Annotated in this window: 108 protein-coding genes (1 of these 108 only partly in view); 58 read left to right on the top strand and 50 right to left on the bottom strand. The window is 30.9% G+C overall.

The window, feature by feature from the left end; all coding sequences use genetic code 11:
• Together IM532_RS00805 and IM532_RS00800 are read left to right on the top strand one after the other, a co-directional pair.
• Entirely contained in the window at positions 1-3,150 is a 3,150-nt protein-coding gene (locus IM532_RS00805; protein WP_194181545.1) for an efflux RND transporter permease subunit, read from the top strand.
• Positions 3,150-4,556, top strand: coding sequence for an efflux transporter outer membrane subunit (locus tag IM532_RS00800; RefSeq protein WP_194181544.1), 1,407 nt, complete (start codon positions 3,150-3,152; stop codon positions 4,554-4,556). The genes IM532_RS00805 and IM532_RS00800 overlap by 1 nt, the downstream gene beginning before the upstream one ends.
• Positions 4,557-4,652: 96 nt before the next feature.
• Here IM532_RS00800 and IM532_RS00795 read toward each other — a convergent pair whose 3' ends face one another.
• From IM532_RS00795 to IM532_RS00780, 4 genes are all read right to left on the bottom strand, one after another.
• A complete protein-coding gene (locus tag IM532_RS00795) occupies positions 4,653-5,045 on the bottom strand; it encodes a hypothetical protein (protein WP_194181543.1) in 393 nt (130 codons plus the stop codon).
• Positions 5,029-5,586, bottom strand: a complete 558-nt coding sequence (locus IM532_RS00790) for a hypothetical protein (protein ID WP_194181542.1) — start codon at positions 5,584-5,586, stop codon at positions 5,029-5,031. Before IM532_RS00790 ends, IM532_RS00795 begins: the two co-directional genes overlap by 17 nt.
• A gap of 47 nt (positions 5,587-5,633) precedes the next feature.
• Positions 5,634-6,755 (bottom strand): hypothetical protein, encoded by a 1,122-nt coding sequence (locus IM532_RS00785; protein ID WP_194181541.1) that lies wholly within the window; start codon positions 6,753-6,755, stop codon positions 5,634-5,636.
• Positions 6,756-6,989: 234 nt separating this feature from the next.
• A complete protein-coding gene (locus IM532_RS00780; RefSeq protein ID WP_194181540.1) occupies positions 6,990-8,177 on the bottom strand; it encodes an MFS transporter in 1,188 nt (395 codons plus the stop codon).
• A gap of 159 nt (positions 8,178-8,336) precedes the next feature.
• On the opposite strand from IM532_RS00780, the gene IM532_RS00775 reads away from it, so the two are divergent.
• The gene (locus IM532_RS00775; RefSeq protein WP_194181539.1) at positions 8,337-9,002 is read left to right on the top strand and encodes an MgtC/SapB family protein; all 666 of its coding nucleotides are present in this window, start codon (positions 8,337-8,339) and stop codon (positions 9,000-9,002) included.
• 49 nt (positions 9,003-9,051) lie between these two features.
• On the opposite strand, the gene IM532_RS00770 is transcribed toward IM532_RS00775, so the two are convergent.
• Positions 9,052-10,206, bottom strand: a complete 1,155-nt coding sequence (locus IM532_RS00770) for an FAD-dependent monooxygenase (RefSeq protein WP_194181538.1) — start codon at positions 10,204-10,206, stop codon at positions 9,052-9,054.
• Positions 10,207-10,271: 65 nt separating this feature from the next.
• On the bottom strand, positions 10,272-11,654 hold the full coding sequence (locus IM532_RS00765; RefSeq protein WP_194181537.1) for a dipeptidase: 1,383 nt from the start codon (positions 11,652-11,654) through the stop codon (positions 10,272-10,274).
• Positions 11,655-11,765: 111 nt separating this feature from the next.
• Between IM532_RS00765 and IM532_RS00760 the strand changes: the two genes are divergently transcribed.
• A complete protein-coding gene (locus tag IM532_RS00760) occupies positions 11,766-12,080 on the top strand; it encodes a DUF4286 family protein (protein ID WP_194181536.1) in 315 nt (104 codons plus the stop codon).
• Positions 12,081-12,125: 45 nt separating this feature from the next.
• Here IM532_RS00760 and IM532_RS00755 read toward each other — a convergent pair whose 3' ends face one another.
• The 6 genes from IM532_RS00755 to trmD all read right to left on the bottom strand — a co-directional run bounded on the left by IM532_RS00755 (position 12,126) and on the right by trmD (position 20,003).
• On the bottom strand, positions 12,126-12,704 hold the full coding sequence (locus IM532_RS00755) for an outer membrane beta-barrel protein (protein WP_194181535.1): 579 nt from the start codon (positions 12,702-12,704) through the stop codon (positions 12,126-12,128).
• A gap of 155 nt (positions 12,705-12,859) precedes the next feature.
• The gene (hemL, locus tag IM532_RS00750; RefSeq protein WP_194181534.1) at positions 12,860-14,143 is read right to left on the bottom strand and encodes a glutamate-1-semialdehyde 2,1-aminomutase; all 1,284 of its coding nucleotides are present in this window, start codon (positions 14,141-14,143) and stop codon (positions 12,860-12,862) included.
• A 156-nt stretch (positions 14,144-14,299) separates the two neighbouring features.
• A complete protein-coding gene (locus IM532_RS00745) occupies positions 14,300-17,764 on the bottom strand; it encodes an ATP-dependent helicase (RefSeq protein ID WP_194181533.1) in 3,465 nt (1,154 codons plus the stop codon).
• A 42-nt stretch (positions 17,765-17,806) separates the two neighbouring features.
• Complete coding sequence (locus IM532_RS00740) at positions 17,807-18,625, bottom strand: DUF4846 domain-containing protein (protein WP_194181532.1); 819 nt, start codon at positions 18,623-18,625, stop codon at positions 17,807-17,809.
• Positions 18,618-19,265 carry an NAD(P)H-binding protein gene (locus IM532_RS00735; protein WP_194181531.1) on the bottom strand — a complete coding sequence of 216 codons (648 nt, stop codon included), beginning with the start codon at positions 19,263-19,265 and terminating at the stop codon, positions 18,618-18,620. Before IM532_RS00735 ends, IM532_RS00740 begins: the two co-directional genes overlap by 8 nt.
• Positions 19,266-19,325: 60 nt before the next feature.
• Positions 19,326-20,003, bottom strand: a complete 678-nt coding sequence (gene trmD / locus IM532_RS00730; RefSeq protein ID WP_194181530.1) for a tRNA (guanosine(37)-N1)-methyltransferase TrmD — start codon at positions 20,001-20,003, stop codon at positions 19,326-19,328.
• A gap of 105 nt (positions 20,004-20,108) precedes the next feature.
• On the opposite strand from trmD, the gene ybaK reads away from it, so the two are divergent.
• Both ybaK and hemB read left to right on the top strand, forming a co-directional pair.
• Positions 20,109-20,594 (top strand): Cys-tRNA(Pro) deacylase, encoded by a 486-nt coding sequence (ybaK, locus tag IM532_RS00725; protein WP_194181529.1) that lies wholly within the window; start codon positions 20,109-20,111, stop codon positions 20,592-20,594.
• A 123-nt stretch (positions 20,595-20,717) separates the two neighbouring features.
• Positions 20,718-21,713, top strand: a complete 996-nt coding sequence (gene hemB / locus IM532_RS00720) for a porphobilinogen synthase (RefSeq protein WP_194181528.1) — start codon at positions 20,718-20,720, stop codon at positions 21,711-21,713.
• A 63-nt stretch (positions 21,714-21,776) separates the two neighbouring features.
• Here the strand turns inward: hemB and porW are convergent, their stop codons facing one another.
• Positions 21,777-24,179, bottom strand: a complete 2,403-nt coding sequence (porW, locus tag IM532_RS00715) for a type IX secretion system periplasmic lipoprotein PorW/SprE (RefSeq protein WP_194181527.1) — start codon at positions 24,177-24,179, stop codon at positions 21,777-21,779.
• 232 nt (positions 24,180-24,411) lie between these two features.
• Between porW and IM532_RS00710 the strand changes: the two genes are divergently transcribed.
• On the top strand, positions 24,412-25,917 hold the full coding sequence (locus tag IM532_RS00710; RefSeq protein ID WP_194181526.1) for a GH3 auxin-responsive promoter family protein: 1,506 nt from the start codon (positions 24,412-24,414) through the stop codon (positions 25,915-25,917).
• Between the two features lie 7 nt (positions 25,918-25,924).
• On the top strand, positions 25,925-26,476 hold the full coding sequence (locus tag IM532_RS00705) for an acyl-CoA thioesterase (RefSeq protein ID WP_194181525.1): 552 nt from the start codon (positions 25,925-25,927) through the stop codon (positions 26,474-26,476).
• Between the two features lie 57 nt (positions 26,477-26,533).
• Here the strand turns inward: IM532_RS00705 and rocD are convergent, their stop codons facing one another.
• From rocD to hemW, 3 genes are read right to left on the bottom strand one after another with little or no spacing between them, the layout of a single operon-like run.
• Positions 26,534-27,775 (bottom strand): ornithine--oxo-acid transaminase, encoded by a 1,242-nt coding sequence (rocD, locus tag IM532_RS00700; protein WP_194181524.1) that lies wholly within the window; start codon positions 27,773-27,775, stop codon positions 26,534-26,536.
• A gap of 47 nt (positions 27,776-27,822) precedes the next feature.
• Positions 27,823-28,641, bottom strand: coding sequence for a glutamate racemase (murI, locus tag IM532_RS00695; RefSeq protein WP_194181523.1), 819 nt, complete (start codon positions 28,639-28,641; stop codon positions 27,823-27,825).
• An 18-nt stretch (positions 28,642-28,659) separates the two neighbouring features.
• A complete protein-coding gene (hemW, locus tag IM532_RS00690) occupies positions 28,660-29,787 on the bottom strand; it encodes a radical SAM family heme chaperone HemW (RefSeq protein ID WP_194181522.1) in 1,128 nt (375 codons plus the stop codon).
• Positions 29,788-29,926: 139 nt separating this feature from the next.
• Here hemW and IM532_RS00685 point away from each other — a divergent pair, with 139 nt between their 5' ends.
• Positions 29,927-30,118, top strand: a complete 192-nt coding sequence (locus tag IM532_RS00685) for a cold-shock protein (protein ID WP_194181521.1) — start codon at positions 29,927-29,929, stop codon at positions 30,116-30,118.
• Positions 30,119-30,173: 55 nt separating this feature from the next.
• Here IM532_RS00685 and IM532_RS00680 read toward each other — a convergent pair whose 3' ends face one another.
• Positions 30,174-30,698 (bottom strand): hypothetical protein, encoded by a 525-nt coding sequence (locus tag IM532_RS00680; protein WP_194181520.1) that lies wholly within the window; start codon positions 30,696-30,698, stop codon positions 30,174-30,176.
• 41 nt (positions 30,699-30,739) lie between these two features.
• Between IM532_RS00680 and IM532_RS00675 the strand changes: the two genes are divergently transcribed.
• From IM532_RS00675 to pepE, 7 genes are all read left to right on the top strand, one after another.
• Positions 30,740-31,081 carry an MGMT family protein gene (locus tag IM532_RS00675; RefSeq protein ID WP_194181519.1) on the top strand — a complete coding sequence of 114 codons (342 nt, stop codon included), beginning with the start codon at positions 30,740-30,742 and terminating at the stop codon, positions 31,079-31,081.
• A 51-nt stretch (positions 31,082-31,132) separates the two neighbouring features.
• On the top strand, positions 31,133-32,068 hold the full coding sequence (locus IM532_RS00670; RefSeq protein WP_194181518.1) for an ABC transporter ATP-binding protein: 936 nt from the start codon (positions 31,133-31,135) through the stop codon (positions 32,066-32,068).
• Between the two features lie 7 nt (positions 32,069-32,075).
• A complete protein-coding gene (locus IM532_RS00665) occupies positions 32,076-33,395 on the top strand; it encodes an ABC transporter permease (RefSeq protein WP_194181517.1) in 1,320 nt (439 codons plus the stop codon).
• A gap of 176 nt (positions 33,396-33,571) precedes the next feature.
• Complete coding sequence (locus IM532_RS00660) at positions 33,572-34,423, top strand: SDR family oxidoreductase (RefSeq protein ID WP_194181516.1); 852 nt, start codon at positions 33,572-33,574, stop codon at positions 34,421-34,423.
• 179 nt (positions 34,424-34,602) lie between these two features.
• A complete protein-coding gene (locus tag IM532_RS00655) occupies positions 34,603-35,595 on the top strand; it encodes a catalase family protein (RefSeq protein ID WP_194181515.1) in 993 nt (330 codons plus the stop codon).
• Between the two features lie 10 nt (positions 35,596-35,605).
• Complete coding sequence (locus IM532_RS00650) at positions 35,606-36,136, top strand: YciE/YciF ferroxidase family protein (protein WP_194181514.1); 531 nt, start codon at positions 35,606-35,608, stop codon at positions 36,134-36,136.
• 197 nt (positions 36,137-36,333) lie between these two features.
• Positions 36,334-37,053, top strand: coding sequence for a dipeptidase PepE (gene pepE, locus IM532_RS00645; protein ID WP_194181513.1), 720 nt, complete (start codon positions 36,334-36,336; stop codon positions 37,051-37,053).
• Between the two features lie 102 nt (positions 37,054-37,155).
• On the opposite strand, the gene IM532_RS00640 is transcribed toward pepE, so the two are convergent.
• The 8 genes from IM532_RS00640 to IM532_RS00605 form a co-directional block, all read right to left on the bottom strand.
• Positions 37,156-38,763, bottom strand: a complete 1,608-nt coding sequence (locus IM532_RS00640; protein ID WP_194181512.1) for a S8 family serine peptidase — start codon at positions 38,761-38,763, stop codon at positions 37,156-37,158.
• A 133-nt stretch (positions 38,764-38,896) separates the two neighbouring features.
• A complete protein-coding gene (locus tag IM532_RS00635; protein ID WP_194181511.1) occupies positions 38,897-40,501 on the bottom strand; it encodes a S8 family serine peptidase in 1,605 nt (534 codons plus the stop codon).
• Positions 40,502-40,514: 13 nt separating this feature from the next.
• Positions 40,515-41,114: a WbqC family protein gene (locus IM532_RS00630; RefSeq protein ID WP_194181510.1), complete on the bottom strand. Its 600-nt coding sequence runs from the start codon at positions 41,112-41,114 to the stop codon at positions 40,515-40,517.
• 14 nt (positions 41,115-41,128) lie between these two features.
• Positions 41,129-42,688, bottom strand: coding sequence for a signal peptidase I (gene lepB / locus IM532_RS00625; RefSeq protein ID WP_194181509.1), 1,560 nt, complete (start codon positions 42,686-42,688; stop codon positions 41,129-41,131).
• A gap of 23 nt (positions 42,689-42,711) precedes the next feature.
• Entirely contained in the window at positions 42,712-43,416 is a 705-nt protein-coding gene (gene dapB, locus IM532_RS00620; RefSeq protein WP_194181508.1) for a 4-hydroxy-tetrahydrodipicolinate reductase, read from the bottom strand.
• Between the two features lie 12 nt (positions 43,417-43,428).
• A complete protein-coding gene (locus tag IM532_RS00615) occupies positions 43,429-43,995 on the bottom strand; it encodes a DUF5683 domain-containing protein (protein WP_194181507.1) in 567 nt (188 codons plus the stop codon).
• Positions 43,985-44,884, bottom strand: coding sequence for a ParB/RepB/Spo0J family partition protein (locus tag IM532_RS00610; RefSeq protein WP_194181506.1), 900 nt, complete (start codon positions 44,882-44,884; stop codon positions 43,985-43,987). Before IM532_RS00610 ends, IM532_RS00615 begins: the two co-directional genes overlap by 11 nt.
• A gap of 1 nt (position 44,885) precedes the next feature.
• On the bottom strand, positions 44,886-45,659 hold the full coding sequence (locus IM532_RS00605; RefSeq protein ID WP_194181505.1) for a ParA family protein: 774 nt from the start codon (positions 45,657-45,659) through the stop codon (positions 44,886-44,888).
• Between the two features lie 458 nt (positions 45,660-46,117).
• Between IM532_RS00605 and IM532_RS00600 the strand changes: the two genes are divergently transcribed.
• The 4 genes from IM532_RS00600 (at position 46,118) to IM532_RS00585 (ending at position 49,645) form a co-directional block, all read left to right on the top strand.
• Positions 46,118-47,509 (top strand): type III PLP-dependent enzyme domain-containing protein, encoded by a 1,392-nt coding sequence (locus IM532_RS00600; protein WP_194181504.1) that lies wholly within the window; start codon positions 46,118-46,120, stop codon positions 47,507-47,509.
• Between the two features lie 12 nt (positions 47,510-47,521).
• The gene (locus IM532_RS00595) at positions 47,522-48,496 is read left to right on the top strand and encodes a deoxyhypusine synthase family protein (protein WP_194181503.1); all 975 of its coding nucleotides are present in this window, start codon (positions 47,522-47,524) and stop codon (positions 48,494-48,496) included.
• Between the two features lie 145 nt (positions 48,497-48,641).
• A complete protein-coding gene (locus IM532_RS00590) occupies positions 48,642-49,244 on the top strand; it encodes a hypothetical protein (RefSeq protein ID WP_194181502.1) in 603 nt (200 codons plus the stop codon).
• Positions 49,245-49,285: 41 nt separating this feature from the next.
• A complete protein-coding gene (locus IM532_RS00585) occupies positions 49,286-49,645 on the top strand; it encodes a beta propeller repeat protein (protein ID WP_194181501.1) in 360 nt (119 codons plus the stop codon).
• A gap of 103 nt (positions 49,646-49,748) precedes the next feature.
• Here the strand turns inward: IM532_RS00585 and asnB are convergent, their stop codons facing one another.
• Positions 49,749-51,368: an asparagine synthase B gene (asnB, locus tag IM532_RS00580; RefSeq protein WP_194181500.1), complete on the bottom strand. Its 1,620-nt coding sequence runs from the start codon at positions 51,366-51,368 to the stop codon at positions 49,749-49,751.
• A 205-nt stretch (positions 51,369-51,573) separates the two neighbouring features.
• Here asnB and IM532_RS00575 point away from each other — a divergent pair, with 205 nt between their 5' ends.
• Positions 51,574-51,900: a DUF493 domain-containing protein gene (locus IM532_RS00575; protein ID WP_228063622.1), complete on the top strand. Its 327-nt coding sequence runs from the start codon at positions 51,574-51,576 to the stop codon at positions 51,898-51,900.
• A gap of 183 nt (positions 51,901-52,083) precedes the next feature.
• Here IM532_RS00575 and IM532_RS13745 read toward each other — a convergent pair whose 3' ends face one another.
• A complete protein-coding gene (locus IM532_RS13745) occupies positions 52,084-52,209 on the bottom strand; it encodes a hypothetical protein (RefSeq protein ID WP_262892197.1) in 126 nt (41 codons plus the stop codon).
• A 124-nt stretch (positions 52,210-52,333) separates the two neighbouring features.
• On the opposite strand from IM532_RS13745, the gene IM532_RS00570 reads away from it, so the two are divergent.
• The 19 genes from IM532_RS00570 to IM532_RS00480 all read left to right on the top strand — a co-directional run bounded on the left by IM532_RS00570 (position 52,334) and on the right by IM532_RS00480 (position 73,000).
• A complete protein-coding gene (locus tag IM532_RS00570) occupies positions 52,334-53,581 on the top strand; it encodes a DUF3748 domain-containing protein (protein WP_194181499.1) in 1,248 nt (415 codons plus the stop codon).
• A gap of 210 nt (positions 53,582-53,791) precedes the next feature.
• The gene (locus IM532_RS00565) at positions 53,792-55,108 is read left to right on the top strand and encodes a DcaP family trimeric outer membrane transporter (RefSeq protein ID WP_194181498.1); all 1,317 of its coding nucleotides are present in this window, start codon (positions 53,792-53,794) and stop codon (positions 55,106-55,108) included.
• A 34-nt stretch (positions 55,109-55,142) separates the two neighbouring features.
• Positions 55,143-56,516: an MFS transporter gene (locus tag IM532_RS00560; protein WP_194181497.1), complete on the top strand. Its 1,374-nt coding sequence runs from the start codon at positions 55,143-55,145 to the stop codon at positions 56,514-56,516.
• 125 nt (positions 56,517-56,641) lie between these two features.
• Complete coding sequence (locus IM532_RS00555) at positions 56,642-57,871, top strand: dihydrolipoamide acetyltransferase family protein (protein ID WP_194181496.1); 1,230 nt, start codon at positions 56,642-56,644, stop codon at positions 57,869-57,871.
• Between the two features lie 21 nt (positions 57,872-57,892).
• A complete protein-coding gene (locus tag IM532_RS00550; protein ID WP_194181495.1) occupies positions 57,893-59,950 on the top strand; it encodes an alpha-ketoacid dehydrogenase subunit alpha/beta in 2,058 nt (685 codons plus the stop codon).
• 117 nt (positions 59,951-60,067) lie between these two features.
• On the top strand, positions 60,068-61,405 hold the full coding sequence (locus tag IM532_RS00545) for a phenylacetate--CoA ligase family protein (protein WP_194181494.1): 1,338 nt from the start codon (positions 60,068-60,070) through the stop codon (positions 61,403-61,405).
• Between the two features lie 5 nt (positions 61,406-61,410).
• Complete coding sequence (locus IM532_RS00540; RefSeq protein ID WP_194181493.1) at positions 61,411-61,983, top strand: TetR/AcrR family transcriptional regulator; 573 nt, start codon at positions 61,411-61,413, stop codon at positions 61,981-61,983.
• Positions 61,984-61,986: 3 nt separating this feature from the next.
• Positions 61,987-63,069, top strand: coding sequence for a 1,2-phenylacetyl-CoA epoxidase subunit PaaE (paaE, locus tag IM532_RS00535; protein ID WP_194181492.1), 1,083 nt, complete (start codon positions 61,987-61,989; stop codon positions 63,067-63,069).
• 23 nt (positions 63,070-63,092) lie between these two features.
• On the top strand, positions 63,093-64,058 hold the full coding sequence (gene paaA, locus IM532_RS00530; protein WP_194181491.1) for a 1,2-phenylacetyl-CoA epoxidase subunit PaaA: 966 nt from the start codon (positions 63,093-63,095) through the stop codon (positions 64,056-64,058).
• Positions 64,059-64,062: 4 nt separating this feature from the next.
• A complete protein-coding gene (gene paaB / locus IM532_RS00525) occupies positions 64,063-64,350 on the top strand; it encodes a 1,2-phenylacetyl-CoA epoxidase subunit PaaB (protein ID WP_194181490.1) in 288 nt (95 codons plus the stop codon).
• Positions 64,351-64,353: 3 nt separating this feature from the next.
• Positions 64,354-65,130, top strand: a complete 777-nt coding sequence (gene paaC, locus IM532_RS00520) for a 1,2-phenylacetyl-CoA epoxidase subunit PaaC (RefSeq protein WP_194181489.1) — start codon at positions 64,354-64,356, stop codon at positions 65,128-65,130.
• Positions 65,124-65,612, top strand: coding sequence for a 1,2-phenylacetyl-CoA epoxidase subunit PaaD (gene paaD, locus IM532_RS00515; protein ID WP_194181488.1), 489 nt, complete (start codon positions 65,124-65,126; stop codon positions 65,610-65,612). Before paaC ends, paaD begins: the two co-directional genes overlap by 7 nt.
• Before the next feature lie 5 nt (positions 65,613-65,617).
• Complete coding sequence (locus IM532_RS00510; RefSeq protein WP_194181487.1) at positions 65,618-66,403, top strand: enoyl-CoA hydratase-related protein; 786 nt, start codon at positions 65,618-65,620, stop codon at positions 66,401-66,403.
• A gap of 3 nt (positions 66,404-66,406) precedes the next feature.
• Positions 66,407-67,564: a 3-hydroxyacyl-CoA dehydrogenase NAD-binding domain-containing protein gene (locus IM532_RS00505; protein WP_194181486.1), complete on the top strand. Its 1,158-nt coding sequence runs from the start codon at positions 66,407-66,409 to the stop codon at positions 67,562-67,564.
• Positions 67,565-67,593: 29 nt separating this feature from the next.
• Positions 67,594-68,007 carry a hydroxyphenylacetyl-CoA thioesterase PaaI gene (gene paaI / locus IM532_RS00500; RefSeq protein ID WP_194181485.1) on the top strand — a complete coding sequence of 138 codons (414 nt, stop codon included), beginning with the start codon at positions 67,594-67,596 and terminating at the stop codon, positions 68,005-68,007.
• A gap of 81 nt (positions 68,008-68,088) precedes the next feature.
• Positions 68,089-69,294: a 3-oxoadipyl-CoA thiolase gene (pcaF, locus tag IM532_RS00495; RefSeq protein WP_194181484.1), complete on the top strand. Its 1,206-nt coding sequence runs from the start codon at positions 68,089-68,091 to the stop codon at positions 69,292-69,294.
• Between the two features lie 140 nt (positions 69,295-69,434).
• Entirely contained in the window at positions 69,435-70,028 is a 594-nt protein-coding gene (locus IM532_RS00490) for an acyltransferase (RefSeq protein ID WP_194181483.1), read from the top strand.
• Positions 70,029-70,108: 80 nt separating this feature from the next.
• Positions 70,109-72,160, top strand: a complete 2,052-nt coding sequence (paaZ, locus tag IM532_RS00485; protein ID WP_194181482.1) for a phenylacetic acid degradation bifunctional protein PaaZ — start codon at positions 70,109-70,111, stop codon at positions 72,158-72,160.
• An 84-nt stretch (positions 72,161-72,244) separates the two neighbouring features.
• Positions 72,245-73,000: an enoyl-CoA hydratase/isomerase family protein gene (locus tag IM532_RS00480; RefSeq protein WP_194181481.1), complete on the top strand. Its 756-nt coding sequence runs from the start codon at positions 72,245-72,247 to the stop codon at positions 72,998-73,000.
• A 72-nt stretch (positions 73,001-73,072) separates the two neighbouring features.
• On the opposite strand, the gene IM532_RS00475 is transcribed toward IM532_RS00480, so the two are convergent.
• The 4 genes from IM532_RS00475 to IM532_RS00460 all read right to left on the bottom strand — a co-directional run bounded on the left by IM532_RS00475 (position 73,073) and on the right by IM532_RS00460 (position 75,876).
• Complete coding sequence (locus IM532_RS00475) at positions 73,073-73,843, bottom strand: isocitrate lyase/PEP mutase family protein (RefSeq protein WP_194181480.1); 771 nt, start codon at positions 73,841-73,843, stop codon at positions 73,073-73,075.
• 159 nt (positions 73,844-74,002) lie between these two features.
• A complete protein-coding gene (miaA, locus tag IM532_RS00470) occupies positions 74,003-74,929 on the bottom strand; it encodes a tRNA (adenosine(37)-N6)-dimethylallyltransferase MiaA (RefSeq protein WP_194181479.1) in 927 nt (308 codons plus the stop codon).
• A 134-nt stretch (positions 74,930-75,063) separates the two neighbouring features.
• A complete protein-coding gene (locus IM532_RS00465) occupies positions 75,064-75,417 on the bottom strand; it encodes a YkvA family protein (RefSeq protein WP_194181478.1) in 354 nt (117 codons plus the stop codon).
• 108 nt (positions 75,418-75,525) lie between these two features.
• Positions 75,526-75,876, bottom strand: a complete 351-nt coding sequence (locus IM532_RS00460; RefSeq protein ID WP_194181477.1) for a DUF2185 domain-containing protein — start codon at positions 75,874-75,876, stop codon at positions 75,526-75,528.
• A 211-nt stretch (positions 75,877-76,087) separates the two neighbouring features.
• Between IM532_RS00460 and IM532_RS00455 the strand changes: the two genes are divergently transcribed.
• The 4 genes from IM532_RS00455 to IM532_RS00440 all read left to right on the top strand — a co-directional run bounded on the left by IM532_RS00455 (position 76,088) and on the right by IM532_RS00440 (position 79,562).
• Positions 76,088-76,624: a type 1 glutamine amidotransferase domain-containing protein gene (locus IM532_RS00455; RefSeq protein WP_194181476.1), complete on the top strand. Its 537-nt coding sequence runs from the start codon at positions 76,088-76,090 to the stop codon at positions 76,622-76,624.
• A 418-nt stretch (positions 76,625-77,042) separates the two neighbouring features.
• Positions 77,043-77,372 carry a translation initiation factor gene (locus IM532_RS00450; RefSeq protein WP_194181475.1) on the top strand — a complete coding sequence of 110 codons (330 nt, stop codon included), beginning with the start codon at positions 77,043-77,045 and terminating at the stop codon, positions 77,370-77,372.
• A 66-nt stretch (positions 77,373-77,438) separates the two neighbouring features.
• Positions 77,439-78,311, top strand: coding sequence for a nucleoside phosphorylase (locus tag IM532_RS00445; protein ID WP_194181474.1), 873 nt, complete (start codon positions 77,439-77,441; stop codon positions 78,309-78,311).
• Positions 78,312-78,371: 60 nt separating this feature from the next.
• Positions 78,372-79,562: an MFS transporter gene (locus tag IM532_RS00440; RefSeq protein ID WP_194181473.1), complete on the top strand. Its 1,191-nt coding sequence runs from the start codon at positions 78,372-78,374 to the stop codon at positions 79,560-79,562.
• A gap of 545 nt (positions 79,563-80,107) precedes the next feature.
• Here the strand turns inward: IM532_RS00440 and recN are convergent.
• The 7 genes from recN to dapA all read right to left on the bottom strand — a co-directional run bounded on the left by recN (position 80,108) and on the right by dapA (position 86,558).
• Complete coding sequence (gene recN / locus IM532_RS00435) at positions 80,108-81,763, bottom strand: DNA repair protein RecN (protein WP_194181472.1); 1,656 nt, start codon at positions 81,761-81,763, stop codon at positions 80,108-80,110.
• Positions 81,764-81,765: 2 nt separating this feature from the next.
• Positions 81,766-82,668, bottom strand: a complete 903-nt coding sequence (gene porD / locus IM532_RS00430; RefSeq protein ID WP_194181471.1) for a type IX secretion system protein PorD — start codon at positions 82,666-82,668, stop codon at positions 81,766-81,768.
• Between the two features lie 2 nt (positions 82,669-82,670).
• A complete protein-coding gene (coaBC, locus tag IM532_RS00425) occupies positions 82,671-83,867 on the bottom strand; it encodes a bifunctional phosphopantothenoylcysteine decarboxylase/phosphopantothenate--cysteine ligase CoaBC (RefSeq protein ID WP_194181470.1) in 1,197 nt (398 codons plus the stop codon).
• Positions 83,867-84,190 carry a DNA-directed RNA polymerase subunit omega gene (locus IM532_RS00420; protein WP_194181469.1) on the bottom strand — a complete coding sequence of 108 codons (324 nt, stop codon included), beginning with the start codon at positions 84,188-84,190 and terminating at the stop codon, positions 83,867-83,869. Before IM532_RS00420 ends, coaBC begins: the two co-directional genes overlap by 1 nt.
• Positions 84,191-84,220: 30 nt before the next feature.
• Positions 84,221-85,075, bottom strand: coding sequence for an outer membrane protein assembly factor BamD (locus IM532_RS00415; RefSeq protein WP_194181468.1), 855 nt, complete (start codon positions 85,073-85,075; stop codon positions 84,221-84,223).
• Between the two features lie 78 nt (positions 85,076-85,153).
• Complete coding sequence (locus IM532_RS00410) at positions 85,154-85,660, bottom strand: ferritin (RefSeq protein ID WP_194181467.1); 507 nt, start codon at positions 85,658-85,660, stop codon at positions 85,154-85,156.
• Positions 85,661-85,679: 19 nt separating this feature from the next.
• Positions 85,680-86,558, bottom strand: coding sequence for a 4-hydroxy-tetrahydrodipicolinate synthase (gene dapA, locus IM532_RS00405; RefSeq protein ID WP_194181466.1), 879 nt, complete (start codon positions 86,556-86,558; stop codon positions 85,680-85,682).
• 189 nt (positions 86,559-86,747) lie between these two features.
• Between dapA and IM532_RS00400 the strand changes: the two genes are divergently transcribed.
• The 4 genes from IM532_RS00400 to IM532_RS00385 all read left to right on the top strand — a co-directional run bounded on the left by IM532_RS00400 (position 86,748) and on the right by IM532_RS00385 (position 89,464).
• Entirely contained in the window at positions 86,748-87,482 is a 735-nt protein-coding gene (locus IM532_RS00400; protein ID WP_194181465.1) for a 5'-nucleotidase C-terminal domain-containing protein, read from the top strand.
• Positions 87,482-88,417, top strand: coding sequence for a bifunctional metallophosphatase/5'-nucleotidase (locus IM532_RS00395; protein ID WP_194181464.1), 936 nt, complete (start codon positions 87,482-87,484; stop codon positions 88,415-88,417). The genes IM532_RS00400 and IM532_RS00395 overlap by 1 nt, the downstream gene beginning before the upstream one ends.
• Before the next feature lie 156 nt (positions 88,418-88,573).
• Positions 88,574-89,008 (top strand): MbcA/ParS/Xre antitoxin family protein, encoded by a 435-nt coding sequence (locus IM532_RS00390; protein WP_194181463.1) that lies wholly within the window; start codon positions 88,574-88,576, stop codon positions 89,006-89,008.
• 3 nt (positions 89,009-89,011) lie between these two features.
• Entirely contained in the window at positions 89,012-89,464 is a 453-nt protein-coding gene (locus IM532_RS00385; RefSeq protein WP_194181462.1) for an RES family NAD+ phosphorylase, read from the top strand.
• A 77-nt stretch (positions 89,465-89,541) separates the two neighbouring features.
• Here the strand turns inward: IM532_RS00385 and IM532_RS00380 are convergent, their stop codons facing one another.
• From IM532_RS00380 to ffh, 8 genes are all read right to left on the bottom strand, one after another.
• A complete protein-coding gene (locus IM532_RS00380; protein ID WP_228063621.1) occupies positions 89,542-91,947 on the bottom strand; it encodes a heavy metal translocating P-type ATPase in 2,406 nt (801 codons plus the stop codon).
• 27 nt (positions 91,948-91,974) lie between these two features.
• The gene (locus IM532_RS00375) at positions 91,975-93,270 is read right to left on the bottom strand and encodes a cryptochrome/photolyase family protein (protein ID WP_194181461.1); all 1,296 of its coding nucleotides are present in this window, start codon (positions 93,268-93,270) and stop codon (positions 91,975-91,977) included.
• A gap of 72 nt (positions 93,271-93,342) precedes the next feature.
• Complete coding sequence (locus IM532_RS00370) at positions 93,343-94,488, bottom strand: cytochrome-c peroxidase (protein WP_194181460.1); 1,146 nt, start codon at positions 94,486-94,488, stop codon at positions 93,343-93,345.
• A gap of 10 nt (positions 94,489-94,498) precedes the next feature.
• The gene (locus IM532_RS00365; RefSeq protein WP_194181459.1) at positions 94,499-96,097 is read right to left on the bottom strand and encodes a DUF6850 family outer membrane beta-barrel protein; all 1,599 of its coding nucleotides are present in this window, start codon (positions 96,095-96,097) and stop codon (positions 94,499-94,501) included.
• Positions 96,098-96,108: 11 nt separating this feature from the next.
• Positions 96,109-97,437, bottom strand: a complete 1,329-nt coding sequence (locus tag IM532_RS00360) for a DUF4876 domain-containing protein (RefSeq protein ID WP_194181458.1) — start codon at positions 97,435-97,437, stop codon at positions 96,109-96,111.
• An 18-nt stretch (positions 97,438-97,455) separates the two neighbouring features.
• Positions 97,456-100,191 carry a TonB-dependent receptor gene (locus tag IM532_RS00355; protein WP_194181457.1) on the bottom strand — a complete coding sequence of 912 codons (2,736 nt, stop codon included), beginning with the start codon at positions 100,189-100,191 and terminating at the stop codon, positions 97,456-97,458.
• A gap of 160 nt (positions 100,192-100,351) precedes the next feature.
• On the bottom strand, positions 100,352-100,687 hold the full coding sequence (locus IM532_RS00350; RefSeq protein WP_194181456.1) for a DMT family transporter: 336 nt from the start codon (positions 100,685-100,687) through the stop codon (positions 100,352-100,354).
• Positions 100,688-101,580: 893 nt separating this feature from the next.
• Positions 101,581-102,954 carry a signal recognition particle protein gene (gene ffh, locus IM532_RS00345; RefSeq protein WP_194181455.1) on the bottom strand — a complete coding sequence of 458 codons (1,374 nt, stop codon included), beginning with the start codon at positions 102,952-102,954 and terminating at the stop codon, positions 101,581-101,583.
• Between the two features lie 126 nt (positions 102,955-103,080).
• On the opposite strand from ffh, the gene IM532_RS00340 reads away from it, so the two are divergent.
• A complete protein-coding gene (locus tag IM532_RS00340) occupies positions 103,081-103,473 on the top strand; it encodes a hypothetical protein (RefSeq protein ID WP_194181454.1) in 393 nt (130 codons plus the stop codon).
• A gap of 70 nt (positions 103,474-103,543) precedes the next feature.
• Here the strand turns inward: IM532_RS00340 and fumC are convergent, their stop codons facing one another.
• Positions 103,544-104,941 (bottom strand): class II fumarate hydratase, encoded by a 1,398-nt coding sequence (gene fumC / locus IM532_RS00335; RefSeq protein ID WP_194181453.1) that lies wholly within the window; start codon positions 104,939-104,941, stop codon positions 103,544-103,546.
• Between the two features lie 132 nt (positions 104,942-105,073).
• On the opposite strand from fumC, the gene IM532_RS00330 reads away from it, so the two are divergent.
• Positions 105,074-105,280, top strand: a complete 207-nt coding sequence (locus IM532_RS00330; protein ID WP_194181452.1) for a hypothetical protein — start codon at positions 105,074-105,076, stop codon at positions 105,278-105,280.
• Between the two features lie 64 nt (positions 105,281-105,344).
• On the opposite strand, the gene IM532_RS00325 is transcribed toward IM532_RS00330, so the two are convergent.
• The gene (locus tag IM532_RS00325; RefSeq protein WP_194181451.1) at positions 105,345-105,767 is read right to left on the bottom strand and encodes an SRPBCC family protein; all 423 of its coding nucleotides are present in this window, start codon (positions 105,765-105,767) and stop codon (positions 105,345-105,347) included.
• 115 nt (positions 105,768-105,882) lie between these two features.
• Here IM532_RS00325 and pafA point away from each other — a divergent pair, with 115 nt between their 5' ends.
• The 4 genes from pafA to IM532_RS00305 all read left to right on the top strand — a co-directional run bounded on the left by pafA (position 105,883) and on the right by IM532_RS00305 (position 110,530).
• Complete coding sequence (gene pafA, locus IM532_RS00320; protein ID WP_194181450.1) at positions 105,883-107,523, top strand: alkaline phosphatase PafA; 1,641 nt, start codon at positions 105,883-105,885, stop codon at positions 107,521-107,523.
• A 159-nt stretch (positions 107,524-107,682) separates the two neighbouring features.
• On the top strand, positions 107,683-108,774 hold the full coding sequence (gene msrB / locus IM532_RS00315; RefSeq protein ID WP_194181449.1) for a peptide-methionine (R)-S-oxide reductase MsrB: 1,092 nt from the start codon (positions 107,683-107,685) through the stop codon (positions 108,772-108,774).
• A 93-nt stretch (positions 108,775-108,867) separates the two neighbouring features.
• The gene (locus IM532_RS00310) at positions 108,868-109,698 is read left to right on the top strand and encodes a sulfurtransferase (protein ID WP_194181448.1); all 831 of its coding nucleotides are present in this window, start codon (positions 108,868-108,870) and stop codon (positions 109,696-109,698) included.
• A 262-nt stretch (positions 109,699-109,960) separates the two neighbouring features.
• A complete protein-coding gene (locus tag IM532_RS00305; protein ID WP_194181447.1) occupies positions 109,961-110,530 on the top strand; it encodes a hypothetical protein in 570 nt (189 codons plus the stop codon).
• Positions 110,531-110,716: 186 nt separating this feature from the next.
• Here IM532_RS00305 and IM532_RS00300 read toward each other — a convergent pair whose 3' ends face one another.
• Positions 110,717-111,817: a putative type IX sorting system protein PorV2 gene (locus IM532_RS00300; RefSeq protein ID WP_194181446.1), complete on the bottom strand. Its 1,101-nt coding sequence runs from the start codon at positions 111,815-111,817 to the stop codon at positions 110,717-110,719.
• A 103-nt stretch (positions 111,818-111,920) separates the two neighbouring features.
• Between IM532_RS00300 and IM532_RS00295 the strand changes: the two genes are divergently transcribed.
• The 4 genes from IM532_RS00295 to IM532_RS00280 all read left to right on the top strand — a co-directional run bounded on the left by IM532_RS00295 (position 111,921) and on the right by IM532_RS00280 (position 114,728).
• Complete coding sequence (locus IM532_RS00295; protein ID WP_194181445.1) at positions 111,921-112,670, top strand: CDP-alcohol phosphatidyltransferase family protein; 750 nt, start codon at positions 111,921-111,923, stop codon at positions 112,668-112,670.
• Positions 112,657-113,415 (top strand): 3'-5' exonuclease, encoded by a 759-nt coding sequence (locus IM532_RS00290; RefSeq protein ID WP_194181444.1) that lies wholly within the window; start codon positions 112,657-112,659, stop codon positions 113,413-113,415. The genes IM532_RS00295 and IM532_RS00290 overlap by 14 nt, the downstream gene beginning before the upstream one ends.
• A gap of 4 nt (positions 113,416-113,419) precedes the next feature.
• Positions 113,420-114,028: a fumarylacetoacetate hydrolase family protein gene (locus IM532_RS00285; protein WP_194181443.1), complete on the top strand. Its 609-nt coding sequence runs from the start codon at positions 113,420-113,422 to the stop codon at positions 114,026-114,028.
• A gap of 64 nt (positions 114,029-114,092) precedes the next feature.
• Complete coding sequence (locus IM532_RS00280; protein WP_194181442.1) at positions 114,093-114,728, top strand: DUF4919 domain-containing protein; 636 nt, start codon at positions 114,093-114,095, stop codon at positions 114,726-114,728.
• Positions 114,729-114,761: 33 nt separating this feature from the next.
• Here IM532_RS00280 and IM532_RS00275 read toward each other — a convergent pair whose 3' ends face one another.
• Positions 114,762-115,343: the 3' portion of an HAD family hydrolase gene (locus IM532_RS00275; protein ID WP_194181441.1), read on the bottom strand. Its footprint extends 75 nt past the window's final position; only the last 582 of its 657 coding nucleotides appear in the window; its start codon lies off the right edge, out of view; its stop codon occupies positions 114,762-114,764.

Below are 115,343 nucleotides of genomic sequence, written 5' to 3'. Positions count from 1 at the left end.
ATGTTAAAAACATTTATTGAAAGACCCGTTTTATCAACGGTTATTTCTATTATGATATTTGTATTGGGTATTTTGGGATTGGTTACACTTCCCGTTACTCAATATCCGGATATCGCTCCGTCTACAGTTAAAATTTCTGCTTCTTATCCAGGAGCAAATGCTAAGACGGTGATGGAATCCGTAATTATTCCAATTGAAGAACAAGTTAATGGTGTAGAGGGAATGGATTATATCCAATCTACTGCTTCTAATAATGGTTCTGCTTCTATTGATGTTGTATTTAAACCTGGTGTAGATGGCGATGTGGCACAGGTAAATGTGCAAAATCGTGTGGCTCGTGCTACACCTTTATTACCTTCTGAGGTAACTCGTTCTGGAGTTGTTACACAAAAGCAACAAACTTCGGCATTAATGTTTGTATCTTTTGGTTCTTCAAACCCAAAATATGATGGGACATATTTACAGAATTATTTAAACATTAATATTATCCCTGAGTTAAAACGTGTAAATGGTGTAGGGGATGCTACTGTATTTGGAGCTCAAACATATGCAATGCGTATATGGTTAAAACCGGAACGTATGGCAAGTTATGGTTTAGTGCCTTCTGATGTTCAATCAGCTTTGTCACAAGAATCTTTAGAGGCTGCTGCAGGGGCATTAGGTGAAAATTCAGGACAATCTTTTCAGTATACAATTACTTATTCAGGACGTTATAAGACTGAATCACAATATGAAAACATTGTGATTAAATCTTTACCTGGAGGACAAGTGTTAAGATTGAAAGACATTGCTGATGTTACTTTTGGTGCACAATCTTATTCAGGAAGATCAGAAATGAGAGGTAATCCAGCGCAGGCTTTTGCAGTTTACCAAACTCCAGGATCTAACGCACAAGAAATTAATAAGGCATTATACGAAACTTTAGAAAAAGCATCAAAATCATTTCCAGAAGGTATTTCTTATACAGTAATGATGGATACGAATAAATTCTTAGATGCATCTATTTCTAAAGTAGTTCATACGATGATTGAAGCGTTTATCTTAGTTTTTATTGTTGTATATATTTTCTTACAAGATTGGCGATCTACTTTAGTTCCTTTAATTGCAGTACCAGTTTCTATTATTGGAACATTCTTTTTCTTGAATTTAGCAGGTTTTACTTTAAACTTACTAACGTTATTTGCTTTAGTGTTAGCAATTGGTATTGTTGTGGATGATGCGATTGTTGTGGTAGAGGCAGTACATGCGCGTATGGAAACAACACACGAATCTCCAATGGATGCAACTAAAAATGCAATGGATGAAATTTCTGGTGCAATTGTTTCTATTACTTTAGTAATGTGTGCGGTATTTGTCCCTGTAACATTTATCACTGGTCCTACTGGTGTGTTTTATAAACAATTTGGTATTACCTTAATTGTAGCGATTTTAATTTCTGCTGTAAATGCCTTGACGTTATCTCCTGCATTATGTGCTTTATTCTTAAAAGGACACGAAGCGCACGAAGGGAAAAAACGTAATTATATCCAACGATTCTTTGACGGATTCAATACAATGTTCAACCGTATGACTGAAAAATATGGTCGTTCATTTAAATTTTTAATGAAACATAAATGGGTTACATTTATTATTTTATTAGCGAGTGTTGGTGGTATTATGGGAATCAGTAAAATGATGCCTTCAGGTTTTGTACCAACAGAGGATCAAGGTTTTATTATTGGGAATGTTGAATTACCAGCAGGTGCTTCGATGGACCGTGTATATCAAGTTCAAAAACAATTTGAAGCACAAGCTTCACAAATCCCAGGAATTGACGGTGTTACTGTAATTTCTGGTAACTCGATTATTTCTGGTGCTGGTTCTAATTACGGGATGATTTTAGTAAAATTAAAATCTTTCGAGGAACGTACATCTGCAGATACTGCTATCGAAACAATTACAGGGAAATTATTTGGTTTAGCTTCTCAATTCACTGATGCTCAAATGATTTTCTTCCAACCACCGTCTATCCCAGGATTTGGTATGTCTTCTGGTTTTGAATTAAAATTATTAGATAAATCGGGTGGTGATATTAACTCTTTTGATAAAGTTGCAAAGGAATATTTAGGAGCTTTAATGCAACGTCCAGAGGTAATGTATGCACAAACTTCATTAAATACAAGTTTCCCTCAATACGAAATTGATGTAAATATTGAACGTGCAAAACAATCAGGAGTATCAGTAAGTTCTATATTCTCAACATTACAAGGATATATTGGTGGATTATATGCAGCGGATTTTACACGTTTTGGTAAGCAATACCGTGTGTATGTACAAGCTGATCCTAATGATCGTATCAATGAATCATCTCTTAACAAAATGTTTGTAAAAACTGCCGATGGACAAATGTCTCCAATTTCTCAGTTTATTACATTAAATAGAGTTTATGGACCTAACTCTGTAAACCGTTTTAACTTATTTACTTCTGCTAACGTTACTGGTGGTGTAAATCCAGGTTTTTCTACTGGAGATGCTATTAGTGCTATTAATGAAGTTTCTGAACAAACGTTATCTGCAAATTATGGAGTAGATTTTGCCGGTTTAACTCGTGAAGAGATCAAGTCCGGTTCACAAACAGTAATTATTTTCGCATTATGTATCTTATTCGTGTACTTTATCCTATCTGGTCAGTATGAATCTTATATCTTACCATTTGCGGTATTATTCTCAGTACCATGCGGTATTATGGGAGCTTACTTAGCGCAATGGTTAGCAGGATTAGAAAATAATATTTACTTCCAAATCGCATTAGTAATGTTGGTTGGTTTATTGGCAAAAAATGCCATTCTTATTGTAGAGTTCGCTTTACAAAGACGTGTTGCGGGAATGTCTATCATAGCTTCAGCAATTGATGGAGCGAAGGCGCGTTTACGTCCAATTTTAATGACATCATTAGCCTTTATCGTTGGATTATTACCATTAGTATTTGCTTCAGGAGTATCATCTGTTGGTAACCGTTCAGTGGGTACAGGTGCAGCATTTGGATTATTAATTGGTACAGTATTAGGAGTTTTTGTAATTCCTGTATTATTCGTTATTTTCCAATCAATTCAAGAGAAAATCAAACCAGTTAAATTTGTTAAAGCAGAAGAAACAAAATCAGCACACTAATGAAAAAGTTTAGAATTTTAAAAGTTTCGTTAATTGCCTTTGGATTGTTTTCTATTCAATCGTGTTTTGTAGCGAAAGACTATACACGTCCAGGTGACGTACAAAAAGAAGCCCAATTTAGAACTGATATTGTCGCTTCACAAGATCAAACGATCGCCGATGTTTCTTGGCAAGAGTTTTTCTCTGACCCAACGTTAAAAGCTTACATTACAAAAGGTTTACAGAATAACTTAGATATTCGTACAGCTTTACAAAATATTGCTGTCACAGAAGCTTATGTGAAACAAGGTAAAGCAGGTTATTTACCAACTTTATCGGTTGGACCTGGATATACTTACACAAAGACTTCAGCGAATACGCAATTTGGTCGTATTACAGGTTCTCAATCTTTATCTCAATATGATGTGACAGGGAATTTTTCTTGGGAAGCAGATATTTGGGGAAAAATTAGGAGTAATTATAGAGGAGCAACTGCCAATTATTTACAAACGGTAGAAGCGCACAAAGCAGTGCAAACGAATATTGTATCTACCATTGCAAATACTTACTATCAATTAATTGCTTTAGACGAACAGAAGAAAGCGATTGTGAAAACAATTGGTTTCCGTGAGCAAAGTTTAGAAACAATTAAAGCATTAAAAGAAGCAGGAAATGTAACGCAAGTTGCCGTTAACCAAACAGAAGCGCAATTATTTAATGCGAAAGCATTATTAGTTGATGTAGATGCTAATATTAAGCTTAACGAAAATGTTTTAAGCGTTTTATTAGGTGAAACTCCTCAAGTAATTGAGCGTGGAACGATCGAAAATCAACAAATCTATTCGTCTTTAGGTGTTGGATTACCTGCACAGATTTTAGAAAATCGTCCGGACGTCAAAGCTGCTGAATTTGCTTTGGTTAATGCTTTTGAGAATGTGAATATTGCGAATGCTAATTTCTATCCATCTTTATCTTTAACGGCTACTGGTGGATTACAAGGTATTGATATTGATAAATTATTTGATGCACAATCATTATTTGCGAATGTAGTTGCTCGATTGGCTCAACCAATTTTGCAAAAACGTCAAATCAAAACAGCAAAAGAAGTTGCTTTAGCAAATGAAGAAAAGGCTTTGTTAGCATATAAACAAACTATACTTACAGCAAGTAAGGAAGTCTCAGATGCATTAGCTCGATATGAAGCAGCCGATCAAAAAATTCCTTTGAAAGACAAAGAAGCTGAATTGTATAATCAATCTATTGAATATTCAGAAGAATTATTAGCATATGGTATGGCCAATTATTTAGAAGTTATTACTGCTCGTGAAGCAGCATTAAATGCTGAATTAAATGCCATTAATGCAAGACTTACAAAACTTAATTCTGTCGTAGAATTATACCGTTCTGTAGGTGGAGGATGGAAATAAATTTCAATTCTTTATTAAATAAAAAAGCATCTCTATTCAGAGATGCTTTTTTATTTTGTATAAATAGATGTCGATTAAGTATAATATCAAATTCAATTATTTAATTAATTTAATGATTCTTTCTATTCCAAATACGCATAAAATGCTAATGCAAGCTATTGTACCTAGAAGTCCTCCAAGTCCATTAAAATATACAGAACTATTGTGGTAAAGTGTACAAAATATGATAGATGATATAATAAAATCAATTGATTGATGTCGATGAACATTTGCTATCATTCCCATGAATGTTGCACCCATCATAATTAAAAAATAATCTCTAAATTTTTCAATTTCAAAATTTAAGGCAATTAGTAATTGATAAATACTTCCTATGATAAGAGCTAAATATGCTGATGCTTTAACTGCGCCTAATTGGTATTGATGATTTAGTCGATATGTTAACCAATAAGTTACATAACAAACTAGTACCTTAAAAATAAAGATCATTTGTAAACCATTTAAATATAAACAATCCTGCTAATACAGATGCAAATGCTATAGTTCCTAATTTACCTCCAATTCCGCCATAAAAACTTTTACTGTAGTAAAATAGTATTCCTGCAATTAAACCATTGAGCCCAATTATCCAAAATGGAAAGTGAATATTTGGGTTAGTCATTCCTACAAAAGCACCACAATAAATAGGCAAAGAAATGGATAATTTTAATTGAATTCTTTTATCAATAAGTGTAGCTAATGTTCCTATTAATCCTGCTGATAAAATCGGATTTAGATTAACATAATTTTGTAAACTGTAGGTTAATATTGCTCCAATCATTACTATAATGATTGTAAGAGAGTCATCTTTTTCGGGTCTTATCTTATAAAATTTTGGTTGTGCAATTCCAAAAAAAAGAAGTATAGTAATAAGAGCTAAAAATACTAATTTACGAAGCGAGGTTAAATGATCTAAACTTGAAAAAAGGATAAATAAGACAAATGGACTAAGAAATAACACTTGAAATAATATACCAAAAAATTTGTTCATTTAGCAAGAATAAAAAAGCCTTATTTCTAAGGCTTAGTAATATATAATTAGTTTGATTTAAATTCCTTTACTAACATTGCATGCGCAGCTGTTTCGTAATATAAAATAGCACATGTTTGCAAAAATTCTGCATGTGTATAATTTTCAATTACATCTTCAATCTTCATTTCATAGAAATTTTCAATTAAATGTGTAATCCCAGCTTTAAATTCATCACGTGTGATAGCTTGATCCTTTAGTTCATTCATGATATAATTATCAGATTGTAGAAAATGAGATCTATAATTACCAATTACAGTTTTACGTATGTTTATCGCGTTATGTACAATTTGAGAAAGGATTATACCTCGTTTTTCCTTCTCAAAATTCCATTCTTTTCTTAGATTTCGTGTATTTGGTTTATAAAATAAGTTGTGATGATAGTTATGAATGTATTTAGCTATATCCGTATTTGCATTCATATAGAAAAACTGTAAAATTGAACTAAATAAATGATTAGAGTTCAGTTCTTGAGGATGATATGTATATAGAATAGGATAATGCATTAAAGTCTTAAAGATAGGAGATAAGCTATCTATAATCGTTAGATTTAAAAAATTAGTTCCTTCAAAATCTATAGTTTGATATTTTTGGTAGAAATTAATACCTGCTACATAACATTGTGTATTATCTAGTTGTAATGCTTTTAGATATTGACCAATGTATTCAAAGAACATTTTATTTAGTTTATGTGTAGCACTAAGAGTATATTTAGCGTTTACAAATTCTTTTGTCCAATCTTCTAAAATACTAGCATCAGATACAATACTTGTTGCATCGGGATTTTGTTTTACAAATTTTTCAATCTGATTTTCTTTACCTATCAACTGATGCAATACAATATGATTGTAAGTAAGTATAGCTGATGAAATAGGAGTAGTTTCAATCTCATTAAATGGGTCATAAGCTTCATTTGGTTTTGCATATAATCGTATTAAATGATGAAGCTCTTCTTGTATTCTTATTTCGTCTTTAAATCTACTTAAAATTTGATCTGTGTTTAACGAAATAATACTTGCACCAAGAAAAAAAATTATTCCTTTTTGCATTTCATCATTCCATCCACATCTTTCCAATGTTTGATCAAAATATGTTTTAAAAACTGTGTCTGTATTTGTTGTATTTTCCATTTATTCTTACAAAATTCATTGTAAAATAAATTAAAATTTATCGGAATACGATAATAATTTATTTTTTTTTATAAAAGGTTATTTTTGAAGTATGTTAATTATTGATAATAAATGATTTAAAGTTTTTGTTTGATAAAATAATTTCTATATTTGATTTATAATATCAATTCATAATGGTATTAATTAAACCAACCAATAAATAACCTATTATATTTAATTTTAATAGGTTATTTTTTATTTTAATTTCTTTCTGAATGGTTTTACTAATAAGATGTAAGTAATTAAACTTAATAGTGTAATTCCAGCTGCAATTACATAAGTAGTCCTAAAACCTAAAGAGTCAGACGTTAAACCAAAGATAAAAGAACCTCCACCAACTCCAATGTCATACAATAAGAAAAATGTAGCAGAAGCAGTACCAGCTCTTTTTTGTGAAGCAGCAGATATACTAAGAGTCTGATATGCCGGAAATATTGCACCGTAACCTAAGCCAATAATAGAAGCTGAAAGAATCACAATTGACACTGTATTTGCTTGTGAAAGTAATACTAATCCAAAAATAAATAAAAATATACCAGGAAATATTAATGCATTTGGTCCGCGTTTATCTAATAATTTTCCGATTATTGGTCGTGGTATAATTATTAATAATGCTAGAGTAATAAAGAATAATATTGCAGCCTCAGGAAATCCCAACTCTATACAATATAATCCTATATATGAAAGCATAGAACTGTAAGCAAATGCCAAAAGAAATCCAGAAAAAGAAACAGGTAAAGATTTAGCTTCAATATATTTATAGATTCCATTATATTCTTCAGGTTTCTCACTTTGTATTTGTGTATGATCTATTTTCTCATTAGAAAAATAGCTAAATAGCATAGATAAGATTGCAAATAAAGATGCTACAGTTAATACAATTGTATAATCAAAATTATTGGTTAAATATAAACCCAATGCAGGTCCAATTACCATGGCTAAACTCATAAACAAGCCAAAATAACCAATTCCTTCGCCTTTTCTTTTTATAGGAATCCAATCCATAGCTAATGCAGAAGTTGATGTTGTAGATACTGCAAACCCAAACCCATTGATAAAACGAACAATCAATAAAGGAACTATAGAAGTTGTTCCGAAATAAGCAAGATTACAAATTATAAATAAGGTCAAAAAAAGTAAAGACATTTTCCTTTTTCCAAATTTATCTGCCCATAGACCTGAGAAAGGTCTTAATAGTACTGTTCCTAAAATGTAGAGAGAAATAACTAAGCTAATTTCGGTTGCACTACTTTTTAAATCATTTTTCACATAAATAGGTAAGGTTGCGGTTAATAAATAAAAGTTGGTAAATATAAAAAATGAGCTTAAACATACATTTAGGAAATTTTTATTCCAAAGTGGTAAACTATTCTGATTTTGCATATAAGGGAATATTTGCAAAAGTCTATATAATATAAAAGAACAAAACAATCATTTAAGACAATTATTTCTTTATTCCGGACAAAAGCTTAAAATGTTATTTTTTTAATACAAACAGTTTTGGTCTTTTATTTGAGATAAATTACTTTAAATGAAATAATAATGAATTGGGAAAGTTTTATTAGCAACTGGGAAAATATAGATATAATAAAAATGGCTTGCTCCCTAATTGCGGGTGTTTTATTAGGTATAGAAAGAGAGGTAAAAGATAAAGCTGCCGGTTTCAAAACTATTACAATTATATGCCTAGGAAGTACTTTATTTACCATCTTATCGTACAAGATGGGAGAAGGTGACTCTGAAGATGCAACAAGAATCGCTTCGTATGTTGTTAGCGGTATAGGATTTCTTGGTGCTGGAGTAATCTTTAAAGATGGAGTTACTGTTAGTGGGCTTACAACAGCAGGAATTATATGGATTGCAGCTGCAATAGGAATGTCTTTAGGCTTTGGTGAATTTATTATAGCATTTGCATTTTTACTATGCAGTTTTTTAGTAATATTTTTTGGGAATTATATTTCAAAAATATTTATTACTAAAAAAACATATAAAATTATTCGATTCACAATTCCTAAAAATCAGGTTAGTGTAAGAAATGAAATTATAGAAAAGTTAGAAAAATTAATTATTTCTTATGAATGTAAATCGATTGAAGTCGATGAAGAAAATATATCTTATGTTTATGAAATTGTTTTCAAAATAAAAGATATTACATTAATTGAAGAATTTTTAATTCATCAAGATAAAATAAAAAAACTTACATTTTAGTGTTGATATATAATTATTTATGATATTCTTTTTAAATTTATAGTTTAAGCTATATTTTCATGAAATCTTGTTCTAATAAATCATTTAGCGGACTTTGAGCAATAGAAGTTGGTAACTTTCTTAATGCAAAGTTTCTTATTTCTGTAATAAATTTATTTTCTATTTGAGCTACTTTTCCTGCTAATCTTGAAGTGTGAATTATATATTGAGTACGTTTTATACGACGCTTATTATATTGTTCAAAACAAAGGAATATATTCTCCGGATTATTAGATAATTCATCTATTAATACACATACATCTTCTATAGCCATACATGCTCCTTGACCCATATTTGGTGTAGTAGCATGAGCAGCATCTCCTATAATTAAAATGCGATTATATGTATAATTTGCTAAAGGAGGTAGATCCATGATAGGTGTGGTAATCAAGTCTTCTTGTTTGGTTTTCTGTAAAGTTGATCTGATTAATCCAGAATATTCAGAAAAATTTCTTCGAATAGAGGTTAAATCCCAATTGTATAATTCACTATTTAGCGAAGTATTCTTACAAGCATACCAATATATTTGATTATTTTTTAGCGGTGTTAGACCAAAACGACCTTGTGGTCCCCAAGTTTCTATGGATTTCTTAGAAATATAAGAATCATCTTCAATAACTCCTCTCCAACAAATATATCCTGCATAATTTGGCAATGATTTAGGAATTAATTTCTGACGAATAACAGAATTAATACCATCTGCTGCAATCACAAAATTTGCTGTTGCAGATGATTCATCATCAAAATGAAGAATAACTACTTCAAAATTTTGTTGAATATCAATTACTTTTTTACCTGTTACAACATTTTTTCGATTAATAGAATGATATAAGTAATGATGTAAATCTGCGCGATGTATAGCAAAATTATCCGTTTTATAATTTTCTTTTAATCGATTTGTATCAGCTTTTAGGATAGTTTTTTCTTTCCAATCTTGAATTTCAAAATCGTTTAGCATATGACCTAACGGAATAATTTCATTGTCATAACCTAATATTTCAAAAGCTTTCATTGCATTTGAAGCTAATCCAAAACCAGCACCTAAGCCTTTAATTTCTCCAGCTTTTTCATACAATGTATAGTTGATTCCCAATTTTTCAAAAGATTTTGCTAAGCATAATCCCGCAATACCAGCTCCAACGATTATAAAAGTATTATCTGTCATACGAAAATGTAAAAATGCCTTAATCTTTAAATTAAGGCATCTTTGTATTTATATTTTTATTAAAATTATCCTTCTGTATAATATTTAAAGAAATATGGAATAGTTTCAATTCCTTTAAAGAAATTAAATAAACCATAATGTTCATTTGGTGAATGAATCACATCAGAATTTAAACCAAATCCCATTAAAACTGATTTAGTACCTAATTCTTCTTCAAATAATGCAACAATAGGAATTGATCCACCAGCTCTCTCAGGTAAAGCTTCTTTCTCAAAAGTTTGAGCTAAGGCTTTTTTCGCTGCTTGGTAACCTTTATCGTCAGTTGGTAGGATATAAGGTTTACCACCATGATGTGGAGTAACTTTTACCACAACTGAAGAGGGTGCTAAAGTTGGAAAATAATTCATGAATTTTTCTGTAATATCTTCATGCTTTTGACCTGGTACTAAACGCATTGATATTTTGGCAAATGCTTGAGATGGAATCACAGTTTTGGCACCTTTACCAATATATCCTCCCCACATTCCGTTAACATCTAGTGTAGGACGAATTGAAGTTCTTTCAATAGTACTATAACCTTTTTCACCTTGTACATCAGAGATACCAATAGATTTTTTATAATCTTCTTCACTGAAAGGTATTTTAGCCATTTCATTTCTTTCTTCGTTAGATAATTCAATAACATTATCATAGAATCCAGGAATTGTGATTTTTCCTTCCTCATCAATTAATTTAGCAATCATACCAGCTAAAACATTTAAAGGATTAGGAACTGCACCACCATAAACACCAGAGTGCATATCACGATCAGCACCTTTTACTTCAACTTCTACATATGATAATCCACGCAATCCTACAGATATAGATGGTTGATCATTAGATATCATAGAAGTATCAGAAATTAAAATGATGTCATTTTTTAATTTCTCTTTATTATTTTTTACAAAATTCACTAAAGAAGGAGATCCAATTTCTTCTTCACCTTCAATCATAAATTTTACGTTACAAGGAAGTTCGTTTGTTTTATTAAGAGCTTCAAAAGCTTTAACATGCATAAACATTTGACCTTTATCATCTGCAGAACCTCGAGCAAAAATAGCTCCGTCTGGATGAATTTCAGTTTTTTTAATAACGGGTTCAAAAGGACCAGATTCCCATAATTCTAATGGATCAGCAGGTTGTACATCATAGTGTCCATATACTAAAACAGTAGGTTTTGAAGGGTCGATTATTTTATCACCATACACGACAGGAAATCCTTCAGTCTCACAAATTTCAACATTATCTGCTCCAGCTTCTACTAAATATTTAGCAATTAATTCAGCTGCATTATTTACATCTTGTGTATAAGCTGTATCAGCACTGATTGAAGGTATTTTAAGTAATTCGATTAATTCATCAAGAAATCGTTGTTTATTTTCTTGGATAAATTGTTGCGTATTGTTCATGTTTATTTTTTATGAATAATGAGATAAAGTTAAGGATAAAAATTTATTCAAACTCATTATTTTGTTTTTAATTCAGTCCAAAAAGACGTGTATCTTTGCAAAAAATTAAATATGATATTATACAATACAACATTTGTTGTGGAAGATAGTGTGCACGAAGATTGGCTTACTTGGTTTAAAGAAGAAAATATTCAAGATTACTTAAATACAAAATGTTTTTTAGGTGCTCGTTTTGGGAAAGTAACATCTCATGTGGAGCCTGGGATGAAAACATATTCTATTCAATTCTTTGTGAAAGATGAATTGACATTAGATCAATTTAAAAACAATTTCTTAGTTGAAATTCAACAAAAATTGATTCAGAAATTTGGTACTAGTGTTTTAGGATTTTCTAGTGAAATGGAACATTTAGGAGATTTTAGTTAAAAAATAAAAGCAGGATTTAAAAATCCTGCTTTTTTTATTAATAAATTATCGTCTGCCTGGTAAATAAATTTGAAATCCTACTGCGATTCCTAAACCATTTTGTGCTTCCGCATTGGCATGATTTGATTTTGAATAATTATATCCTCCTGTAAATTCCAGTGCTACAGTATTCGAAATAAAATGTGCATATCCTGCATTTACTCCGAAACCAAATGAAGTATCTGAAACACCTCCATTTTCTGCACCAGTAATACCAGCTTCTAATTGTCCGAAAAATCGTCCAGTAGAGCTTGCACCTTCTGGGAAGTAATATCTGGCAAAAGGCATTACTTTATAACTCCAAATATTGTCTCCATGTTTTACAGTTTGTAAACCCACTCCTGCAGATAAACCAATTGCAATACCATCTGAGATAAAATATCCAGCTTGAGGATTTAAATTAATGTTAAAATTTTCACCTTCAAATGAATATCCTAATGATCCAATAGATCCTCCTACTAACCAATTTCCTTGTTGTATTGGTCTAGATCCTACATCTGCAGAACTTTGTGGAGTAGTTAAGTCTTGAGCAAATAAAGTAGATGAAGTAAAAGCTAATGCTAGAACGAAAATAATCTTTTTCATAATTAATAGTTTTGGTTAACTTATAATTAACAAATACCATTCCATTCAAATTTCATTAATTAAATAATGTGCTCATTTGCAGCTTACTACTTATTATTTAAAAAAATAAGGTTTAGATAAAAATCTAAACCTTATAATATATTTATGTGATTTTTTTAAAATTCAAACGAACGAACAGCGTCTAAAGTTTTATTTATTTCAGTATCTTTAATTGCATCTGAAATAAACCAAGTTTCGTAACCAGACGGAGCAATATAAATTTCATTTGTTAATAAATGATGGAAGAATTTATTAAATATTTCGTGATTACATTTTGTTACATCTGTAAAGTTTGTAATTGAATTTTGTTCCGTAAAGAATACAGACATCATAGAACCTAATCGATTGATATGATTTGCAATACCTTTTTCTTTAAATATTTTAGAAATTTCCGTTGCTAAAATTTCCGTTGCATTATCAATACGTGAGAATATTTCACGATCATTATTAATTAAATTTAAAGTTGTTAGACCCGCACGCATTGCAATTGGATTACCTGATAAAGTACCAGCTTGATAAACTGGACCAAGAGGAGCAAGGTGATTCATGATTTCAGCGCGAGCAGCAAAAGCACCAACTGGAAATCCGCCTCCAATTACTTTTCCAAATGTAACGATATCAGCATTAATGTTTAATCTTTCTTGAGATCCACCCATTGCTTGGCGAAAACCAGTCATTACTTCATCAAAAATTAATAATGTTCCATTAGTATCACAAATATCTCGTAAACCTTGTAAAAAACCATCATTAGGTAAAATACATCCCATATTACCAGCGATAGGTTCTACTATTATTGCGGCAATTTCATCAGTATTCTGTGCAAATAATTCTTGAACCGCATCTAAGTTATTGTATTCAGCTAATAAAGTATCTTTTGCAGTGCCTTGTGTAACGCCTGGAGAATTTGGATTTCCAAATGTTGCAGCACCAGAACCTGCTTTTATTAGAAATGAATCCGAATGCCCATGGTAACAACCTTCAAATTTCACAATTTTATCACGTCCTGTATAACCTCTCGCCAAACGAATCGCTGACATACAAGCTTCTGTACCAGAATTTACCATACGTACCATATCTACGTTTGGAACAACTGAAGTAATTAATTGAGCAATTTCTGTTTCTAATTCTGTTGGCGTACCAAAAGAAAATCCTTTCTTCATTTGCTCAACCGTCGCATTTAAAACATCTGGATGTGTATGACCTAAGATCATTGGTCCCCATGAGTTGATGTAATCTACATAAGCACGTCCATCCTCATCATGAATATAGGCTCCTTCTGCTTTTTTAATAAAAATAGGAGTTCCTCCAACAGATTTAAAAGCTCGTACTGGTGAATTTACACCTCCTGGAATATATTTTTGGGCATCTTGGAATAATGCGCTACTTCTTTGATACAACATAATATTTTTATATATAAAATAGTGAGACAAATTTAATCAAACTAGCTCTAATAAAGAAAAATTATTCAATCAATTCTACTTTAAATCACAAGCTTTCGAAATATAGATGATAAGATATAGCATACATATAATTAGCTATTTTTTAAAAAATCCTAACTAATCTAATTCTATTTCAATTACAGATTTACGGTTTTTTAAATAGTGAGTCAAATTATTTAAAATTTTATTCTCATTTAAAATATGCTCATTTCCAATCAAAAATAATTGCTCTTTAGCGCGAGTTAAAGCTACATTCAGTTTACGGTCCACATTTCCTTCATCATTCATGTTTACTAAAGAATTAAGTTGTGCATGATGCGTTACTGCAAAACTATAGATAATAATATCACGTTGACTACCTTGGTAACGCTCTACTGTATCTACAGTAATTTGTTCAAAATCAGTAATACGAGCAAGCTCTAATTTGTGTTTAATTAATGCAATTTGATTTCTAAACGGCGCTATAATTCCGATAGATTTTTTGGGATTAAATGTCTTATTGTTAAAATTATAAATCTTAATAATTTCTTGTACTAATTTAACGACTAAATCTGCTTCTTGAATATTTGTTTTGGGTAAATATGGATTTTCTTCAACTTTCAAAAAAGCAAATCTGTGATTGGTTAATATGGTTTGAAATTTATTATTAGTTTCTGATGTTTTTAAATTTAAGTCAGCACGTTGTCTACTTAAACTTTCTTTTGCTTCGTCTTTTAGATGCGTTAAATCACAAGCCACATTTAGTTTACCATCATAAAAATATTGATTTGGGAAATCTGCAATTTCATAATGCATTCTTCCTTGATAAGTCAACTGATCATAAGAATTACTAAAATTATTGCGTTCACAAAACTCATATAAACGCTCAAATAATGAATTCTTTCGGTTAATTAAACCAATAGCTTCTAGTTTTTCAGAATTTGTTTTTGCTAATTCAGGCGACTGTAATACAATTGCTGGTAATTGTTTGTGATCACCAATCATTATAAATCGTTTGGCCTTAGGTAAAATTCCGATGATTTGAGGTTCTAAAATTTGAGAAGCTTCATCAATAATTATTGTATCAAAATGTTTTAATTTTAAGATATCAGATTTACTGGATATTGATGCAACAGTAGAAACAAAAATGCGTTGTTTATTTATAATATCTACAATGGTTTTACGACTAAATTTTTCATCTTTATCTTTTAATTCATTCGCTTTTTTATCGATAATAATATTCAACATATTGTGCTGATGTTCTGGCGCACATGTTAATTCATTTCCAATTCGTATAAATTTATGTTCAACATCATCGGCAATTGCTTCATTTATACTTTCACATAATTCATCTACTGCACGATTGGTATAAGCAAGCAACAAAATATTATTTGGTCGTCCGTCTTTATTAGGATGATAAAATATTTCTTTGACCAATTCATGGATAATAATTGAAGTTTTTCCGGTTCCTGGAGGTCCATTTAACAAGAAATAATCTTCACAAGAAAGTGCTTTTTTTAATATGCGGTTTTGCTCTTCCGATAAATGCTCTTTTTCGAAAATATATTCCATATTATTAATGGGTTGACGTTGATTCAGTAGAAGTTCTTTTGTAGCAGGATTACTTTTCATAAAAGCGTATAAACTTCTATACATCGCTATAAAAGAACTGTCCATAAAGTCGCGTTCTAATGCCCATTTTGAATCTTTTGGTAAACTGTCAAAAAAGTTTGTATTGGGTTGTTTGTGTCGAAATTGTAAAGTAATTAATTCTCGAGAAATATTTTTAATCGTACATTTAAAAATCTGGTTACTTAATACTGATTCATTAGTGTTATTTTTTGGATAAAGCACACAAATATCTCCTTCGCGTAATGAGATAAAATCGTTTAATGGATTTGTACGCTTCAGGATGATTTGCTTTTTTTCTTCATGAATGTAATTTTCAAGTATTTCTAAATCAAAAATGATTTCAAAATTTTTCGATTTTTCTTCAAATGAGTTTAACCATAAACTTGCCAAACCATTGTTTGAAGTTGATTGACCTAAACCTAATTGTGCCAAATACTGCTCTTTTGCAATAAATTTGGAAAACGAATAGAAATACTCTTTTTGTAACGGTGTACTTGTTTTTATTGGATATTGAAAAGCATCTAATTGTGCCTCTAAAATTTCGCGGTAACGTTGATTGGTCTTGCGCGTAATAAACTGCCCAGAATTAATATGATTAATTAAACTTTCTGTTTCTATTACTTCGCCGCTGCTCAAAATATGTTCTTGCACAATTATTTGGTTGCGCAGGTCTAAAATAGATTGTACACGTGCCAAGTTAGGTTTATCATAACGTAAATTACCTTCATATACTTTAGAATACATAATGTAACCATCCGTATGATTGCTAATTTCTTTGAACTCTAAATTGTATAAAACGCCAATAATTTGATAATACAAAAATAATTGGACTGCGTGATTTTCTTTAATTTTTTTACCATCATCTGGATAAGGTGCACTTCCAGATTTTAGTTCAATAATTTTGTTTTTTCCATCATCATTTAGATCTAAAATATCTAACCGACCTTGTATTCCGTATTGTTCGCACAGAAAAGAAGGCTCTAAAAGTGCACGATTTAAGGAAATGTCATATTCCTTAAATTCTTTGCTAATTACACCTTTTATTCGGTCAAAATGACCTTTCGCTTCCATGAAATATTCTTTAAATTTTTCAGGATTTTCTAAATCTTTACAAGCGGTAAATTCTAAGGGATTATTCTTAAAATCTTCAATGAAAATAGAATTAAAATCTACTTGTTCTATGCCTTCCGTTGTAAAATGATCCACAACTTGATTAGCAAAGTTTCCTAATCTAATGTGTTTAGAATTGGGTGTTTCTTCATATTTACTTTTAATATAATGTAAAGCAGTTGTGCCATAATCTTGAAAACATTCCGCAATAGAGGAGATGTTAATCAAGTAATCAGGTTCTAGAATAATAAAACGAGGATGATAAATTCCTTCGTCGTCCACAGTAACGTTGATTAAATTTAATTGGGCACCTAACCAAAAGTTTTTTGTGGATTTAAAACGTTCATTTACTCCATCTTCATCGATTTGTACAATAATATATTCGCCGGTTTCATTTTCATCATAATCGCAAATCAAACAATCCATTTTAAGTTCAATAATCTGGACACGCATTTTTTTGATTCGTTGGCGAAAAACCATTTTGTTTGAATGGAATTCTTTCGCAGGAAAAAAATACATTAGTTCTGCTGGAATCAACACTTCATAAATCGAAGAAATGAAGTTAGAAACGTACATTAAATGGGTGTAATATTCTTGTTGTTCAGGTTGATAAGATTCACGTTCAACCTTATAAGCAATTTTTCGAAAAGAATGAATTTTAGTTGAAACTTTGTACGTATTACATATGTATGAGAGCTTCGAAAATAGGTTAGAGAATTGTAAACTTTCGTTTTTAGTCAATTCAAAAGCGAGATTTTCAATAATTCTTCTAAGGTCTAAATATTTTGAAGTAATTGGTTTATTGGATTGTTGTATGGCTAAAACTTCTTCTAAGAAACGCGTTCCGTTGTGTGGATTCATGCAAGTACAAATTTGTGCAAAATTAAGCTTTAAATTATAAACTTATTCCCAAGTTTTCCAATCATTGCTTGTAAATTTCCATTCGGGTGTGCTGATTTTACCTGCTTTTATTTCGTACCAAGGTGAACCATTTTGATTCGAAGGATTGATTAAAATTTGCAATTCCTGTGCAGGCATATAACTCTGCGCTAATAATACTTTTTTAATTGTTCCATCAGTAATTAAATCAACAACCATTACTGCATGCCCGTAGGGATTCCCTTTCTGGATTAGTATATCACCGATTTTTACGTCTTGGTAATTAATCGTTTTTAATTGTGCCTTGAGAGAAGCTGTATTAGCAGAATTGAAAATATATTCTAAATATTTCCAATAATTTTTCGGTGAATAATCGCCTTTTGCATATGTTACAAAATCCCTTGGTTTACCATCCGAAACAAAATTAAATGCAATTTTATCATATCTTTTTTGTTGATACAAATAATCTGCTCTTAAACGCATTGCCGCATCAGCACATTGGTGTAAATCTTTTGTACCAATTGGTAAATCAATTACACTGTTGTAGACATTCGGTTTATCTTTTGATCTTCCATCAAAGTAAGTTACTTTTTCATTAATCCCTTTTAAAGGGAGATGCTGTAGAAAATATCCAAAGTCAGTTGATTTATATTTTTCGCGTTTGTATCCATCTTCAGGTAGAAAACGATCGATTATAGTCTTAGCATTGGGTTTTATATAGTTTTTTGAGGATGCTACTGTTTCGATATTTTTTTCATCTTTAATGGTCTTGAGATCTAGCTTTGTGTCAGGTTTGCAAGTAATTAGTAAAAAGGGTATTAAGGCAATTATTTTTTTAGGCATTGAATAATTTTTTTATAGATTTTACATTGAAATAATGAACTCCATTTGAAGCATTTTTAGCCCCTTCTTTTAATGCTTTAGCTAAATCTTTGACGTGAATGACTTGGTATTTTTTAAAGAGTCCTAAACCATTTATTCCACCAACTAGCGCTGTCATTACTTTTTCACCAAAACGCGTTGTATTTGGACGTATTAAACTTGCTGGTTGAAAGATCAATACTTTTTCAAAGTTAAATTGTTGGATAGCCACTTCTAATTCACCTTTCATACGAGTGTAAAAAATGGATGAAGTAGGAGAGGCACCAATTGCAGATAGCAAAACAAACGTTTTTACATTCATTTCCGAACATATTTCAGCGAATTGACATTGGTACTCAAAATCTACTTTCCATTGAGCTTCTTTTGATCCTGCATCTTTTAATGTTGTTCCCATCACTGAAAATGCTACATCAGCAGTCATTACCTCTTTATAATTTTGAAGTTGATTAAAATCGATCACAACTTCTTTTAATTTGGATTGAGGTTGAAAAGATGGACGACGAACCAAGGCAATAATTTCCTCAAATTGTGTATCGTTGATTAATTCGTTGACTAAATATTTCCCAGTTGCTCCTGTAGCGCCAATAATTATAGCTTTCATAGTTTAATTTCTTTGCTTAAGATATAAAAAAAGCTTCCAAATAGGAAGCTTAATATTTCTTTATTTTTCTAATAAATCCGGGCGACGTTCCTTGGTACGTTCTACTGCTTGGTCATGTAACCATTCTTCTATTTTAGGAAAGTTTCCAGAAAGTAAAACTTCGGGTACTTTATAACCTTTATAATCAGAAGGGCGAGTGTACACGGGTGGCGCTAACAAATTATCTTGAAAAGAATCTGAAAGAGCAGAGGTTTCATCTCCAATAACTCCTGGTATAAGACGAATAATTGCATCAGCTAAAATAATAGCTCCAAATTCTCCACCAGAAAGTACATAATCACCAATTGAAACTTCTTTAGTTACGTGCATATCACGAATACGCTGATCAATTCCTTTGTAATGACCACAAATCATCATCAGATTTCCTCCTAATGATAATTCATTGGCCATATTTTGGTTCAATGTTTCTCCATCAGGCGTTAGATAGATAATTTCAGCATAATCATTTTCATTCTTTAATTTGGAAATCATTTTATCTAAAGGTTCACACATAATTACCATTCCAGATGTTCCTCCATAAGGATAATCATCTACATGACGGTATTTACCTTTTCCGTATTCTCTTAAATCATGAACATGAATTTCTACTAAACCTTTATCTTGCGCACGTTTCATAATAGAGGCAGAAAAAGGGCTTACTAACAATTCTGGTAAAACTGTAATAATATCTATTCGCATTGTGCAAAGATATTTTTTAATCTTTTGTTTAACAAATTAGGTTTTAATTTTACCATCATAAAAATGAATTTTAAATTTGTGTAGAATTTTATGGATTAAAATCCGATGGATAAAAAGAAAATAAATAAAACAAATGCAGCGCGAGTTTTAGAGTCTTTAAAGATTGATTTTGAACTAAGAACTTACGACGTAGAAGGTGAGCATCAAACAGCAGAGGAAGTGGCAGAAGCTATTGGCGTACGTCCTGATTTAATTTATAAAACATTGGTTTTGAAAGGGCAGAAAGATCCTTTTATTGTAGCTGTAATTCCATGCGATGCGCATTTAGATTTAAAAAAAATTGCAAAAGCTTCTGGAAATAAAAACTGTGAAATGTTACCAATGAAAGATTTATTGTCTACAACAGGTTATATTCGTGGAGGTTGTTCACCCATTGGAATGAAAAAGCTATTTCCTACATATATAGAAGAAATGGCAACATTAGAAGAAAAAATTATCATTAGTGCAGGCAAAAAGGGACTACAAATTGTAATTAATCCTCAAGATTTAATTAAAGTTATCGAGGGCGAATTTGTAGATTTAGTTTTATAAAAGTTATTTTTAAGTCACAAGTTAATTATAAATATCAAATCAAATTATAAATAATATTGATATTATTCATTTCAAACTGCTCTTGAAATTGAGTAACTTTGTGTAAAATCTAAGAATAAAAAAATGTTCATTCATAATAGACATAGAAGACTTCGTCAAAACGAATCTATTCGTAGTATGATTCGTGAAAATCATTTATCAACCAATGATTTTATTTACCCATTATTTATTGCAGAAGGAAAAGATGTAAAAGTTGAAATTCCTTCAATGCCAGGGATTTATCGTAATTCATTAGATAATGTAGTGAAAGAAGCAAAAGAAGCTTGGGATCTAGGTATTAAATCTGTGAATCTTTATTGTAAAGTTAGTGATAACTTGAAGGATAATACAGGTAAAGAAGCTTGGAATCCAAATGGTTTAATGCAAAATACCATCAAAGCCATCAAAGACGTTTGTCCTGAAATGATTATTATGCCAGACGTTGCATTAGATCCTTATTCTATTTATGGACATGATGGGATTATTGAAAATGGTCGTGTTGTAAATGATGCTACTGTAGATGCTTTGGTTCGTATGTCTTTATCACATGCCGAGGCTGGTGCAGATTTTCTTGCACCTTCTGATATGATGGATGGTCGTATAGGAGCGATGCGTGAGGCTTTAGAGGAAAATGGTTTTGATAACGTTGGAATCATGTCATATGCCGCAAAATATGCTTCATCTTTCTATGGACCTTTCAGAGAAGCGTTAGATAGTGCGCCAGTAGATAACCAAGACGTTCCTAAAGATAAGAAGACTTATCAAATGGATTTTCATAATGCTGAAGAAGCTTTGCGCGAGGCAATTGCTGATGTAGAAGAAGGAGCAGATATCTTAATGGTAAAACCAGGAATGGCTTATTTGGATATTGTAAAATTAATTAAAGATAATTTACAAGTTCCTGTATCTGTATATCAAGTTTCAGGAGAATATGCAATGATTAAAGCTGCTGCTGAAAAAGGTTGGATTGAGCATGATAAAATTATGCTAGAAACCTTAACTTGTATGAAACGTGCAGGTGCAGATTTAATTACAACTTATTTCGCGAAAGAAGCTGCTCGATTATTAAATGATCGTTAAGAATAAATAGTAATATATATAAAAGCCCAATCTTTAGATTGGGCTTTTATTATTTTAAATCAATTATTTAGTTTCTGATTTGGTTTTAGGACGAGGTGAAAATTGTTGATCAATATTTCCTAAAGGATTATTTCCGCCAGGCATTGGAGGGATTTCTTCCACTTCGTCAGTTACCTTAATTTCAGCATTTATATCCTTGGTTTTATTCTGATCATTTTCAAATATATCTTTCGTATCAGGATTTTTAAGTTTGTTTAGTAACTGTTTAGCTCGTTTAGCTTCATCAGTACCATCATAAGCCAAGACAACGATTTCCAATGCTTTTTCAAATTCTTCTTTAGATTCAGTTTTAGAAATTGCAAAAGCATTTAACAGGGCAAATTTTGCGATTATAATTTCTGTAGGATATTTTACAATAGCTTCGTTAACTTTAGACTTAACATCATTATATTTTTCCTCTTTATACAGTTGATACGTTTTCTCATAATCCAATAAAGCTTCTTTAGTTTCTCCAGTAATAAAATCCACTTCAGGATTTAAGATATAGCCAGCGTATAAAGTATTAGGATACTGAGTTAAAATAATGTTCTTATACTTATCTTCTAAAACTTGATCACGATTTTTATGAATTCTATATAGTTGGTAAATAGCTTGTATTTCAACATCTTTACTTTTAGGAGGAGACGCTACCAATTTCTCTAATGTTGATGCTGATAATTTTACATCATTAAAGTGATCAAAATATCCAGTACCTAAAGCCAATTGAGTTGTATCTCGTTCAACTTTAAGATCATTGATTACTTTAACAGCTTTAGGAATTTTTTCTAAATAGTATTCTAATTCAAAACGTCTTGGGTCACCAGAAACAAAAGAACCTTTTAACTCATTTTCTTTTTGTTCAATATTTCCTCCAATATTAGAAGCTGAGTTTCTCCAATTATCTTTTAACGTTGGATTATTCCAAACGCGTTGAAATTCTGCCGAACCATTATTTTTTAAATTCTGATTATAGAAATAAAATTTATTAGAATTAGAATTGTCAAAGCTAGAAGTAAAGCTAGCAGATTTGCTTCCTAATTGGAACTCTGCCATCTCTTTTTGTTCTAAAATAACTCTTTCTTCCTCTTCTTTCTTAATTTTGGCAATGTATTTTGTGAAAAGATCGTTTTGTTCTTCATTTGTCATTTTCGCAATACGAAGAATACTATCATTTTTCTCCACCAAGTAATGCATTTCCATTAACTTTTTCAAAATAGTATTTTTTTCATTAATTCTATCTTGATCGGATTTTTTAGTATATGTCGTAGTTGCAGAATCATAATATGTTGTTGCGTATAGATAATTTCCTTTCTGAAACTCTATATTCGCAAAGTTTTCATAGGCTTTTCCACGCACATATGGATCTGAAATTGGCTCTTTCAACGAAAGTTTAGAATATTCAATAGCTTCATCCAATTTTCCATCTCTTAATGCCATTTCTGCAATTGCATAATAGAACTCATTCTTTTTGGATGTGTAAATTCCTTTCTTACTTTGGTTTAAAAGATGAGTTTTATAATTCTCATAGGTATTAACTTTAGGGTCAAAATTTTGAGCAATCGCTAACTGAGATTTAACCTCCATATCAAAACCAGGTCTCAACTTATATACAGCTGTAAAAGCTTCACCAGCTTCTTCTTGCATTCCTAATTTTGAATAGACTTGTCCTAACGTGAATAATGTTCGTGCTTTCTGCTCTGAATTTGGACTATTTTTTACGGCTCTTTCAATAGGTTCTATCGCTTCCTCATACAATTCATTTTTAATAAGGAAATCAGCATAATTTGTAGCTACTAAATATTTCAACTCTTTATTTAGATCTTCATTATCGTATAATTTCAATAACTTTTCCTGTCCATCAAAATAATTCCCACCTTTGATATCTGCTAGGGTAGAGAAGAGTAGAGCTTCTTCATAATATTTTGATTTTGGGAAATTTTTTGTCACATACGTTAATGCGTCTAAAGCTTCAAAGTGTTTTTCTCTATAAAATCTTGCTTTTCCTATCAATAAATAAGCTCGTGCAATCATCAAGTTTTTTTCTTCGCCTTTTATCAACATGGAATGTTTCTCGATAACTTTATTTGCTTTTTCTTCTACAGCGAAATAACCAGACGGTCTAGGAGCAGGATTTGAATTGTTAGAATTCATATTTCCTGGAGTATTATTTAGTCTACCTCCGTCCATTTCTTCTGACGATTCTCCTTCTCCAAAATAGTTTTCACCTATAGGAAGTATTTCTCCATAATCTTCTATATATGCAGACTTTAATTCAACTTGTTTCTTTTCAAGTTCTTCTTCCGCATTAAATATACCATTAAACCAAGAAGTCATTTTATGATAATTCCTACTCTGAAAAGTGTCTTTTCTAGTAGAACATCCGACTAAAAGGCTTGCTGCAATGATACTAAGTGCGTATTTTTTCATGGTAATCTATATTGACAAATCTACAATAAAACGTTAGAATACAAAAAATCTTGTATTTACAAAAAGTTTTAGATATTTGTAAAATTAAAAATGGATGTGTATTGCCTTTATTTACTGCAAATACACGAATTTACAATTTCATTAAATTATTTCATTAAGTTATTGAAATTAATCAAATTGAATCGATAATGGATTAAAATTCATTTAAGATTTATTAATATATTTAAAGTTTATGAAGACTTTTTTAGCTCAAATATTTGCAAAATATATTGTTCAAAAAGATAAGAAATGGATAAATAATCCTGTTTCTACACAAGAAAAAATTTTATTGGACTTAATAGACCGAGCAAAAAACACAACTTTTGGAAAGGATCATCACTTTGATCAGATAAAATCTTATGAAGATTTTAAACGATTGGTACCGGTGCAAGATTATGAAGGTTTAAGAAAATATTTTGATCAAGTAGTAGAGGGAAAAGTTGATGTACTTTGGCCAGGAAAACCAATTTATTTAGCCAAAACTTCAGGAACAACTTCAGGAACAAAGTATATTCCTTTATCTAAAGAATCTATTCCATACCATATAAATTCTGCACGAAATGCTTTATTACATTATGTAAATGAAACTGGAAATGCTAATTTTCTAAAAGGTAAAATGATTTTCCTACAAGGAAGTCCTATTTTAGAAGAAAAAAAAGGTTTAAAGTTTGGTCGTCTTTCAGGAATTGTAGCACATTATGTTCCTAAGTATTTACAGACAAATAGAATGCCTTCTTGGGAAACGAATTGTATAGAAGAATGGGAAACAAAAGTAGATGAGGTGGTAAGGGAAACTATTCCGGAGAATATGACTTTGATTTCAGGTATTCCACCATGGTTAATCATGTACTTTGAACGATTATTAAAAGTTTCTGGGAAAGAGAATATTCAGAATTTATTTCCAGAATTACAATTAATGGTTACAGGTGGTGTAAACTATGAACCATATAGAGAAAAAGTAAATCAATTAATAGGTAGAAATATTGATTGTATACAAACATATCCTGCATCCGAAGGATTTATAGCTTATCAAGACACACAAAAAAAAGAAGATTTACTGTTACTATTAAACAATGGAATGTTTTATGAATTTATTCCAGTAGATGAATTCCATCAAGACGCTCCAACTCGAATCTCCATAAAAGATGTAGAAATAGGGAAGGATTATGTGTTGATTATGAATACAAATGCCGGTTTATGGGGATATAATATTGGAGATACAGTGAGGTTTACTTCAATAAATCCATATCGTATTGTCGTTTCAGGAAGAATAAAACATTTTACATCAGCATTTGGAGAACACGTCATTGCACATGAAGTGGAACATGCTTTACAAAAAACATTAGAAATTCATAAAGCTAGTGTGTCAGAATTTACTGTTGCTCCTCAAGTAAATCCTGTAGACGGATTACCTTACCACGAATGGTTTGTAGAATTTGAAAATTATCCTAATGATTTAGCTGAATTTGCTAAAGAATTGGATCTACAAATGCAAAAGCAGAATGTATATTACCAAGATCTGATTACAGGTAATATTTTAAGAAATTTGGTTTTGACCACAGTTAAAAAGGACGCTTTTCAGGAGTATATGAAATCTATAGGCAAATTGGGAGGACAGAATAAAGTTCCTCGTTTAGCGAATGATAGATCTATTGCTGATGAATTCTATGTATTGAATTTGACAGATAAACACAATTAAACAAAAAATGATTTACAAAACAGTAGAAAGTTCTTTAATAACTTTTTCACAATTGATGTTACCATCACACTCTAACTTTTCTGGTAAAATTCACGGAGGGTATCTTTTATCCTTGATGGACCAAATTGCATTTGCATGTGCATCTAAGTATTCTGGGAAATATTGTGTTACAGCCTCTGTAGATAGAGTAGATTTTCTTACTCCTGTAGAGGTTGGAGAATTAGTGACGCTAAATGCTTCGGTTAACTTTGTAGGAAATACCTCTATGGTAATAGGAATTAGAGTTGATAGCCAAAATGTACAAACTGGAGAAATAAAGCATTGTAATTCCTCTTATTTTACTATGATTTGTAAAGAAGAAAATGGGGATAAAACTGAAGCGCCAAAATTAATTTTAAGAACTCCGAACGAGATTAGACGTTTTTATAAAGCATTGCATCGCATAGAAGAACATAAAAAAGCTGCACAGCAAGTAAAAAATCCAATGGATTATCATTCTGAAGAATTAATCAATTACTTGTTAGATAATTATAATGTAAAAATACATTTAGAAAACTAATTAAAAAAAGCCCCAATGGACTATTGGGGCTTTTACTATTATTTAATTAAATGAATGTTATTTATAAAATTCTTGAGCAGTTTTACGAATAACTTCAATACATTCTAATAATTGTTCTTCAGTCATTACTAATGGCGGTGCAAAACGAATGATATTTCCATGAGTAGGTTTTGCTAATAATCCATTTTCCATCATTTTAACACAAAAGTTCCAAGCAGTTTCTGATTCTGGTGTATCATTAATCAAAATTGCGTTCAATAAACCTTTTCCTCTTACGGCTTTAAATAATGGGAACTCTTCAATTAATTTATTTATTTCAGCTCTGAAAATTTGACCTAATTTTTCAGCATTATCAGCTAATTTTTCATCCAACACAACTTGTAAAGCTTCACGAGCTACAGCGCAAGCTAATGGGTTTCCGCCATATGTAGAACCATGTTGCCCAGGATGTATTACATCCATTACATCGTTAGAAGTTAAAACTCCAGATACAGGATATGCTCCTCCAGATAAAGCTTTACCAAGGATTAGCATGTTGGGTTTTATATTCTCATGATCTATAGCTAACATTTTACCTGTACGAGCAATACCAGTTTGGATTTCATCAGCTATAAATAAAATGTTATTTTCTTGGCAAATGTCAAAACAAGCTTTTAAATATCCTTCCTCTGGTACATTTACACCTGCTTCACCCTGAATAGGTTCTACTAGAAATCCACAAATTTTATCTGCATTTTCTTCTACAACTTTTCTGAATTCTTCTACATTACTATATTCTACAGCTATAAAACCACTTGTATAAGGATCAAAATGTTTTCGCGCATCTTCGTCATTAGAAAAAGAAATAATGGTTGTTGTACGTCCATGGAAATTATCTTTACATACAACTATAATTCCTTCACCCGCAGGGATTCCTTTTTTTACATATCCCCACTTTCTAGCAATTTTTAATGCTGTTTCTACAGCTTCAGCACCAGTATTCATAGGTAATATTTTATCATAACCGAATAATTCTGTTACAAATTTTTCATAAATACCAAGTTCAGAATTGTAAAACGCACGTGAAGTTAAAGTTAATTTATCAGCCTGTTCTTTTAATTTATTAATAATTCTTGGATGAGAATGTCCTTGATTTACTGCAGAATATGCAGACAAGAAATCAAAATACTTTTTCCCATTTACGTCCCATACATATACACCTTCACCTTTTTCTAATACTACTTCTAAGGGATGGTAATTATGTGCACCATATTTTTCTTCTAAACCAATTAATTCCTGTGAAGAATAAGTTGTACTCATGTTTTTTGTTTTATTTGTTTGTAATTTTTATATAAAAAAACCAACTATTATGAAGTCGGTTTTATATCTAATCTTTTTTCATTTAGCTGTATATCTTTCCCAAAAAATCTTTTAGATACTTTGACGAAATTATCGGTATAATCAGATAAAAAGAAATCATAGGTAGGAATATTTTCATTAGATGCTAATTTACCTTCTCTACTAAGTAAATATATTAAATAATTTACCACAATTAATGGAGAATTTATAATATCTACTTTTCCTTCAAATATTTGTCTAATCTCTTTTTCAACTAAAGGATAATGGGTACAACCTAAAATGATGGAATCTATGCCTTCTAGTTTTTTATGGTTTAAATAAGTTTCTAAAACTGCTTTGGAAATTGCAGTATTAGCATATCCTTCCTCGATGACCGGTACCAATAAAGGTGTTGCCATTTCTACCACTTTAAGATGCTTATTAAGCTTTTTGATGGATTTTTTATATGCACCAGAATTTATAGTTGCTTTAGTTGCAATTACCCCAATACGATCCCTTAATTCAAAAGCTACTTTTTCTGCAACAGGCGAAATAACATCAATAACAACAATATCATCTCCTGCCGCTTCTTTGATTCCATCGATAGAATTTGCTGTGGCAGAATTACATGCCACTAGAATAGCTTTACAATTATGAGATTTCAAGAAATTAGTAATATCAACCGAAAAGCGCGTAATAGCTTCTTTTGATTTTTCGCCATAAGGCAAGTGTTGAGTATCACCAAAGTATATCATACTTTCATTTGGTAATAATCGTTTAATTTCTTTCGCAAAAGTTAATCCACCTACACCAGAGTCAAAAACACCAATTGGTCTGTTATCATTCATACTTGCAAATTTATAAAATTAATCCACGTAAAATAGCCTAGATGTTATACCATCAGCGAAAAATTTAGCTTTTTTAGTAAGAATTATCTTACTATCAATTTCTTCTACTAGATTTTCATGATGCAATTGTTCAACTTCTTTTCGGAAATGAGTATAAATTTTTGACCCAAATCGATCTTTAATACTATTTGTATCTATCCCAAAAATTGTTCGTAAGCCAATCATCATCATTTCATTGTATTGATCTTTTAGAGATAAATTCTCAATTTCTATAGGAAGAATTCCTTTTTTTAGTGCGTTAATGTATTTGGCATTATTGGCTATGTTCCAACCTCTTTGTACTCCAAAAAAAGAGTGGGCTGAAGGTCCAATACCTATGTAAGGGATACCTTTCCAATAATTGGAATTATGCTGGGAAAAATAACCTGGTTTTCCAAAATTAGAAATTTCATACTGTATAAAGCCATTAGCTTCTAAGAAAGATACCAAGTAATCAAATTGATCTGATTGATGTTGATCATCAATAGGATTTAATTCACCAGACTCAATTTTACGATTTAATATTGTTTTTTCTTCTACTGTTAAAGCATAGGAAGAAATATGATTAATGCCTAAGTCAACTGCTTTTTTAAGGTTCTGAGCCCACATAACATCTGTTGTTGTATTTGAGCCGTATATTAAGTCAATTGTTAAATTATTAAACCCGAAATCTTGAGCTAATTTTATGCAGTTTTCTGCTTCATGAGCATTGTGTGCACGATTCATTAAACGTAAATCTTCTTCAAAAAAAGATTGTACACCTATCGAAAATCGATTAATAGGAGTAGAGGCAAAATAGTTTAATTTTTCTTTCGTTAAATCGTCTGGATTCGCTTCTAATGTAACTTCTTTTAGTTGTGATAAATTATGATACTTATCTAGTTGATTAATAATTAAATCTAAATCTTTCGGTTCTAAAATAGAAGGCGTTCCTCCACCAAAATAAATGGTTTCGATTGGAGAAGAGATTTCATTCTTTCTTAGCTCTATTTCTTTAATAATTGCTTGTAACATCTCATTTTTCGAATTTAAATTAGTCGAAAAATGGAAATCACAGTAAGTGCACCTTTGTTTGCAATAAGGGATATGTAGGTATATACCAGCCACTCTTTATTTTTTTACAAATGTAGATTTTAAAGTTGTAATATTAGGGATACAGTAGGAAGGAAAATTATTAAAAAAAATAATAAAATTATTATTGAAAATAAATTTTTTGAGTTATCTTTCGCACTTCAAATATAATATTATGAATAAAGGAACTGTAAAATTCTTTAATGAAGAAAAAGGTTTTGGATTTATTAAAGAGTCAGGATCAGGAAAAGAGTATTTTGTACACGTTACAGGATTAGTTGATAAAATCACTGAAGACGATGAGGTGTCTTTCGATTTATCAGAAGGTCGTAAAGGTACAATTGCCGTAAATGTTAAAGTAATCTAATTATCACAACATATTTCTTGAATAGAAACCACTTCTTACCGAAGTGGTTTTTATTTTATTCATAAAATTCGACATCATGAAATATATCGTTGACAAAATTATTTAATATTGATAAATGTTCTTTAGCTATATTTTGTCCAATCTTTGCAGAAACATAGGTAGCTAGTGCTAATAAAATAGCAAATGGGATACACCAAATCCAATAACTAGAACCTGTAACATAGTATTCTGATACAGCATAAGATCCTAGTGTTATTATGAGCGCACCAGATAATCCGTAAAAAAACATAAACATTGTCCATATATTTGGTTTTGGGCCAATAATGCCTCTTACCACGATATTTTCTGGATTATCTTCATCTTCTTCCCATCTAATCTGCAATTGCGGAGCCCAATATTTATCTTTCTCTTTTCTAAGTCTTACCATTGCAAATTCTTTATTTGCATAGCCACCAATTGTATGAGATGAAATTTGAAGATGCTTTTGAATCAGGGTTATTAATTCTTCTTTAGATGCTTTTGTGTATACTTTAAATCGTGGTCTACTTCGAAGAGATTTTATACGAATTTTATTATCCATATTGTTTATGTTTAATTTAAATTTACAATAAATGATAGTAAATGCAAAAACAAGCATCAGATTTATATAGTAAAATTTATGAAATTGTGAAACAAGTCCCTGAAGGGAAAGTAACCTCATATGGAATAATAGCTAAACTAATTGGAACTGATTTTTCTGCTAGAGTGGTGGGGTACGCGATGAATAATGCGCATAATGAAAAAAATGTTCCTACACACCGTGTTGTAAATAGAAATGGATTATTAACGGGTAGGCATCATTTTTCAACACCGGAACTGATGCAAAGTTTATTAGAACAAGAAGGGATAGTAATCACAAATAACCAAGTTGTTAATTTTCAGGATCATCTTTGGAATCCATTACAAGATGAAGATTATTTGTAACGTTTTTAATCAACTTCTTACTAACTTTGGAAATTCAACTTACGTATTAATATGGAATATTTATTACAAGCAGAGAACTTAACGCGTAGATATAAAGATAAAGTTGCGCTTAACAACTTTAGTATCAATATACCAAAAGGTTCTATATATGGACTTTTAGGACCAAACGGTGCAGGAAAAACTACATTTATCCGAATTGTAAATCAAATTACAGCTCCAGATGAAGGTAGAATTCTAATAAATGGAGAGCCATTAACTAAAAATTCTATCGCTCAAGTAGGCTATATGCCAGAGGAGCGTGGATTATATAAAAACATGAAAGTCGGCGAACAAGCAATATATTTTGCTCGACTAAAAGGGATGTCTTCTGCCGAAGCACGACAAAAGACTAAATATTGGTTTGAGAAACTAGATATAATGTCTTGGTGGGATAAAAAATTGAGCGAGCTTTCTAAAGGAATGGGGCAAAAAGTACAATTTGTTGTAACTGTGATTCATGATCCGTGGTTACTAATTTTTGACGAGCCATTTTCTGGGTTTGATCCTGTTAATGCACAACTTATTGCAAATGAGATATTAGAACTTCGTGATAAAGGAACAACTATAATTTTTTCTACACACCGTATGGAATCTGTTGAAGAGATGTGCGATCATGTTGCTTTAATCAATCAATCGAAGAAAGTATTGGATGGTAAAATAGAAGATGTTCGTAATCAATTTAAATCAGGAGAATATAATATTGGAATACATGATATTTCAACTGATAATTTGAATTATTTAGGAAACAAATATCAAATAAAAGATGTTAAAGCATTAAATGAAATAACATCGTTTAATTTATTGATTGATAAAAATATACCTTCAAATAATTTACTAAAAGAATTAGTCGATATGGGACAAATAAGTCAGTTTAAGGAAATTATTCCATCTATGAATGATGTATTTTTACAAGCTGTTAAACAATCGAATTTAGATAATAATAAGTAATCAATCCATGAATAATATTTTTTTAATAGCTTCTAGAGAATTTTTTTCTCAAGTAAAAAATAAAGCTTTTTTGATAATGACTATTATCTCTCCTTTGTTAATTGTTGGAGCAGGAGGAGTTGTTTTTTGGTTAAGTATTACAAATAATTCAGACGTTAAAAACATTGCTGTAATTGATGAAAGTGCTCAGTTTGTAACATCTTTTAAGTCAGATGAAAAAATGATTTTTAATATTTATACTCCTGATGAAGCAAAGGCAATAAAAGATACATTAAATGGAAGCGAGTATATAAGTGCTTTATTAGAAATTCCATCTAACACTGATGGTAATTTTGAAAATATCGAGAAAAATTCAAAGTTATCTACAAACGGAAACCTAGGAATTATAGATCGAGAAAAAATCTCAAGAATGATGTCTGATAAGATTGAGTCTTATCGATTATCAACTTCAGGAATTAATCAAGAAGATTTAATAAAAACCAATTCTAAGGTAAGCCTAAATGTATTTAATGTAAAAGAAGGAAAAGAGGATAAAGGTATTGAGCTAAAAGTAGCGCTATCTGGAGCTTTAACATATATCATTTTTATGTTTATTATGATTTATGGAGTAAAAGTGATGCGTTCTGTAGTGGAAGAAAAGAATAACCGTGTGGTTGAAATCATTATTTCGTCTGTAAAACCTTTTGAACTAATGATGGGAAAAATTTTAGGAACTACGATGGTTGCTGTAACTCAATTTACAATTTGGATAGGTATGACTATTGGTTTATTAATGGCGTTTCCTGCTATTGCAGCTAGTAGAGTAGAAATGGCACAAGATGTAGTTAACCAACAAGAGTTAGTCGATGATAATCCTGAATTAATGCAAATGGTTGCAGAGACTTCAGAAGTTTTGTTATCCTTTAATTATCCTTTAATAATTTTTACTTTTATTATATATTTCGTATTAGGATATTTATTTTATTCATCAATTTTTGCAGCAATTGGATCTGCTGTAGATAATGATACGGATACTCAGCAATTTACGTATTTCCCTTTAATTCCGATGATGATTGGATTGTATGGGTCTTTTACCACCTTACAAAACCCTGATGGTCCTGTAGCATTTTGGTTGTCCATGATTCCATTTACATCTCCAATATCTATGATAACACGTATTCCTTTTGATATACCAATTTGGGAATTATGTTTATCAATCTTTATACTATTGATTAGTACGATTGGAATGATATTAATAGCCTCTAAAATATATAGAATCGGAATTTTAATCTACGGTAAAAAGCCAACCATTAAAGAAATGCTGAAATGGATTACATATAAAAATTAATATATTTAAAGATAAATTTCAAAAAAGAGCTAAGTATAACTTAGCTCTTTTTTTTTGTTTATAACTAAAATTAGATACGATTATAATGGTTTAATTATAAGTTTAAAAATACTTATTGTGTTAGATATTAAATAATTAATGTATGGTTTTTGATTCTGAAATATAAAAACCAAGCTATGACGAAGAAATTAAGGCCAAAACAAAAACAAAAAAGACCGGGATTTGAAGAAAATTTACAACCTAAATCCCTTACTGCTCCTATAGAATATTCAAAAGAAGGCAAATTAGTAGATAAAGTGGCAATAATAACTGGTGCAGATAGTGGAATTGGTAAAGCTGTTGCCTTACTTTTTGCAAAAGAAGGAGCTCATATTAGTTTCTGTTATTTATCCGAAACTATTGATGCGAAAGATACTAAGTCCAAGATATTAAATTTTGGTAGAAAATGTAAAATGCTAAAATTAGATGTATCCAAGGAAAAGAATTGTCAAAAATTAATAGATGAAACTATTAGTTATTTTGGTAAAATAGATATTGTCGTAAATAACGCTGGATTGCATTGGGAATCAAAATCTTTAGAAGACATAAGTACAAAACAATTGGACCAAACTTTTAAAAATAATTTCTATTCCTATTTTTGGATCACTAAATTTTCATTACCATTTTTAAAAAAAGGTGCTTCTATTATTAATACAACTTCTGTAACAGCTTATAGAGGAAGTGATCATCTTATAGATTATGCTGCATCCAAAGGTGCTATAATTGCATTTACAAGAAGTCTATCCAAGAATTTGGCAGAAAAACAAATTAGAGTAAATGGTGTCGCTCCTGGACCAATTTGGACTCCTCTAATTGCATCTACATTTGATGGTAAACATAATTCTGAGTTTGGTAGCGAACAGCCACTAAAGAGAGCGGGAATGCCATATGAGGTTGCGCCTAGTTATTTATTTTTAGCAAGTGAGGATAGTTCTTATATCTCAGGACAGATTTTGCATCCCAATGGAGGTGAAAGTGTAAATGGATAAATTATATAAACATGTCTTAATTAAATAATATAAATTATAATTTGTTGTTATTTTAAACTAAAACTGTTATGGTTTTGTTAATAATAAACATTTAATAATCAGAGGAATAAATGTTGATTAAGCTTTATTGAAACAGTATTGACTAGTTTATACCTAAAGTCTTATAAAAACTAAACTAAATGAGAAATCCAATTCTTTATAATGAATCATATAGTAAGCTTTCTGCAGAAGAAAATATATTATTAGATAAATCACTAGAATATATTAAATCATTTGTAGAAAATTCTCCCAAGATAAGTAATGTAAATTACGCAACTAGAGATGCACATGCGAAAACATATGCGTATATAGATTCAATTTTTAAGCCTTCTCAAGATCCTTTAGTACAATCAATCTTTACAAAGGATAAGTATAATGCTATAGTTAGAGTTTCTCATGCTCATATCAAAATAATATCTACAGATAAACAGCTTCCATTATATGGGAATTCATTTAAAATTATACTTGATAATCAAAAAGAGATTAATTTACCTTTAGTCAATTTCCCAGTTTTTGTTACAAATTCTGTGTCTAATTTTCTGAAAATATTTAATGAAGTTAATCAACTTTTTACAAATAGTTTGATTCAGAAACCTAATCATTTAGTTGAAATCATTTCTAATTTAATTCCTGTTGGTTTTGAAACTATGAATAAAGACTTTATAAAATCGATTAATCAATGGAGAAAAATGTATTCTTATTTTATTTTTTCAAGAAATTATCATTCTATTGGTGCATATAAAATAGGAAATTATATGATGAAAATAAAAGCTGTTCCACAACTTTTTCATCCTGAATTTGATGAAGGAAAAACAATTAATGAAACAATACAGAATTATCTAAAAAAATATTCACTTAAATTTAAGCTTTTTTATCAATTAAGTTATGACGAAGATGACCAACCGATTAATAATTTATTGAAAATATGGAAAAATTCTCCTGATATAGAATTTGGTACTTTTGAATTCAATAATGTAATAGCTGAAACTTTAGAAATGGAAAATTTGTCATTCAATCCTTTTGATAATATTGATGAATTATTGCCAGTGGGAAAAATCCAACAACTAAGACAAAAAATTTATGAGACTTCTATAAATGCTAGAAAAAATATAAATAACCAATCTAAATTTTAAATATAAAATTATGACGACAAGTAAAGTAAAGCCAAAAAAAGATGCTGCTAAATCTTTAGAAGATTTATTTGAAGATTGTTTAAAAGATGCATTATGGGCAGAAAATGCTGTAAAGGATGCCTTACCAAAAATGGTTAAAAATGCTACTTCTAAAAATTTAAAATCAGCATTAGAAGATCATTTAAAAGAGACAAAAGAGCATGTAAAAATTTTGAAAAGTGTTTTTAAATCTATCGATGTGAAAGCTGAAGAAGAAAAATGTGATGCAATGCAAGGAATTTTGGATGAGGGTGAAGATATCTTAGCCTCTACAGAACCAGGGCCTGTGCGTGATGCAGGGATTATAGCAGCTTGTCAAAAGGTAGAGCATTATGAGATTGCATCTTACGGTACAATGAGTTCTTATGCTAAAATTCTTGGTCATAAGGAAGCTAAAAAATTTATTGATGAAATCTTGAAACAAGAAAAAAATGCAGATAAGATTTTATCTGATTTAGCAAAATCCGAAATTAATATTGAAGCTGATAAAGAAGAAAAATAATATCTGTAATATTTCAATCTAAGTAAAGTCACTTTTCGGAGTGACTTTTTTATTTAAACGTATTTGATTAGAGCTTTATAAATAAATATTCCATTGATTAAATCCATACAAGTTTTAGAGGTTTAAAATTTCAAAAATTAATTTATTCGTTGTTTTAATTTTATTTTTCAAAGTAACTTTGGTGAAAATTACAACTTATGATTAATCCTAATTTTCGTTTACTTGTTATAAGTACAAGTACAATATATGGTAGTGGATATTTAGAATATATTCGTGAAGAAATCTTAGATTTTTTACAAACTGACGAATTGTTATTTATTCCTTTTGCACGACCTTCAGGAATTTCACATGATGAATATACATTAAACCTTAAAACAGCATTAGAACCATTTGATATAAGCGTTAGCGGGTTACACACATCTAAAGATCCCGTAGAAACAATTCGTAAAGCAAAAGCTATTTTTATTGGAGGAGGAAATACTTTTTTGCTTCTAAAAACATTGTATGAATTAGGATTAGTTGAGGTTATAAAAGAAGTTGTTGCAAAAGGTACTCCCTACATGGGAAGTAGTGCAGGAAGCAATCTGACAGGGTTAACAATTGGAACGACGAATGATATGCCAATCGTATATCCACCATGTTTTGAGGCTTTACAATTTTTGCCTTTTAATATTAATCCTCATTATTTAGATCCCGATTTATTATCCACTCATAAAGGGGAAACAAGAGAAACTCGCATTAATGAATTTCATAAATTTAATAATCAGGCTGTAATTGGTTTGCGAGAAGGAAGTTGGCTAAGAGTAGAAAATGGAAATATAGAGCTAAAAGGTAGCTTGAGTGCTCGAGTTTTTAGACCTGGTGTTTCTCCAAAAGAATTAGATTCAGGTATTCTTCCTGAAAGTATTTATCTGTAAAACTTATTAATAAATATTCAATAAAAAAGGTAGGCTACTGTCTACCTTTTTTATTGAAAGTATTAGTCTGAAACTTTAATTTTCAAACTGAAATGTGAATTTTTATTTCTTTGTTGCTATTTTTTCAGCTAATTGTACTGCTTTATAAGCATCAACAACTCCACCAGTTACAGAAACCTCTTTTAATTGATCATTTTTATTTACAGATTCCATAATAATCTGTTTAATGTCTTTTGCAGTCAATTTAGGATAATGAGACCATACTAATGCTGCTACACCAGCAACTACTGGTGAAGCCATAGAAGTACCTGAATTGGACTTATATTTTCCATCTCTAGTTGGGATTGCTGAATAAATTTCAGATCCTGGAGCGAAAACATCCACAGATTTTTTACCGTAATTAGAGAAACTAGATTTTAAAATATTACTGTCGCTAGTAGAAGATCCTACTGTAATTACATTATTTGAAACAGCGTCTCCTTTATCATTAAATACTGTAGGAAAGTGTAAATCTGTATCAATATTTAAATCATCATTTCCAGCTGCTTTTATTAATAAAACACCTTTATCAGCAGCATATTTAAATGCATTCCAAACTTCTTCTTTATCAGGAGAATAAGCTTTTCCGAAAGACATGTTTAAAATTTTAGCACCATTATCTACAGCATATCGAATTGCATTAACCACATCTTTATCTCTTTCATCTCCATTAGGAACTGTACGTACAGACATGATTTTTACATTTCCATCGCCCGCAATTCCGTCCATACCAATCCCGTTATTACGTTTTGCAGCTATTATCCCAGAAACATGTGTTCCGTGATTAGAATCAGGTCCATCAACATCACTATTACCATAATGTTTTTCTTTAATATTAGAATAGTCATCACCAACTATAGAACGTGTATCATAGTTAAGATTTAAATTATAATCTACTTGGTTTTGATAATGTTTTACAGCTTCACCAATTTCTCCTAAGATTTCAGTCCCGAATTCATTCATAGTTTTACCTTTCCAAGCCTCAGGAGGAACCATAGCAAAGATCATCATCCCTTGTTTTGTAATATCATCTTTGGGCTGAAATGATAACATGAATTCTTCAGTTAATTTTTGTTCTCCAATTTGATTAATCAGATTTTCGATTGGAGTTTTTAAACCATTATGAATATTCTGATATTGACCTAAATTTTGTTTGGCATCAGCTAATTCTGTTTCAAACTTATTCTTTATTTCAAGATATTCAGCGTATTCTTTCGCGAATTTTGATTTATTTGTTTCTGCGTTTTTATCAGTTTCAAATAACGATTTATATTTCTTAAATAATCGAGTTAATTCTAAAGTATCATGGTCAACATTTTTTCCATCTTTTCCTCCGATAAAATTCCAACCATGAATATCATCTATATATCCATTATTATCATTGTCTTTACCATCTTTTTTTTCCTTAGGATTTATCCACACATTATCTTTTAGATCTTCATGAGTAACCTCTACACCAGAATCTAATACACCAACGATAAATGGCGTTGCTTTTCTATTTTTCTGTTTTAAGAAATCAATTGCTTTTTGAGTATTCACACCATAAACACCAGATTCTTCTAGAGACATATGTTGCCAAGTTTTTAAATCAATATCTTGTCTAGGAGTTTGTGCGTATGTTACAGAAGTTAATAAAGCTGTTAATGCTAAACTGTATAATATTTTTTTCATTATTGAATGAAGTTTTGTTTTGTTATTTGTTGAATATTTAATGGAATTGATACCATTATAAAGTTAAATAATTTTATTTAACAAAAAAGGCTCCAAAATAAATAAGGAGCCTTAATAATATTGAAAAAAATGACTATTTTAATTTACGTTGTTTGTAAATTTCTTCTGCACGTTGCACAGCTTTGTAAGAATCAACAACTCCTCCCGCAACTGAAATATCTTTTAATTGTTCGTTTTTATTTACTGTTTCCATTAAAATTGTACGAATATCTTGTGCTGATAATTTTGGGTAATGAGACCAAACTAATGCAGCAACTCCGGCTACAGCAGGCGATGCCATAGATGTACCATTTAAGAAACGGTATTGATCAACACCAGGATAAGTAGCATATATTTCTGCTCCTGGACCAAAAACATCTACAGATTTAATTCCATAATTAGAAAAAGCAGCTTTTAATTTGTCTGCATTGCGTGTTGACGCTCCAATTGTTAATACAGCATTTGAAACTGTTGTACCGTCTGGTTTAAAATTTGTAGGATAGTGGATGTGCGTATCAATATCTTCATTGCTATTTCCAGCAGCTTTTACGATTAAAACACCTTTGTCCGCAGCATATTTAAATGCATTCCAAACAATTTCTTTATTAGGAGAATATGTTTTACCGAAAGACATGTTTAAGATTTTAGCACCATTATCTACAGCGTAGTAGATTGCATTTGCTACATCTTTATCTCTTTCATCTCCGTTAGGAACTGTACGAACAGACATAATTTTTACGTGGTTACCACCAGAAGTACCTTCGTTACCAATTTTGTTTCCACGAACTGCAGAAATAATACCAGCCACGTGTGTACCGTGAGAAGCTTCAGGTCCGTTAGAATCTGAATTACCGTAGAATTTTTCCTTTAAATCATTTGGATTATCTACATCTTTTCGGTTTACTAAATCTAGATTATAGTGAGAGGTAAGTGCATCTCCTTTAGCTTGTCGACGAGCCATTCCTAAGTAAGAGTTAGAAACTTCTTTCATTGTTTTACCAACCCATTGCTCTTCTTTCATTTCACCAAAAATCCATAAAGCTTCGATAACTTGAGAATCTGTTGGTTGATATTTTGAAATAATATCTTTCGTTAACTTAGTATCACCAAATTCTAAAACCATTTTATTGATTCCTGGTTCTATTGCATTTAAGCGAGCTTGAGCTATTTGTTGTGTATATTTTGCTTTTCCAATAGCACCTAAATATTCTTTTTTAATTTCTAAATATTCAGCATACTCAGATGGATTTTTTACGATAGCATCATGATTTTTTTGTTGATCGTACGTTTCAAATTTATCAGCTAAATTTTTATAAATACGTGTTAACTCAACAGTATCGTCATTATAATTAATTCCTTTTGCAGTACCTAAGAATGACCAACCATGTACATCATCAATATATCCATTTTTATCATCATCGATTCCGTTTCCTGGAATTTCCTTTGTATTAATCCACATGTTAGCTTTTAAATCTTCATGGAAATGTTCTACACCAGAATCTAAAACTCCAACAACAATTGGTTGAGATTTTCTTTTATTTTTCTTTAAAAAATCTAAAGCTTTTTCTGTATTAACTCCATATACACCAGTTTGTTCAAAATCTGAGTGATACCAAGTTTCTTTTGGAACTTCTGAAGTTTGAGCTTGTGCAAATCCAATTGAAAAGGCAAAGGATAATGCTAAAACTAATTTTTTCATTCTATGTTTATATTTATAATTTTTTTAAGTAAATGCCCGCACTTGGGCCTTCACTAAATAATAGGTCTAAAATACTTAAATCAGGTGTAAATCCGAATTTGTCATCAAATACTTGCGCATAGGGTGGAAATTCAATTTCGGATGATTTTTTTGCACTGAATATATTTCTAAAATCAAATTCAGGATCCAATTGGTTGTAAGTTTCCGTATGATTTACTTGTACATCGGATTTTATTTTGGCTAAAATAAAATCAATTGTTTTAAGATTTAAATCCAATAAAAAATTCTCCTTCTTATCATAGATAGCTTTAATTTCGTCCTCATAATATTCAAAATAAGGAGAACTTAGGTAGGCTGATGTTAATGATTTAAAATGTTCTTTTTGCCAATTATGGTCATAAGAAATTTTAAGATCTTTCATTTTTTTACTTCCATCATGAAAAATCGGAATCGCTAAGCGAAGTTTTCCATTCGCACCTAGAATATTGCATCTATTTCTATAAGTTTGTTTTTGAAAATTTTCACAAACGTCAATGTCTATAGAATCTGATTTTACAATTGCTGAAAAATATTCGATAGGACCGAAGTAGAAAGCTGGAAATGTATTCTTCATTTCAAATTAATATCTTAGTATTTATTTTTTTGTTTTTCTTGTCTTGCTTTCCAAATATCGTAACCAATCCATCCTATAAAAGCAATTAGGACAAATAATCCATATGATTTTTTATCTGGATTATCGTTGTTGATAGAAGTAAAGAATCGGTTCCAAATGAATTTCTTTGGTGCATCTTCAAACATTCCATTCATATTTGCCCACACTAATATAGGTCGACCAATGATATGATCTTCTGGTACGTAACCAAAGAAACGAGCATCTAATGATTGATTTCTGTTATCCCCAACCATAAAGAAATAATTCTGTTTTATTTCGTATTTATTCGTTTTTTGGTCATTAATAAACACATCAAATTTACCATTTGCAGAATCAATTTTTAATGTGTTATTTTCATATTTACGAATCACATTAATGTATTGCGCTAAGGTTTCTTTATTAATATCTACAACATCTCCTTTTTTAGGGATATACAATGGGCCATATTGGTCTTCATTCCATTGTTTATTTACTGGGAAAATTGTATAAGTACTATCAATTTGATTTCCGTAACGAATGCGTTCTGTTTTTTTACCTTTTGGTTGTAAATAAGGTTCTACACTTATAATATTACTATTACCTTTTAATGAAGTAACATGTGCATCTGTAAGCGCAGCAAAGTAGTAAACTATATTATTACCTTCTTGTTGAATTGAATAATCAGATTGTATTAATCCAAAATCTTCGTATAAAATTTTTGGGGATAATGCTACTTTAGAAACTACTTTATAATTATGTTGTACTAAAGCATCTTTTTTAGGTTGATATTTCGTCCCATTTACATATAAAATTCCATTTGAAATTTCTACAGTTTCTCCTGGCATACCAACTAAACGTTTTACGTATGCATCCTTACGATCAATAGCAGAATAGACAGAATCTGTTGGGTAATTGAAAACAACAATATCATTAGATTTTAAATCTCTAAAGCCAGGTAATCTCATATAAGGCAAACGAGCTTTATCTACGAAAGCATCTCTTTTGATAAATTCTGAAAATGGAATTCCTAAAGGTGTAATAGGTACACGTGCACCATAGCTAATTTTCTCTACAAATAATGCATCACCAATTTTTATTGTATTTTCCATTGACCCAGTTGGTACAATCATGGGTTGTATAAACCAATTGTGTACTAATGTTGCTAAAACTAATGCAAAAATTAATGAAGATACTAAAGTCGAAGATCTTTTTTCAGGTCCCATATATTTAGGATTGTCTGAATAATTGATGGCGAAAATATACAAACCTAAAGTCAGAACCATTATAACTTTGTCTTTCAGATCTATTTTACCATAAGTATCTGCAAGGTCAACGTATAAGATTAACCAAAAAATTGGGCCTACAATTGGTAAATAAAATAAAATTATCCACCATTTTGGACGGTCAATAATTTGTAATGCGTTCCATATGTTTAAGAAGGGGATAAATGCTGACCAAGATGGTTTTCCTGCATTTTGAAACAATTTCCATGTACCAGCTCCAAAAATAAGGTTGTATAGTACAAAACCAATAATCCAATAAATGATTAATGACATAAATAATTTTTATTTGTAGTTTGTTAATTAAGTTCTAATACATCATTCATAGTGTATATACCTTGTTTGTCCCATATCCATTCTGCGGCAATAACTGCACCTAATGCAAAACCTTCTCTGGAATGTGCTGTATGGGAAATTTCAATAGTATCCACGTTGCTTGTGTATTGTATAATATGTGTTCCAGGAACATTTTCTATTCGCTTAGCTTCAATCGGAATTATAGTATCACCTGTTTCATCTAATGACCAAGTATTTAAATTTGTATTGTCTAAAATTCCTTCCGCCAAAGTTATAGCCGTTCCAGATGGAGCATCTAATTTTTGAGTATGGTGAATTTCCTCGATATTTATTTTATAATCATTTAAATATTTATTCATCATACGCGCTAATTGTTTATTCAATTCAAAAAATAAATTAACACCTAAGCTAAAATTTGAAGCATATATATAAGCCGTTTTATTTGCAATAGTTAATTGATTTATTTCACCTTGTTTATTTAGCCAACCTGTTGTACCACAAATAGTTTTAACATTGTTTTCAAGTAAAACTTTAAGGTTGTCATATGCAAATTCTGGTTTAGAAAATTCTATGGCAACTTCCACACCTTTTAACTCTTCAACAGTTGGGGTATGAGATATTTTTAAAACTACTTCGTGCCCTCTTTTTAACAATATATTTTCAATGGCTTTACCCATTTTTCCATATCCAATTAATCCTACTTTCATAATTTGTGTTTTTTAAAATTTAAAATTTAAATTCATTCCTAGTACAGGTTGCAGAGAATTTTGATCTTGAATCACTGTTGGTTTAAAAGTAAAGTCAGGATCATTTTTGATGCTAAATAGATGTGAATCTACTGTAGCATCTACAATATTTAGTATATATGCTAAAATTGTTAAAGCAACAGTATAATCTCGGTTACGTTTATATTCATCTTGGTAAACTGCAAGTTGTTCTGCATTTAAAACTCCCGAATATTCGTGTGGTTTGCCCTCTAATTCTGCAATATATGCTCTTCTATATTTATTCTGTAAACCATTATAATATGAAGAAAATGCAATTCCTGTTCCCACTAATCCTAATGCAATAGGTGCCTTGATCCATTTTTTATTATACAATTGCCCTGCTCCTGGTAAAACGGCAGAATATAAGGATGCCCTAAGTGGACTTTTTTCCTTAATATTAAGTTTTTGAGGTGTAGTTGATACTGAGTCTACAACCGTTAAATCTTCTGTGATAATTTGCTGTGAAAACCCAAAATTTGTTAACAGTGCAAATGCTAAGATTACTAATTTAGTTTTCATTTAAAAAACTTCTTAATCGTTCAAATTCTTCATCAGAAGTAAAATCTATAATAATTTTACCTTTTCCATTTTTAGTACGCTGAATTTTAATACTAGTATTTAGACGTTTCTGAAAACTTTCTAATGCATTTGTATATTGTTCAGGTAATTCAACTTTTTCTTTGATTTTTACATCAACTTTCTCTCCAGCTTTTAACGCTTTTACAAATTTTTCAGTTTCTCTTACAGACAGATTTTCGCCTACAATTTTTTCATAAATTTCAAACTGCAAATCTGGATTTTCAATTGCCATTAATGCTCGTCCATGACCCATTGCAATCATTCCATCTCTAATACCGGTTTGTATAATTGGGTCTAACTTTAGTAATCTTAAGTAATTCGTAATTGATGAACGATCTTTACCAACACGTTTACTTAGATCTTCTTGCGTTAATTTTATTTCATCAATTAATTGTTGGTAGGATAGAGCTACCTCAATAGCATCTAAATCTTGGCGTTGAATATTTTCTACCAAAGCCATTTCCAACATTTCTTGATCATTTGCTAATCGAACGTATGCAGGAACGGTATTTTTTTTGGCTAAAATAGATGCACGATAACGACGTTCTCCAGAGATTAACTCGTAGCTACCATCAATTTTTTTTCGTACAGTTATAGGTTGTATAACACCTAACGATTGGATGGATAGAACTAATTCCTCTAAATTTCTTTTATCAAAATTAGTTCGTGGTTGCCAAGGATTGGCTGTAATTTTATCTAATTCAATTTCGATAATGCTCCCAACTAATTTTTTTGCACCATCATCTGATGCAGATTTTATAGATGGTTCATCTTTTAATAGGGCTGATAATCCTCTTCCGAGACGATTATTTTTAATTGGCTTTGCCATATTATACTGTGTCGTTGTTATTGATTAAAAATTCTCGAGCTAAATTCAAATAATTTTCTGCTCCTTTACTTCCTGCATCATATTGTATAATGGTTTCTCCGAAACTAGGCGCTTCAGACAAACGAACATTACGAGATATGATTGTTTTGAAAACCATTTGCGGGAAATGATTACTTACTTCATCAAGAACTTGATTGGATAAGCGTAGTCTAGAATCATACATAGTTAGAAGTAATCCTTCAATATCCAGATCTTTATTATGGTGTTGCTGTATTCCTTTAACGGTATTGAGTAATTTACCTAAACCTTCTAATGCAAAATATTCACATTGAATAGGTATAATTACAGAATCCGCAGATGTTAATGCATTTAAGGTAATTAACCCTAATGAAGGAGCACAGTCTATCACAATATAATCATAGTCATCTTTAATCTCAGCTAATGCTTTTTTCAGCATATACTCTCGATCTTCATAATCTACAATTTCAATTTCAGCTGCAACAAGATCTAAATGAGCAGGCATTAAATCTAAATTTGGAGATGCTGTTTGGAAAATAGCCTTACTTGCAGGAATCTGATTTTCTAACACTTCATAAGTACCACATTCAATAGTTTCTAAATCAAAGCCTAATCCTGATGTAGCATTTGCTTGTGGATCGGCATCAATTAATAAAACTTTTTTTTCTAAAACTCCTAATGAAGCTGCTAAGTTAACCGATGTAGTAGTTTTTCCTACGCCACCTTTTTGATTAGCTACTGCAATTATTTTACCCATAATTTACATTCAAAACGATTTCAAAAATACAATATTTCGCCTATCGAAACCTTAAGAAAAATAGAAATTTATAAAGAGATTTCAACAACGAAAGTTGTATCTTTAATTTAAGTATTGGTTATCAACCCTTAATTGGTAAGTGAAAGTAAATAAATTTTACGATTAATTTATCATTTATCCTTTTTTAAATTATATATATTTGCATCTATAAAAGTTTTTTAATTATTAATGGGTGTTGACCTTTTTTTCGAGGGAGCTAAGTTGGGGAAGAATCTTGGTTTTCTGGCTTTTCAAAAAAGCAACGGATTAAAAAAATTATCTTTCCAGTTATTACTACGACAGGTTTCATATGCTTTACGTGTTTAATGGTTAATTCTCAAGCTAATTGGTTTGTTGATTTCAACTGTTAGCGTATCTGTTTTATCACGTAATATTTAATTAAGATTTAAAAAAGCATAATGAAAACTAAATATATTGACCTAATTACCCAATCATTTGATTTCCCAAAAGAAGAATTTGAATTAGATGGTGAATTTCTAAAATTTAACGGTATCGACTTGATGAAGTTGGTTGAAGAGCATGGAACACCATTAAAGTTTACTTATCTACCGAAGATTTCTCAGAATATTCAAAAAGCAAAAGGTTGGTTTGAAAAAGCACGTCAAGAATTAAACTATGAAGGTACTTACAACTATTGTTATTGTACTAAAAGTTCTCACTTCAAACATATCGTAAAAGAAGCTTTAAAGAATGATATCCATATTGAGACATCTTCTGCATATGACATTAATATTGTAGAAAGCTTATTAGACGAAGGTTTAATGACACATGATCAATACGTTGTATGTAATGGATTTAAACGTGAGGAATATGTAGAGAATATTGCTCGTTTAGTAAATAACGGTCACCGTAAAACAATCACCGTAATTGATAATTATGAAGAAGTAGATTTATTTTCTGAAGCTATTGAAGGTGATTTTGAAATCGGTATTCGAATTGCCTCAGAAGAGGAACCTAAATTTGAATTTTATACTTCTCGATTAGGAATTGGATACAAAGATATTGTTCCTTTTTACCAAAATATGGTAAAGCCAAATGACCGCATTAAATTAAAGATGCTACATTTCTTTATCAATACGGGAATTAAAGATAATTCGTATTATTGGAATGAGTTAACAAAATGTTTACGCGTATATGTTAACTTAAAGAAAGTTTGTCCAGAATTAGATAGTTTAAATATTGGAGGTGGATTCCCTATTAAATCTTCTCTAACTTTTGAGTATGATTATGAATATATGGCAAAGGAAATCTTGTCACAAATTCAGTCAATTTGTGATGAGGAAGGAATTCCAGTTCCAAATATCTTTACAGAGTTTGGATCTTTTACAGTTGGAGAATCTGGAGGTGTAGTTTATAAAATCTTATACCAAAAGAAACAAAATGATCGTGAGTATTGGGATATGATTGATTCATCTTTCATGACAACATTACCAGATGCGTGGGCAATTTCTAAACGTTTTGTGATGTTGCCAGTAAACCGTTGGTATGATAAATATGAACGTGTTCTTTTAGGTGGATTAACTTGTGATTCAGATGATTATTACAATTCTGAACAACATACAAATGCCATCTATTTACCAAAATATGATTCGGCAAAACCTTTATACATTGGTTTCTTTAATACAGGAGCTTATCAAGATAATATTGGTGGTTTTGGTGGAGTACATCACTGTTTAATTCCTCAGCCTAAATATGTGTTGATTGATGAAAATTATGAAACAACTGTGTATTCAGATGAACAAGGTCATGAAGGAATATTAAACACATTAGGTTATACAATAAAAAAATAAATTATACATAAAATGAGCAAGGGTCCAATCAGTCAATTTATTGAGCATAATTACCGTCACTTTAATGCTGCGGCATTAGTAGATGCTGCTAAAGGTTATGAACAACATTTATTAGAAGGAGGAAAGATGTTAATCTCTTTAGGAGGTGCAATGTCTACTGCCGAATTAGGTGTTTCTTTAGCTGAAATGATTCGTCAAGATAAAGTTCATATTATTTCTTGTACGGGTGCAAACTTAGAAGAAGATGTAATGAACTTAGTTGCGCATTCTCACTACAAGCGTATCCCTAATTATAGAGATTTAACGCCTGAGCAAGAGCGTGAATTATTAGATCAACATTTTAACCGTGTTACTGATACTTGTATTCCTGAAGAGGAGGCATTCCGTCGTTTACAACAACATTTAGAGGATGTTTGGCATGCTGCAGAAGCTAAAGGGGAAAGATATTTACCACACGAATTTTTATACCAAGTTGTTAATTCAGGAGTATTAGAGCAATACTATGAAATTGACCCTAAAGATTCTTGGATTGTAGCTGCAGCGGAGAAAAATTTACCAATTGTTTGTCCAGGATGGGAAGATTCTACAACAGGGAATATTTTTACAGCGAATGTTATCAAAGGAAACTTAAATGTACATACTGTAAAATCTGGTATTGAGTACATGATTTATTTAACAGAATGGTACCGTGCAAATTCAGCAGGTAAAGGAGTTGGATTCTTCCAAATTGCAGGAGGTATCTCTGGAGATTTCCCAATCTGTGTAGTTCCAATGATGTATCAAGATTTAGAGTGGGAAGATGTACCTTTCTGGTCTTACTTCTGTCAAATTTCTGACTCTACGACTTCTTACGGTTCTTACTCAGGAGCAGTTCCAAATGAAAAAATCACTTGGGGTAAATTAGATATTGATACACCTAAATTTATGATCGAATCTGATGCAACTATCGTAGCGCCATTAGTATTTGCTTACATTTTAGGACAATAATAGAAAATTCTATTTAAAATATTTTAAAGCGGTTACATTAGTGGCCGCTTTTTTTATGATGTTTATAGGATTGTTAAAAGAATTTACTGAATCTAATTTATTTTTTCGGAACTTTAAGGATGTTTTATGAATACATTTTATTTGTATGAAAGAGAAGTTAAACGTTAATCAAATACCAGAACTTAAACAAGCAATACTTGATTTAACAACCAAAGAGAAAGATCAAATGTTGGTTCGATTAATCAATAAAGATCAAATCTTAATAGAACAACTTCATTTTAAGCTTTTAGAAGATGAATTTGATTTAATAAAGCGATTTGAGGATTTAAAAAATGAGATTAATGAGCAGCTTGATGCCAACCGACATCTAATTTCTGCTGCAAGTGTTTATTTGAGAGGTAAGTTATATCTCAGTTTAATAAGAAATTTATCCGGAAAAATTAATCATTTCGCAAAAGTAACTAAAAGCACTTCTTACGAATTGGAGCTTAGAACATTCTTATTGGTGAAATCATCAGAGTTTTTTAAAACCATCCAAAACGAGGATACAATTTTTGCTTTCAAAGCGCGTGTATATCAAGTTACAAAGTTGAAAACTATCCTAAAACTGTTGGAGAAACAACATGAAGATTTAAAATATGATTTTGTGTTAAACTATGTAGACGATTTAGAAATGTATGTGTTTAATTCTTTAAGAACTGAAATTAATTTGGCTAATTTAAATATAGAAGCTTTAAGAAATCATTAAGTCATTTTTTATTCATTATCTTTGGCACTTTAAAGAATAAAATGGCAGACATATTAAATTTAGGAGAAGAACATATCCGAATAAGTCAAAAAGTATACGGACAAATCGAGTATTCTATAAATAAAGGTAAAACTTGGAAGATGCGTTTTAAAGGCGATTATCAGGTTGGAGAATTTAAAGATATTATTGATTTAGGTCCAATTGTTTTAGCAATTGCTGAAAAGGGACTATTTTTTTCTCGAGATAATGGAACAAGTTGGGAAAGACGTTTTAAACCTACTGCTTTTACAGGTGAATTCATTAAATTTAGTTTTAATGGACAACAGTTATCTGCTGAAACTACGAAAGGTATTCGTTATTCTCCAGATGAAGGTAGAAGATGGGAGAAAAATCCACGATAGATAAAAAAGACACTTATAACATTATAAGTGTCTTTTTATTTAACATAAGTTTTAAAAAAAAATCAACAATACTTAGGGTTGTTTATAATATTTAAAGAATAGATTATGAAATGGTTAATTCATTTATTTCTACAGTTTTTTCATGAATGTTGGAAGCTCGACCTGATGGATCTTCATTTTCTTGCCATTTCGGAACCCATTTTTTTACAGTTTCTGCAGCGGCAACAGTTGGGAAATGGCTATGGAAAATTTTTCTCATATACATAGCTTCTTTCGTGGTTGGCGTATTAATAGGAAATAACGATTCGGCTTTGTTCATTTCTTCATCCGTAACTTGTTTCGCACAATATTCTACTAACTGATCTATCCATGAGTATCCAACACCATCAGAAAATTGTTCTTTTTGGCGCCATAATATATCATTAGGTAGCCAAGGATTTTCTAAATCATCGAACGCTTTACGAATAATATATTTTTCCATTTTTCCAGAATGTAGATCTGGTCTTTTGTATGTTGGATCTATTTTCATTGCAACATCTAAGAAATGACGATCCAAAAATGGTACTCTAGCTTCTAAAGCCCAAGCCATTGTGGATTTGTCCGCCCTTAAGCAATCTGCAGTACTTAATAATTGCACACGTCGAATAGTTTCTTTTTGAAATTCTACATCACTAGGTGCATTATGGAAGTATAAATATCCGCCAAAAATTTCATCAGAACCTTCTCCTGATAAAACAACCTTAATGCCTATCTCTGTAATATATTTTGACATAATGTACATAGGAGTGGAAGCTCTAATTGATGTGATATCATATGTTTCTAAATGCCAAATTAATTTATTGATAATTTTTAATCCTTCTTCAAATGTGAAATTAATTGTGTGATGTTCTGTTCCTATAAATTTAGCAACTTTTTTAGCGGCAATAACGTCAGGAGCATTTTCGTCTATTCCCACAGAAAAAGAATGGAGTTTTTTTCCTTGTTCTTTTAACATTCGTGCAGTAATTGATGAAATTAATGAACTGTCTAATCCACCTGAAAATAAAACACCTAAAGGTACATCGCTCATCAATCTTTTCCTTGTTGCTTCAATTAATGCATCTTTAAGCTTATCTAATTCTAATTTATCATTGCAAACGGTATAGTCTTCCCAATCAGGTTGATAATATTTTACAAATCCCGTTTCTACTGTAAAGTAATGACCTGGAGGAAAAGCTAATAAATCTTCAACCTGATCTTCAATTACTTTCATTTCTGAAGCAAAATAGTAAGCACCCGATTGATCTTTACCATAATATAATGGCTTTATGCCTATAGGATCACGCGCTACCATATATTTGTCTTCATCCATTATTATAAATCCAAAAACGCCATCTAACTTATTACAAATGTCATGACCAAATTTTTCATATAGTTTGACAATAACTTCGCTGTCACAATTTGTTCTGAATTCAACATCCTTAAGTTCATTTTGTTTCAATAGCATATGATTATATATTTCCCCATTATGAACTACGTATGCAGTTGATGAACCTTGAATAGGTTGTTTACCATTCTCTAAATCGATAATAGCTAAACGTTCATGAGTAATTATTCCTGTTCTAGAAGCATTGACTTGAAAATCTTGCATATCTGGACCACGATGTCTCATACGTTTACTTAATTGTTGTATTTTTTGTATATCTAATTCGCCTTTTTCGAATACTCCTAAAATCCCACACATAATGTTTTTATTTATTTTGTAAATCAAATATTGATAAAAAGTATTTAATATAAAGTAGAATAGCTATAATAGTTTATAATATAATTTTTATAAAGTATAATTGATTAATATATAAACTAACTGACATGTTTACATTCTATTTAGGTTTATTTTGTTAATTATTCGGTTGGCATAGATTATGCTTTAATGAGATAAAATAGGAATAATGAGTGATATGAATGTTAATTTCCAAAATCTAAATGATGGAGATAATTTAAATAAAGATGATTTTTATGTAAAATTTAAAGAGAGATTAGATGATGTTACATCTTTTCCTGCGGATTATACATTTAAATTTATTTATCCTACTAGCGAAGAAACAATGAATGCAATAAAAGGTATTTTTGTGAAAGCTAATCCTAAATATGACTATAAAGCTTCAAAAAATAGAAAATATACGTCTATTTCAGTACAAATTTATGCACTAGATTCAGATCAAGTTATTAAATTTTATAATGAAGTATCTAAAATTAATGGAGTAATTATGTTATAAAAAAATAAAAGAGTTCATAACTGAACTCTTTTATTTTTTTATATGCATTGGAAAAATGAATATAAAATTATTTTAATTTTTGATTGATTATACTTGTCTGTAAAATTAAGCTGACGTTATGTCATAGCTTATTTAATGACAAACATATCTATTTATTATATACAAGTATAAAAAGATATGTAATTACGATTTTGCATTATTTCTTCTTTTCTTCTTTAATCGGTTATTTCTTCTTAGAAGAATATGTTTTGGATCTTTTAATTTTTCTACTAATTCTGAAACATTTGTTTCTTGAGCTTTTTGAGACATAAATTTATTTTTTTTGGTTTATATACTTAAATTTACTCAATTCGAAATATATTTCCCTCAAAAGTTTGTTAAAGTTATTCTGGTAATTTTTACCAAGCATTATAAATTTGTAATAAAACAATACATGAATTCTTATAATTCTCGACAATTAACTTTCGGAAGTTATGGTCACACTTTACATCATTGTCAAGTAACATCTCCTGATAATAATTGGATAGTTTATGATACACGAAATGAAGATACTGCTATAGCTACTACAACTCGTATAGAAAGAGTTAATATAAATACCAAAGAAATACAGGTTTTGTATGAAGTGGATAATTCAACAATATATGGGCCAGGAGTTGGTGCAGTAACATATTCTCCTTCTGAAGAAAAGGTTATGTTTATTCATGGGATCGAAAATGCTTCTAAGGAAAAACCTTATAGTATGTCGCGAAGAACGGGTGTTAGTGTAAATACTAATACACCACATATGAAAGAATATATGGATGCACGTAATATTATAGCGCCATATACTAAAGGAGCACTTCGTGGAGGAACTCATTCACATTGTTGGCATCCAACACAAGAACTTATTAGTTTTACATACAATGATGAAATACTTGCTCAAAACAATATCAAAACAGAAAGAGTTGTAGGGATAATGTTTCCAAAAATGGTTGAGGTTCCAAATTGCAATACCAAGGATAATATTTCCGGTAAAATGTTTTCTGTTATAGTTTCTGAAATTGTAGAGAATGCAACACCAGGCACAAACGAAATTGAAAAAGCTTTTGACGAATGTTGGTTAGGAGATAAAAGACAATTAGTTTTTCAATGCTGGGTGAGAGATAAAGAAGGGAGAAGGAAAACTGAAATTTTCAGAGCAATTATTCCTTCCAATGAAGAATTATATATGTCTCAAGGATTATGTGGATCAGAATTCTCTTTGCCAACTGTACCAATTTCGATTAAAGTTAATAGGGTTACTTATACACCAAAAGGCGTATCAGAGTTGAGGCATTGGTTGAGATCTTCTCCTGATGGAAACAGAGTGTTTTTTCTAATGGAAGATGAAAAAGGAATTACTCAACTATTTTGTCATGATTTTTCAAAAAATATAATGAATCAAGTTACTTTTCTTGAATCGTCTATTCAATCTCCTTTTAATCTTTCACCGTGTGGAGATAAAGTGGTTTTCTTATCTAATAATTCTTTGATTGTATGTGATATATCTACGTTTTCTTATAATGTTTTAATATCTAATGATATGGACATATATGGTATTCCTAACTGGGATAAAACAGGAAATATAATAATATACAATAAGTACACGAAAGATGAAAAAGGAGGAAAGTATCTACAAATTTTCTCTGTAAATCTTAAATAAGTGCTTAAATAATGCACTAAAAACATTCATATAAATTATTGTCTATATTTAATAAACTAACAAAAATAGGTTTTTAAAGGTAGAAATCTGCTTCATATTATACTCATCTAAATAATAATCTACTTATTTATTATTAGTGTAAAAAAAACACTTACAAACAGTTGTTCGTGTAAAATATTTGTATAATTTTAACACATTATCACAAATATAATGAGGAGAACACTAATAAATCTTTCACTGATAACTGCGTTATTCAGTGGGCTAGAAGCGTATGCTCAAAATTTAACAACTGTACAAAATGATTCTATACTTGTTAATCAAATTGCATTAGAATCATTAAATAATCAAAAAGTAAAAGTTGATTTTTATGGATTTATCCGTAATGATGCTTTTGTAGATACGAGACAAAATATTGGAGCTGGTGAAAATGCTGTAATGCTTTATCCAAAGGATCGGCAATTAGATTTAGATGGTAATGATATTAATGCTGTCGGTAAATTTCATATGCTTTCTATTATATCTAGAGCTGGAGTTAATTTAAAAGGACCTGAAATCTTAGGAGCTAAAACTTCGGGGATTTTAGAAGGTGAATTTTTTGGTGCTACAGAAGGCGGTATTAATGAGTTTCGATTAAGACATGCTTATGTAATGTTAGATTGGGAGAAAACACAAGTTGGGTTTGGTCAATTTTGGCACCCATTTGTAGTGACTGAGGCATTACCAAATATGGTAAACTATGGAACAGGAGCTCCTGTATATGGACTTAACAGAAATCCTCAGATAAGAGTAACTCACAAAATTAGCGATAAATTCAAAGTAATTGCTGCTTTACATTCTCAGAGAGACTTTACACCTAATACAGAGCCTTATCGCAATAGTGTAACACCTGCAGCTCATTTACAATTTCAGTATAAATCAGATAAGTTCGTAGCTGGATTAGCAGGACAATATGAAAACTTAAAGCCAAAACTAGTTTCAGAAGGTTATAAATCTAATGAAAGAGTAGAAAGTTTCTCTGCTATGGCATATGCAAAACTTATCACTAAACCGCTTTCTATTACTGCATCAGCGTATCTTATGCAAGATGCTGCAACATTTGTAATGTTAGGTGGATATGTAGGATATCAAAAACCAGGAGAAGTTGAAACTTATAAACCAATAAATACACAAAGTGTATGGATGGACATTCAGCAAAACTCAAAAGGAAGGTGGTCTTTAGGTGCATTCACAGGAGTAGTTTATAACCGTGGTGTTAAAGATCCGGTAGAAGGTGCTTTTTCTACATCTTATGGAGTAACAACTAATTGGGGAGCTTTATCTGCTTCTCCGGATGGACGTACTGTAAACTATTTATACAAAGTAGTTCCTAGAATAGATTTTACTGCAAGTAAAGCTTTAAAGTTTCGTTTTGAAATGGAAAGAAGTTCTGCACGTTGGGCAGATGCAACAAACGATGCAACAGGTTTTGAAAATAAATTCTTAGCTACCAACTATCGCTTTCATTTAACATCATTATTCAATTTTTAATCACCACATTTTAATTACTAATAAAATTTAAGTTATGGAATCTGCAATTAATTCTACAACAGGAAAAAAGGAGAATAGCATTCTTCAGGTTATTATCGCGTCATCAGTCGGGACGTTGATCGAATGGTATGATATGTTCTTAGCTATTATATTAGCGGGAGTATTATCTACACAATTATTTCCTAACGATGGATCTTCTCACTTCTTAGAAACTTTAGCTGTGGTTGTATCATCATTTATGTTTAGACCTATCGGTTCTTTAATTTTTGGTAGTATAGGGGACCGTGTAGGAAGGAAGTATTCATTTCTTATTTCGTTAATCTTAATGGGATCTGCAACATTTTTAATTGGTTGTATTCCAACATTTGAAAGTGTAGGTTGGTTTGCTCCTGTATTATTATTAATATGTCGTATAATGCAAGGTTTAGCAATATCAGGTGAGTATGCAGGTGCTGTTATTTATGTAGCAGAACATGCTCCGGCACACAAAAGAGGTCACTATACAGGATTTATCCAAGCAACTGTACCGATTGGATTATTAATATGTTTATTAGTTGTATTTTTAACGCAATCTTTCTTAACAGAAGATCAATTCAATTCATTTGGGTGGAGAATTCCTTTCTTATTCAGTGGATTATTGGTAATAATGAGTTACTTTATCCGTAAAAAACTACACGAATCTCCAGTTTTTGAACAATTAAAGAAAGACGGAAAAACTTCTAAATCTCCAGTTAAAGAAGCTTTCACTACTCCTGGAAATATTAAAATTATGTTGAAAGCAATTTTCGGAGGAAATGCTGCTCAATCTACAATTATGCAAACTACATTATTTGTAACATTGTTTTTCTTACAGCGTGCAGTAATGTTGCCTTACGAAACAGTTTTAATTATTGTATTAATTTCAACTTTGTTTAGTTCAATTTTTTATCAGTATTTCGGATCGTTATCAGATCGTATAGGGCGTAAACCTATCATGTTAGGAGGGATGATTTGTTCTTTCTTTTTAATCCCAATTTCATTCTACTTATATATGACAATTGGTAACCCAGAAGGGTTAAAAGAAATTCACTCCATAGGTAATCCTGCAATATTAGGAATTGCAGCTGTTAGTTTAATCACTTCTATTGCTGGTGCTGCTACATATGGACCACTTGGTGCATTTATGTTAGAAATTTTCCCAACTAAAATTCGTTATACAAGTATGGGATTTGCACAAAATATGGGTAACGGATTTATTGGTGGAGGAACTACATTTGTTACTGAATTAATAAAGAGTACATTAATTGTTTCAGCAGCTATGTCTCCATATGTTGGGTTAACATATCCATTAATTTTAATATTTATAGCAATTTGTGTTAACTATTTTACAATTCCAGAAACATACAAAACAGATTTAACAGAGGATTAATATTATTGATATATCATTATTGTTAAAAAGGCTCATGTTAATGAGCCTTTTTTTAATATTTTAAAATATAGCTGTTTAAAATAAAATTTATTAATATCTTCAATTTTCAAACTGCAAACAACAAAATGAATAAAATTGAATTAACGATCCCTAGGTTAGGGGAAAGTGTTACTGAAGTTACATTATCAAAATGGAATGTGAAGGTTGGTGATGTTGTCGCACTTGATGAGACAATTGCTGAGGTATCCACTGATAAAGTAGATTCTGAAGTTCCTTCAACTCATTCCGGAATTATTAAAGAATTAAAATTTGAGGAAGGTGATATAATTCCTGTTGGTGAAGTGTTCGCTATTCTTGAATTTGCTGAGGATCCAAAGACTGAAACTTCTGCTGAAGATGTTTCTCTGCAATCATCAGAAATTATTCCAGAAGATAAAATCTCAAAACCTTCTAAATTTCTTTCGCCTTTGGTTAAGAAAATTATCAAAGAAGAAAATCTAGCTGTTGATGAAATCTTAAAAATTGACGGTTCTGGGCATAATGGCCGTATTTCTAAAAATGATGTTCTTAATTACATCAAAAATCCATCACAACAAAAGATAGAAGAAGTGAAAGTAGTTAGTACAAGTTCTTCTACGGGAAATAGCGAGATTATTGAGATGGATAAAATGCGTCAATTAATCTCGAAACACATGAAGAAAAGTAAACAAACTTCTCCTCATGTTACAGCGTATGTAGAGCCTGATGTTACAAATTTAGTGAAGTGGCGTGAGGCAAATAAAAAAGCCTTTGAAGCTAAGTATAATCAAAAGCTAACGTATACACCTATAATTGTAGATTGTGTAGTAAGAGCAATAAAAGATTTTCCTATGATAAATGTTTCTGTCGATGAAACGGAAACTAAGATTATAAAACATCATGATATTAATATTGGGATTGCAACAGCTTTACCAAATAACAATTTAATTGTACCTGTAATTAAATCTGCTAATACATTAAATCTAGAAGGTCTAGCTAAAGGTGTAAATTCTATTGTGGATAAAGCGCGAAATAATAAATTGTCTCCCGATGATATTTCTGGTGGTACATTTACAATTTCCAATGTCGGAACTTTTGGGAATTTAATGGGCACTCCTATTATTAATCAACCTGAAGTTGCTATACTTGCCACAGGTGTAATCAAAAAGAAACCAGCAGTTCTAGAATCTGAGTACGGAGATTTAGTTGTTGTTCGCCAATTTATGTATCTATCACTTTCTTTTGATCATCGTGTAATTGACGGTTCATTAGGTGGTGTTTTCTTAAAACGTATTTCTGATTATATGGAAAATTGGGATATCAATCAATCCATTTAATAATTACAAAATCACAATTCAATGGAAATTCAAAATAATCAAACCAATATAGATTTATTAAAAAAAGCTTTTCGTCTCTTAGTTACCGCTAAATCATTGGCTGAACTTTATGAAGATGAAAAAGCGACAACAGGAAAATATGTTCATGCTACTTCTCGTGGGCATGAAGCAATTCAAATTGCAACTGGTCTTCAGTTAACACCTCAAGATTATCTAAGTGCATATTATCGTGATGATGCTATGCTTTTAGCAATTGGAATTACCCCTTATGAGTTAATGCTTCAATTATTAGCTAAGCGAGATGATATTTTTTCTGGTGGGCGTACATATTATTCTCACCCAAGTCTTAATCATCCAAATTATCCTAAAATTCCTCATCAAAGTAGTGCAACAGGTATGCAAGCTATTCCTACAACTGGAGTTGCAATGGGAATTCAATATGCACAAAAGATGGGAATCATTAAGGATGAAAAACCAATTGCAGTTTGTTCGTTAGGTGATGCATGTTGTACAGAAGGTGAAGTTTCAGAGGCTTTACAAATGGCTGTTTTGAAAAGTTTACCAATTTTATATTTAGTTCAGGATAATGAATGGGATATCTCTGCTTCTGCTGATGAAATTCGTGCCCAAGATATGGCGCATTTTGCTAAAGGGTTTAAAGGATTAGAAGTCTTTTCTATTGATGGAACTAACTTCCTTGAATCTTATGAAACGATTGAAAAGGCAATTTCAATCATTCGTAAAGAAAATCGTCCTGTGTTAGTTCACGCAAAAGTTCCTTTATTGAATCACCATACTTCAGGTGTTCGTAAAGAATGGTACAGAGATGATTTAGTAGAAGCACAAGCACGCGACCCTTATGATCGTTTAAAAGAAGAATTGTATCAAAATGATTTTTCTGCAGATGAGGTAGAAAATATAGAATCTGAAATTCGTGAATTAGTTTATTCAGATTACCAAAAAGCTAAAGTTGCAGAGGATCCTCGCTCTGAAGATTTATATGATCATGTGTTTGCACCAACTCCAATTACAGAGGAGAAGGGAAATCGAGAGCCAATAGGTAAGCATAAAACAGTAATGGTGGATTCTGCTTTATTTGCAATTCGTGAAATCATGGATAAACATCCTGAATCTTTGTTGTATGGACAAGATGTTGGGATACGTTTAGGAGGAGTCTTTCGTGAAGCAGCTACATTAGCAAGTCAATTTGGACAACATCGTGTATTTAATACGCCTATACAAGAAGCATTTATTATTGGTTCTACTGTAGGTATGTCAGTAGTTGGTCTTAAGCCTATTGTTGAGGTTCAGTTTGCAGATTATATTTGGCCAGGACTTAATCAATTATTTACTGAAGTTGCGCGTTCTAATTATTTATCAAATGGAAAATGGCCAATATCAATGATACTTCGTGTACCAATTGGTGCTTACGGTAGTGGAGGACCTTATCATTCTAGTTCTGTGGAAAGTGTCTTAACTTCAATCAAAGGAATTAAAATTGCATATCCTTCTACAGGTGCAGATTTAAAGGGTCTAATGAAAGCTGCTTATTACGATCCGAATCCCGTAGTTATGTTAGAACATAAAGGATTATATTGGTCAAAAATGAAAGGTACAGAAGATGCTGCTACTATTGAGCCAGACGAAGATTATGTTCTTCCATTTGGTAAGGCACGTATTGTACAAGATGCACCAATTTCATCCAATAAAAATACGATTACTATTGTTACATATGGTATGGGAGTGTATTGGGCTAAGGAAGCTGCAAAAAATTTCGATAACCAAGTGGAGATAATTGATCTTAGAACTTTAGTTCCTCTCGATGAAAATGCTATTTTCGAATCGGTTAAGAAACATGGAAGATGCATTGTTTTAACAGAAGAACAAGTTTCAAATTCATTTGCACAAGCAATAGGTGGTCTAATTTCTGAAAATTGTTTTGAGTATTTAGATGCTCCTGTTCGAATTTTAGGTGCTAAAGATATGCCAGCAATACCTTTGAACAGTAATTTAGAGCAAGAAATGCTTCCAAATGCAAAAAAACTTCATGAATTAATTAATTCATTGCTAAGTTATTAAATCTGGATGTGGTGTTTGGTGTAAAAAAAAACACAATAATTTTACTAACAAATGTTAGTTTGTTTAATATTTTTTTCTATTTTTGGATTAACGTATTTCAAACACCACAATCAAGATATGATCTTTAATACTGATATGGAATTGATGCCAATTGATAAATTGCGTACAATTCAAAATGAAAGATTAGTAAACACGCTGCAACGTGCTTATAATAACATTCCTTTTTACAAGGACTTATATGATCAAGCTGGGGTTAATTTAAATGAAATTAAATCTATCAATGATTTACATAAATTACCTTTCACTAAGAAAAATCATTTACGTGATAATTATCCTTTTGGTATGCTTGCTGTACCACAGACAGAATTGTCGCGTGTACATTGTTCAAGCGGCACAACAGGGAAACCTACAGTTGTAGCTTACACGAAAAATGATATTGAGATTTTTTCAGAAGTAGTTGCACGCTCACTAGCTGCTGCTGGATGTACGCCTGGTATGAAATTGCAAAATGCATATGGTTACGGTCTTTTTACAGGAGGTATTGGAATCCATTATGGAGCTGAAAAATTAGGAATGACAGTTGTTCCAATTTCAGGAGGTGGTACCGAAAAGCAAATTATGTTATTAAAAGACTTCCAAGCAGAAGCTTTAACCGCTACACCATCATATGCCTTAACAATTGCTGAAGAACTAAAGAAAAGAGGAGAAGATATCCGCGACTTTAATTTAAAAATTGGAGTTTTAGGTGCTGAACCTTGGTCTGAAGCTTTACGTAAAGAAGTTGAAACTGGATTAAATTTATCTGCAGCCAATATCTATGGTTTAAGTGAAATCATTGGACCTGGAGTTTCAAATGAAGATTTTGAAGAAAAAGGTACAGGAAGTTATATTTGGGAAGATCACTTTTTCCCGGAAATTGTAGATAAAGTAACAGGTGAACCCTTACCATACGGTGAACCAGGTGTATTAGTTTTAACTTCTCTAACAAAAGAAGCTATGCCAATGATACGTTACTGGACAGGTGATATTACTACACTAACTTACGAACATTCTGAAAAAAGAACTCATATTAAAATGGGACCTATAATTGGTCGTGCAGATGATATGATGATTATTAGAGGTGTGAACTTCTTCCATACGCAGGTAGCTGATATTTTACCAGATTTCCCACAATTATCTCCAAATTACCAAGTGGTTTTATCTCGTCCAAAAAATATGGATGCTGTAGAAGTTGGAATTGAAATTAATCCGAATTATTTTAATCATTACGGTATTCCAATCAACGATTTAAATGGTGGAGCTCCAGATGAAGTAAAAAAATTAATTTCTAATGTTCAAAAGAAAATTAAAGATAATATCGGACTAGGAATGAGTGTTAAACTTTATCAAAACGGTGATTTACCAATGAGTGATGGTGGTAAATTAAATCGAATTATTGATAAAAGGGAAGCATAAATCGAATGGCGAAACAGAGTAGGAAAGAACTAATCATCAGAGAAGCTGCCATCATTTTTAAACAAAAAGGTTATTCCGCAACATCTATGCGAGAATTAGCTGAAAAGGTTGGAATTGAAGCTGCGAGTTTGTATAATCATATTCGTTCAAAAGATGAAATTCTAGAAGAGATTTGTTTCAGCGTTGCTCATGAGTATTTATCGTTCATCACAGAAATTGAAGAAGCAAATCAAAGTCATTCTGAGAAATTGGCACATTTAATTGAAACGCATGTTAAATTAATGATTGAACGTCCCAATGAAGTTTCTGTTGCAAATAACGATTGGAAGAATTTATCTGAACCAAAAAAGAAATTATATAAGGAAGTTCGTAAAGGGTATGAAAATCGTATTGCAAATATCTTAACGAAGGGAATGCAAACGGGAGAATTCAAACAAATCAATGTTTCTGTTGCTCTTTTCACCTTATTATCATCATTACGTTGGATAGAATTGTGGTATAAACCTAACCGAGAAATTTCTCCTGAGGAATTACAAGCCGATCTAACCACGTTCTTAGTAAATGGATTAAAAAAATAAGCTATGGCTATCAATTTTCATAAATTAACAGTAAAACAAGTTAAGCGCGAAACATCAGAATGTGTTTCAGTTGTGCTTGATGTACCTGCTGAATTACAAAACGATTTTAACTTTAAACAAGGGCAATACCTTACATTTAAAGATATCAAAAACGAAGAAGAGATTAGACGTTCTTACTCAATCTGTTCAAGTCCTTTAGATGGTGAATTGCGTGTTGCAGTTAAGAAAATTACAGATGGAATTTTCTCTACATACATTAATAACGATTTAAAAGTTGGAGATACTTTAGATGTGATGATACCTCAAGGAAATTTCTATACAGAAATTAATCCTGAGAACACTAAATTATATGTTGGTATAGTAGCAGGATCAGGAATTACACCTGTATTATCAATCATTAAAACAGTCTTACAATCAGAACCGAATAGTCAATTTGTATTGATTTACGGGAATAAAAATAAAGGATCGATCATTTTTAAGGAAGAAATCGAAGCATTAAAAAATAAATATATGGAGCGCATCAGCGTTTACAATATTTTAAGTCGTGAAACGGCTGATGCTGAGATTTTAAGTGGTCGTATTACCAAAGAAAAAATTGAATACTTCTTACAAAATATTTTAGATCCTAAAGCAATTGGAGAAGTATTCTTATGCGGGCCTGAAGAAATGATTTTAGGAGGACGTGATGCATTAGTTGCTGCTGGAGTTGATGCGAAAAATGTTCACTTCGAATTATTTTATAGTGCTTCTGCCGAAGCTAAAAAAGCTGAACGTCAAAATACAATGGCTGTTTCTGATGATACTATGAGTAAAGTAACTGTAAAATTAGATGCGACTTCTTTACAAATGGATTTAGGATACAACGGAGTTACAATCTTAGATGCAGCTTTAGAAAACGGAGCCGATTTACCTTATGCTTGTAAAGGTGGTGTGTGTGCCACTTGTAAGTGTAAAGTATTGGAAGGTGAAGTGGAGATGGACATCAACTATTCATTAGAGCCAGACGAATTAGCTGCAGGATTTGTATTATCATGTCAAGCGCATCCACGTTCTGCGAATGTAGTAGTAGATTTTGATGCCAAATAATAACTCTTTAAAAAGTAAAAAAAATGAGTGCAAAAGAAATCGATTTACAAGCAATTTTTGATCAAAAGATTGATAACGAAGTTCGTATCGAACCAAAAGATTGGATGCCAGAAGCATACCGCAAAACATTAATTAGACAAATTTCACAACATGCTCATTCAGAGATTGTTGGTATGTTGCCAGAAGCAAACTGGATTACAAGAGCACCGTCGTTAAACAGAAAGAAAATTTTGTTAGCGAAAGTACAAGATGAAGCTGGTCACGGTTTATACTTATACTGTGCAGCAGAAACTTTAGGTGTTTCTCGTATTCAGACTTTAAATGACTTACACTCTGGGAAAGCTAAATATTCATCAATCTTCAATTACCCAACTTTAACGTGGGCAGATATTGGAATGATTGGATGGTTAGTAGATGGTGCAGCAATTTTAAACCAAGTGCCGTTATGTCGCGCTTCTTACGGACCTTATGCACGTGCAATGGTACGTGTTTGTAAAGAGGAATCATTCCACCAAAGACAAGGTTACGAATCTTTAGTTGTTTTATCAAAAGGTACGCCTGAACAAAAAGCGATGTTACAAGATGCAATGAACCGTTGGTGGTGGCCTACTTTAATGATGTTTGGACCTGCTGATGATGTATCATCAAATTCAGAATTATCAATGAGATGGAGAATTAAACGTTTCTCAAATGATGAATTACGTCAACGTTTTGTAGATATATCGGTTCCTCAAGCAGAATATTTAGGATTAACAATTCCAGATCCAGATTTAAAATGGAACGAGGAAAAAGGTCAATATGATTTCGGTGAAATTGATTGGGAAGAATTCTGGAACGTTGTCAAAGGAAACGGTAAATGTAACAAACAACGTTTAGATGCCCGTCGTACAGCACATGAAAATGGAGCGTGGGTAAGAGATGCAGCAACAGCTTACCACGAAAAAAGAAAACAAAGACAATTAGAACAAGAACAACGCAAAAACGCATAAAAAGATGGAAAATAGAGATTGGCCTTTATGGGAAGTATTCATTAGAAGTAAACAAGGTTTAGATCATAAACACGTTGGTAGCTTACATGCTGCAGACGAAATGATGGCTTTAGAAAATGCTCGTGATGTCTATACGCGTCGTTTAGAGGGTGTAAGTATTTGGGTTGTAGAATCTAAAAACATTCACGCTTCTAATCCAGATGAAGCGGAACAATTCTTTGATCCTGCAGAGGACAAAGTTTACCGTCACCCAACTTTTTATGATGTACCAGAAGAAATTAAAAACATGTAATTTATGACAGCAACAGCTTATCAAAACAATCAAAATTACATCGATTTTATCTTGCATTTAGCAGATACAAATCTGATTTTGGCACAACGTTTATGCGAATGGTGTGGTCACGGTCCAATTTTAGAGCAAGACATCGCAATGTCTAATATGGCTTTAGATTTATTAGGACAAACTTCTAACTATTACGATTATGCTGCTGAAATGATCGGAAACGGAGCTACGGAAGATACTTTAGCGATGTTACGTGAAGAACGCGAGTATAAAAACTTATTGTTAGTTGAATTGCCAAATGGTCACTTCGGAGATACCGTTGCACGTCAATTCTTTTACGATTCATACCACTATTTCTTATTAGAGCAATTCTTAAAAGTAAAAGATTTAAAATTACAATCTATTGCGGAGAAATCTTTTAAAGAGGTGAAGTATCATTTAAAATGGTCATCTGAATGGATGATTCGTTTAGGTGATGGGACGCAAGAATCGCACGATAAAATTCAACAAGCAGTAAATGATATTTTACCTTATGTAAATGAAGCATTTATTTTAGCACCTTACCAAAAAGCATTAGTAGCTGAAGGATTAATTGCTGATCCAAATGAATTTAAAGCGGCTTGGTTAGCTAAAGTGAACGAAGTTTTAGAAGAAGCTACAATCACAGCAGATGTTGAAAATGCATTTGCACAAAAAGGAGGAAAAGACGGAATCCATACGGAACATTTAGGATTTATCTTAACCGACTTACAATATTTACAAAGAACTTATCCTAACTCTCAATGGTAACAGAAAAAGAAATTTGGCAATATTTGGAGGAAGTTCCAGATCCTGAAATTCCAGTGATTAGCGTCTTGGATTTAGGTGTGGTTCGAAAAGTAGAAATCAAGGAGGACGAAGCTGTAAATGTTACAATTACGCCAACTTATTCTGGTTGTCCTGCAATGAGCGCTATTTCAATTTCGATTCGACTAAAATTAGTAGAAAAAGGATTAAAAAATATCAATGTCATCAATCAGTTGAGCCCTTCGTGGTCAACTGATTGGATGTCAGAAGAAGGAAAACAAAAAATGAAGGCGTATGGTATTGCGCCTCCAACTAAAAATCCTTCGAGCGATGCGCTCTTTTCAGACGAACAAAATATCGAATGTCCACAATGTGGTTCACACGATACGCGTCTAATCAGTCAATTCGGTTCGACTGCCTGCAAAGCGATGTATCAATGTAATGATTGTCACGAACCGTTTGATTATTTCAAATGTCATCACTAAAAATTATGGAAAATTCAACATCAATCCTATATACACAAGAAGGAGGAATTGCTACGATTACGTTGAATCGTCCTTCGGTCTTCAACAGTTTTAACCACGAAATGATTCATTCACTTCAACATCATTTAGATGTTGCAGCTCAAGATTCTTCTGTTCGTGCAGTCGTTTTAACGGCTACAGGAAAAGCATTTTGCGCTGGTCAAGATTTGGGTGAAGTGTTAGAAGAAAAAGACATCGACTTCAACAAAATTGTAACAGAAAATTATAATCCATTGGTTTTAAAAATCAGAAATATGGATAAACCAGTTGTTGCTGCTGTTAATGGTGTTGCTGCCGGAGCAGGTGCAAACTTAGCTTTAGCGTGTGATATCGTGGTAGCAAAAAAATCAGCTAATTTTATTCAAGCTTTTTCTAAAATTGGTTTAATTCCAGATTGTGGAGGAACGTATTTCTTACCTCGATTAATTGGAATGCAACGTGCATCAGCGATGATGTTATTAGCAGATAAAGTTCCTGCTTCGCAAGCCAAAGAAATTGGAATGATATACGACTATTTTTCGGATGAGACATTCGAAGAAGAAGTTTCAAAATTAGCTTCAAAATTAGCGAACTTACCAACGAAAGGTTTAGCGTATACCAAGAAGTTATTGAATCAAACTTTCCAAAATTCAATTGAAGAACAATTAACACAAGAGGGAATTTATCAAGACAAAGCAGGAAAAACTTCAGATTATCAAGAAGGAGTTGATGCATTCTTAGAAAAAAGAAATCCAGTTTTTAAAGGAGAATAAACGATGAAGAAAGTAGGAATTATTGGTGGTGGAGCCATGGGTTCTGGTATCGCGCAAGTATTTGCACAATCAGGTCATGCAGTCGTTTTATATGACACCAATCAAGACGCATTAGATCGTTCAAAACAAAATTTAGCAAAGACTTTTGAAAAGTTAGTAGCGAAGGAAAAATATACAGCAGAGAAAGCTCAAGAAATTCAAAATAACATCGAATATGCAGCAGATTTAAATGCATTTGCCTCTTGTGACTTAATCATCGAAGCAATTATCGAAAATTTAGAGATTAAAAAAACTGTTTTTAAAAACGTAGAAGACATCGTTTCTGAGAACTGTATTTTAGCCTCGAACACTTCCTCTTTATCCATTGCTTCTATAGCTTCTGCGTGTGCAAAACCAGAACGAGTGATCGGAATTCACTTTTTCAATCCAGCGCCATTAATGGCCTTGGTTGAAATTATTCCAGCTGTACAAACACGTGAAGGGTTAGCAGAAGAAATTAAAGCGTTAATTCAATCGGTAGGAAAGTTACCAGTGATTACGAAAGATACACCTGGTTTCATTGTCAACCGTGTGGCTCGTCCTTTTTACAGCGAAGCCATTCGTTTATTAGAAGAAGGTGTGGCTGATGCTGAAACCATCGATTATGCAATGACTTCTGTTGGTGGATTCCGTATGGGACCATTCGAATTAATGGATTTTATCGGTCACGATGTCAATTACCGTGTAACTGAATCGATTTTCGAATCATTCTTTTATGATCCACGTTTCAAACCATCGTTTTCTCAAAAACGTTTATTCGAAGCGGGCTTCTACGGACGTAAATCTGGACGTGGTTTCTACAATTATGCAGAAGGAGCAGAAAAAAAAGCACCATCTCAAGATCAAGCATTATTAGAAAAAATTTACAAACGTGTATTAGTGATGTTAATCAATGAAGCAGCCGATGCTTTATTCTTAAACATTGCAACGAAAGAGGATTTGGATACAGCCATGACAAAAGGAGTGAATTATCCAAAAGGCTTATTACAATGGGCGGATGAATATGGAATTGAAAATGTACAAAATGATTTAGATGAATTGTACAACTACTACCACGAAGACCGTTACCGTTTAAGCCCAATCATCCGAAATATGGTGAAAGCTAATCAAACATTTTACTAAAATTTATCACACTACAAAACCACAAAAAAATGGAATCTCAAAGATTATTAAAAGCAATGCTTGACCACGATAAATTTAGTGAATGGTTAGGATTAGAAGTGATCGAAGTTAGAGAAGGCTATGCTAAACTACAAGCTGTTGTTCGTCCAGAGATGATGAATGGCGTTGGAACAGTTCATGGAGGGGTAACCTTTGCCATGGCAGATTCAGCATTTGCTTTTTCTTGTAATATGTATAATAATATTTCAGTCGCTTTAGACGTTCATATTTCTTTTACAAAAGCAGGTCGTGAAGGCGATATCTTCACAATTGAGTCTCAAGAAGTCTCTTCGACAAAACGAACTGGAATTTATGATATTAAAGTAACGAATCAACACAATGAGTTAATTGCTTTATTTAAAGGAACTTGCTTTAGAACAGGTAAACCTTTGATTGAAGAATAAATTAAGTTTTAAGTTATACGTAACACGTTTTAAGTTTTAGAAACGTACTACGTAAAACATATCACGTAAAACGTAAACAAAATGAACCAAACATATATTATTGACGGAGTAAGAACTCCAATTGGTAAATTAAAAGGTGGATTATCAGCTGTACGCCCAGACGATATGGGAGCAATGGTAATCTCTGAATTATTAAAAAGAAATTCATCTATCGATCCAGCTGCATTTTACGATGTCATCTTTGGTAATGCAAATCAAGCTGGTGAAGATAATAGAAATATCGCACGTATGTCGGCTTTATTATCTGGATTACCTTACACGGTGCCAGGTGAAACCGTCAACCGTTTATGTGCTTCTGGATTATCAGCGGCAATTGCGGCATCAAGAGCTATTCAAGTTGGTGATGCTCAATTAATGATTTCTGGAGGTGCTGAGTCAATGACTCGCGCTCCTTTAGTGGTTTCAAAATCAGCTTCTCCATTTGGTGGTGATGCGCAGATTTATGATTCAACATTCGGGTGGCGTTTTATCAACCCTAAAATGAAAGAAATGTGGGGTGTTGATGGAATGGGAAATACAGCAGAAAACTTAGCAGAACGTGATAATATTTCACGTGAAGATCAAGATTTATTTGCAGTTTGGTCGCAACAAAAAACAGCTGCTGCTCAAGCAAATGGTCGTTTAGCCAAAGAGATTGTTCCAGTGGTTATTCCACAACGTAAAGGTGATGCCATTATTTTTGATACGGATGAATTCCCAAAGAACAATACAACAATGGAAATTTTATCAAAGTTACGTCCAGCGTTCAAAGCGGATGGTACTGTAACTGCGGGTAATGCTTCTGGTTTAAATGACGGTGCTGCAGCAAATATTTTAGCCTCAGAACAAGCGATAAAAGATTTTGGATTAACACCAATGGCACGTATCGTATCTTCTGGAGTTGCAGGAGTTGAACCTCGTATCATGGGAATTGGACCAGTTAATGCATCTAAAATTGCATTAGCAAAAGCAGGTTTAACAATGAATGATATTGATGTTATCGAATTAAACGAAGCTTTCGCTGCTCAATCTTTAGCATGTACACGTGCTTTTGGTTTAGCAGATAACGATCCTCGTATCAATCCAAATGGTGGAGCAATTGCTTTAGGGCATCCACTTGGAATGTCAGGGTCACGTATCCTTAATTCTGCGGCTTACGAATTACAAGCTACAGGAAAACGTTATGCATTAGTGACAATGTGTATTGGTTTAGGACAAGGTTACGCAGTAGTGATTGAAAGAGCTTAATTTAGAACTTAGTATTGAGAAATTAGGTCATGTTGAACTTGTTTCAACATCTCATTCAGTTTAATGTGATCCTGAAATGAATTCAGGATGACTTTCAGAATTTCTAATCTCTCAATACTAATCTCTCAAATCTAAATAATATGATTTACGAATTTAAAGGATATAAACCAGTTGTTCATCCAACAGCATTTATTCATCCACAAGCATTTGTTACGGGAAATGTGATTATTGGTAAAGATGTTTACATCGGACCAGGTTGTGCTTTACGTGGTGATTGGGGACAAATTATTATCGAAGATAATTGCAATGTGCAAGAAAATTGTACGATTCATATGTTTCCAGGAACAACGGTTCGTTTAAAAGAGAAAGCGCATATTGGTCATGGGGCGATTATCCATGGAGCTACAATTGGTCGTAATTGTATGGTCGGAATGAATGCTGTTGTAATGGATAATGTGATCATCGAGGACGAATGTATTGTAGGAGCTTTGGCTTTTGTAAAAGCAGATACGCATATTCCTACTCGAAGTGTTGTGGTTGGAAATCCTGCAAAAATCGTAAAACAAGTTTCAGATCAAATGATCGAATGGAAAGATCAAGGAACACAACAATACATGCAATTGCCAAGTGATTGTCATGAAAGTTTAAAACCTTGCGAACCATTAACAGAAGTTCCAGATTATTATTACGAGTCAATGGCAAGTAATTACAAAACTTGGAATGAAACGAAGTAAACGTATTACGTTGTAAGTTCTACGTATTAAGTAAAATTAGACTTATAACTAAAACTTTAAAAACACAAACAACATAAAAAATGGCGAATCAATTAGAAAATTATGCTTTAGGACAATGGACAAAAGGTTCGTCTGAAGGGCAAATGTTATATAATGCGATTACAGGTGACGAAATCGCAACAGCTTCATCAGCTGGATTAGATTTTGGTGCGATGATGGATTATGCGCGTACGGTTGGAGGACCAAAATTACGCAAAATGACTTTCCAAGAAAGAGGTTTAATGCTGAAGAAATTAGCCTTATACTTAATGGAAAGAAAAGAAGAATTCTACACAGTTTCTTGGGCAACTGGAGCAACACGTGCTGATTCTTGGGTTGATATCGAAGGTGGAATTGGAAACTTATTTGCAAATGCATCTTTACGTCGTCAATTCGGAGATCAACCATTTTATGTAGAAGGAGATACACATAATTTTTCTAAGAATGGGACATTTTTAGGAACACATATATTAACGCCAAAACGTGGTGTTGCAATCCATATCAATGCATTCAACTTTCCGGTTTGGGGAATGTTAGAAAAAATTGCAGTTAACTTTTTAGCGGGTGTTCCTGCAATTGTTAAGCCTGCTACAATTACATCTTTCTTAACTGAAACAGTTGTTCGTGCAATCATCGAATCGAATATTTTACCAGAAGGTGCTTTACAATTAATCACAGGTTCAGCAAACGGAATTTTAGAATATGTAGAGTCTGAAGATGTGGTAACTTTTACAGGTTCGGCATCAACAGGGCAAATGTTAAAATCACACCCAAGAATTACTTCAGAAGGTGTGCCATTCAACTTAGAAGCAGATTCATTAAATGCATGTGTATTAGGTGAAGATGTTCAAGCTGGTTCACCAGAATTTGATATTTTCATCAAAGAGGTAACTCGTGAGATGACAACTAAAGCTGGTCAGAAATGTACAGCTGTTCGTCGTGCGTTAGTTCCAACACATTTAGTAGAAGATGTTCAAATTGCTTTAGGACAACGTTTAGCAACAACTACAATCGGAGATCCAAATGTAGAAGGTGTGCGTATGGGAGCCTTAGCAGGTGCTGCGCAAGTAAAAGAAGTTCGTGAGAAAGTTGAAGAATTAGCAAAAACGCAAGAAATTGTTTTCGGAAACTTAGATAATTTCGAAGTAAAAGGAGCTGATAAAAACAAAGGTTCTTTCATTTCTCCAATTTTATTCTTAAACAACGATCCATTCAATAAAACAGATGTTCACAACATTGAGGCATTCGGACCAGTTTCTACAATTATTCCTTACAACGGAACAGCAGAAGCGGTTGAATTGGTTCGTATGGGTAAAGGTTCATTAGTTTGTTCGATTGTAACGGCTGATAACGATATTGCAACAGAATTTGTTTTAAATGCAGGTTCATTACACGGACGTATTGTGATTTTAGATGCAGAATGTATCAAAGAATCAACAGGTCATGGTTCGCCATTACCATTATTAGTACACGGTGGTCCAGGTCGTGCTGGAGGTGGTGAAGAAATGGGAGGAAAGCGTGGTGTAATGCACTATATGCAACGTACTGCCATCCAAGGTTCGCCAAATAAATTAACTGCAGTTACTCAACAATACCAATACGGAGCAGATTACATCGAAGAAGATAAACATCCATTCGCAAAACATTTCGAAGAAGTAAAAATCGGTGATACATTAATCACATCTAAACATACGATTCAACAATCTGATATCAATGCTTTCGCAGCTTTATCAGGAGATAATTTCTACGCTCACGTAGATGCAACTTCATTAGAAGGAACAATTTTCGAACGTAATGTGGCACACGGGTATTACTTATTATCGAAAGCAGCAGGATTATTCGTATTAGCGAAAAAAGGTCCAGTATTATTAAATTATGGATTAGATGAATGTCGTTTCGTGAAACCAGTTTATCCAGGATCTACAATCGGAGTTCGTTTTACGTGTAAAGAGAAAATCGATCAAGAGAAAAAAGACGAAAATGATATCGCAAAAGGTATTGTTCGTTGGTTAGTAGATATTTATGATGAAACTGGAGAAACAGTGGGTATTGCTACGATTTTAACAATGGTTAAAAAATTAAATCAAGATTAATATTTAATGAGAGAATGTGGTAATTTGTGAATTAGCCAATTTAATTTTGCGTATTACCACATTAACAAATTTTTAAATTAACATATGGAAGCTTACGTAAAGTCAGATATACAAAATGGAATTGGTACAATTGAATTTTACCACTACCAAAGTAATTCAATGCCAGGAAGTCAATTAAGAAACTTGGCTGCTGAAATTGAAAAGTTAGGAAATGATGAGACGGTAAAAGTTATCATTTTAAAAAGTGCTGGAGAGCGTACATTTTGTGCTGGAGCATCTTTTGACGAGTTAATCTCAATTAAAGATCGTGAAACAGGTTTAGATTTTTTCTCTGGATTTGCACACGTAATTAACGCGATTCGTAAAGCGTCTAAATTCGTTTTAGCACGTATCCAAGGAAAAGCTGTTGGAGGTGGAGTTGGAATTGCATCGGCAGCTGACTACACATTCGCAACACAACATGCAGCAGTTAAATTATCTGAATTAGCAGTTGGTATTGGACCATTCGTCGTTGGACCAGCTGTAGAGCGTAAAGTAGGAACTTCTGCTTTTACACACATGGCGATTAATGCAACTGAATTCCAAACAGCACAATGGGCGAAAGAAAAAGGATTATATGCTGAAGTTTTCCCTACAGTGGAAGAAATGGATGCATCAATCGAAACGTTAGCAACTAAATTAGCCGGATCAAATCCAGATGCCATGAAACACTTAAAACGTGTTTCTTGGGAAGGAACTGAAAATTGGGATGAATTATTAATAGAGCGTGCGAAAATTTCAGGTGAATTAGTTTTATCTGAATTTACAATCAACGCAATTAACAAATTCAAAGCCAAATAAAAATAAGTTTACACTTATTAATTGTATTATTTATTATGAGAAAAAACCACTTCGTACGAAGTGGTTTTTTTATTATAATATTCTATTTAAATTTTTATTATTGTATAAGTCTTTAAAAATTTCTTCGGTCAATTCATTTACTTTTGCTTGTACTTTATTCCCACTACTTATTCGATGCACACCCAACGATTTAATATGATCAAAATTATTTAAGATTGGCGTTACAAATACATTTAGTGCAATTTCTACAGTATCTAATAAAGTTTTAATCTCGTGATCATCTTCAATTAATGGAACAAAAATTCCGTCAGCACCAGCTGCTTCATAGATTTGTGCTCTATTAAGTGTTTCATTAAATGATTCAGGATGTTTAGTTGTGTAAGTATCTGTCCTAGCATTTATAAAAACATTTTTCTCCTTAGAATGAAGATATTTTTTAATTGATTTAATTTTATTTTCTAAAACATTTACATCTGCTAATTTTCTATCTTCACCATTGGTTATTCCATCTTCCAAATTTATTCCACATACACCAATGTCTACTAAACGTTCAACATAATGATTTAAAATATCTAAATTATCTGTATATCCAGCTTCGATATCTACGGAAATATGCAATGGAGTAGAGGCTTTAATTCTTTTACTGATAAAGAATATTTCATCAAAGCTCATGTTTTGTCCATCCTTATAACCCAACATATCCGCTACCGGATGACTTGAGACATTGATGACTTGATAACCTGCTTTTTCTGCTGCTTTACTGCTAATGACATCCCATACATTACCAATTAACAACGGGTTGTTATTATAATGTAAATTTTTAAATTCTTCGTAATAATTCATAGATATAGTTTTGATTATTAACTAGTACAAATATTGTGCTAAAATAATTCTATATATAATTAACATAGTCTATAGTAATAGTAGGGATAAGATAATTTATAAAGAAAATTACAAAGAAAGGGGAGATTCTTTACAGTTAAGAATAAAAAAAATCGAGTATTAATTACTCGATTTTTTTTGGTCAATATATTTTTTTATATGTTCTAATTGATCTGGTAAGAACCAATTAATAGTTTCGTCCTTTTTAAACCATGTCATTTGTCGCTTTGCAAAACGTCTTGTATTTTTTTTGATTTCCTCAATGGCAAAATCTATTGAAGAAGTTTCTTCAAAAAAATCAAATATTTCTCGGTAACCAACAGTTTGCAATGCATTTAATTCTTTATATGGTAACAAAGATTTTACTTCTTCAATTAAACCTTCATTTAACATAATATCAACGCGACGATTAATGCGATCATACATTTCTTCACGAGGTAATTCTAAACCAATTTTAATAATTTGAAATGGGCGTGGATTTAAATTTTGATTTCTAAATGAGGAAAACGGTTTACCTATACCACGAAAAATTTCTAATGAGCGAATAACACGTTGCTTATTATGAATATCAACTTCTTCGAAATAAATTGGATCAACTTCTTTCAATTCATTTTGTAACTTTTCAATTCCTGATTCTTCCAATTCTTGGTTTAATTGTTCACGAATTTGAGGATCAACATCAGGAAAAGAATCAAAACCAACTGTAATAGCTTTTTCATATAAACCTGAACCTCCAACCATTACACAAATATCATTTTTTTTAAAATAATCTTCTAAAAAAGCTAATCCATCACGTTCAAAATCACCAACCGAGTAGGTTTCGTGTATCGATTTATTTTGGATAAAATGATGTTTAACCTCAGCCAATTCATCATCAGATGGAACAGCAGTCCCAATTTTCATTTCCTTAAAAAATTGTCTACTATCACATGAGATTATTTCTGTATTATAATATTTAGCAATTTGTATTGCAAGATTGGTTTTTCCTATGGCAGTAGGTCCAACAATGCTTATTAAAATTTTATTTTTTGATGATATTTTTTCCATCTTATTTATCAAGCTTGGTATTTGTTGTGCAAGATACTTTGATATTTTTTGTTGTGAAAATTTGAAGTTATAATAATATATTACCAAAAAAAACTCGGTTATTACTAACCGAGTTTTAATATAAATTTTACTTTTTATTTAATAATTTTAGCATCTTCAACATTTGAATACATATCTTGAGCTGCTTCCCAATTTAAAAAATTAATGATTTCTTTATTAAAATATTTCATTCCAAACATTAAAATTCCAAAATCGTCAATTAAACCAAATGGACCAAATAAAGCTTCTGGAATAATATCAATAGGAGAAATAATATAAAGTACTGCAATTATTCCCATAAACATATTACCTAATTCTGGTTTGTACTGTTTTTTTCTGAAAGCAGTAATCAATCTTGAAAAAGCTTTTACTTTATCAAAGAAAGATTTATCTTGTTGTGCCTTCATCGCAGCAGCACCTGCTACTTTAAAAAACTTAGATTTGTTCATTTACAAATAAATTAATTGTTAATGTACTATGTATTACAAAGTATATACCAAATCCTTTTTGTGGTATAAAATGTCATGTTAAATAATAGTAAAAAGTTTTATAACCTCTTAATCTTCTGTGTTTTGAAATTCTTCTTCTACAAAATCATTTGCTTCATTTCTTCCAAATGCTGTTTCGTATGGTGATTCTAAAAATGGAATAATATCTTTATCATAGTGTGCAATTGTATTTACACTCATTACCTCTAAGTTTATTTCATTATCCAAATAATCTTCATCTTCATCACCAGAGAAGAAACGCCAACCAGTATCTTGTTTATTATCGGGTATTTCTCTGTACATATAACCTATCTGTTTTCCATCGACAGTAATACGATCTGTAACTAAAGCATAACCCATCGGTGGAATTATGCTCTTCTCAATCTCCTCTAAAGATTTTAAAAAATTTTTCTCTTTCATTTTTTGAAATTATTCATCTCTTTACAAACCTACGAAACCTCATCGATTAGACATCTGTTTTTGATTAAAAGTAAAAATAATTAATTTTAGAAATAGTTGATTTATTTTATAATTATTTAATCTATAGATATATATCCAATTTTAATGTTATGGCTCGAATTTTGAAAAATATTTAATAATATAAACTTTTACAAACCACTAAACTATTATTATGAAAAAATTAGAGAATAAAAGAATCGCAATTTTAACTGAAGATGGATTTGAAGAAGTAGAATTATCAAGTCCTAAGGAAGCGTTAGAAAATGAAGGAGCTAATGTTGATATTGTATCGCCACAACCTCATAAAGTAAGAGCAAAGCAAGGAGATGAATGGAGTACAGATTATACTGTAAATGTTAGTTTACAAAATGCTTCAGTGGATAATTATGATGCATTAGTAATTCCTGGTGGTGTAATAAATCCTGATAAATTAAGAGTTAACAAAGATGTATTAAAATTTATTAAATCTTTTTTTGAAAAAGGAAAAACTGTTGCCTCAATCTGTCATGGTCCACAAGTTTTGATAAATGCTGAAGTAGTAAAGGATATTAAGCTAACATCAGTTGAGGCGATAAAAATTGATTTGATAAATGCAGGAAGTAAATGGGAAGATTCAGAAGTTGTATATGATAAAGGTTTAATTACAAGTAGAACTCCAGATGATTTACCTGCGTTTAATGAAAAATTAATCGATGTAATTAGTTCCTAATTTAAAATCTTAATCTATGTTTCCACAATTCAAAGAATTTCTAGTCTCAAGCGCACATATATTAGCTTACATCGTTATGCTAGTAGGTGGTGTTATCTTTCTTATCTTCTGGTTAAGTAAAAGAAAAAAATAATTTATTAGACTATATTCGGTTACGCTAAAACTTTACCAACAACTAAAATCTGAAGTTTTTGTTAGTATTGTTTTTTCTGTGCATACAGTAAATTCGAGTCTAACTAAAACTTTATACTATATCTATTAAGTTTTTTGTTAATGAGTATAGTTTAATTCATAGAGATATAAAAAAGGGATACTTTGGTGTCCCTTTTTTATATCTTTGTAATTACCTTAAAAGCTTAACATGATTTCCAATTTGATTTTGGAATAATAAAATAAATATCAAGACATTATAAAAAGTATGGATTTACAGGATCAATTAAAAAACTTATTTCCGGATCATGTTATACAACCGGAAGAGGAAATTCAAGAAGAAGGTCATGAATTATGGATGCAGAAAGAACCTTTAATTTGTAAATTCGAAAAGCGTAAAGGAAAAGTGAATACAATTATTGAAGGATATACCGGAGCGGATGATGATTTTAAATTATTAGCTAAAGAAATTAAACAGTTTTTAGGTGTTGGAGGGAGTTTTAAAGACGAACAAATCATAATTCAAGGTGATTATCGAGATAAAATTATGGCCTATCTGAAAGACAAAGGTTTTAAAGTGAAACGTGTAGGCGGTTAATAAAATTATTTGAAAAGTAGTTTTATCTATCGTATATTGTTTGTTTATTTTTAATTACAAAATACCATGAGTAAAGCATCATCAGAGTTAATATTAAATGCAGACGGAAGTATTTACCATTGTAACATAAGACCAGAACATTTAGCAGATATTGTCATCACAGTTGGCGATCCTAATCGTGTTGAAAAAGTATCTCTTCATTTTGAAACAATTGAACATAAATCTTCTAAACGAGAAATCGTTACACATACTGGAACATATAAGGGGACACGTATGACTGTGATTTCTACTGGAATGGGTACAGATAATATCGACATTGTCTTTTCAGAATTAGATGCATTAGCAAATATTAATTTAGAAACAGGTGAGAATAACCCTGAATTTAGAAAATTATCTTTTGTTCGTTTAGGAACTTCAGGAGCATTACAGGCTGATATACCTGTTGATTCATTAGTAATTGGTTCACATGGTTTGGGCTTAGATGGATTATTACATTATTACCAAGGAAGTGAGGAGTTTATGATGGCAGAAGTAGAAGATGCATTCATCAAACATGTGAATTGGTCACCAAAAAAAGCACGTCCATATTTAGTAGAAGCCTCATCTACTTTAATGGAAAAATTAGCTTCAGATGAAACAAAACAAGGTATAACTGCAACTGCTTGTGGTTTTTACGGTCCACAAGGACGTTTTCTTCGTTTGGCACCCAATCCTATAGATATTAATGATTATTTAACTTCTTTTCAATACGAGGATTTAAGAATTACAAATTTTGAAATGGAAACTTCTGCAATTTATGGTTTAGCTAAAATGATGGGACATGAGGCATTGTCATTAAATGCAATAGTTGCCAACCGAATTTTAGGAGAATTTAGTACTGATTCTTATGCAACTGTAGACAAAATGATTGTTTATGCATTAGATAGATTAGCAAAATAGTTCAAGATAATTTAATACATAAAGCCGTTACAATAAATTTGTACCGGCTTTTTTTAGCTTATGAATAATATCAACCAACCAAAACTTTGGACGTCAAGTTTCATCTTTGCTTCCATAGCAAATCTTTTAACAGGAATTGCTTTTTATCAAGTAAGCGTTACATTACCATTTTATATTTTAGAGCATTTTAAAATTGATAAAGCGGAAATGACTTACATCTTATCTTCATACGTATTAGCCGCGTTGTTTATCCGTTTTTTTTCTGGCTACTTAGTAGATAATTTTTCTAGGAAAAAAGTTTATTTAATTTCCTTTATCTTATTTGTGTCATTATTTTTTGGATATACAATTATATCCAGTGTTGCATTTTTGTTTATATTAAGAATGATGCATGGATTGGCATGGGGAGTTATTACAACTTCTAGTAATACTTTAGCCATAGATTTATTACCTTCCAAAAGAAGGGGAGAAGGAATTGGCTATTATGGTTTAATGTCTACACTTGCTATGTCAATTGGACCAATTTGCGGAATGTATATTTATGACCATTACGATTTTAATTATATTTTTTATTCAGCATTGCTCTTTGGTGTAATAGGAATTCTTTGTGCATTTCTAATCAAAGATCCGCAGAAAAAAGTAGTAGACGAAAAGAAAAATAAAGAACCAATTTCTTTGGATAGATTTATTTTAATTCATGCAATACCTTTAGCAATTAATGTTTTAATTTTAGAAATTACTTATGGAGCTCTATACACTTTTGGGGTTATGTATGGAAAAGAACTAAATATTGAAGGTGCTAGTTATTTGTTTCTAAGTATTGCTGTTGGTATAGGAACATCACGAATATTTAGCGGTAAGTTGATTGATAAAGGATGGATTAATCAAGTTAATATTTTGGGTATAAGTTCTATCGGATTGGGGTATTTTTTAATTGCTTTTCCAATCTATGATTTGTTTTATTTTATCGGTGCATATTTTGTTGGTCTTGGTTTTGGAGTTTCTATTCCAGCTTTTCAAACTCAATTTATGAATATGACTTTTCCAGAAAAAAGGGGGTCAGCTAATTCTACATTTTTCATTGCAATAGATTTAGGAATTGGTATAGGAATGATCGCAGCAGGAAGTTTAGTCATAAAATTTGGATATGCAAATCTCTTTTTAATAGCTGGTTTTTTATGTTTAATAGCTTTAATTTATTACATATTCATCTCTAGATATACATATAATAAGCATAAGATAAATATTTAAAATTGGATTTAACATAATTATAATAATTTAAAAGAAATTATGCCTCTATTAACATTTTTAAACATCTTTTATCATTTATTCTTAGATTTAAAATACTTAAAATAACTTAAATAATTGATTATTAATTATATACAATTAGTTTATGATTCAATTAAAAATCACGTTTCTATCGTAAATAGAGGTAAAATCTATAAAATTATTACTATAGAATGAAGCCAAAAATCTAACATCCACTTTTATGGAAACAAATAAAATTGAATCTCTAATTAAAAATGGTAGTTGATTTATTAAAATCTATTTCTCGGAAGATTAGTAAAGCAATTGAAAATTATCTCAATCTTAAAAATTAAAGAAAAGTAAAAATTCATCTTATTTTTTTATTAAGTAGCTCAACTTTTGTAATTCATATTTAAATTTTAAAAGGCAGTAATTTATCAATAATCGAGTAATTGCACGTGATAGAACTAAATATTAGGGTTTTTATTTAACATAATATATTGAAAATAACCAAAAAAACTGCCTTTTTAAAGGCAGTTATTTAATATTTATAGATTTAATAACTCTTTTGCTTGATCTATTGCTGCATCTGTAATATCCGAACCGGATATCATTTGAGCAATCTCCTTAAGTCGTTGATCTTTAGATAGTTCTACAACATTTGTTTTTGTAGTATCATTTACAACTTCTTTGTAAACTTTTACTTGGTGATTACCTTTTGATGCAACTTGTGGTAAATGAGTAATTACCAATAATTGCATATTATCGGCCATAGATTGCATCACTTTTCCAGTATCGTTTGCTACTTTTCCAGAAATTCCAGTATCAATTTCATCTAATATTAAAGTTGGTAAAAAAGTGTGCGAAGCTAATAAATTTTTAATAGCTAACATTAATCTGGAACGTTCACCACCAGAAACTGATTTCTCAAAAATTCTTGGTTCCATCCCTTTGTTGGCGCTGAACAAAAATTGTACTTGATCTTTACCAGTAGGGGTAAACTCACTTACTTCATCTAACTGAATTATTAAATTAGAATTTTCCATTCCTAATTGAGCTAATGAAGCAAGAATATTTCTCTTGATCGTATCAATAGAATTTAATCGATTTTTTCGGATTTTTAAAGAAAGTTTTTCTAATTCATCTCCAAATCCATTAAGCTGTTTTGTCAATTGAATTATTAAGTCACTTAAATTATCAAATCCTGATGTTTGTGTTTCCAAAGTATCACGAACTTCAATTAACTCCTCAATTGTATTGGTATTATGTTTTCTCAATAAACGGTGAAGTAAATCGAAACGGTGATTAATTTCTAATAATTTTTCTGGATTTAATTCAGTAGAATCAATTCGATTTTGTAATTCACTTGTAATATCATCTAATTCGATTTTGGCTGATATCATTCGTTCATACAAATGTTCTATATCATTCGAGTAACTTGTAATTTTATTGATTTTATTACTCGCTTCATTAAGTTGAGAAACAATTCCCATTTCTGGATGATCTAAAAATTGATATGCTTCTCCTAATATTGCTAGAATTTCTTCAACATTAGAAAGTGCTTTTATTTCAGATTCCAAAAACTCTAATTCTTGTAAACGCAAATTAGCATTACTCAACTCTTCCCAAAGGTGTAATTTATAATCTAAATCCTGCGATTGATTTTCTAGTGAATTTTGAGCTTCCTTTATTTTCTTTTTTACTTCAATGTACGATTGGTAAACTTTTTTGTATTTTTTCAGTAAATCTTTATTTTCACCATAAATATCTAACATGCTTAATTGAAAATCATGTTCAAAAATTTTTGGTGTATTAAATTGAGAATGGATATCTATTAACTGTTCAGAAAGTAAATGTAGATCATTTATTTTTACTGGCGTATCATTTATAAAAGCACGCGATTTTCCTGAAGGCAATAATTCTCTACGAAGAATGGATTCATCTTCATAGTCTAAATCATATTCTTTAAAAAAATCTTGAAGATCTAAATCCTTTATATCAAAAACAGCTTCAATAATACATTTTTCATTACTATTCTTTAATGTTTTTAAATCAGCTCTTTCACCAAGTACTAATTTTAAAGCACCTAAAAGTATTGATTTTCCTGCACCTGTTTCTCCAGTGATGGTTGTCATACCAGGATGAAAATCAATTTCTAATTGATCAATGATTGCGAAATTATTGACACGTAGCGTTTTAAGCATTTCTATTTTTTCAAGTTAGACCAAAGACTTGTATTTTTCGGAGAAATAGAATTTAAAATTTCTTTAAGTTTTTCAGTGTTTACAGATGAAACCTGACCACCTCCAAAAACTTTACTAATCTCATCTTTTTTAGCATTAATGAAAATATCTAATGGATAGAATTGAGCATAAGTTCCTCTTGTATAGAATTCTAATTGTAACAATGCATTACCTAAAGCATTTTTACCTCTAAGCTCATTATCTGCCATTACATCCAATCCGTTTCGGTGATATTGGTAAGATAGGGTACGAAGGGTTTTGTTATCTGCTTTTAAAATATTGTTAACCAATGAAGTACGAGATTGTAATCCATCAGTTTCGCTCCAACCACCAAATCTAGAACCTTGACCGAAGTTTGAAATACGTTGTGCAATTTTAAAGTATTCTGTTCCTCCATCTTTTACGAAAGTATCAGCATCATAACCTAAAATTAGATATACATAATATGTGAAAACATCTGTTAAGTTTTTCCCACTAAATTTTCTTTCGTTAAAGATTAATTCTTCAAACTCTGTATACTCAAACGTAAAATTTGTATCATTTAAATTTAAGATTGGCGTATAATAAGTAGAGTTGAAAACTGGACGACGCGACTGTACTTGTAATGTTGCAGTGTATCGGTTGGATTCTTTCTTTGAAATTAAAATTAGAAAATTAGCTTCAATTCTTTCATGTGGTTTTAACCGATCTTCTGTCCATTTAGTTGAATTTATAAAATTTGTTAACGAACGTTGTAAAGTTTCATATACTTGTGTATTAGTAACTTGTACTTGCGAATAATCAACTTTTACATCAGCCATAATGCTCTGTGAAAAGGCTATTGCTGATACACATACAGAAAAGAATAAAGATGCTAATTTTCTCATTTTTATAGTTTGTTTATAATGACTTTTAAAATATCTATTGCCACCTCAGCTTTTGATTTAGCTTCAAAAGATTGCATTGATAGATTTTTGTCAATAATTGTAATTTTGTTGGTGTTTTTTTGAAATCCAGCTTCTTTATCTTGTAATGAATTTAAGACAATAAAATCTAGATTTTTCTTCGCCAATTTTTGTTTGGCGTATTCTTCTTCATTATTGGTTTCTAAAGCAAAACCGACTAATATTTGTTGGTTTTTAATTTCGCCTAAAGATTTAAGGATATCAGGATTCTTTACTAAGGTAATAGAAATATCCTCATCATTTTTTTTAATCTTTTGGTCAGCTACATCTTTTGGTCTATAATCCGCAACAGCAGCCGACATTACAACGACATCTGCTTTTGCAAAATTATCATGCATTGCTTGATACATATCTCGTGCAGAAACAACATTTACACGTTCTATAGGGTATCCAGCAACAGATTCATGACTAGGGCCAGAAACTAATGTAACTTTTGCACCTAATTTTGATGCTGCTTTAGCAATTTCAAATCCCATTTTCCCAGAAGAATAATTACCTATAAAACGTACAGGATCTATGTTTTCGTATGTAGGACCAGCAGAAACAACTATGTTTTTACCAAAAAGTGGTAATGTCTGTGAAATATGTTCTTCCATAAAAGTTATAATATTTTCAGGTTCAGCCATACGACCTTCTCCAACAAGACCACTTGCTAATTCTCCACTTTCCGCGGGAATTAAAATATTTCCATTAAGGACTAGTTTTTCTATGTTCTCTTTTGTAGAAGGATGTTGATACATGTCCAAATCCATTGCAGGAGCAAAGTATACCGGACATTTAGCAGATAAATAGGTTGCTAATACTAAATTATCACAAGTACCATCGGCCATATGTGATAATGTATTTGCTGTACAAGGAGCAACCACCATATAATCTGCCCAAAGAGCATATTCTACATGATTATTCCAATCACCTTTTTCTCCAAAAAATTCCCATTCTACAGGTTGTTTAGATAAAGTAGATAAAGTAAGTGGTGTAACAAAATTTTGAGCATCAGGTGTCATAATTACTTTGACCTCAGCTCCGTGTTTGATAAATCCTCTAACAAGAAAAGCGGCTTTATAGGCCGCTATTCCGGCAGAAACTGCCAATAAAATTTTTTTACTATGTAAAACAGACATTATTTATCCTCATTTGGATTTCTGTAATAAACATCGTTGTCTAACCATTCTTTAACAGCGATTGAAGTCGCTTTAGGAAGTCTTTCGTAAAATTTAGAAACTTCGATTTGCTCTCTATTTTCAAACACTTCTTCTAAAGAATCAGTATGAGCAGCAAATTCATCTAATTTCTGAATTAATTCAGATTTCATTTCTTGATTGATTTGTTCAGCTCTTTTCCCCATAATAGCAATCGACTCGTAAATGTTTCCAGTTTCTTGTTCGATTTTTCTACGGTTGTAAGTTTGTGTTGTCGTCGCAGCACCAATATCTTTGAAATTCATATCAAAAAATTTTTATATAATTAACTTATTTTATTTATTATTTGCAATAGCTTCTTTTCTAGCTTTCTCTACGATAGCTAATTGAGCTTTTGTTTTCTCTAAATCAGATTCAATATTTTTCAATAACTTTTCAGCTTCTACTTTATATGAAGTTTCTGGATAGTGTTTGATTAATTGACGATATTGTGTTCTAGATTCTTGTAAACGTAAATCTTTACTTTCTAATCTACTAAAATTAATCGCTAATTCTGTTTTAGATCTTAATGAATACATCATTGCTTCTTCACGAAACTTAGAATCTGGATATTCATCTACCATGTTATCAAAAGCAACTGCTGCTGCTTTATATTTCATCGTTTTGTAATAGACCTTTGCAATTTCAAAAGCTTTTAATTCTAATTTTTGACGTAATTCTGTGATATACTTATTAGCATCCGCAACATTTGGTGAATCTGGATAGGTATTGATAAAGTTTTGAAGCTCATCAATCGCCGTAAAAGTACTTGTTTGATCTAGATTATACTTTGGTGAATCCTGGTAATAAGAAAAAGCAGATTTATATAATGCTTCTTCTGCACGGCTATCCATTGGAAAACTTCCTGAGAAATTTTTGAATAGGTGACCAGATAACTTATAGTTTTCGTCTTTGAAGTTCGCGTCTGCCATATTGTAGGCAATATCAGCAGCTTGCTCAGTTCCCACAAAAGACGTAGAAATCTTCTCATATAATTCTAATGACTGAGTATATTTACCGTCATTAAATAGTTGAGTAGCTATAGTATAAATCTCGTCTTTATCCGTAGATTTCATTGCTTGGTTATACATCTTATTACAAGATGACAGTGAAACACCGATTAAAACTATTAAGGTTAGTTTTTTTAACATTGTGCAAATTTAATAAAAAGAAGTCTAATGTAAAAAATATTTACATTAGATTCCCTTATATCAATAAAAAGTTTTTAATTATTCTTGGGTACCAGATACATCAAGTGTTACGATATCACGATCAAATAAGTATAAACCACCTTTATCTTCACCAATCATTTCTAATTTATCTAACACATTGCGTGCCAATTTCTCTTCTTCAATCTGTTCAGATACAAACCATTGTAAGAAATTATGTGTAGGAAAATCTTTATTTTCGAAAGTTAAGAACACAATTTCGTTGATAGATTCTGATACAAAAATCTCATGTTTTAAGATTGCTGTAAATACTTCTTTTAAAGTAGTGAAATCTTGTTTAGGCTCTTCGATTTGGGGAACAAAAGCCTTTCCACCACGCTCATTCACGAATTTAATTAATTTCAACATATGTTGTCTTTCTTCGTCTGCATGAGAGTATAAGAAGTTAGCAGTTCCTTCTAACCCTTTTGTCTCTGCCCAAGAGGCCATTGCTAAATATAATTGAGATGAGTCTCCTTCTAATTTGATTTGCTTATTTAAAGCGTCTAATACGACTTGTGAAATCATAGTTTTACTATTTTAAAATTTAAAATTGGTTTAATAACTCAGTAATTTCAGCAGTTAATTTCTCAGTTGCTGGTACTAATGGTAAACGCGTATAAGGCTTACAGATTCCTTTTTGTGCCAAAACAGCTTTAATTCCCACTGGATTCCCTTCTGCGAAAATAGCATGGGTAATTTTAACTAATTTATAATGAGAATCGTATGCATTATCTACATCACGTTGAAGTCCCTTACGAATCATATCTGTGAAAATTGTTGGTAATCCTTGTCCCATTACTGAGATAACTCCTTTACCACCTGCTAATGTCATTGGTAGTGCATATTCATCGTCTCCTGATAAAACGATAAAATCTTCACGAGTATTTAAACGAATAATGTTTGTTGATTGTAAGAAATCTGGAGATGCCTCTTTAATTGCTACAATATTTTTAAACTCGTTTGCTAAACGTACAGTAGTTTCTGGTGCTATATTAGAACCGGTACGTCCCGGCACATTATACAAGATTATATTAGCATTTGTAGCAGAAGCTATTGCTTTATAATGTTGGTAGATACCTTCTTGTGATGGTTTATTATAATAAGGAGAAACAGTTAAAACAGCTGCATAATCAGACAAGTCAGTTTCTGCATATTCTTTAATTATTTCTGCAGTATTATTACCACCTATACCTAGAATCATTGGAACACGTCCATTGTTTACTTTCTTAATGGTAGCAACAACTTCTTTCTTTTCATCCTTTGTTAAAGTAGCTGATTCTGCAGTTGTACCTAATAATACTAAGTATTCAACTCCACCATCAATACTATAATTAACTAAATTTTCTAATCCATTGTAATCTACACTACCATCTTGATTGAAAGGTGTAACCAATGCAACACCTGTTCCGAATAATTCTTTCATTCTTTTATAATGTTATTTATTGTATATAAATATTAGGCTAAAGTTCGGGATTTAAAATTAAACTTTCAAACATTTCCCTTTATTTAGATTTTGTTTTAAAAAAAATTAAAATAAGGCGATAAATCAAAGAAATTGCCCCAAATTTGCAGCCATATTTACTAGTTTATCACTTTTCAAAAGTAATCAATAATGAAACTTTTCAAAAATAATATTCTTGCTATTTCTATGATATTGCTTACCTCATGCGGTACAACATATCATCAATTAGCACCAGAATATAAAGCAAATACTGCTATTAACGAAGAAATCAAATCTGATTCTACAATCGTTCAAATGATCGCTCCATACAAAACAGAAATGAAAAAGAAAATGGATCGTGTCTTAGCTTATTCTCCTATAGATTTACATAAAAATGGTAATAGTGCACCATTATGTAATTTGGTTGCTGATGTAACGTATGAGAGTATTAGCGAGTTATATCAAAAGGAAGGGAAAGGTAATATAGATATTGTTATTTTAAATTACGGTGGTTTAAGACGTACTTTTACAGCAGGGAATTTAACGGTAGGTAATATCTTTGAATTAGCTCCTTTTGATAATGAAATTTATGTGGTTACACTAAATGGAGAAACTGTAAAAGAAATGGTTGAATTTTATATGAATCAATCTGTTGCTCATCCAATTTCTGGTATTACAGCAACATCTATACATGATATTAAAATAGGAGGACAACCGTTAGACCTTACAAAGACATATAATGTTGTTACAAGTGATTATCTATACAACGGTGGGGACAATATGTTTTTCTTTAGTAAAGCTATTGCGAATGATATTGTAAATATCAAACAACGCGACTTATTGCTTGATTATTTCGAGAAAATAGATACTGTACAAGTTAATACTAATCCAAGAATTATAAAATAATGGAAAGAAGAGATTTTATTAAAAAGACATCTTTTGCAGCAGGTCTAACATTATTACCAACGCTTCCATTATTAGCTAGTGATAAAGACATCAGAAAGATTACAATTTTACATACCAATGATCAACATTCGCGTATAGAGCCTTTCGAGATCTCTACGAATCTTAAACAATCTAATAAAGGTGGATTTGCTCGTCGTGCAACTATGATTCATAAAATTCGTCAAGAAGAAAAAAATGTCCTTTTACTAGACGCTGGAGATGTATTTCAGGGTACACCATATTTTAACATGTTTGGTGGTGAACTTGAGTATAAACTAATGTCTAAAATGGGTTATGATGCTGGTACAATTGGTAATCACGAATATGATAATGGATTAGAAGGAATCAAAAAAGCCTTACCAAATGCTAATTTTGATATTTTATCTTCTAACTATGATTTTTCGAATACAATACTAGATGGCTTGATTAAACCGTATAAAATTATTTATAAAGACGGTATTAAGATTGGAATTTTTGCAGTTGGTGTAGAATTACATGGATTAGTAGATCCACGTATGTATAAAGAGACTAAATATCTTGATCCAGTTGAAATTGCAAATCAGTATGCAAATAAACTTCGTAAAGAAGAAAAATGTGATTTAGTCATCTGTTTATCTCACCTTGGTTATAGCTTTGAAGCTGAACCTAATAAAATGTGTGATGTAATCTTAGCTAAAAAAACCAAAGAAATTGATTTTATCATTGGAGGACATTCTCATACTTTATTACCAGAACCAGAAGTACATATTAATGCAGATCAAAAGCCTGTTTTAGTTAATCAAGTTGGTTGGGCAGGTTTATATCTAGGACGTGTAGACTTTAATTTTCATAAAGGAAAACTAAAAGGATATACAACATATAAAGCACATGAAATGGAAATTAATGAATATGTTTAATTTTCAAACGCTATAAATTATAAAGCCATTCTAATTATATAGGATGGCTTTTTTTATTTCATAGATTGTTAAGCGTAGAAAGGTTAAAATAAATTTAAACGGAAATATTACCTTTTATTAACGGAAATATTGTACCTTTATTACAAAGATGAGGTTATGGCAATATTAGAACTAAAACGTAATAAGAAACTAATTGATGATATACCTGAAATGGGTAATTTTACAGATATCTATTTTTATGTCAATCATTATGATATCGATCAAAGCTATATTCAATTTTTAGATGAACTTTCTGGACTTAAAGATGAAATTATTTCTAAATGGCTTAATATAACGACTCGTACTTATCGTACTTATAAAACAAAAGATGTTTCTCTAAAAGATAATACGAAAGAGCACATTGTACTTATATTGTCTTTATATAAACATGGACTAGATGTTTTTAATACGAAAGAGGAATTTGAACTTTGGTTAACAACGCCAAATTTCCTTCTAGATAGTAAAGCACCTATGGATTTTCTGGATACTGTTTCTGGACTAAAATTTATAGATAATCGTTTAACTGCAATTGAATTTGGTGAAAACGTTTAAAATATGTTTGTTTATAATATTCGAAAAGAAAAATATGCCAAAACACTACGTGCTTCTGGTGTAGGCAATCGTTGGAATAAAAATGACGAATTTATAATTTATACAGGAAGTTCTCGTTCGCTTTCTACATTAGAACTCGTTGTTCATCGTAGTGGTATTACAATAGATAATTCATATAAACTATTAGTTATAGAAATTGATTGTTCTACTGATGAGGTCTTAGAAGTTACGAATAAAGATTTACCAAAAAATTGGAGAACTGTTGAAGCTTATCCAAAACTACAAGAAATTGGCTCTAATTGGTATCAAAGCTATAAACACTTAATTCTAAAAGTGCCTTCCGCAGTTATACCAAAAGAATATAATTATTTAATACATACCAAGCATCCAGATTTTAATCAAAAAGTTAAAATCCATGAGATTGAAGATTATCAATGGGATAAACGACTTTTATAATATTAAATTAAATCATGACATAAAAAAGGCTAAACGTATAAAGTTTAGCCTTTTTTACAATTAAGTATTATATGTATTTAGATCTTACGGTAATTTAATAAAATACTATTTGTTACTACACTTATACTACTAAAGGCCATTGCAGCTCCAGCAATCATAGGATTTAATAAAAATCCATTATAGGTGTATAATATTCCTGCAGCGATTGGAATACCTATTATATTATAGATAAATGCCCAAAATAAATTAATACGTATAGTCTTTACAGTTTGTCTTGAGAGATGAATAGCTTGTAAAACTTTATTTAAATCTCCATTAATAATTGTAAGTTGAGCAACATCAATTGCAATATCAGATCCATTTCCCATTGCAATAGAAACGTCGGCCTTTGCTAATGCAGCTGCATCATTAATGCCATCGCCAACCATTGCTACAACTTTCCCATCTTTTTGTAATTGATTAACGAAATCTAATTTTTGTTGGGGTAAACAATTTCCGAAAACATGATTAATTCCTACTTTCTGAGCAACAGCTTCCGCAGCTTTTTGTTGATCTCCGGAAAGCATATAAACCTCAACACCTTTATTTTGTAATTCCTTAATAGCCATTGCTGAGGTCACTTTAACTTCGTCCGAAACACCAAAAATACCAATCAAATTTTTATCTTTAATAAAAACAGATATAGAATAATTCTGATTAATATAGTTTTCAATTATACTATTTTGATGAGGTTCGGTCAAAATATTTTCTTGGGTGATCCAATCCAATTTGCCAATTAAATATGTTGAACCAAGATGTATAGTTTTTAGACCAAAACCAATAATTTCTTTAATTTCTAGATTTGAAGTTGGAATAACTGCTGCTGGTATAGTATCTAAAATAGCTTTAGAAATTGGATGATTTGTATTTTGTTCTAATGTTTTAAGGATTTCATAATCTTCGTAATTACCAAACCATTCTGAAGCAACAACTTTAGGTTTTCCTTCTGTAATTGTTCCTGTTTTATCAAGAATAATAGCATCTATTTTATTGGCACGTTCCAAACTTTCAGCATCTTTTACTAAAATTCCATTTTTTGCGCCTTTACCCATTGCTACCATCAATGCAGTAGGCGTTGCCAAACCAAGTGCGCATGGACAAGCAATAACAAGTACTGTGATAGAAGTTAATATAGCAAGATTAATATTCTCCGATGGGTTAATAAAGAACCAAACAAAGAATGTAAGCAATGCAATCAGTAGAACAATTGGTACAAATATACTTGCAATTTTATCTACTAATTGTTGAACGGGTGCTTTCGAGGCCTGAGCGAGTTGTACAGAATTGATTATTTTTGCAAGAACCGTATCATCACCAACTTTATCAGCTTTATAATGAATAGATTGGTTTTGATTAATTGTTCCGGCAAAAACTCTTTTATTCATACCTTTATCTATTGGTAGTGGTTCACCTGTAAGAGAGCTTTCATCAAAACTAGATTGTCCTTTCACGATTATTCCATCAACTGCAATTTTTTCTCCTGCATTTGCAACTAAAATATCGTTTATTTCAACCAAATCAATAGATTTAGTCTTAAACTGATCGCCATCTATGTAAGAAACTTCCTTTGGTTGAAGTTCCATTAATTTTTTGATAGCTTCGGAGGTTTTGAATTTAGCCTTTTCTTCTAATAATTTTCCAATAAGAATAAATACAATAATAATCCCTGCTGCTTCAAAATATATTGGTGCATGATGATTCCCGTCTTGATGAAATGTATGTGGAAAAACATAGTTATAACAACTAAAAATATAAGCAATTCCTGTACTTAACGCTACAAGCGTATCCATATTTGCTGTTCTGTTCTTCAATTGTTGTAACGCATTCACAAAAAAACGTTGACCAAAAATAAATAGAATCATAGAACTTAGGATCCACATCGTAAAGTTTGCCCATTCCCAATCCATAAAGAACATTCCAATAACAAATAATGGTATCCCTAATAAAGTTGCTGCAATAGTATTGTTTTGTTGTAAATGTAAGCGTAGAGCAATCATTTCGTCATACGGCAATATATCATCATCTTCAGTTGGAATTACTAAGTCAAACCCAATAGTACTCAACTGTTCTTTTAATTTTTCTGCAGTAGTTTGTGTAGGGATATATTTTATAGTTCCGGACGTATTGGCATAATTTACATCTGCAGTAATTACACCTTCTTGACGACGAAGAAATGCTTGAGAGCTAGATGCGCACGAAGCACAAGTCATATTAAGGATCGGATAGGATTCAATCTCATAATCGTATGAAATGCGAAAATCGTCCATTGTTTGATAAACAAATTCTTTAATCTTGAATATTTTCTTTGCTGTAACTTCTAGTGTTTTAGTTTCAAGATTAATATTTGCATCGTCAATTAAATCATTTGTTTTGATTTGATTTATAAAAGTTTCATAATCTATTTTCGAATCATAATTAATGATCTCTATATGGAGTTGTGGCATGTTTTTATAATTATATATAAATCTTAATTATTTGAATGAATTTATTCCTTCTTTGTATGTAGAAATTGCTCGTTGACGAGCAAAATCATGTGAAACAATTGGTTCGATATAATTTGAAGGATCAAAATTAGGAATCCAACGTTTAATATATTCAAAATTAGGATCAAATTTTTGTTGTTGAAGTGTAGGGTTAAACACTCTAAAATAAGGTGTGGCATCACAACCTGAACTTGATGCCCATTGCCAATTTCCGACATTAGAAGCCATTTCATAATCATTTAGTTTTGCTGCAAAATAAGATTCGCCCCAACGCCAATCAATTAGTAAATGTTTGCATAAAAAACTCGCTACAATCATCCGTACACGATTGTGCATAAAACCAGTTTCATTAAGCTCTCGCATCCCAGCATCTACAATTGGATATCCAGTTTTTCCTTTACACCAAAGATCAAATTCTTGTTCATTATTTCGCCAATTAATGGCATCATATTTTTGTTTAAAAACTTGATAGGCAGATTTTGGGAAATGTGCTAGTATTTGTATAAAAAAATCTCGCCAAATTAGTTCATTTAACCAAGTTTCTGAATTTTCTTTTACTGCTGTGGCAACGCATGATCTGATAGAAATTATTCCAAATCGTAGAGCTATACTTAGTTTTGTTGTAGCATCTAAACCTGGAATATCTCTGACTTCAGAATAATTAGTTAAAGAATCGAGTGGGATAGAAGGTACTTTGAACAATAGAGAAGTAGATTCAAATCCTATTCGTTCAATCGAAGGAAAATCAAAATTGCATTTAATGAAATTATTAAAATTACATTTATAAGATCTATAATTCTCATTATTTAGTTTAGCTTTCCATTGTTTACTATAAGGTGTAAAAACGGTATATGGTGTTTGATCTTTCTTTAAAATTTCATCATATCTAAAAATCACATGATCCTTAAATTGAATAAGGTTAAAGTCATTTTTTATTGCTCTATCACGATTTATTCCATATTGTTCATAATCTTCATTGCAATATATAGATTGAATATCATATTGTTTTTTTAACTCATGAAATACTTTATATGGATCTCCTTGCTGAATTAATAATGAAGAATTAAATTTCTTTAAGTCTACATTCATATCCTCTAATGCTTGATGAATATAATCAACACGTCGATCTTTTTTATCATCTAAATCATTAAGAATATTTGAATCAAAAATAAAAAGCGGTAACGTTGGTAAATCTTGATTAAGCGCATGAAATAATCCAATATTATCTACTAATCTTAAATCTCGTCTAAACCAGAATATATTTATTTTATGCTTTTTTATCATCTTATAAATTTACGAAAAAAAGCGACTTTAAATTCTAAAGTCGCTTTTGTATAAATTAGTAATCTTCCAATTTTATTTTGGTAAAACTGGAGGTCTCATTTTATATTGATTTTGTTTTAAACTATTTAAAAAAGCTTCTAATGCGTCGACTTCTGATGTGTTTAAATCCAATTTTTTAACCAAAGAAGAAGTTTTAGGAAATAATGTATCATTTTTTTGTTTTTCATTAGGTTGAAAATGAAACATTCCTGCATTGTACATGTTTAAAACTCCACGAATAGTAGGGAAAAGTCCGTTATGCATATAAGGTGCATTTTGTGGCACTTCTCGTAATGAGGGGGTTTTAAACTCACCAACATTTTTAGCTAGTTTTGTAGTATTATAAAAGCCTAAATCTTCGTACTCACGTCCATAATATGTTAACCCAATATTATGAAATTTTGAATCAGAAAATAAAGCTGTATTATGACAATTAATACATCTTGCTTTTGTACGGAAAAGGTGTAAACCTTCTACTTCTTGATCTGTTAATTGTTTTGAATCTCCCGCTATAAATTTATCGAAACGAGTCTTAGGAGAAAGAATAGTACGTTCAAAAGTTGCAATTGCTTTTACAATACGCTCATTTGTTACATTATCATCTCCAAAAGCTTGTTTAAATAATTCTTTATACCCTTTGATTCCTGCAATTTTCTTTGTTGCAAAATCAATATGGAAATTCATTTCCTTAGGATCTTTAATTGGGAAAGTTGCTTGATCTTCTAAATCTTTTGCACGACCATCCCAAAACATTGCTTTAGAATAAGCTATATTCATTAATGATGGGCTATTTCTAGCGCCTAATTGGCGATCTTCTCCATAAGGAATACGACGACTATCACCCCAATTTTGTTCAGGATCATGACAGTTAGCACAAGAAATCTGATTTGATTTTGATAGACGAGGATCAAAAAATAGAACTTTTCCTAAATCTGATTTTTCTTTTGAATAGGGATTAGAAGCAGGAAATGGAACTTCGCCCAATGTGCCTATATCCTCAAATCCGTCAGCATATACAGCAGAATCTACCGTTGGAGTAGGCCATTTAGTTTGGTCGCCACTCGTATATAAAGTTCTTAATTGATCAATCGTGTAGCCTTGATCAATAACCTTATTAGGTTTTAAAGCTAATAAAGCAAAACAAACACCTAATGCAATGATAGGAATTGGTTTCTTCATTCTCTAATAATTAATAATTCAATTGAATTCCGAAATTGGCTTGATACGTTGTATTTGTATTAATCTCAACTACGTTATTTCTATTTTTATTTAATGCGAAGATACTTCTTAATTGAGTATAAATGACAACATTTTTATTGTTTTTAATGGGTAAAATGTAGCGTATATCAGCTCTCGTATCTAATTTATCAAGAGAATTATATGCAAAATCATTACGTATTACTTCGTTATAAAATATATTATCTGTTGTTCCATATATATTTATATAGTCTAACTCATTCTTTATGGCTGTATAGTAATTAAAACTAAGGCCGATATTAAATTTTGATTTGTTATTCGTTTCAATATCTTTATTTCCATAAATTCCTACATTTAAAGAATTTATTTTTTGATCTACATACGCCAACTGATCCATGTATCTATTTTGATTATATGATGCAATAGCCCCAAAATAGTACTTTACAAGTTGATCTTTTTGTTTAGAAAAATTAATATCAAAGGTCACATTTCGTTGGCGGTTCATATAATTGGTACCGATAGATATATTATCAAAATTTTTAGAGGTTGTTTTATAACCTGATAAATTAGCTCTTAAGACTTTATCATTAATACGGTGTCTTAATCTCAAATTCCCTTGATAAGAAATTGTTTGATATTGAAACCTTAAGTAACTATCTGACTTAAACTCTTCATTATAAATATTCTCTAAATCATGCTCATATGCATAATCTACTCCTAACACAGTATTTGCTGAAGTGTATTGATATCCAGCTCCTAAATGCTTAAATGTTTTACGAGAAAAATTACTTTTAGTAGAATAAGGCTTGTTTATAACGCGACCAAATCCACTCTGAAAACGTATATATGTATCAGGATTTGCGGGAGAGTCTAATTGGTCATTACTATAGTAGTAATTATAATCTTTATCTTTTTGCCCATAACCACCTAACACAAATATTTGGTGATTTTTCAAAGTATAACCTGCTGATATTTCACCGTACAATTTTCTATTAGATATTTCTGGTCTTGGATCTACTTGGCGCGCTAGTTTATTGGCATCTAAACTAGCTTTAATTGCAAGGTTAAAACCACCAAAACTCTTAATAGCTCCACCGCTAATATGATATTGTTGATTATTCCAATCTGAGGAACGAGGAACAAAGTAATAATGAGGATTAAGTACTTCAGCATCATCTGTTCGATCATCAGAAAGATTAAATGCTAAATCCTTTTCTAAGTATTTTTCTAATTTTATTGTCCCAAAAATTTTAATATCATTTTTGACATTAAATAACCCTTGACTTTTAAAACCATATCTATTCGTTTCAGCAGCAGTTTGCTTACGCGAAAATTCATTTTTTTTATGACTAAAATAAACTTCAGTTTGAGTAAAGTCATTCACATTTCTATTAGAAAATGAAATAGGTAAACGATTTAGTTGATCTATGTCTTGTATATGTAATGGATTTGAATCTATTATTATAGAATCGTTTTCCTGTGCATTAGCAATGGAAGCAAGGCTACCCATTATTAAAATTAAAACCTTATTCACATTTTTACGTGCAAATAAGGATATGTCATAAGAATTTAAATCTAATTTAGATCTCATCCGAGTGTTTTTTAGTTAGCGAAACCTTTTGGAGTTGCGATGATATTCACAAAATCTTCTGAAGAATTATTTGTATCCTTTAAAATTGTTCGACCATTTACTACTTTCTGAGTTTTACGAATTACAGCGTATGATGTAAATGCACCTGCAACAACGTAAGTTTGTCCTGAATCTTGAGACCCTTTTAGTTTTTTAGGCACTACATTATTTCCAAGATCTTTGGTGGTATCTACACCATCTATAATATACGATGATGGAATCTGAAGATATAAACTATTTGAACCTCCTTTTGGAGTTTTTACTTTATTGAAAGTCTCAAATTCTTCTGGAGTAGCTTTCATAATTATATATGCATCACGTCCTTGATTATCTAAAATCATATCTGCACCTGATACCCAATGCAGAATTTCTAAATCGGGAACATTTGGATTCTGAATATCATAACGGTATTGATTACCTGTAAAAGATGTTAAATTTGCTTCGAAATCAGCATTTGATAAATCTACAGTAAGTTCAGGATTTTTTATCGTTACAGTATTACCCGATTCGTCGGTGTAATTAGATTTATGATTAACTGCAGTAGCAGCAATTACGATACTTTGTCCTGGTTGTATTGGGTATTGAATTCCGTTTCCTGGTATTTTATATACATAATCTGCGTATACATAATCTGTATTTGCAGATTCTCCTTTGGTATTTCCTTCTGCTAAAGCCCAATTTAGTTGACCAGATGGTAAGTTATAAGGTTCTGTACCAACGGTATTATTGCCGTATAATTGAGCAAATATTAGTCCATCTGCATATATAACTTCATTCGAGTTATTATAAATTTCTACAAATTGATCGCGAAATGATGCTCCTAGAGTTGTATGAGAACCAGCATAGTAAATTTGTTTTATAACTAAACCACCAACTGTATTAGAGGCCAACAGTTCAACAGACAATGTTGTACCACTTGTTGTAATGGCAATATTTTCTGCCATCCCATTAAAAATTATATTTTCTTCTGATCCGGAGTCATATCCAAAATATTCTTCGAATTGAGTAGGAGATAAGCTTAACGTTACATTCACATTGTATTTACCTGGTAAAACTGTAGGAAAAATAACATTACCATTTGCATCTGTCTGAGAAATATATTCTATACCAGATTCTGCATTTTTGAAAACAACATTTGCATTATATGCTTTAGCATCTGTAGAAGCAAAGTCTCCACCAAATTTTACCTGAGTGGTAATACTAATAGGTGTAAGTGTCATTCCTACAAAATCGTCGTCATTACAAGATTGTAAAAAGAAACCTGCCATCAACGATGATAATATGATAATTTTTTTAATCATTGCTATGATTTTATGGTATTAAAATGAATATTCTAGTTTTCCTCCAAGACTAAATTGTGCAATTGGATAAATTTTTCGATCGTTTGTAGAATCTATGTAAGTAGGCTTTAAACCAAAAATATTTGTTGTGTAAACTGAAACCTTAAATCCATTTAAGAAATCTTTAGATAATCTAAAATGAATATTATGAATTGATTTTTGCAATTTTTCTGAACCAGTAATAGGACTATTAATTAAATTTCCATACAAATCTGTATTTCCTTGATCCTGAACTGGAATTTCATGATATAGAAATTCTTTATCTAGATATCCAATTGGGTTTCGAACTTGGTTACGGTCATGATTCATAATAAGAATATGTTCTGTTCTTAATGAAAGTAATAATCCTACCTTTTTTAAATGATAATTAAAATTAGAACCTAGTGTAAGTTGTTCAGTATTAGTTTTTAAACCATTGTATACACCATATTTTTCATTAGATGTAAGAACACTTGATATTTTGTACTCTTTAACCTGAGATTTATTTGCTGTTTGAATATAAGATGAATTGATTTGAATATCTAAATTTAAAGGTTTAATGCGCTTAAATGTCATAAAAGCTTCAATACCTTTATCTTCTGACGTCAATCCATTAACTAAATTATTTGAAAAGAAGTATTGGTCTTTATTACCTATCACATCATAAGTTGGAGTAGGACCAGCTGTATTTAATTCAATTAAAGCTATTTGCTTATAAAATGGATCTTGTAAAGAAGTAATTCCATCCGTCATCTTATTATAAAACCCAGTAATATTTAGATTTCCAAAACCAAAATTTAGATCTACACCAATTTCGGTGTTCATGGTCTTTATAGGTTTTAAATTTTGATTATCTCCTGGTAATTGATAGGTCTGAATCCAACCAACATATCCTGTATTAGGTACCGAATAAATTCCTTGTCCTAGTAAATAATCATAGTATCTCTCACCAGTATATAACTGGCTAAGAGAAGGCGTTTTACTAGTAAGACCTAACCCTCCACGCAGGCGAATAAACTTATTTAAAGCATAAGATGTATTTACACGTGGTTGAAACGAAGAATAACCCAATTGATTTTCATAACGTAAACCTAAGTCTAATTTATAAACAGCATCATTAGAGAAGTACTTTGTGATCTGGTCTTCAGCATAAGCTGCCAATTGTAATACAGTCTTAGAATTACGAAAATTATAATCTCTGTAACCTAATCCTCCAGAAGCACCACTTAGCGTTAAAATATTAGGTACATTATTTCCAGTAGAATATCTTCCTCGTCCAATATTAGAACTTGTTCTAGAGGAAATACCAACAGAGAGAGTATGAATCCATTCAGATTTTGTTGTAATTGATTTTATTCCCTCAGCATTAAAATAAGTAGAAATTGGAATTCCTTCTACATTCATATTATAAAAATATTGTGCAGGAATAATTATAGCATTATTAATACCAGTTTGTGTTGCATTTGTAACTGCTGATATACCTTGATTTCGCCATTCTTCTTTGAACGAAACAGTCTTTTCGTAGCTAAAATTTGCATCAATATTAAACGTATCAATCCAAGATTTATTTAAGTTCCATTTCAAATTATCTGAAAATCGAATAATCGTCTTGTCATTTTTTACTTTAGGATCAGAGAAATCATCGGGATTGCCTTTTACTTTATCCAAATTTTTAGAAAAATTTACTGTAAAAGTATTTGTAAGGTTAGAAGCCTTATTATTTGTTTTCCAAGCTATATTTCCTGAAAATCGATGGAATTTTGTTAAACTATTTCTAGGATCAGCGTTCGATTCAAGAAAATTGAAATTAGTATTCAAAAAATTCCGATCAGTTATTTTAAATCCTTTAGCCAAATTATACTCAGTCGTTGCATCTCGTAATGAAATTGAAGCTCTGTAAGGCGTCTCACCAGCTTTTGTAGTAACCAATATAAGCCCTGTAGACATATCTCCATATTTAGCTGGAGCAACACCTTGTATAACTTTTATTTCCTCAATGTTATTTGTTCCGATATCTCTAAGATCATATCCGTAATTACTATTTGCAAAAACGTTATCAGACCCATTACTAATATTATTGGCTACCGTACTCTGACTAAATGGGTCGGAAGTGTTGGGAGAGTAGCTTTGCATATTTTCGTTGTTAGACAACGGAATATCATTTAATACTACAGATGTTCCATAAGCTCTATTCGCAAAATAATCTTGGCGATCTTTAGATCCATTTGCTAATTTTGAAATATTAACGTTATTATCGGCTGTACGAAAAACTATATTTTTGAATTGATTGTTATTAAAATCTGGTGTAAATTGTCCTGGTAACTGCTCTAAAACCTCGTTTAATGAGAATGCTTGAACATTTTCAATCGCTTCTTTACCTAAAGTTATTTCGGAATAATCTTTTTTACGCTTTGGTGTGATTACAACTTCATCCAAGCGAAGACTTTGTTTATAAAGTATTACATCTATATTTTTATCTTCGGGAGAAAGAAATATTTCTTGAGTATCTTTACCTAATTGAGAAATGATGATATACGAATTATCATTAGAAATTTCAATGGAGTATTTACCATCAGTATTAGTATGTGTCCATTTTTTAGTAATTGGATCTTGTACCAAAACATTAGATAACGGATTCTTATTTTCGTCCAATACTTTACCAGAAATAGTTCTCTGAGCGTGTACAGATAGCAAGCATCCAACTAGCATTCCTAATGTTAATAATCCTTTTTTCATACGTTCTGAATTCGAATGCAAATTTATTTTAAATTATTCCAAATAACAATAGATGGAGGTTTTAATTTAAGTTCAAAATAGGAATATTGCATGATATTTATCTTAAATCATATAATATATAAAAGTCATGTGTATTATGTTAAATAGGAATAAATTAATCCTAAGAATGGGTTGTAGAACTAGAAAAGACGTTTATGATAATTACACCTATTATTATACATACAATTCCAATTATAGCAGGTAGGTCTAGATTTTCATTATATATAAAATATCCTACGAGTGATATTACTACAATTCCTACACCAGACCATATAGCATAAGAAATACCGATAGGTATACCTTTGAGTGCATTGCTTAATAAGAAGAAAGAAGATACCATTGCTATAACAAATATTGCTGTTGGAATTGGTTTAGTAAATTGCTCAGTCTTTTTTAAAAACGATGTCCCAATAGCTTCACAAATTATTGCAGCAGCTAAGAATAAATAATATTTCATATATACTTTTCAAGATGAAAACAAAAATAGATTAATAATATTATTATTCCTTTAAATAGGGTTATCTAAAAACACTATTTAACATAATATATATTATAATAATAAAAATAACTTTGTTATTTTATTATTAATAATCTTTATTATGTTAAATAAGAAGATTAAGAGGCCCTATTAATAGAAGCTTATGTGGAAATTATAATACAATGGTTGTAATAGTTTGAATTGGAAAATTATTTTAGAAAGTTTGTGTTCAAGAATATATTTAAGAATAAGATAATATGAATTAAATACAAATAATCACGATTGTAATACATTGTCTTTGGTTTATTATTTACAAGCTTTTAATTGATTACAATTTGAAACCCTTAGCTAATGATAAGTGCACTATCTTGTCTTAAGATTTGTATAAGATGGCTTTATTGAATCATATGATAAATTTTAACTTCACTTAGCTCTAGCATAAAAACAATAACCTCCTGGATAATTAGTTGCTGTAGATTGTAAAGTAAACTTTTAGTCTGCTTCTATATTTAAAAAAACAATATATTTATCATTGATAGTTATTTTCATAAGGCATTATAAAACTATTGCGGTTAGTTAAATAATTATGTAATTGCTTTGAATCAACAAATTCCAATTTTAAATCAATGGTGCTTATTTCGTTTCTATTTCCTTGATTTATTATACATAAATTGTGTTTATTAAGCCTATATATTTTAATAAGCTCATCTTCTGTTAGTTAATTGTAATATTCTAAGAACATGAATATTCGACCTTCTGTTGTGTTTTAATTATTTAAATTAGAATTCTATTTAACATAATATATATAGCAATTAAATAAAAAAACCTCCAATTACTTGAAGGTTTTAATTTATATTATATGAATCTTAAAATTACATTTTAGGCATTCCTCCTGGCATTCCAGGGAAACCACCAGCCGGCATATTTTTAGACATTTTTTCCATCATGGTTTTTCCTTGAGATGAGTTCATGAATTTCATCATTTTACCCATTTCAGAGAATTGTTTTAATAATTGATTCACTTCTTGTAAAGTTGTACCAGAACCAGACGCAATTCTTTTTTTACGTGAATTATCAATAATATTTGGATTCTGTCTTTCTTTTGGAGTCATAGAATGTATAATAGCTTCAACACCTTTAAAAGCATCATCGCTAATCTCAACATCTTTTAATGCTTTACCAGCTCCTGGGATCATTCCGATTAAATCTTTCATGTTACCCATACGTTTGATTTGTTGAATTTGTTTTAAGAAATCATCAAAATCAAAATTATTTTTTGCAATTTTCTTTTGAAGTCTTTTAGCTTCTTCTTCATCAAATTGTGCTTGTGCTTTTTCTACTAACGAAACAACATCCCCCATTCCTAAGATACGGTCTGCCATACGTTCCGGATAGAAAATATCTAAAGCTTCCATCTTTTCTCCTGTAGAAATAAACTTTATTGGCTTATCTACAACAGTACGAATTGTTAGAGCAGCTCCACCACGTGTATCACCATCTAACTTAGTTAATACAACTCCACTATAATTTAATACATCGTTAAACGCTTTGGCTGTATTTACAGCATCTTGACCTGTCATAGAGTCTACAACAAATAAAGTTTCTGTTGGATTAACAGTTTGATGTACTCGACGAATCTCGTCCATCATCTCTTGATCAATAGCTAAACGACCCGCTGTATCTATAATAACAACATTATTACCGTTTTGTTTTGCTTGAGCTAAAGCATTTTGTGCAATTTCAACTGGATTTTTATTTTCTAAATCAGCAAAGACATCAACTCCAATCTGCTCACCTAAAACTTGTAACTGATTAATAGCTGCAGGTCTGTATACATCCCCAGCTACTAATAATACTTTTTTGTTTTTATTTGTCTTAAGGAAATTAGCTAATTTACCTGAGAAAGTTGTTTTACCAGAACCTTGTAAACCAGCAATTAAAATGATTGAAGGATTAGCATCAATATTAATATCCTCTTGCTTACCTCCCATTAATTCAGTTAATTCGTCATGAACGATTTTAACCATTAATTGGCTAGGATTTAAAGATGTTAAAACATCTGATCCTAAGGCTTTTTTCTTAACTGTATCTGTAAAATCTTTAGCTACTTTATAACTAACATCGGCATCAACTAAGGCTCTTCTTACTTCCTTAATCGTTTCTGCAACGTTAATTTCTGTAATTTGTCCCTTACCTTTTAAGGTATGTAAAGCTTTGTCTAATTTATCTTGAAGACTTTGAAACATGTCTGTATTTTTTTTTAAGGTTTACAAAGATAATAAATTCTTTCTATTGATCTCTATTCTATAGTTGATTGAGGATAAAAAAAAATAAGTATATTTAATAAAATGTTAAATATTTAAAAATAGCTTATGAAGCAGTTTCTATCTTTTTTTACGGTAATTTTATTAAGTACTGTTTTATATTCTCAAATTTCCAATAAGCCTTCACACAAAAATAAACAAACCTTCTACTTCTTTACGATCTATTATGGTTTTAAAAATGATGTGTATGTAAGCGAGATATATTCTATTGATATTAATCGTGAGGAATTATTTAAAAATACCGAATTTAGATACGAAGAGATAAAACAATATCTTGTTAATAATAAGATTGTAAATGAGATACAATCCGGATATGAGAAAAATTATTTTCAATTAAATCAAGCAGAAAATGAACGTAAAGTAATTATGTCTCAACTCACAAATCATAATTATGATGTAAGATCATTTCAATATATACAAGAAAGTCAGCAATTATTATAGTACAGAAATATAATTTAAAAACAAAAAGCCGCTCTAATGAGCGGCTTTTATATTAGATTAAGAATTATAATTATTTAATTCTTCCTACCATTTCTTCTGGTTTAACCCATTCGTCAAATTCTTCAGCAGTTACATAACCTAATGCAATTGCAGTTTCTTTTAATGTAGAGTTATTTTTGTGAGCTGTTTGAGCAATTTCAGCAGCTTTATAATATCCAATTTTAGTATTTAAAGCAGTAACTAACATTAATGAGTTAGAAACTAATTCTTCAATACGAGCATAGTTTGGCTCAATACCTTGTGCACAGTGCTCATCAAAAGAAACACATGCATCTCCAATTAAACGAGCTGATTGTAAGAAATTAGCAGCCATTAATGGTTTGAAAACATTTAATTCGTAGTGACCTTGAGTACCACCAATTGTAATTGCAACATCGTTACCCATAACTTGTGCAGCAACCATTGTTAATGCTTCACATTGTGTTGGGTTTACTTTACCTGGCATGATAGAAGATCCTGGCTCGTTTTCTGGGATGTGGATTTCTCCAATACCTGAACGAGGTCCAGAAGCTAACATACGAATGTCATTTGCAATTTTATTTAAAGAAACTGCTAATTGTTTCAAAGCTCCATGAGTTTCTACAATAGCATCGTGAGCTGCTAAAGCTTCAAATTTATTTTCTGCAGTTACAAAAGGTAAACCTGTAAATTCAGCAATATATTTAGCAACAACTACATCATATCCTTCTGGTGTGTTTAAACCTGTACCTACAGCAGTTCCTCCTAACGCTAATTCAGATAAGTGAGCTAAAGTATTTTTTAAAGCTTTTAAACCATAGTTTAATTGTGCTGCATATCCAGAAATCTCTTGTCCTAACGTTAATGGTGTTGCATCCATTAAGTGTGTACGTCCAATTTTTACAACGTTTTTAAATTCTTCAGATTTTTTAACTAAAGTATCACGTAATTGTTCAACACCAGGAATCGTAACTTCTACAACAGCTTTGTAAGCAGCAATATGCATACCTGTTGGGTATGTATCGTTAGATGATTGAGATTTGTTAACATCATCATTTGCTTTTAAAACAGGCTCTCCTTCTCCAATTTTCCCTCCAGCTAATACTTGCGCGCGGTTAGCGATAACCTCGTTTACATTCATATTAGATTGAGTACCTGATCCTGTTTGCCAAATAACTAATGGAAATTCACCGTCTAATTTTCCAGCTAAGATTTCATCACAAACAGCTGCGATAGCATCTCTTTTTTCAACTGGTAAAACACCTAATTCAGCATTTGCATAAGCAGCAGCTTTCTTTAAGTATGCAAAACCTTCAATGATTTCTTCTGGCATTGAAGCTGAAGGACCAATTTTGAAGTTATTTCTTGAACGTTCTGTTTGAGCACCCCAGTATTTTTCTGCAGGAACTTTAACTTCCCCCATGGTGTCTTTCTCAATTCTATATTCCATTTTTTTGTATTTATTTCGTTAATTGAAATTTTGTCTTACAAATTTAAGCAATAGGATTGTTAAAGAAAAGTGATAATTATTAGTTTTAATACTAAAAATAATGTGTTACTTTTGTGAGATAAATTATATGTCATGGCACAATTCTTAGGATTTTTCGCGTGGTTATTTATGGAAATCGCAGGTTTCTGGTGTATTGCTTTTTTAGCAACTGTACCTTTTATCTGGATTCCAATGTGGTTAAACAATACTCGTAAAGAAAAAGCTGGTATTGTAACTGCTGAAGATCCACGTCAAATTTTACCAAATCAAGAAGGAATTTCAGTTTTATTTAAAAAATAATTCTTTCAAATTTTTCGAAAAAATAAAAAGGAATTCAGACGTGAATTCCTTTTTTATTTTATGATTATTTTACTTCAACATATTGTCTCAACATCAATTCTAATAATTCTTCCCAGCCCGCTTCAAAACTTGCTCTTGAAAAATTACTATCATCTTGTGGGAAACTTGCAATACCTTCATGGACTAACTCTAATTGCGTAGTCTGATCATCGTTTATTGGATTTATAATGAAAGTAACCTGAGAATCTCCTTCGTACATTGGATAAGTCCAAGAATATGTTAATTTATGATATAGAAATATTTCTTTTATTTCGCAATGATGTAAATATTTTCCTGCATAAAATTCAAATTCATTTCCTTGTACTAACTCAAATCCTTTTAAATCAAAATACCAATCTTTTAACGCTTCTGGATTTGTTATTGCGTTCCATAACTCTTTAATGCTGCATTTATACTCTTTCGTAATGGTTAATGGGTTTCCTAACATAGCCTTATTTTTTTTTGATTATTAAGTGTGTTGCAATTATAATTCCAAAAAAAATTATAAGTTAATAATGAATGCTCAAGTTTTAAGTACATTTGAATTCAGAAACAAATTTAACATGAGATTAAGTAAAACATTTATTGGCGTTTTAGGATTATTCGCAACCTTATCAGCATATGGACAAGCACCTATTGCAAAACCTAAACTAGTTGTAGGAATTGTAGTAGACCAAATGCGATGGGATTATTTATATCGTTATCAAGAGCGTTATTCTGAAGGTGGTTTTAAACGTTTATTAAATGAAGGATTTAGTAATGAAAATACATACATTCCATATCTACCTACTTATACAGCCATAGGACATAGTTCTATATATACAGGTTCTGTTCCTGCTATTCATGGAATTGCCGGGAATGACTTTATTATACAAGCGACAGGTCAGGATATGTATTGTACACAAGATGATGAGGTAAATGGAGTTGGAACAACTAGTAAAGCTGGAAAAATGTCTCCTAAAAATTTATTAACTTCTACCGTAACAGACCAATTACGTTTATCAACAAATTTTCGATCAAAAGTTTACGGTGTATCTTTAAAAGATCGTGGTGGAATATTACCTGCAGGGCATTTTGCAAATGCAGCTTTTTGGTTTGATGGGGAATCTGGTAATTGGATTACAAGCACATTTTATATGAATGAATTGCCAAAATGGCTACAAAAATTCAACGATAAAAAATTGACTGAAAAATATTTAGATAAATGGTCAACATTATATCCAATAGATACTTACATTCAAAGTGAAAAAGATGGAAATGCTTATCGTCAAAATTATAAGGGATTAGATAAAATGCAATTTCCGTATGATTTAAAGTCTCTTAAAAAAGAAAATGGTTTAGGACTTATTCGCTCAACACCATTTGGGAACACACTAACAAAAGATATTGCAATTGAGATTTTAGAACATGAAAAACTTGGTCAAAATGAAGCGGGAATTACAGATTTCTTAGCCATTAGTTTTTCTTCAACAGATTATGTTGGGCATCAATTTTCTCCAAATTCTATAGAAGCTGAAGATACCTACTTGCGTTTAGATAAAGATTTAGAAAGTTTATTAAATCATTTGGATAAAAATGTGGGCAAAGGTCAATATACAGTTTTCTTAACTGCTGATCATGGAGGAGCACATAATCCAAAGTATTTTCAAGATAAAAAGGGAAATGCGGGTTATTTCCCAACAAGTGATGTAAAGAAAGGACTTAATGCTAATTTAGAAAATAAATTTAAAATTAAAGATATAGTAAGATCCCTTTCTAATTATCAAGTTCACTTAAACTATCAAATTATTGAAAATAATGATTTAGATGAAGACGACGTAAAAGAGGAAATCGTAAAATATATGAGAAAGGTAGATGGTGTATCTTTTGCTGTTGATATGGACAAAATTGGAGAAGCATCTATACCTGCTCTAATCAAAGAACGTATGATTAATGGATATAACCGTAAACGTTCTGGTGCCGTTAATTATATCTTAGAACCACAATGGTATGGAGGAAAACCAAATACTGGTGGAACTACTCACGGAACTTGGGGGTCTTATGATGCACATATTCCTTTCGTATTAATGGGTTGGGGAATAAAACATGGGAAAAATTATAACCCTGTGGCAATGACAGATATTGCTCCTACTATTTCAGCTTTATTAAAAATTGAAGAACCAAATGGAAATATAGGTAAACCTGTAACGGAAGTTTTCAAATAACATCAAGTTTCACATTAAAATATAAGCGACCCGATGAGGTCGCTTTTTTTGCTTTATAATCAATAAAAATAATATCTAAATAAATTAAATTATACAAATTTTGATCTTGGTACGATTTTATGCCTTTACTTTTATAATGTTATTTAAAATGAAATAGTTATGAATATTATATCAAAAATTGGTTCTATTTTTTGTAGTTTACTTCTCTTTGCAAACTGTAATTCTACAACTCAACAATCATCGAATTCTCAACTTTATAATAAAACTGGTCAATCACTTTCTCTTGATAATAATGTTATATATTTCGCAGGAGGATGTTTTTGGGGGACTGAACATTTCTTTAAACAAATTAGAGGGGTTGAAAGTACGGAGGCAGGTTATGCGAATGGAAATATTGACAATCCTACTTACGAGCAAGTTACTACAGGAAAATCAGGCTATTCAGAAACTGTAAAAGTTACTTTTGATCCGGAAATTGTTACCGTAGATTTATTAATTGATTTGTATCTAAAAACTATTAATCCAACAACTCTTAATCAACAAGGGAATGATGTTGGCACTCAATATCGAACAGGAATTTATTTTACCAATGATTCTCAAAAGTTAATTATTGATCAGAAAATTAATCAATTAGCTAAAAAATTTCAAGATGAAATTGTTATTGAAGTTAAACCTATTCAAAAATTTTATCCTGCCGAAGGTTATCATCAAGATTATTTAGAAAAAAATCCAGGTGGATATTGTCATATTACACCAGATTTATTTGAAATAGCAAAGAATTCTAATCCTGTTAAAGATGGTGAATATATAAAAAAAGATCAAAAAACATTGAAGAATGAATTAACGCCTTTACAATATGAAGTGACACAAAATGGTTTAACAGAAAAACCATTTGATAATGAATATGATAAAGAATTCAGAGAAGGAATTTATGTAGATATTACAACTGGCGAACCTTTATTTGCCTCTACAGATAAATATGAAGCGGGATGCGGATGGCCATCTTTCTCAAAACCAATAAGTAAAAAAATATTAAAAGAGTTGGAAGATAATTCTCTAGGAATGGAAAGAACCGAAGTAAAAAGTAAAACTGGAGATGCGCATTTAGGACATGTTTTTAATGATGGTCCAAAATCGAAAGGTGGATTACGTTATTGTATAAATAGTGCTGCGTTAAAGTTTATTCCAAAAGAAGAAATGAAAGCGAAAGGCTATGAAAAATATCTAAATCTACTCGATAACAAAAAATAAAGTATTAAGCGACCTGATGAGGTTGCTTTTTTTTGAAATATAAATAATAATCGTTTACTTTTTTTAATATTTTTACATGAAACACAAAACACAATGAAATTTAAATCCCCTATAATTAGCAGTACAGAATTACTATCTATTTTAGATAATGAAAATTTGATCATATTAGATTGTACAATTGATAAAGTAGGAAAAAGTCTAAAAGATGAAACGCTAGAATTGATTCCTAATTCTCGTTTTTTTGATTTAGAAAATCGTTTTTCAGATCATAAATCTGCATTTCCACATACATTGGTTTCACCGCAATTTTTTACGCGAGAAGCACAATTATTGGGAATAAATAATGAAAGTATATTAGTATGTTATGATCGTTGGGGAGTTTATTCAAGTCCACGTGCTTGGTGGATGTTTAAAACAATGGGGTTTAATGATGTTTATGTTTTAAATGGTGGCTTAAATGCTTGGAAAGAAGAAAATAAGGCAACTAAATCTTTCTATGCTCCAGCAGAATATTTAGGAAATTTTGTAGCAAATTTAAATGAAAATTGGTTAGCCAATGTAAATGATGTATTGGATTCTTTAGAAAATAAGGATATCAAAGTGATAGATGCAAGATCTAACGAAAGATTTTACGGTTTAGTAGATGAACCACGAGCAGGTTTGCGTAAAGGACATATACCCAATGCACTTAATGTTCCATTTGAGGAAGTTTTAAAAAATTCACATTATAGATCTGACGAAGAATTAAAAAATATATTAGGTGAAAATTCCGAGAAAGAAGAATTAATTTTTACTTGTGGATCAGGAATTACGGCTTCTATTTTAGCTTTAGCCAATCATCAAATTCATCCAAGACAAATCTCAAAAGTTTATGATGGCTCTTGGGCTGAATGGGGAAAAGATGAAGAATTACCAATTGAATAAAATTAAAGATGTTGATTTTTAAAAACTATAATTCAGATAGTGAACAATTACATAAAAGTATTAATTATGTAACTCTAATTTCTATTTTGGTTGTTTTGGTCATTATTCTATTAATGCTTTATTTAGATTATAATTTGGATATATTTTACAGTATTCTGTTAATTATTCCACTAACAATCATAATGTATTATCGTTTAAATAAAACTCATCTTTTTGAATTACAAGACGATTATATCTTATCAAAAAATTATTTTCAAACTAATTGGAAAAAACATCTATTGATAAAGTTTGTTATGATGAGTATTATGAAAAGGATAATGAATACTTAAATTTATACATTGGAACATCATTTTTAAAAATTAATTCAGAAGATACAAGCCAAACGAATCTGATTAATACAATCAAGAATAATATTCAGCATAATTCATATTATCAGAAATCATGGACGTATTATTTGAAAAATTCTATCTTGGTATTTCCATTTTTAGTATTTCTCTCAATTAATATGAAGATTGTAAATATTAAGTCAAGTTTACATCAAGAAGCTATTACAAAATATGGATATGTTGATTTTGAAGGTAAAGTAAAAGATATAGAATTTTTAGGCAGAAATACTACAGCAAGAATTAAACTCTTCAATCATAATCCTTTTTCAATTGAAACTCATACAGATTCGATTAGACTTAAACAGATTAAAAAAGGTGATAGTATTCGAATATCTATATCTCCAATCGATTATGAAAAAAAGATTCTAAAAACAAAACCATTTCAATGGTTTGATAAATATCACGGATATTCGTACATACATATTTATAAAATTTCAAAATTATAATTTCAAAAACGAGTAGATTAACTTCTACTCGTTTTTTTTGAAGAAATTTTCATTAGGCATTGTCCCCTTTTCTTTTTAAACATCTTTAAAATTAATCTCATTCTATATTATTCCGATAGACTATATTATTAATATATAGTATAATATTTAAATAAAAGCTAACTCGTTGAAGATAGCTTTTTTAAATTATTTATTTAGATGACCGAAATCTAGCCTTACTGAAAAAATATTCGAATACAATCCCAATCCTTGATCACCAAAGTTAGTTAAAGCATAATCTATTGATATTCCACCATATTTAAATCCCACCCCAATATTTGGTTGAACACTTGTTTTATTATCGCCATTGAATTGCTCAATTTGTTGCATATTATTTAATCCTCCACGAATAAAAACCATATCATCGTAGCCTAACTCTACTCCTACCATTGGATTTATTGAGAAATTTCCTCCCGAAATCAAAGCATTTGTTTGTTGAAATTCCATTCCTAAATCTACTTCTCCAAGTAAACTCCAACGATCATTAAAGTTTATTTTTTTCCCAATACCTAACTGTAACTTTGGTAAAGTAAGCTCTGTACCTTCAGCCGGTAAATCATTCAATATAGTCTCGCCATCTTCGTTCGGAGCATTTACTATAATTGGTTTAAGCTCATTATAATTTATTTTCCAAGAATTGAATGTTGTCGTAATATCCCTTGCCATAGCTCCAAAATACCAACCTTGGTCTGTACGGTATTGTAAACCAAGATCTAGCCCAAAACCAATTCCCGTAGCAAATTTACCAATATGTCTATAAACAACTTTAGCGTTTGCTCCAACTTGTAAATCTTTATTCCCGAAAAAATTTCCTGCATATGACATGGTTAAAGCATAATCTGCGGAAGAAAACTTTGAAATTTTATCATAATTAATATTACCTTGATTGTCAATTAATTCTGTAGTATTAAGAATATCATCAACACCAAATCTCATTAATGAAAAGGCAACTGTAGAATTATTTTCACGCAGAGGAATTGCAACTGCCGCATAATCAAATTTGGCAATAGACTGAAAATATTCGGCATGCATTGCAGAAGCATCTACACCCCAATAAACTTCTGTAAGCCCCGCAGGATTCCAGTAACTTGCATTAGCATTACCAATATTTGCAACTACCGCATTTCCCATGGCGAAAGAACGTGCGTCTACACCTATATTCAAAAATTCATTGGAGTATTTTCGTGCTGTCTGAGCTTGGGCAGCAATACAAGTAAATACGCTTAAAAGGAAAATATATTTTTTCAAAAGGTTTTTATTATATTTTTAAAACTCAAAATTAAGTGAATTATTGCATTTTCTATCTGACGACTAGGTTTAAGTTTGTATTTTTGCCCAGAAAAATTAAAGTATGAAATTATTTACAATCCCTAATTATTTGACCTTATTGAATTTATGCTGTGGTGTATTATCATGTGTATTTATTGCTTCTAGCAATGGAAATGTGACTTCGCTAACTGTAACAATTGTAATGGTATTGATGATAATTTCTCTTGTAGCTGATTTTCTGGATGGTATGGTGGCTCGATTAATGAATATTGGAAGTCCTATTGGAAAAGAATTAGATTCTTTAGCAGATTGTATTTCATTTGGTATGGTACCAGGATTAATGCTTTTTGCTATGTTAAACAATTTGGCGTCAGAATTTTTATTTGAAACTGAAACCTTAAAAATTTCAGCTGTTTCTTTATTTGCTTTATTAGTACCCGCATTTTCTGCTTTACGTTTAGCAAAATTTAATTTAGATGAAGATCAGTCTACCTATTTTAAAGGTTTAGCTACTCCCTCAAATACGCTATTTATTTTCTCTCTATTTTCTATTTATTATACAAATGGTAAGATTATAGATTCGTCCGTAGATATGTATATTCTTATTGCCATTTCTATTCTATTTAGTATATTATTAATAATAGATTTACCTCTATTTGCATTTAAATTCAAAGGATTAGGATGGAAAGAAAATAATTATAAGTATATTTTTGTTTTAATAACAATCGTTTTATTGGGATTATTTCAAATTTCAGCAATTCCTTTTATTATATTACTTTACGTAATTATATCAATTATCTTCAGAAAAAAAATCACAAATGAACTTAACTAAAAATATATGTTTCTTTGATTTAGAAACAACAGGAACAAACATAGCTAAAGATCGTATTGTAGAAATATCGATTGTAAAAGCATTGAAAAATGGTGAAAAAGAAATTAAAACTTGGAAAGTAAATCCTGGTATTCCAATTCCGGCAGAAACTACAGCAATCCATGGAATTAGCGATGAGGATGTGAAAGATGCGCCATCGTTTAAGGAAATTGCACCACAAATCATGGAAATGATTAAAGATTCTGATTTAGCAGGATTTAACTCAAATCGTTTTGATATTCCACTATTAGCAGAAGAATTAATCCGTAATGACTTTGATTTTGATTTAACAAAACACCGTCCGATTGATGTACAAGTTATTTACCACAAGATGGAACCTCGTAACCTTTCTGCTGCATATAAATTTTATTGTGGTGAGGAATTAATAGATGCGCATTCTGCGGAAGCTGATACTTTAGCAACTTATGAAGTTTTTAAAGCGCAAGTGGAAAAATATGAAGAATTAGAAAATGATAATCAATTTTTGAGTGATTTTTCTAATCAACGTAAAACGGCAGATTTAGCTGGTTTTATTCATATAGATGCAGATGGAGCTGAAGTTATCAGTTTTGGTAAATATAAAGGTCAGAAAGTTGCTGAAGTTTTTGCAAAAGATCCCGGATATTACGCTTGGATTCAGAATGCAGATTTCCCATTATACACTAAAAAGGTATTTACTCGAATTAAATTAAAAACATCATTTTAACAATATGAAGATTATATGTGTTGGTCGTAATTATGTAGAACATGCAAAGGAATTGAACAACGATGTACCTGATTCGCCAATGTTTTTCATGAAACCGGATTCAGCAATTTTAAGAAAAAATTTCCCATTTGTAATTCCATCATTCACAAAAGAAGTTCATTTCGAAACTGAATTAGTGATTAAAATTGATCGCGTGGGCAAAATGATACAACCACAATTTGCAGATCGATATTTTTCTGAAATTGGATTGGGAATTGACTTTACAGCCCGTGACGTACAAACAGAATTAAAAGCAAAAAGCTTTCCTTGGGAAATAGCCAAAGCTTTTGATGGTTCAGCTTTCGTTTCAGATTTTTTTCCGAAAGAAAATTTTGATTTAACTAATCTTAATTTCAGCATGAACCAAAATGGAGAAAACGTACAAACTGCAAATACGAAGGAAATGATTTTTGATATCAATACCTTAATTGCGGAATGTTCTAAATATTTCACTTTAAAAAAAGGTGATTTAATTTATACAGGAACTCCGGCAGGTGTAAGCAAAATTAACTCTAAAGATACGTTAGAAGGCTACATCAATGAAGATAAAGTTTTTGAAGTAAAAGTATTATAAAGCTTAAGCGTTACGAATTGTAACGCTTTTTTTATATCTTTAAAAGAATATTTTTCATCCTTATATGCGTATACTTTTATTCTCTGTATCCTTATTTTTTTCATTGTATGCTAATGCTCAATTCAATATAGATTTAGAGCGAATTGATAGTTTAACAAAAGATTCAACAAATACAGAATTTTATTTTGAAAACTTAAAAGAAAAGTTTGAGAAAAAACCACAAGATTTATCACAACATCAGTTACAAGTGTTATATTATCAGCCGATAAACACGTTAGGAAGTTTTAAATATGATATAAGTACTACAGGAATATATGCTAAATTTAAAGAGCTAAATTTCAAAAAATTCATACAAGAAGCTGAAGCTAAATTAGAAGAAATGCCAGCTAATTTAACTATACTGTTTTTACTTTCTCTTGCGTATGGAGAAACAAAAGATGGAACTAAAAAAGCAAATAATTACTCGAAAAAATTTAAACTTGTTTTTGAAGCTATAAAAGAAAATAAAAGTTTAACAGATTTAGACAATTTAGTTGAATTAAACTGTGTTGTAGATGAATATATTATTTTACAAATTTTAGGATTAGATTCAAATTCATTAAATCGAACTTCTAAAATGAGTAAAGATTATATCATAGATACATTTGAAAAAAATGGTGAAAAAATTCACTTTAAAATTTTAAGAAATAATATTTTTTAATAGAAAAAGGAGCTTAATTAAGCTCCTTTTGTTTTATGATAATTGCTGAATAAAATTCGCATCTATCGCAAAGAAATCTTCACAAATCCAATTTGCTTTGGAAAGATCTTGTCGCTTTGTGTTTTGACTTATATACCCCATAACAGCAATATTAGCTCTTACAGCAGCTTCAATACCATTGGAAGAATCTTCAATCACTATACATTCCTCTTTTGTAGAATTGGCTAAAGTAGCAGCATGTAAAAAAATTGCAGGATCTGGTTTTGATTTTGGAAAATCTTCCCCAGAAACTTTCGCTTTAAAGTATTGATTGAGGTTAAAACGATTAAAGACCCGATCTATAGTAGATTTTGAAGCAGAAGAAGCTAAAACAAGCTCAAGACCGTTATGATGCAAATCTATAATTAATTGTTCTACACCAGGAATTAATTCTAAATCAGGTTTAGTATCAAAAGCCTCATTAAAAATAGCTCTTTTACGAAGTACAAGGTTATTAACCTCATCATTTAAATTAAACTTATCTTTAAGAATCTGATATACATTCTTTGTAGATTGACCCGTAAACGTAGAAAATAGCTCTGGAGTTACAGGAATGCCTAGTTCTTTATAATGTTC

The sequence above is a fragment of the Faecalibacter rhinopitheci genome, from assembly GCF_015234135.1.
GTDB classification, from domain to species: domain Bacteria; phylum Bacteroidota; class Bacteroidia; order Flavobacteriales; family Weeksellaceae; genus Empedobacter; species Empedobacter rhinopitheci.
Note: the sequence above shows the minus strand (reverse complement) of the source record. Positions and strands in the feature narration are given on the sequence as shown.

Coding starts and splice junctions, on each gene's coding strand:
- IM532_RS00805 (WP_194181545.1), top strand. CDS start 1: ATGTTAAAAACATTTATTGAAAGACCCGTTTTATCAACGGTTATTTCT.
- IM532_RS00800 (WP_194181544.1), top strand. CDS start 3,150: ATGAAAAAGTTTAGAATTTTAAAAGTTTCGTTAATTGCCTTTGGATTG.
- IM532_RS00795 (WP_194181543.1), bottom strand. CDS start 5,045: ATGATCTTTATTTTTAAGGTACTAGTTTGTTATGTAACTTATTGGTTA.
- IM532_RS00790 (WP_194181542.1), bottom strand. CDS start 5,586: ATGAACAAATTTTTTGGTATATTATTTCAAGTGTTATTTCTTAGTCCA.
- IM532_RS00785 (WP_194181541.1), bottom strand. CDS start 6,755: ATGGAAAATACAACAAATACAGACACAGTTTTTAAAACATATTTTGAT.
- IM532_RS00780 (WP_194181540.1), bottom strand. CDS start 8,177: ATGCAAAATCAGAATAGTTTACCACTTTGGAATAAAAATTTCCTAAAT.
- IM532_RS00775 (WP_194181539.1), top strand. CDS start 8,337: ATGAATTGGGAAAGTTTTATTAGCAACTGGGAAAATATAGATATAATA.
- IM532_RS00770 (WP_194181538.1), bottom strand. CDS start 10,206: ATGACAGATAATACTTTTATAATCGTTGGAGCTGGTATTGCGGGATTA.
- IM532_RS00765 (WP_194181537.1), bottom strand. CDS start 11,654: ATGAACAATACGCAACAATTTATCCAAGAAAATAAACAACGATTTCTT.
- IM532_RS00760 (WP_194181536.1), top strand. CDS start 11,766: ATGATATTATACAATACAACATTTGTTGTGGAAGATAGTGTGCACGAA.
- IM532_RS00755 (WP_194181535.1), bottom strand. CDS start 12,704: ATGAAAAAGATTATTTTCGTTCTAGCATTAGCTTTTACTTCATCTACT.
- hemL (WP_194181534.1), bottom strand. CDS start 14,143: ATGTTGTATCAAAGAAGTAGCGCATTATTCCAAGATGCCCAAAAATAT.
- IM532_RS00745 (WP_194181533.1), bottom strand. CDS start 17,764: ATGAATCCACACAACGGAACGCGTTTCTTAGAAGAAGTTTTAGCCATA.
- IM532_RS00740 (WP_194181532.1), bottom strand. CDS start 18,625: ATGCCTAAAAAAATAATTGCCTTAATACCCTTTTTACTAATTACTTGC.
- IM532_RS00735 (WP_194181531.1), bottom strand. CDS start 19,265: ATGAAAGCTATAATTATTGGCGCTACAGGAGCAACTGGGAAATATTTA.
- trmD (WP_194181530.1), bottom strand. CDS start 20,003: ATGCGAATAGATATTATTACAGTTTTACCAGAATTGTTAGTAAGCCCT.
- ybaK (WP_194181529.1), top strand. CDS start 20,109: ATGGATAAAAAGAAAATAAATAAAACAAATGCAGCGCGAGTTTTAGAG.
- hemB (WP_194181528.1), top strand. CDS start 20,718: ATGTTCATTCATAATAGACATAGAAGACTTCGTCAAAACGAATCTATT.
- porW (WP_194181527.1), bottom strand. CDS start 24,179: ATGAAAAAATACGCACTTAGTATCATTGCAGCAAGCCTTTTAGTCGGA.
- IM532_RS00710 (WP_194181526.1), top strand. CDS start 24,412: ATGAAGACTTTTTTAGCTCAAATATTTGCAAAATATATTGTTCAAAAA.
- IM532_RS00705 (WP_194181525.1), top strand. CDS start 25,925: ATGATTTACAAAACAGTAGAAAGTTCTTTAATAACTTTTTCACAATTG.
- rocD (WP_194181524.1), bottom strand. CDS start 27,775: ATGAGTACAACTTATTCTTCACAGGAATTAATTGGTTTAGAAGAAAAA.
- murI (WP_194181523.1), bottom strand. CDS start 28,641: ATGAATGATAACAGACCAATTGGTGTTTTTGACTCTGGTGTAGGTGGA.
- IM532_RS00685 (WP_194181521.1), top strand. CDS start 29,927: ATGAATAAAGGAACTGTAAAATTCTTTAATGAAGAAAAAGGTTTTGGA.
- IM532_RS00680 (WP_194181520.1), bottom strand. CDS start 30,698: ATGGATAATAAAATTCGTATAAAATCTCTTCGAAGTAGACCACGATTT.
- IM532_RS00675 (WP_194181519.1), top strand. CDS start 30,740: ATGCAAAAACAAGCATCAGATTTATATAGTAAAATTTATGAAATTGTG.
- IM532_RS00670 (WP_194181518.1), top strand. CDS start 31,133: ATGGAATATTTATTACAAGCAGAGAACTTAACGCGTAGATATAAAGAT.
- IM532_RS00665 (WP_194181517.1), top strand. CDS start 32,076: ATGAATAATATTTTTTTAATAGCTTCTAGAGAATTTTTTTCTCAAGTA.
- IM532_RS00660 (WP_194181516.1), top strand. CDS start 33,572: ATGACGAAGAAATTAAGGCCAAAACAAAAACAAAAAAGACCGGGATTT.
- IM532_RS00655 (WP_194181515.1), top strand. CDS start 34,603: ATGAGAAATCCAATTCTTTATAATGAATCATATAGTAAGCTTTCTGCA.
- IM532_RS00650 (WP_194181514.1), top strand. CDS start 35,606: ATGACGACAAGTAAAGTAAAGCCAAAAAAAGATGCTGCTAAATCTTTA.
- pepE (WP_194181513.1), top strand. CDS start 36,334: ATGATTAATCCTAATTTTCGTTTACTTGTTATAAGTACAAGTACAATA.
- IM532_RS00640 (WP_194181512.1), bottom strand. CDS start 38,763: ATGAAAAAAATATTATACAGTTTAGCATTAACAGCTTTATTAACTTCT.
- IM532_RS00635 (WP_194181511.1), bottom strand. CDS start 40,501: ATGAAAAAATTAGTTTTAGCATTATCCTTTGCCTTTTCAATTGGATTT.
- IM532_RS00630 (WP_194181510.1), bottom strand. CDS start 41,114: ATGAAGAATACATTTCCAGCTTTCTACTTCGGTCCTATCGAATATTTT.
- lepB (WP_194181509.1), bottom strand. CDS start 42,688: ATGTCATTAATCATTTATTGGATTATTGGTTTTGTACTATACAACCTT.
- dapB (WP_194181508.1), bottom strand. CDS start 43,416: ATGAAAGTAGGATTAATTGGATATGGAAAAATGGGTAAAGCCATTGAA.
- IM532_RS00615 (WP_194181507.1), bottom strand. CDS start 43,995: ATGAAAACTAAATTAGTAATCTTAGCATTTGCACTGTTAACAAATTTT.
- IM532_RS00610 (WP_194181506.1), bottom strand. CDS start 44,884: ATGGCAAAGCCAATTAAAAATAATCGTCTCGGAAGAGGATTATCAGCC.
- IM532_RS00605 (WP_194181505.1), bottom strand. CDS start 45,659: ATGGGTAAAATAATTGCAGTAGCTAATCAAAAAGGTGGCGTAGGAAAA.
- IM532_RS00600 (WP_194181504.1), top strand. CDS start 46,118: ATGAAAACTAAATATATTGACCTAATTACCCAATCATTTGATTTCCCA.
- IM532_RS00595 (WP_194181503.1), top strand. CDS start 47,522: ATGAGCAAGGGTCCAATCAGTCAATTTATTGAGCATAATTACCGTCAC.
- IM532_RS00590 (WP_194181502.1), top strand. CDS start 48,642: ATGAAAGAGAAGTTAAACGTTAATCAAATACCAGAACTTAAACAAGCA.
- IM532_RS00585 (WP_194181501.1), top strand. CDS start 49,286: ATGGCAGACATATTAAATTTAGGAGAAGAACATATCCGAATAAGTCAA.
- asnB (WP_194181500.1), bottom strand. CDS start 51,368: ATGTGTGGGATTTTAGGAGTATTCGAAAAAGGCGAATTAGATATACAA.
- IM532_RS00575 (WP_228063622.1), top strand. CDS start 51,574: ATGAGTGATATGAATGTTAATTTCCAAAATCTAAATGATGGAGATAAT.
- IM532_RS13745 (WP_262892197.1), bottom strand. CDS start 52,209: ATGTCTCAAAAAGCTCAAGAAACAAATGTTTCAGAATTAGTAGAAAAA.
- IM532_RS00570 (WP_194181499.1), top strand. CDS start 52,334: ATGAATTCTTATAATTCTCGACAATTAACTTTCGGAAGTTATGGTCAC.
- IM532_RS00565 (WP_194181498.1), top strand. CDS start 53,792: ATGAGGAGAACACTAATAAATCTTTCACTGATAACTGCGTTATTCAGT.
- IM532_RS00560 (WP_194181497.1), top strand. CDS start 55,143: ATGGAATCTGCAATTAATTCTACAACAGGAAAAAAGGAGAATAGCATT.
- IM532_RS00555 (WP_194181496.1), top strand. CDS start 56,642: ATGAATAAAATTGAATTAACGATCCCTAGGTTAGGGGAAAGTGTTACT.
- IM532_RS00550 (WP_194181495.1), top strand. CDS start 57,893: ATGGAAATTCAAAATAATCAAACCAATATAGATTTATTAAAAAAAGCT.
- IM532_RS00545 (WP_194181494.1), top strand. CDS start 60,068: ATGATCTTTAATACTGATATGGAATTGATGCCAATTGATAAATTGCGT.
- IM532_RS00540 (WP_194181493.1), top strand. CDS start 61,411: ATGGCGAAACAGAGTAGGAAAGAACTAATCATCAGAGAAGCTGCCATC.
- paaE (WP_194181492.1), top strand. CDS start 61,987: ATGGCTATCAATTTTCATAAATTAACAGTAAAACAAGTTAAGCGCGAA.
- paaA (WP_194181491.1), top strand. CDS start 63,093: ATGAGTGCAAAAGAAATCGATTTACAAGCAATTTTTGATCAAAAGATT.
- paaB (WP_194181490.1), top strand. CDS start 64,063: ATGGAAAATAGAGATTGGCCTTTATGGGAAGTATTCATTAGAAGTAAA.
- paaC (WP_194181489.1), top strand. CDS start 64,354: ATGACAGCAACAGCTTATCAAAACAATCAAAATTACATCGATTTTATC.
- paaD (WP_194181488.1), top strand. CDS start 65,124: ATGGTAACAGAAAAAGAAATTTGGCAATATTTGGAGGAAGTTCCAGAT.
- IM532_RS00510 (WP_194181487.1), top strand. CDS start 65,618: ATGGAAAATTCAACATCAATCCTATATACACAAGAAGGAGGAATTGCT.
- IM532_RS00505 (WP_194181486.1), top strand. CDS start 66,407: ATGAAGAAAGTAGGAATTATTGGTGGTGGAGCCATGGGTTCTGGTATC.
- paaI (WP_194181485.1), top strand. CDS start 67,594: ATGGAATCTCAAAGATTATTAAAAGCAATGCTTGACCACGATAAATTT.
- pcaF (WP_194181484.1), top strand. CDS start 68,089: ATGAACCAAACATATATTATTGACGGAGTAAGAACTCCAATTGGTAAA.
- IM532_RS00490 (WP_194181483.1), top strand. CDS start 69,435: ATGATTTACGAATTTAAAGGATATAAACCAGTTGTTCATCCAACAGCA.
- paaZ (WP_194181482.1), top strand. CDS start 70,109: ATGGCGAATCAATTAGAAAATTATGCTTTAGGACAATGGACAAAAGGT.
- IM532_RS00480 (WP_194181481.1), top strand. CDS start 72,245: ATGGAAGCTTACGTAAAGTCAGATATACAAAATGGAATTGGTACAATT.
- IM532_RS00475 (WP_194181480.1), bottom strand. CDS start 73,843: ATGAATTATTACGAAGAATTTAAAAATTTACATTATAATAACAACCCG.
- miaA (WP_194181479.1), bottom strand. CDS start 74,929: ATGGAAAAAATATCATCAAAAAATAAAATTTTAATAAGCATTGTTGGA.
- IM532_RS00465 (WP_194181478.1), bottom strand. CDS start 75,417: ATGAACAAATCTAAGTTTTTTAAAGTAGCAGGTGCTGCTGCGATGAAG.
- IM532_RS00460 (WP_194181477.1), bottom strand. CDS start 75,876: ATGAAAGAGAAAAATTTTTTAAAATCTTTAGAGGAGATTGAGAAGAGC.
- IM532_RS00455 (WP_194181476.1), top strand. CDS start 76,088: ATGAAAAAATTAGAGAATAAAAGAATCGCAATTTTAACTGAAGATGGA.
- IM532_RS00450 (WP_194181475.1), top strand. CDS start 77,043: ATGGATTTACAGGATCAATTAAAAAACTTATTTCCGGATCATGTTATA.
- IM532_RS00445 (WP_194181474.1), top strand. CDS start 77,439: ATGAGTAAAGCATCATCAGAGTTAATATTAAATGCAGACGGAAGTATT.
- IM532_RS00440 (WP_194181473.1), top strand. CDS start 78,372: ATGAATAATATCAACCAACCAAAACTTTGGACGTCAAGTTTCATCTTT.
- recN (WP_194181472.1), bottom strand. CDS start 81,763: ATGCTTAAAACGCTACGTGTCAATAATTTCGCAATCATTGATCAATTA.
- porD (WP_194181471.1), bottom strand. CDS start 82,668: ATGAGAAAATTAGCATCTTTATTCTTTTCTGTATGTGTATCAGCAATA.
- coaBC (WP_194181470.1), bottom strand. CDS start 83,867: ATGTCTGTTTTACATAGTAAAAAAATTTTATTGGCAGTTTCTGCCGGA.
- IM532_RS00420 (WP_194181469.1), bottom strand. CDS start 84,190: ATGAATTTCAAAGATATTGGTGCTGCGACGACAACACAAACTTACAAC.
- IM532_RS00415 (WP_194181468.1), bottom strand. CDS start 85,075: ATGTTAAAAAAACTAACCTTAATAGTTTTAATCGGTGTTTCACTGTCA.
- IM532_RS00410 (WP_194181467.1), bottom strand. CDS start 85,660: ATGATTTCACAAGTCGTATTAGACGCTTTAAATAAGCAAATCAAATTA.
- dapA (WP_194181466.1), bottom strand. CDS start 86,558: ATGAAAGAATTATTCGGAACAGGTGTTGCATTGGTTACACCTTTCAAT.
- IM532_RS00400 (WP_194181465.1), top strand. CDS start 86,748: ATGAAACTTTTCAAAAATAATATTCTTGCTATTTCTATGATATTGCTT.
- IM532_RS00395 (WP_194181464.1), top strand. CDS start 87,482: ATGGAAAGAAGAGATTTTATTAAAAAGACATCTTTTGCAGCAGGTCTA.
- IM532_RS00390 (WP_194181463.1), top strand. CDS start 88,574: ATGGCAATATTAGAACTAAAACGTAATAAGAAACTAATTGATGATATA.
- IM532_RS00385 (WP_194181462.1), top strand. CDS start 89,012: ATGTTTGTTTATAATATTCGAAAAGAAAAATATGCCAAAACACTACGT.
- IM532_RS00380 (WP_228063621.1), bottom strand. CDS start 91,947: ATGCCACAACTCCATATAGAGATCATTAATTATGATTCGAAAATAGAT.
- IM532_RS00375 (WP_194181461.1), bottom strand. CDS start 93,270: ATGATAAAAAAGCATAAAATAAATATATTCTGGTTTAGACGAGATTTA.
- IM532_RS00370 (WP_194181460.1), bottom strand. CDS start 94,488: ATGAAGAAACCAATTCCTATCATTGCATTAGGTGTTTGTTTTGCTTTA.
- IM532_RS00365 (WP_194181459.1), bottom strand. CDS start 96,097: ATGAGATCTAAATTAGATTTAAATTCTTATGACATATCCTTATTTGCA.
- IM532_RS00360 (WP_194181458.1), bottom strand. CDS start 97,437: ATGATTAAAAAAATTATCATATTATCATCGTTGATGGCAGGTTTCTTT.
- IM532_RS00355 (WP_194181457.1), bottom strand. CDS start 100,191: ATGAAAAAAGGATTATTAACATTAGGAATGCTAGTTGGATGCTTGCTA.
- IM532_RS00350 (WP_194181456.1), bottom strand. CDS start 100,687: ATGAAATATTATTTATTCTTAGCTGCTGCAATAATTTGTGAAGCTATT.
- ffh (WP_194181455.1), bottom strand. CDS start 102,954: ATGTTTCAAAGTCTTCAAGATAAATTAGACAAAGCTTTACATACCTTA.
- IM532_RS00340 (WP_194181454.1), top strand. CDS start 103,081: ATGAAGCAGTTTCTATCTTTTTTTACGGTAATTTTATTAAGTACTGTT.
- fumC (WP_194181453.1), bottom strand. CDS start 104,941: ATGGAATATAGAATTGAGAAAGACACCATGGGGGAAGTTAAAGTTCCT.
- IM532_RS00330 (WP_194181452.1), top strand. CDS start 105,074: ATGGCACAATTCTTAGGATTTTTCGCGTGGTTATTTATGGAAATCGCA.
- IM532_RS00325 (WP_194181451.1), bottom strand. CDS start 105,767: ATGTTAGGAAACCCATTAACCATTACGAAAGAGTATAAATGCAGCATT.
- pafA (WP_194181450.1), top strand. CDS start 105,883: ATGAGATTAAGTAAAACATTTATTGGCGTTTTAGGATTATTCGCAACC.
- msrB (WP_194181449.1), top strand. CDS start 107,683: ATGAATATTATATCAAAAATTGGTTCTATTTTTTGTAGTTTACTTCTC.
- IM532_RS00310 (WP_194181448.1), top strand. CDS start 108,868: ATGAAATTTAAATCCCCTATAATTAGCAGTACAGAATTACTATCTATT.
- IM532_RS00295 (WP_194181445.1), top strand. CDS start 111,921: ATGAAATTATTTACAATCCCTAATTATTTGACCTTATTGAATTTATGC.
- IM532_RS00290 (WP_194181444.1), top strand. CDS start 112,657: ATGAACTTAACTAAAAATATATGTTTCTTTGATTTAGAAACAACAGGA.
- IM532_RS00285 (WP_194181443.1), top strand. CDS start 113,420: ATGAAGATTATATGTGTTGGTCGTAATTATGTAGAACATGCAAAGGAA.
- IM532_RS00280 (WP_194181442.1), top strand. CDS start 114,093: ATGCGTATACTTTTATTCTCTGTATCCTTATTTTTTTCATTGTATGCT.